General features: G+C 66.4%; 111 protein-coding genes, 4 tRNA genes and 1 pseudogene (2 of these 116 running past the window's edge). 63 read left to right on the forward strand and 53 right to left on the reverse strand.

Features of this window, described 5'->3' with window-relative positions; genetic code table 11:
• From ABXG85_RS06470 to ABXG85_RS06510, 9 genes are all read left to right on the forward strand, one after another.
• On the forward strand, positions 1-734 hold the 3' portion of the coding sequence (locus ABXG85_RS06470; RefSeq protein ID WP_353512907.1) for a PaaX family transcriptional regulator C-terminal domain-containing protein. It extends 43 nt beyond the left edge of the window; the window shows 734 of its 777 coding nt (coding positions 44-777); its start codon lies off the left edge, out of view; it ends in the stop codon at positions 732-734.
• A gap of 10 nt (positions 735-744) precedes the next feature.
• Entirely contained in the window at positions 745-1935 is a 1191-nt protein-coding gene (locus tag ABXG85_RS06475) for an ABC transporter substrate-binding protein (protein ID WP_353512908.1), read from the forward strand.
• Positions 1936-1938: 3 nt separating this feature from the next.
• The gene (locus ABXG85_RS06480) at positions 1939-3099 is read left to right on the forward strand and encodes an extracellular solute-binding protein (RefSeq protein ID WP_353512909.1); all 1161 of its coding nucleotides are present in this window, start codon (positions 1939-1941) and stop codon (positions 3097-3099) included.
• A 23-nt stretch (positions 3100-3122) separates the two neighbouring features.
• Positions 3123-4322 (forward strand): ABC transporter substrate-binding protein, encoded by a 1200-nt coding sequence (locus ABXG85_RS06485; RefSeq protein ID WP_353512910.1) that lies wholly within the window; start codon positions 3123-3125, stop codon positions 4320-4322.
• A 10-nt stretch (positions 4323-4332) separates the two neighbouring features.
• Positions 4333-5097 (forward strand): sugar phosphate isomerase/epimerase family protein, encoded by a 765-nt coding sequence (locus ABXG85_RS06490; protein WP_353512911.1) that lies wholly within the window; start codon positions 4333-4335, stop codon positions 5095-5097.
• An 86-nt stretch (positions 5098-5183) separates the two neighbouring features.
• Positions 5184-5909, forward strand: a complete 726-nt coding sequence (locus ABXG85_RS06495) for a c-type cytochrome (protein WP_353512912.1) — start codon at positions 5184-5186, stop codon at positions 5907-5909.
• A 9-nt stretch (positions 5910-5918) separates the two neighbouring features.
• The gene (locus ABXG85_RS06500) at positions 5919-6401 is read left to right on the forward strand and encodes a cytochrome C (RefSeq protein ID WP_353512913.1); all 483 of its coding nucleotides are present in this window, start codon (positions 5919-5921) and stop codon (positions 6399-6401) included.
• Positions 6402-6409: 8 nt separating this feature from the next.
• Positions 6410-7039, forward strand: coding sequence for a QcrA and Rieske domain-containing protein (locus tag ABXG85_RS06505; RefSeq protein WP_353512914.1), 630 nt, complete (start codon positions 6410-6412; stop codon positions 7037-7039).
• 9 nt (positions 7040-7048) lie between these two features.
• Positions 7049-8311 (forward strand): cytochrome b, encoded by a 1263-nt coding sequence (locus ABXG85_RS06510; protein ID WP_353512915.1) that lies wholly within the window; start codon positions 7049-7051, stop codon positions 8309-8311.
• A gap of 57 nt (positions 8312-8368) precedes the next feature.
• On the opposite strand, the gene ABXG85_RS06515 is transcribed toward ABXG85_RS06510, so the two are convergent.
• On the reverse strand, positions 8369-9967 hold the full coding sequence (locus ABXG85_RS06515) for a 30S ribosomal protein S1 (RefSeq protein ID WP_353512916.1): 1599 nt from the start codon (positions 9965-9967) through the stop codon (positions 8369-8371).
• 312 nt (positions 9968-10279) lie between these two features.
• Here ABXG85_RS06515 and ABXG85_RS06520 point away from each other — a divergent pair, with 312 nt between their 5' ends.
• From ABXG85_RS06520 to ABXG85_RS06530, 3 genes are read left to right on the forward strand one after another with little or no spacing between them, the layout of a single operon-like run.
• Complete coding sequence (locus ABXG85_RS06520; protein ID WP_353512917.1) at positions 10280-11569, forward strand: ABC transporter substrate-binding protein; 1290 nt, start codon at positions 10280-10282, stop codon at positions 11567-11569.
• Positions 11570-11619: 50 nt separating this feature from the next.
• Positions 11620-12495 carry a carbohydrate ABC transporter permease gene (locus ABXG85_RS06525; protein ID WP_353512918.1) on the forward strand — a complete coding sequence of 292 codons (876 nt, stop codon included), beginning with the start codon at positions 11620-11622 and terminating at the stop codon, positions 12493-12495.
• Positions 12492-13334, forward strand: coding sequence for a carbohydrate ABC transporter permease (locus ABXG85_RS06530; protein ID WP_353512919.1), 843 nt, complete (start codon positions 12492-12494; stop codon positions 13332-13334). Before ABXG85_RS06525 ends, ABXG85_RS06530 begins: the two co-directional genes overlap by 4 nt.
• 10 nt (positions 13335-13344) lie before the next feature.
• Here the strand turns inward: ABXG85_RS06530 and ABXG85_RS06535 are convergent, their stop codons facing one another.
• Together ABXG85_RS06535 and ABXG85_RS06540 are read right to left on the reverse strand one after the other, a co-directional pair.
• Entirely contained in the window at positions 13345-14919 is a 1575-nt protein-coding gene (locus tag ABXG85_RS06535) for a phosphohexomutase domain-containing protein (protein ID WP_353512920.1), read from the reverse strand.
• A gap of 58 nt (positions 14920-14977) precedes the next feature.
• Entirely contained in the window at positions 14978-16783 is a 1806-nt protein-coding gene (locus tag ABXG85_RS06540; RefSeq protein ID WP_353512921.1) for a peptidylprolyl isomerase, read from the reverse strand.
• Between the two features lie 44 nt (positions 16784-16827).
• Here ABXG85_RS06540 and ABXG85_RS06545 point away from each other — a divergent pair.
• From ABXG85_RS06545 to ABXG85_RS06560, 4 genes are all read left to right on the forward strand, one after another.
• Positions 16828-16904: transfer RNA gene (locus ABXG85_RS06545), tRNA-Arg, on the forward strand.
• An 83-nt stretch (positions 16905-16987) separates the two neighbouring features.
• Entirely contained in the window at positions 16988-18121 is a 1134-nt protein-coding gene (locus ABXG85_RS06550; RefSeq protein ID WP_353512922.1) for an MFS transporter, read from the forward strand.
• Between the two features lie 9 nt (positions 18122-18130).
• On the forward strand, positions 18131-18937 hold the full coding sequence (locus ABXG85_RS06555) for a universal stress protein (protein WP_353512923.1): 807 nt from the start codon (positions 18131-18133) through the stop codon (positions 18935-18937).
• A 49-nt stretch (positions 18938-18986) separates the two neighbouring features.
• The gene (locus ABXG85_RS06560; protein ID WP_353512924.1) at positions 18987-19418 is read left to right on the forward strand and encodes a CBS domain-containing protein; all 432 of its coding nucleotides are present in this window, start codon (positions 18987-18989) and stop codon (positions 19416-19418) included.
• On the opposite strand, the gene ABXG85_RS06565 is transcribed toward ABXG85_RS06560, so the two are convergent.
• Positions 19415-19762 carry a phage holin family protein gene (locus ABXG85_RS06565; RefSeq protein ID WP_353512925.1) on the reverse strand — a complete coding sequence of 116 codons (348 nt, stop codon included), beginning with the start codon at positions 19760-19762 and terminating at the stop codon, positions 19415-19417. The genes ABXG85_RS06560 and ABXG85_RS06565 overlap by 4 nt on opposite strands.
• Positions 19763-19918: 156 nt before the next feature.
• Here ABXG85_RS06565 and ABXG85_RS06570 point away from each other — a divergent pair, with 156 nt between their 5' ends.
• The 4 genes from ABXG85_RS06570 to ABXG85_RS06585 are packed head-to-tail and all read left to right on the forward strand — an operon-like array spanning position 19919 to position 24487.
• A complete protein-coding gene (locus tag ABXG85_RS06570) occupies positions 19919-20578 on the forward strand; it encodes a DUF5639 domain-containing protein (protein WP_353512926.1) in 660 nt (219 codons plus the stop codon).
• Between the two features lie 25 nt (positions 20579-20603).
• Entirely contained in the window at positions 20604-21659 is a 1056-nt protein-coding gene (gene pheS, locus ABXG85_RS06575; RefSeq protein ID WP_353512927.1) for a phenylalanine--tRNA ligase subunit alpha, read from the forward strand.
• Positions 21656-24004 carry a phenylalanine--tRNA ligase subunit beta gene (gene pheT / locus ABXG85_RS06580; RefSeq protein WP_353512928.1) on the forward strand — a complete coding sequence of 783 codons (2349 nt, stop codon included), beginning with the start codon at positions 21656-21658 and terminating at the stop codon, positions 24002-24004. Before pheS ends, pheT begins: the two co-directional genes overlap by 4 nt.
• A 9-nt stretch (positions 24005-24013) precedes the next feature.
• Entirely contained in the window at positions 24014-24487 is a 474-nt protein-coding gene (locus tag ABXG85_RS06585; RefSeq protein WP_353512929.1) for a hypothetical protein, read from the forward strand.
• Here the strand turns inward: ABXG85_RS06585 and pfkA are convergent.
• From pfkA to ABXG85_RS06610, 5 genes are all read right to left on the reverse strand, one after another.
• Positions 24455-25423: a 6-phosphofructokinase gene (pfkA, locus tag ABXG85_RS06590; RefSeq protein WP_353512930.1), complete on the reverse strand. Its 969-nt coding sequence runs from the start codon at positions 25421-25423 to the stop codon at positions 24455-24457. The genes ABXG85_RS06585 and pfkA overlap by 33 nt on opposite strands.
• Positions 25420-26220, reverse strand: coding sequence for a 16S rRNA (cytidine(1402)-2'-O)-methyltransferase (rsmI, locus tag ABXG85_RS06595; protein ID WP_353512931.1), 801 nt, complete (start codon positions 26218-26220; stop codon positions 25420-25422). The genes pfkA and rsmI overlap by 4 nt, the downstream gene beginning before the upstream one ends.
• Before the next feature lies 1 nt (position 26221).
• Complete coding sequence (locus ABXG85_RS06600) at positions 26222-26716, reverse strand: TFIIB-type zinc ribbon-containing protein (protein ID WP_353512932.1); 495 nt, start codon at positions 26714-26716, stop codon at positions 26222-26224.
• A gap of 73 nt (positions 26717-26789) precedes the next feature.
• Positions 26790-27317 (reverse strand): inorganic diphosphatase, encoded by a 528-nt coding sequence (locus tag ABXG85_RS06605; RefSeq protein ID WP_353512933.1) that lies wholly within the window; start codon positions 27315-27317, stop codon positions 26790-26792.
• A gap of 10 nt (positions 27318-27327) precedes the next feature.
• Positions 27328-27957 carry a glycerophosphodiester phosphodiesterase gene (locus ABXG85_RS06610; RefSeq protein ID WP_353512934.1) on the reverse strand — a complete coding sequence of 210 codons (630 nt, stop codon included), beginning with the start codon at positions 27955-27957 and terminating at the stop codon, positions 27328-27330.
• Between the two features lie 22 nt (positions 27958-27979).
• On the opposite strand from ABXG85_RS06610, the gene ABXG85_RS06615 reads away from it, so the two are divergent.
• The 3 genes from ABXG85_RS06615 to ABXG85_RS06625 are packed head-to-tail and all read left to right on the forward strand — an operon-like array spanning position 27980 to position 30913.
• The gene (locus tag ABXG85_RS06615; RefSeq protein ID WP_353512935.1) at positions 27980-28615 is read left to right on the forward strand and encodes a YcxB family protein; all 636 of its coding nucleotides are present in this window, start codon (positions 27980-27982) and stop codon (positions 28613-28615) included.
• Complete coding sequence (locus tag ABXG85_RS06620; RefSeq protein ID WP_353512936.1) at positions 28588-28896, forward strand: ComEA family DNA-binding protein; 309 nt, start codon at positions 28588-28590, stop codon at positions 28894-28896. Before ABXG85_RS06615 ends, ABXG85_RS06620 begins: the two co-directional genes overlap by 28 nt.
• Positions 28883-30913, forward strand: a complete 2031-nt coding sequence (locus tag ABXG85_RS06625; RefSeq protein ID WP_353512937.1) for a DNA internalization-related competence protein ComEC/Rec2 — start codon at positions 28883-28885, stop codon at positions 30911-30913. Before ABXG85_RS06620 ends, ABXG85_RS06625 begins: the two co-directional genes overlap by 14 nt.
• On the opposite strand, the gene ABXG85_RS06630 is transcribed toward ABXG85_RS06625, so the two are convergent.
• The 4 genes from ABXG85_RS06630 to mnmG are packed head-to-tail and all read right to left on the reverse strand — an operon-like array spanning position 30901 to position 34981.
• Complete coding sequence (locus tag ABXG85_RS06630) at positions 30901-31707, reverse strand: ParB/RepB/Spo0J family partition protein (protein WP_353512938.1); 807 nt, start codon at positions 31705-31707, stop codon at positions 30901-30903. The genes ABXG85_RS06625 and ABXG85_RS06630 overlap by 13 nt on opposite strands.
• Positions 31691-32440 carry a chromosome-partitioning ATPase Soj gene (gene soj, locus ABXG85_RS06635; RefSeq protein WP_353512939.1) on the reverse strand — a complete coding sequence of 250 codons (750 nt, stop codon included), beginning with the start codon at positions 32438-32440 and terminating at the stop codon, positions 31691-31693. Before soj ends, ABXG85_RS06630 begins: the two co-directional genes overlap by 17 nt.
• Positions 32434-33162, reverse strand: a complete 729-nt coding sequence (gene rsmG, locus ABXG85_RS06640; protein ID WP_353512940.1) for a 16S rRNA (guanine(527)-N(7))-methyltransferase RsmG — start codon at positions 33160-33162, stop codon at positions 32434-32436. The genes soj and rsmG overlap by 7 nt, the downstream gene beginning before the upstream one ends.
• A 28-nt stretch (positions 33163-33190) precedes the next feature.
• Positions 33191-34981, reverse strand: a complete 1791-nt coding sequence (mnmG, locus tag ABXG85_RS06645) for a tRNA uridine-5-carboxymethylaminomethyl(34) synthesis enzyme MnmG (RefSeq protein WP_353512941.1) — start codon at positions 34979-34981, stop codon at positions 33191-33193.
• A gap of 64 nt (positions 34982-35045) precedes the next feature.
• Between mnmG and dnaA the strand changes: the two genes are divergently transcribed.
• Genes dnaA through pyk form a run of 5 tightly spaced genes read left to right on the forward strand, consistent with a single transcriptional unit; the run spans position 35046 to position 40509 of the window.
• Positions 35046-36359 (forward strand): chromosomal replication initiator protein DnaA, encoded by a 1314-nt coding sequence (gene dnaA, locus ABXG85_RS06650; RefSeq protein ID WP_353512942.1) that lies wholly within the window; start codon positions 35046-35048, stop codon positions 36357-36359.
• Entirely contained in the window at positions 36356-36661 is a 306-nt protein-coding gene (locus ABXG85_RS06655; protein ID WP_353512943.1) for a hypothetical protein, read from the forward strand. The genes dnaA and ABXG85_RS06655 overlap by 4 nt, the downstream gene beginning before the upstream one ends.
• On the forward strand, positions 36661-37779 hold the full coding sequence (gene dnaN, locus ABXG85_RS06660) for a DNA polymerase III subunit beta (RefSeq protein ID WP_353512944.1): 1119 nt from the start codon (positions 36661-36663) through the stop codon (positions 37777-37779). Before ABXG85_RS06655 ends, dnaN begins: the two co-directional genes overlap by 1 nt.
• A gap of 50 nt (positions 37780-37829) precedes the next feature.
• The gene (eno, locus tag ABXG85_RS06665) at positions 37830-39098 is read left to right on the forward strand and encodes a phosphopyruvate hydratase (RefSeq protein ID WP_353512945.1); all 1269 of its coding nucleotides are present in this window, start codon (positions 37830-37832) and stop codon (positions 39096-39098) included.
• Positions 39085-40509: a pyruvate kinase gene (pyk, locus tag ABXG85_RS06670; RefSeq protein ID WP_353512946.1), complete on the forward strand. Its 1425-nt coding sequence runs from the start codon at positions 39085-39087 to the stop codon at positions 40507-40509. Before eno ends, pyk begins: the two co-directional genes overlap by 14 nt.
• 46 nt (positions 40510-40555) lie before the next feature.
• Here pyk and ABXG85_RS06675 read toward each other — a convergent pair whose 3' ends face one another.
• Genes ABXG85_RS06675 through ABXG85_RS06710 form a run of 8 tightly spaced genes read right to left on the reverse strand, consistent with a single transcriptional unit; the run spans position 40556 to position 47284 of the window.
• Positions 40556-40984, reverse strand: coding sequence for a c-type cytochrome (locus tag ABXG85_RS06675; protein ID WP_353512947.1), 429 nt, complete (start codon positions 40982-40984; stop codon positions 40556-40558).
• A gap of 28 nt (positions 40985-41012) precedes the next feature.
• On the reverse strand, positions 41013-42083 hold the full coding sequence (locus ABXG85_RS06680) for a TIGR04053 family radical SAM/SPASM domain-containing protein (RefSeq protein WP_353512948.1): 1071 nt from the start codon (positions 42081-42083) through the stop codon (positions 41013-41015).
• A gap of 38 nt (positions 42084-42121) precedes the next feature.
• The gene (locus ABXG85_RS06685; RefSeq protein ID WP_353512949.1) at positions 42122-43111 is read right to left on the reverse strand and encodes a hypothetical protein; all 990 of its coding nucleotides are present in this window, start codon (positions 43109-43111) and stop codon (positions 42122-42124) included.
• A complete protein-coding gene (locus ABXG85_RS06690; RefSeq protein ID WP_353512950.1) occupies positions 43108-43722 on the reverse strand; it encodes an MBL fold metallo-hydrolase in 615 nt (204 codons plus the stop codon). The genes ABXG85_RS06685 and ABXG85_RS06690 overlap by 4 nt, the downstream gene beginning before the upstream one ends.
• Positions 43709-45556: a 1-deoxy-D-xylulose-5-phosphate synthase gene (gene dxs, locus ABXG85_RS06695; RefSeq protein WP_353512951.1), complete on the reverse strand. Its 1848-nt coding sequence runs from the start codon at positions 45554-45556 to the stop codon at positions 43709-43711. Before dxs ends, ABXG85_RS06690 begins: the two co-directional genes overlap by 14 nt.
• A 7-nt stretch (positions 45557-45563) precedes the next feature.
• Positions 45564-46208: a hypothetical protein gene (locus ABXG85_RS06700; protein ID WP_353512952.1), complete on the reverse strand. Its 645-nt coding sequence runs from the start codon at positions 46206-46208 to the stop codon at positions 45564-45566.
• Entirely contained in the window at positions 46205-46615 is a 411-nt protein-coding gene (locus ABXG85_RS06705; protein ID WP_353512953.1) for a hypothetical protein, read from the reverse strand. Before ABXG85_RS06705 ends, ABXG85_RS06700 begins: the two co-directional genes overlap by 4 nt.
• Before the next feature lie 6 nt (positions 46616-46621).
• Complete coding sequence (locus ABXG85_RS06710) at positions 46622-47284, reverse strand: PspA/IM30 family protein (RefSeq protein ID WP_353512954.1); 663 nt, start codon at positions 47282-47284, stop codon at positions 46622-46624.
• Positions 47285-47355: 71 nt separating this feature from the next.
• Here ABXG85_RS06710 and ABXG85_RS06715 point away from each other — a divergent pair, with 71 nt between their 5' ends.
• The 4 genes and pseudogenes from ABXG85_RS06715 to ABXG85_RS06730 all read left to right on the forward strand — a co-directional run bounded on the left by ABXG85_RS06715 (position 47356) and on the right by ABXG85_RS06730 (position 49856).
• Entirely contained in the window at positions 47356-47940 is a 585-nt protein-coding gene (locus ABXG85_RS06715; protein WP_353512955.1) for a TetR/AcrR family transcriptional regulator, read from the forward strand.
• A pseudogene (locus ABXG85_RS06720) lies at positions 47927-48388 on the forward strand (ABC transporter ATP-binding protein); the annotation flags it as partial. The gene ABXG85_RS06715 and the pseudogene ABXG85_RS06720, both read left to right, overlap by 14 nt.
• Positions 48389-48420: 32 nt before the next feature.
• Positions 48421-49212, forward strand: a complete 792-nt coding sequence (locus ABXG85_RS06725; RefSeq protein WP_353512956.1) for a hypothetical protein — start codon at positions 48421-48423, stop codon at positions 49210-49212.
• A complete protein-coding gene (locus ABXG85_RS06730; protein ID WP_353512957.1) occupies positions 49197-49856 on the forward strand; it encodes an outer membrane lipoprotein carrier protein LolA in 660 nt (219 codons plus the stop codon). Before ABXG85_RS06725 ends, ABXG85_RS06730 begins: the two co-directional genes overlap by 16 nt.
• On the opposite strand, the gene cysK is transcribed toward ABXG85_RS06730, so the two are convergent.
• Positions 49853-50767: a cysteine synthase A gene (gene cysK / locus ABXG85_RS06735; RefSeq protein WP_353512958.1), complete on the reverse strand. Its 915-nt coding sequence runs from the start codon at positions 50765-50767 to the stop codon at positions 49853-49855. The two genes, ABXG85_RS06730 and cysK, sit on opposite strands and share 4 nt — an antisense overlap.
• An 81-nt stretch (positions 50768-50848) precedes the next feature.
• On the opposite strand from cysK, the gene ABXG85_RS06740 reads away from it, so the two are divergent.
• The 3 genes from ABXG85_RS06740 to surE all read left to right on the forward strand — a co-directional run bounded on the left by ABXG85_RS06740 (position 50849) and on the right by surE (position 52443).
• Entirely contained in the window at positions 50849-51316 is a 468-nt protein-coding gene (locus ABXG85_RS06740; protein WP_243093916.1) for an FKBP-type peptidyl-prolyl cis-trans isomerase, read from the forward strand.
• A gap of 113 nt (positions 51317-51429) precedes the next feature.
• Positions 51430-51636, forward strand: a complete 207-nt coding sequence (locus ABXG85_RS06745; protein ID WP_016330342.1) for a cold-shock protein — start codon at positions 51430-51432, stop codon at positions 51634-51636.
• Between the two features lie 57 nt (positions 51637-51693).
• Positions 51694-52443: a 5'/3'-nucleotidase SurE gene (surE, locus tag ABXG85_RS06750; RefSeq protein ID WP_353512959.1), complete on the forward strand. Its 750-nt coding sequence runs from the start codon at positions 51694-51696 to the stop codon at positions 52441-52443.
• On the opposite strand, the gene ABXG85_RS06755 is transcribed toward surE, so the two are convergent.
• Positions 52430-53212, reverse strand: a complete 783-nt coding sequence (locus ABXG85_RS06755) for an SAM hydrolase/SAM-dependent halogenase family protein (protein ID WP_353512960.1) — start codon at positions 53210-53212, stop codon at positions 52430-52432. The genes surE and ABXG85_RS06755 overlap by 14 nt on opposite strands.
• Position 53213: 1 nt before the next feature.
• A complete protein-coding gene (locus ABXG85_RS06760; RefSeq protein ID WP_353512961.1) occupies positions 53214-54671 on the reverse strand; it encodes a tetratricopeptide repeat protein in 1458 nt (485 codons plus the stop codon).
• A gap of 57 nt (positions 54672-54728) precedes the next feature.
• Here ABXG85_RS06760 and ABXG85_RS06765 point away from each other — a divergent pair, with 57 nt between their 5' ends.
• The gene (locus ABXG85_RS06765; RefSeq protein WP_353512962.1) at positions 54729-55430 is read left to right on the forward strand and encodes a tetratricopeptide repeat protein; all 702 of its coding nucleotides are present in this window, start codon (positions 54729-54731) and stop codon (positions 55428-55430) included.
• Between the two features lie 9 nt (positions 55431-55439).
• Here the strand turns inward: ABXG85_RS06765 and ABXG85_RS06770 are convergent, their stop codons facing one another.
• On the reverse strand, positions 55440-56036 hold the full coding sequence (locus ABXG85_RS06770; RefSeq protein WP_353512963.1) for a trimeric intracellular cation channel family protein: 597 nt from the start codon (positions 56034-56036) through the stop codon (positions 55440-55442).
• Positions 56029-56487: a 2-C-methyl-D-erythritol 2,4-cyclodiphosphate synthase gene (gene ispF, locus ABXG85_RS06775; RefSeq protein WP_353512964.1), complete on the reverse strand. Its 459-nt coding sequence runs from the start codon at positions 56485-56487 to the stop codon at positions 56029-56031. Before ispF ends, ABXG85_RS06770 begins: the two co-directional genes overlap by 8 nt.
• A 16-nt stretch (positions 56488-56503) precedes the next feature.
• Between ispF and ABXG85_RS06780 the strand changes: the two genes are divergently transcribed.
• Positions 56504-57055 carry an HD domain-containing protein gene (locus ABXG85_RS06780; RefSeq protein WP_353512965.1) on the forward strand — a complete coding sequence of 184 codons (552 nt, stop codon included), beginning with the start codon at positions 56504-56506 and terminating at the stop codon, positions 57053-57055.
• Positions 57056-57091: 36 nt separating this feature from the next.
• Positions 57092-57412, forward strand: a complete 321-nt coding sequence (locus tag ABXG85_RS06785; protein ID WP_039460133.1) for an FUN14 domain-containing protein — start codon at positions 57092-57094, stop codon at positions 57410-57412.
• Here the strand turns inward: ABXG85_RS06785 and ABXG85_RS06790 are convergent.
• Entirely contained in the window at positions 57387-57959 is a 573-nt protein-coding gene (locus ABXG85_RS06790) for a 5-formyltetrahydrofolate cyclo-ligase (RefSeq protein WP_353512966.1), read from the reverse strand. The two genes, ABXG85_RS06785 and ABXG85_RS06790, sit on opposite strands and share 26 nt — an antisense overlap.
• A 55-nt stretch (positions 57960-58014) precedes the next feature.
• Between ABXG85_RS06790 and dnaE the strand changes: the two genes are divergently transcribed.
• The gene (gene dnaE, locus ABXG85_RS06795; protein ID WP_353512967.1) at positions 58015-61683 is read left to right on the forward strand and encodes a DNA polymerase III subunit alpha; all 3669 of its coding nucleotides are present in this window, start codon (positions 58015-58017) and stop codon (positions 61681-61683) included.
• A 43-nt stretch (positions 61684-61726) separates the two neighbouring features.
• On the opposite strand, the gene groL is transcribed toward dnaE, so the two are convergent.
• From groL to ABXG85_RS06830, 7 genes are all read right to left on the reverse strand, one after another.
• Positions 61727-63358, reverse strand: a complete 1632-nt coding sequence (gene groL, locus ABXG85_RS06800; RefSeq protein WP_353512968.1) for a chaperonin GroEL — start codon at positions 63356-63358, stop codon at positions 61727-61729.
• A gap of 11 nt (positions 63359-63369) precedes the next feature.
• The gene (gene groES, locus ABXG85_RS06805; protein ID WP_015716023.1) at positions 63370-63675 is read right to left on the reverse strand and encodes a co-chaperone GroES; all 306 of its coding nucleotides are present in this window, start codon (positions 63673-63675) and stop codon (positions 63370-63372) included.
• Between the two features lie 303 nt (positions 63676-63978).
• The gene (locus ABXG85_RS06810) at positions 63979-64845 is read right to left on the reverse strand and encodes a DUF58 domain-containing protein (RefSeq protein WP_353512969.1); all 867 of its coding nucleotides are present in this window, start codon (positions 64843-64845) and stop codon (positions 63979-63981) included.
• On the reverse strand, positions 64842-65756 hold the full coding sequence (locus tag ABXG85_RS06815) for an AAA family ATPase (RefSeq protein WP_353512970.1): 915 nt from the start codon (positions 65754-65756) through the stop codon (positions 64842-64844). Before ABXG85_RS06815 ends, ABXG85_RS06810 begins: the two co-directional genes overlap by 4 nt.
• Positions 65726-67009 carry a DUF4129 domain-containing protein gene (locus tag ABXG85_RS06820; protein ID WP_353512971.1) on the reverse strand — a complete coding sequence of 428 codons (1284 nt, stop codon included), beginning with the start codon at positions 67007-67009 and terminating at the stop codon, positions 65726-65728. Before ABXG85_RS06820 ends, ABXG85_RS06815 begins: the two co-directional genes overlap by 31 nt.
• A gap of 204 nt (positions 67010-67213) precedes the next feature.
• A complete protein-coding gene (locus ABXG85_RS06825; RefSeq protein WP_353512972.1) occupies positions 67214-67993 on the reverse strand; it encodes a TrmH family RNA methyltransferase in 780 nt (259 codons plus the stop codon).
• Positions 67971-70214: a GNAT family N-acetyltransferase gene (locus ABXG85_RS06830; RefSeq protein ID WP_353512973.1), complete on the reverse strand. Its 2244-nt coding sequence runs from the start codon at positions 70212-70214 to the stop codon at positions 67971-67973. The genes ABXG85_RS06825 and ABXG85_RS06830 overlap by 23 nt, the downstream gene beginning before the upstream one ends.
• Before the next feature lie 37 nt (positions 70215-70251).
• On the opposite strand from ABXG85_RS06830, the gene pgi reads away from it, so the two are divergent.
• The 7 genes from pgi (at position 70252) to ABXG85_RS06865 (ending at position 79389) form a co-directional block, all read left to right on the forward strand.
• A complete protein-coding gene (pgi, locus tag ABXG85_RS06835) occupies positions 70252-71505 on the forward strand; it encodes a glucose-6-phosphate isomerase (protein ID WP_353512974.1) in 1254 nt (417 codons plus the stop codon).
• Between the two features lie 52 nt (positions 71506-71557).
• Positions 71558-73147, forward strand: coding sequence for a phosphoenolpyruvate carboxykinase (ATP) (gene pckA / locus ABXG85_RS06840; RefSeq protein WP_353512975.1), 1590 nt, complete (start codon positions 71558-71560; stop codon positions 73145-73147).
• 152 nt (positions 73148-73299) lie between these two features.
• Positions 73300-75117: a heme o synthase gene (locus ABXG85_RS06845; RefSeq protein WP_353512976.1), complete on the forward strand. Its 1818-nt coding sequence runs from the start codon at positions 73300-73302 to the stop codon at positions 75115-75117.
• Positions 75118-75128: 11 nt separating this feature from the next.
• Positions 75129-76142: a cytochrome c oxidase subunit II gene (gene coxB, locus ABXG85_RS06850; protein ID WP_353512977.1), complete on the forward strand. Its 1014-nt coding sequence runs from the start codon at positions 75129-75131 to the stop codon at positions 76140-76142.
• A 13-nt stretch (positions 76143-76155) separates the two neighbouring features.
• The gene (gene ctaD / locus ABXG85_RS06855) at positions 76156-78531 is read left to right on the forward strand and encodes a cytochrome c oxidase subunit I (protein ID WP_353512978.1); all 2376 of its coding nucleotides are present in this window, start codon (positions 76156-76158) and stop codon (positions 78529-78531) included.
• A gap of 56 nt (positions 78532-78587) precedes the next feature.
• Positions 78588-79289: a hypothetical protein gene (locus ABXG85_RS06860; protein ID WP_353512979.1), complete on the forward strand. Its 702-nt coding sequence runs from the start codon at positions 78588-78590 to the stop codon at positions 79287-79289.
• A gap of 24 nt (positions 79290-79313) precedes the next feature.
• Positions 79314-79389, forward strand: a tRNA-Lys gene (locus tag ABXG85_RS06865).
• Between the two features lie 40 nt (positions 79390-79429).
• Here ABXG85_RS06865 and ABXG85_RS06870 read toward each other — a convergent pair.
• From ABXG85_RS06870 to sppA, 3 genes are all read right to left on the reverse strand, one after another.
• A tRNA-Arg gene (locus tag ABXG85_RS06870) sits at positions 79430-79506 on the reverse strand.
• Positions 79507-79645: 139 nt separating this feature from the next.
• On the reverse strand, positions 79646-80056 hold the full coding sequence (locus ABXG85_RS06875) for an RDD family protein (RefSeq protein ID WP_353512980.1): 411 nt from the start codon (positions 80054-80056) through the stop codon (positions 79646-79648).
• Entirely contained in the window at positions 80050-80979 is a 930-nt protein-coding gene (gene sppA / locus ABXG85_RS06880; protein WP_353512981.1) for a signal peptide peptidase SppA, read from the reverse strand. The genes ABXG85_RS06875 and sppA overlap by 7 nt, the downstream gene beginning before the upstream one ends.
• 66 nt (positions 80980-81045) lie before the next feature.
• Between sppA and ABXG85_RS06885 the strand changes: the two genes are divergently transcribed.
• Positions 81046-82191, forward strand: a complete 1146-nt coding sequence (locus tag ABXG85_RS06885) for a class I SAM-dependent rRNA methyltransferase (RefSeq protein ID WP_353512982.1) — start codon at positions 81046-81048, stop codon at positions 82189-82191.
• 52 nt (positions 82192-82243) lie between these two features.
• The gene (locus tag ABXG85_RS06890) at positions 82244-83374 is read left to right on the forward strand and encodes a citrate/2-methylcitrate synthase (RefSeq protein ID WP_353512983.1); all 1131 of its coding nucleotides are present in this window, start codon (positions 82244-82246) and stop codon (positions 83372-83374) included.
• A gap of 37 nt (positions 83375-83411) precedes the next feature.
• Here ABXG85_RS06890 and ABXG85_RS06895 read toward each other — a convergent pair whose 3' ends face one another.
• The 3 genes from ABXG85_RS06895 to era are packed head-to-tail and all read right to left on the reverse strand — an operon-like array spanning position 83412 to position 86053.
• Entirely contained in the window at positions 83412-84221 is an 810-nt protein-coding gene (locus tag ABXG85_RS06895; RefSeq protein WP_353512984.1) for a HesA/MoeB/ThiF family protein, read from the reverse strand.
• The gene (locus ABXG85_RS06900) at positions 84222-85103 is read right to left on the reverse strand and encodes an acyltransferase (RefSeq protein ID WP_353512985.1); all 882 of its coding nucleotides are present in this window, start codon (positions 85101-85103) and stop codon (positions 84222-84224) included. It abuts the gene before it with no gap.
• Between the two features lie 44 nt (positions 85104-85147).
• Entirely contained in the window at positions 85148-86053 is a 906-nt protein-coding gene (era, locus tag ABXG85_RS06905; RefSeq protein WP_353512986.1) for a GTPase Era, read from the reverse strand.
• An 82-nt stretch (positions 86054-86135) separates the two neighbouring features.
• Here era and dprA point away from each other — a divergent pair, with 82 nt between their 5' ends.
• Positions 86136-87137, forward strand: a complete 1002-nt coding sequence (dprA, locus tag ABXG85_RS06910) for a DNA-processing protein DprA (protein WP_353512987.1) — start codon at positions 86136-86138, stop codon at positions 87135-87137.
• Between the two features lie 3 nt (positions 87138-87140).
• Here the strand turns inward: dprA and ABXG85_RS06915 are convergent, their stop codons facing one another.
• The gene (locus ABXG85_RS06915) at positions 87141-88049 is read right to left on the reverse strand and encodes a manganese catalase family protein (protein WP_353512988.1); all 909 of its coding nucleotides are present in this window, start codon (positions 88047-88049) and stop codon (positions 87141-87143) included.
• A 109-nt stretch (positions 88050-88158) separates the two neighbouring features.
• On the opposite strand from ABXG85_RS06915, the gene ABXG85_RS06920 reads away from it, so the two are divergent.
• Both ABXG85_RS06920 and ABXG85_RS06925 read left to right on the forward strand, forming a co-directional pair.
• Complete coding sequence (locus ABXG85_RS06920; RefSeq protein ID WP_353512989.1) at positions 88159-89112, forward strand: hydrogen peroxide-inducible genes activator; 954 nt, start codon at positions 88159-88161, stop codon at positions 89110-89112.
• Complete coding sequence (locus ABXG85_RS06925; RefSeq protein WP_353512990.1) at positions 89099-90052, forward strand: branched-chain amino acid transaminase; 954 nt, start codon at positions 89099-89101, stop codon at positions 90050-90052. The genes ABXG85_RS06920 and ABXG85_RS06925 overlap by 14 nt, the downstream gene beginning before the upstream one ends.
• On the opposite strand, the gene trmH is transcribed toward ABXG85_RS06925, so the two are convergent.
• The 5 genes from trmH to dcd are packed head-to-tail and all read right to left on the reverse strand — an operon-like array spanning position 90042 to position 93448.
• Positions 90042-90617: a tRNA (guanosine(18)-2'-O)-methyltransferase TrmH gene (trmH, locus tag ABXG85_RS06930; protein ID WP_353512991.1), complete on the reverse strand. Its 576-nt coding sequence runs from the start codon at positions 90615-90617 to the stop codon at positions 90042-90044. The two genes, ABXG85_RS06925 and trmH, sit on opposite strands and share 11 nt — an antisense overlap.
• The gene (gene hisG / locus ABXG85_RS06935; RefSeq protein WP_353512992.1) at positions 90601-91224 is read right to left on the reverse strand and encodes an ATP phosphoribosyltransferase; all 624 of its coding nucleotides are present in this window, start codon (positions 91222-91224) and stop codon (positions 90601-90603) included. Before hisG ends, trmH begins: the two co-directional genes overlap by 17 nt.
• Positions 91221-92300 carry an ATP phosphoribosyltransferase regulatory subunit gene (locus ABXG85_RS06940; RefSeq protein ID WP_353512993.1) on the reverse strand — a complete coding sequence of 360 codons (1080 nt, stop codon included), beginning with the start codon at positions 92298-92300 and terminating at the stop codon, positions 91221-91223. The genes hisG and ABXG85_RS06940 overlap by 4 nt, the downstream gene beginning before the upstream one ends.
• Entirely contained in the window at positions 92297-92899 is a 603-nt protein-coding gene (locus tag ABXG85_RS06945) for a peptidylprolyl isomerase (RefSeq protein ID WP_353512994.1), read from the reverse strand. Before ABXG85_RS06945 ends, ABXG85_RS06940 begins: the two co-directional genes overlap by 4 nt.
• 3 nt (positions 92900-92902) lie before the next feature.
• The gene (gene dcd, locus ABXG85_RS06950) at positions 92903-93448 is read right to left on the reverse strand and encodes a dCTP deaminase (RefSeq protein WP_353512995.1); all 546 of its coding nucleotides are present in this window, start codon (positions 93446-93448) and stop codon (positions 92903-92905) included.
• Positions 93449-93478: 30 nt separating this feature from the next.
• Here dcd and ABXG85_RS06955 point away from each other — a divergent pair, with 30 nt between their 5' ends.
• Positions 93479-94330 (forward strand): putative Ig domain-containing protein, encoded by an 852-nt coding sequence (locus ABXG85_RS06955; protein WP_353512996.1) that lies wholly within the window; start codon positions 93479-93481, stop codon positions 94328-94330.
• Between the two features lie 41 nt (positions 94331-94371).
• On the opposite strand, the gene ABXG85_RS06960 is transcribed toward ABXG85_RS06955, so the two are convergent.
• The gene (locus ABXG85_RS06960) at positions 94372-94851 is read right to left on the reverse strand and encodes a macro domain-containing protein (protein ID WP_353512997.1); all 480 of its coding nucleotides are present in this window, start codon (positions 94849-94851) and stop codon (positions 94372-94374) included.
• 28 nt (positions 94852-94879) lie between these two features.
• Here ABXG85_RS06960 and ABXG85_RS06965 point away from each other — a divergent pair, with 28 nt between their 5' ends.
• The 3 genes from ABXG85_RS06965 to ABXG85_RS06975 all read left to right on the forward strand — a co-directional run bounded on the left by ABXG85_RS06965 (position 94880) and on the right by ABXG85_RS06975 (position 97290).
• The gene (locus ABXG85_RS06965; RefSeq protein ID WP_353512998.1) at positions 94880-95587 is read left to right on the forward strand and encodes an SDR family NAD(P)-dependent oxidoreductase; all 708 of its coding nucleotides are present in this window, start codon (positions 94880-94882) and stop codon (positions 95585-95587) included.
• Entirely contained in the window at positions 95584-96066 is a 483-nt protein-coding gene (gene nrdR, locus ABXG85_RS06970) for a transcriptional regulator NrdR (protein ID WP_353512999.1), read from the forward strand. The genes ABXG85_RS06965 and nrdR overlap by 4 nt, the downstream gene beginning before the upstream one ends.
• Positions 96067-96210: 144 nt before the next feature.
• Positions 96211-97290 (forward strand): TRAP transporter substrate-binding protein, encoded by a 1080-nt coding sequence (locus ABXG85_RS06975; protein WP_353513000.1) that lies wholly within the window; start codon positions 96211-96213, stop codon positions 97288-97290.
• A gap of 44 nt (positions 97291-97334) precedes the next feature.
• Here the strand turns inward: ABXG85_RS06975 and ABXG85_RS06980 are convergent, their stop codons facing one another.
• From ABXG85_RS06980 to ABXG85_RS06995, 4 genes are all read right to left on the reverse strand, one after another.
• Positions 97335-98834 (reverse strand): TRAP transporter large permease, encoded by a 1500-nt coding sequence (locus ABXG85_RS06980; protein WP_353513001.1) that lies wholly within the window; start codon positions 98832-98834, stop codon positions 97335-97337.
• Entirely contained in the window at positions 98831-99376 is a 546-nt protein-coding gene (locus ABXG85_RS06985) for a TRAP transporter small permease subunit (RefSeq protein ID WP_353513002.1), read from the reverse strand. The genes ABXG85_RS06980 and ABXG85_RS06985 overlap by 4 nt, the downstream gene beginning before the upstream one ends.
• 92 nt (positions 99377-99468) lie before the next feature.
• Positions 99469-100677 carry an MFS transporter gene (locus ABXG85_RS06990; RefSeq protein ID WP_353513003.1) on the reverse strand — a complete coding sequence of 403 codons (1209 nt, stop codon included), beginning with the start codon at positions 100675-100677 and terminating at the stop codon, positions 99469-99471.
• 10 nt (positions 100678-100687) lie between these two features.
• Positions 100688-101521 carry a universal stress protein gene (locus tag ABXG85_RS06995; protein WP_353513004.1) on the reverse strand — a complete coding sequence of 278 codons (834 nt, stop codon included), beginning with the start codon at positions 101519-101521 and terminating at the stop codon, positions 100688-100690.
• Positions 101522-101552: 31 nt separating this feature from the next.
• Here ABXG85_RS06995 and folP point away from each other — a divergent pair, with 31 nt between their 5' ends.
• Positions 101553-102371 carry a dihydropteroate synthase gene (gene folP, locus ABXG85_RS07000; RefSeq protein WP_353513005.1) on the forward strand — a complete coding sequence of 273 codons (819 nt, stop codon included), beginning with the start codon at positions 101553-101555 and terminating at the stop codon, positions 102369-102371.
• 2 nt (positions 102372-102373) lie between these two features.
• Positions 102374-102727: a dihydroneopterin aldolase gene (gene folB, locus ABXG85_RS07005; RefSeq protein WP_353513027.1), complete on the forward strand. Its 354-nt coding sequence runs from the start codon at positions 102374-102376 to the stop codon at positions 102725-102727.
• Between the two features lie 180 nt (positions 102728-102907).
• Here the strand turns inward: folB and ABXG85_RS07010 are convergent.
• A tRNA-Ile gene (locus tag ABXG85_RS07010) sits at positions 102908-102984 on the reverse strand.
• Positions 102985-103055: 71 nt separating this feature from the next.
• On the opposite strand from ABXG85_RS07010, the gene ABXG85_RS07015 reads away from it, so the two are divergent.
• Positions 103056-103619, forward strand: a complete 564-nt coding sequence (locus tag ABXG85_RS07015) for a cob(I)yrinic acid a,c-diamide adenosyltransferase (RefSeq protein ID WP_353513006.1) — start codon at positions 103056-103058, stop codon at positions 103617-103619.
• On the opposite strand, the gene ABXG85_RS07020 is transcribed toward ABXG85_RS07015, so the two are convergent.
• The gene (locus ABXG85_RS07020) at positions 103616-103900 is read right to left on the reverse strand and encodes a hypothetical protein (protein ID WP_353513007.1); all 285 of its coding nucleotides are present in this window, start codon (positions 103898-103900) and stop codon (positions 103616-103618) included. The two genes, ABXG85_RS07015 and ABXG85_RS07020, sit on opposite strands and share 4 nt — an antisense overlap.
• A 55-nt stretch (positions 103901-103955) precedes the next feature.
• Between ABXG85_RS07020 and ABXG85_RS07025 the strand changes: the two genes are divergently transcribed.
• The 5 genes in view from ABXG85_RS07025 to ABXG85_RS07045 are tightly spaced (at most 12 nt apart) and all read left to right on the forward strand, a layout consistent with a single transcriptional unit that may run on beyond the window.
• Positions 103956-104675, forward strand: a complete 720-nt coding sequence (locus ABXG85_RS07025; RefSeq protein ID WP_353513008.1) for an ATP-binding cassette domain-containing protein — start codon at positions 103956-103958, stop codon at positions 104673-104675.
• Positions 104672-105850 carry an ABC transporter permease gene (locus ABXG85_RS07030; RefSeq protein WP_353513009.1) on the forward strand — a complete coding sequence of 393 codons (1179 nt, stop codon included), beginning with the start codon at positions 104672-104674 and terminating at the stop codon, positions 105848-105850. Before ABXG85_RS07025 ends, ABXG85_RS07030 begins: the two co-directional genes overlap by 4 nt.
• Before the next feature lie 12 nt (positions 105851-105862).
• Positions 105863-106726 (forward strand): SPFH domain-containing protein, encoded by an 864-nt coding sequence (locus ABXG85_RS07035; protein WP_353513010.1) that lies wholly within the window; start codon positions 105863-105865, stop codon positions 106724-106726.
• A 9-nt stretch (positions 106727-106735) separates the two neighbouring features.
• Positions 106736-106921, forward strand: a complete 186-nt coding sequence (locus tag ABXG85_RS07040) for a type II toxin-antitoxin system antitoxin (protein WP_353513011.1) — start codon at positions 106736-106738, stop codon at positions 106919-106921.
• Positions 106887-107191, forward strand: the 5' portion of a protein-coding gene (locus tag ABXG85_RS07045) for a hypothetical protein (RefSeq protein WP_353513012.1). Its footprint extends 205 nt past the window's final position; 305 of the gene's 510 nt are visible here — the first part of the coding sequence; it begins with the start codon at positions 106887-106889; its stop codon lies off the right edge, out of view. Before ABXG85_RS07040 ends, ABXG85_RS07045 begins: the two co-directional genes overlap by 35 nt.

Here is a 107191-nt window from a genome sequence, read left to right on the forward strand (position 1 = left end):
TCTACCCGGAACGCCAAGCCCGGGTCAAGGACCTCATCGCCATGATGGAGGCCTTGGGCTTTTCCGAGGCGGCGGTGCGCGCCGCCCTCTCCCGGAGCGCCAAGCGGGGCTGGGTGCGGCCGGAGCGGATAGGGCGCACAGCGTACTACGCCCTTTCCGAACGGGTGTACTGGCAGGTGCGGCAGGTGCGCCGCCGCCTTTACGGGCCCAGGCCGCCGTGGGATGGGCGCTTCCTTTTGGTGTTGCCCGAAGGTCCAAAGGACCGGGGAGAGCGGGAGCGCTTCCGCCGGGAGATGGCCCTTTTGGGCTACGGGAGCCTGCAATCGGGGGTGTACCTGGGGGCAGGGGTGGACCTCGAGGCCACCCGGGAGCTCCTAGCGTTCTACCGCCTTTCCGCCACCCTCTTCGCCGGGGAGCACCTGGGTTGCCGGGAGGAGATCCTGCGCATCTTCCCCCTGGACCGGGCCCAGGCCCACTACCGGGCTCTCTTCTCCCAAGAAATGCCCGAGGAGCCGGAAGAGGCCTTTCGCGCCCTTACCCGGCTGGTGCACGAGATGCGCAAGGTTCTTTTCCTGGATCCGCTCTTGCCTCCTGAGCTCTCCCCACCCGGCTTCTTGGGCGCAGAAGCCCGCCGTCAGTACCTAGAACTGCGGGGGGCCCTTTATCTCCGAGCCCTTCCCTTCCTTAGGGGGCTTAACCTCCCTCTTTCCGCCCTCTCACCCCGGGCCCGGTAAGCTTAGGGGTATGAGGCCACCCCTCTTGGCCGCCCTTATCTTTCTTGCTGCTGCCCAAGCACAGGTCATCCTTCCCTTCTGGCACACCGCTGGTCCCCCGGGGAACCGCGTCTTGGAAGAGGCCATCCAAAGCTTCAACGCCAGCCAACGGGCCTACCGGATAGAACCCCGCTACGTGGGGGACTACCGGGAGGCAGGGGTGAAGCTTTTGGCCGCCTTGCGCTCAGGCGGGGCCCCCGTCCTTTTCCACGGGGAGCTTTCCTTCCTGCCCCGGCTCGCCCAAGAGGGCGTAGCCCTGGCCTTGGACGCTTATCTGAAAGACCTCCCCAAAGATCTTTATCCCGAGATGCTCAAGACAGGGCAGGTGAAGGGGAAAACCTTTGGGCTGCCCCTGGGGCTTTCCGTACCCGCTCTTTACTACAACAAAGACGCCTTCCGGGCCCGGGGGCTCAGGCCCCCCCGCACCTGGCCAGAGGTGGAGGAGGCGGCGGCCCGGCTCACGGGCCGCACCGCCAAGGGGATGGTGGTCTCCACGGATATCTGGAGCTTCAACGCCATCGTCATGAGCTTAGGGGGGAGCCTTGTTAGGGACGGGCTTCCTGCCTTCACCTCGAGGGAGGTGGTGGAGGCCCTGGAGACGCTCTACCGCATGGTGCAAAAGGGGCACGCCCAGGCGCGCAACCTGGCGGAGGCCCAGTTCGCCGTGGCTGACTTCCTGCGCACCAAGGCCTTCATGGGCCTCGGGCCCACCACCGCCTTGCCCGTGGTGGAGGCCCAGACCTCCCTCCCCTTCGCCGTGGGGCTCGCCCCCTTGCCCCGGCGGGAAGGGGGAGCGGTGCCCCTTTCCGGGGCGGCCCTTATGGTCCTCAAAGGGGCGAGCCCCGAGCAGGCCCAAGGGGCGGTGGCCTTCTGGCTCCACTTCCTGGAGCCCAAGCGCCAGGCGGAATGGGTGCGCACCACCTGGTACCTGCCCTTGCGCAAGGAGGCGGAGCGCGAGCTCAAGGACTTCCTCAAGGACCCCGAGCGCCAGGCGGTCTTCGCCCAAGCGGAACTGGGGCGGCCCTGGAGCCAAGACCCCGAGCTCGTGGTCTGGTACGGCTATTTGGAGGAGGCCTTAGAGCGGAGCCTGAAGCAAGGGGTAAGGCCCCAGGTGGCCCTGGAGGAAGCCCAACGGAAGGCCCTCGCGGTAGAGAGGCGATAAGCCATGGGCAGAGCGCTTTTCCTCCTTTTGCTTTGGGCCACATGGGCCCAAGCGCAAATCCCTCTACCCCTTTGGCACACCTTGGGGGAAGGCGGGGTCCTGGAAAGCGAAGCCCAGGCGTTCAACCAAGCCCAGTCCCGCTACCATATAGAGCCCCGCTTTGTAGGGGACTATCGGGAGATGGGGGTTCTCTTGGCCGCCGCCCTACGCAACGGCACCGCCCCCCCCTTGGCCCAAGTGGAGCTTGGGTTTCTGCCGGTCTTGGTGCGGGAAGGACTAGTCCAACCCCTCCCCAAACCTCAGGTCCAGGACCTAGACCCTGAACTCTTGCGCTTGGGAGAAGTAAAGGGACGCCTCTACGGATATCCCTTGGGGGTTTCCATCAGCGTGCTTTTTTACAACGCAGACGCCCTCCGAGCCCGGCGACTAACCCCCCCCAAGGACTTTGCCCAGCTTCAATCCGCGGCTCAAAAGCTTTCCAGCCGCTCAGCCAGGGGGCTTCTCTTCTCTGCGGACGTGTATAGCTTCGCTAGCCTTGTCCTGGCCCAAGGAGGCACCCTAAGCCAAGGAGATGCTCCTGCTCTAGACGGAGAAAGCGCCCTAAGGGCCTTGGCGTTTCTCCAAAGCCTAAATCGGGAAGGGGCCTTGCAGGTCCGTTCCGCCACCGAGCTTATTAGCGCTGGAGCCGATTTCCTTCGGACCAAGGCTTTCTTGGCCATGGGCCCCTCCTCCCTTCTGCCGGCGGTAAAAAGCCGCACCCAGCTTCCTTTCACCATCGGCATCGCTCCTATGCCCCTCGAGGCCACGGGAAAAGTGGCGGCCTCGGGATCCGTGCTCGTGGCTCTGCGCCACGCCTCAGCCGAGGAAAGGCGGGGCCTCGAGGCCTTCTACCGCCATATGGCCGAGATGAACCGCCAGCTGACCCTGGCCCGGGGCATTTACTACCTGCCTCTCAACCTAAAAGCCCAGGAGGCCTGGGTAAAGGAAGAGGTGGGCCGCCTTCTCCTGAGCCAAAAGGCGCGCCTTACCCCGTGGCACCAGGATAGCCCCCTGCTCCTTTGGGCTCCTCCCCTCGAGGAAGCCCTAGAGCGCGCTCTAAAGGGGCAGGTGCCCGCCAAAAAGGCCCTGGAAGAAGCCCAAGCCCGGGCCCTGAAAATCCCCTGACCCCTTGGGGATAGCATAGAGCCATGCGGTTTACCCTCCTCCTTCTCTTCCTAGGGGCAAGCCTCGCCCAAGCCCAGGTGGACATCCCCTTCTGGCACGCCATGGATGGCCCCGCCGGCAGGCTCCTCGCCGCCTTTGCCCAAGAGTTCAACGGCCGCCAATCCCAGTACCGGGTATCCCCCCAGTACGCCGGGGACTACAAGGACGCCGAAACCAAGCTGGTAGCCGCCTTGCGCACAGGGGGACAGCCCGTCCTCTTCCAGGCGGAGATTTCCTTCTTCCCCCGCCTGGTGGGGGAAGGGCGGGCTTTGGCTTTGGACGGGTACTTGAACCTGGACCGGGCCTTCTTGGAAGACCTCTTTGAACCCGCCTGGAACTACGGGGTCGTGGAGGGCAAGCGCTATGGCCTTCCCCTTAACACCTCCACACCGGTCCTCTTCTACAACCTGAACGCCTTCCGGGCCAAGGGGCTCAAAGCCCCCCGGGACTGGCAGGAGTTTGAAGCTGTGGCCAAGGCCCTAAGCTCCCGGCAAACCAAGGGGTTCATCTTCGTCACCGACCCTCAGGCCTGGCTTTTCGAGGCCATGGTGACGAGCCGCGGCAGCAGCCTGGTCAAGGACGGCCGCCCCAACTTCCTCTCCCCCGAGGTCTTGGAGGCCTTAGAGATGCTTTGGCGCCTTAACCGCGCCGGGGCCCTATCCGTGCGCAGCATGGCCGAGGCCACCTTCGCCCAGCTGGACTTCGTGCGCACCAAGGGAATGATGGTCATGGCCTCCATCGCCAACTGGCCGGCGGCGGAAAACTTCTCCTTCGCCTTCACCCTGGGGGTAGCCCCCGTGCCCCGGGAACCCCAAGGCAAGGTACCCATGGGCGGAGCCCAGCTCGTGGTTCTCAAGGGGGCCTCCGAGGCCCAGGTGCGGGGCGCTTTGGAGTTCTGGCGGTACCTGATGGAGCCCCGGAACGTGGCCCGCTGGGTGGAAGCCAGCTACTACGTCCCCGTGCGCAAGTCCGCCCTGCCTCTTCTGGAAGAATTCTATCGGGAAAACCCCTTCCGCAAGGTGGCCTTTGAGCAGATCGCCCACGCCCAAGAAAGGCCCCGCCTGCCCCAGTTCTCCACCTGGGCGAGCCTCTTGGCGGAGGCCCTGGAGAAGAGCCTAAAAGGTGGGGTGCCGCCGCAAAAGGCCCTGGAAGAAGCCCAGCGGAAGGCGGAGGCCATCCGGTAAAATGGAACGGATGCGCTTAGGTTTCAGTCCCTTTAACGCCGAGATGGGCTACGAGGAAGCCTTCCGCTTAGCTGCGGACGAGGGGTTAGACCTCGAGGTGGCCTACGACCTCCACGAGGCCCTTCCCCTCCCCGAGGCCCGAAGCCTTAAGGCCACGGGGGAAGCCTTGGGGGTGGGCTTCACCCTCCACCTTCCCTTTGTGGAGCTTAACCCGGCAAGCCTCATCCCGAGCGTCCGGAAGCTGGCGGAAGACCGCCTCAAGCGGGCCCTAGAGTTCGGGGAGGCCCTGGGGGCCAAGGTGGGGGTCCTCCACACTGGGCAAGTGCCCGTGCACCACCCCATGGCCTTGGACCTGGCCCGGGAGGCCCTGGAAAGGACCCTCGCTGCTCTCCTTCCCCTCCCCTTTCCCGTGGCCCTGGAAAACCTGGCCCTTTCCGAGGATGACCTCCTCCGGGGACCTGAAGAGCTCAAGGCCCTTCTGGAACGCTTTCCCCAATACGGCTTTTGCTTGGACGTGGGCCACGCCCTGGTGGAGCTCGGGCCCACAGGGCCTTTGCGCTACCTCGAGGCCCTAGGCGGCAAGCTTATCCACCTCCACCTCCACGACAACCACGGCCGCAAGGACGACCACCTGCCCGTGGGAGCGGGGGGCGTGCCGTGGGAGAGGCTCGCTCCTTACCTACGGGGCTTTGCCGGCACTGCGGCCCTGGAGGTGGGCGGGGGGAGATCCGGTGTCCAGCAAAGCGCAAAACGCCTTCTAAAGCTTCTTTCCTAGGGCTCTACGGGACATCTGTCCTTGCCCCGGTACCCTTATAGTGGTGGGGTGGGGGTTTGCACCCCGCTTCACAAAAGGGAGGCAGAATGGTCGTAGACCGGATTGAGGTGTACCTGGACGGGGCCCAAGAGCCCCTGGCCGTCCTTAAGGAACCCCCCTACCGGCTGGAGTTGGACACCCGTACCCTCCCCGATGGGGAGCACACCCTGCGCCTGGTGACCCACTTCCGGGGAGGAGGGCAAGAGGTTAAGGAAATCCCCTTCACCGTGAACAACTACCCCGACGTCCTGGTCCTGGGCTTGGACGAAGGGGGCGAGGTGGCGGGCAAGGTAGAGCTCCGCCTAGCGGTGGGCGAACCCGAGCTCCCCGTGGAGCCCGTGCGCTTCAACCCCATCTGGTACGCCGTGGCCACCGTGGTAGTTCTAGGGGGCATCTGGGCTTACTTTGCCCTCTCCCCAGCGACGGAAAAGATCGTGGCCGAGGTGGCGCCCCCGGCACAAGAGGCCCAAGCTCACGGGGAAACGGCTGCCCCTGCGGCCAATGTGGACCAAACCCTCATGGAAAAGGGCAAGGCCATCTACGAAGCCAACTGCGCCGCCTGCCACCAGGCCAACGGCCAGGGTATGCCCCCCGCCTTCCCCGCCCTAGCGGGCAACCCCAACCTCAGGGACGCGCAGATGATCCTGAACATCGTCAAAAACGGCCAGGGTGCCATGCCCGCCGTGGGAGCCAACTTCAGCGAGGAGGAGCTCAAGGCCGTGGCCACCTACATCCGCAACAGCTTCGGCAACAACTTCGGCCCGGTGGAGTAGGAGGGCAGCATGTACCGCAACGACCCCATCCTACCTACCTTCGCCCTAATCCTAGCCGCGGGCCTCTTCTACGCGGCCTACCTGGACGGGCTCCACATCGCTCGCCTCCTTGGCCATACCCCGGAGGAGCTCTCCGTGGGGCAGATCGGCCTCATAGCCTTTGGGGCCGTTTTCCTCCTTTACGGACTCATCGGTCTGGTTTCCTACTGGCTCGAGGGCGTGGAGCTCCGCCCCGGGCGCCACTTCCCCACTCCCTCCACCGCCCCGGTAGCCGCCGGCGTCATCCTGGTCCTCCTCCTCACCGCCCTTTCCGGCTTCTTCGTCCGGCTCATCCTCTACTCCGCCCAGACCGGGCACAACCCCACCTGGCTCCAAGGCCTCATCTTTGGCAGCATCAGTCTGGTGGTGGCGGCCCTTTTCGGCATCTACAAGAAGTTCTTCGGCCGGGACGAGGTCATCACCGAGGAGGAGAAGAGCGAGTTTCCCTGGTGAGGTGAAGCATGGACGAACGCGAGATTCGCTTGCGCACATCCCGTAGGCGGCTTTTCCTCAAGACCGCCATCGGCACCGGCATCGGCCTCTCCTTGGTTTCCGCCTTTTACGTGGGGGCGAGCCTTCGGCCCAAGCAGGAGGTCACCCCGGAAAAGGAACCCCTGAAGCCTGGGGACATCTTGGTCTACGCCCAAGGCGGGGGAGAGCCCAAACCCATCCGCCCGGAAGAACTGAAGCCCGGTGACCCCTTCCTCCTCGCCTACCCCATGGACCCCAAGACCAAGGTGGTGAAAAGCGGCGAGGCCAAGAACACCGTCTTGGTGGTGCGCTACGCCCCCGAGGAGCTTTCCCCGGAGGTGGCGCAACACGGGGTGGAGGGCATCGTAGCCTACTCCGCAGTGTGCACCCACCTCGGGTGCATCATCAGCCAGTGGGCGGCGGATAAAAAGGCGGGCCTTTGCCCCTGCCACGGCGGGCTTTACGACTTCGCCCACGGGGCCAGGATCATCGCCGGCCCCCCACCCCGTCCTGTGCCCCAGCTTCCCTTAAAGGTGGAAAACGGGGTCTTGGTGGCGGCGGGAGAGTTTTTGGGCGATGTGGGCGTGAAGGCCGAGGCGGGCTTCTGCCGCCACGTTTAGGAGGGAAGCATGTACAAGTGGCTGGACGAACGCCTAGACCTGACGGGTCTTTACCAAAAGGTTTTGCGCAAAGCTTTCCCGGTGCACCACTCCTTCTTCCTTGGGGAGATCACCCTTTTCGCCTTCGTGGTCCTGGTGCTCACCGGGGTCTTTCTCACCCTGAACTTTGAGCCCTCCATCCGCGAAGTGAAGCTCCCCGACGGGCGCACGGTGCCCGCCGCTTACGCTAGCGTCCTCTATATTGACAGCCTTCCCTTCGGCGCCGTGATCCGTAGCCTCCACCACTGGTCGGCCCACGTGATGATCGCCGCCGCCTTCTTGCACATGCTCCGCATCCTCCTCACGGGGGCCTACAAGAAGCCCCGGGAGCTTAACTACCTAGTAGGGCTCGCCCTTTTGGGGCTTGCGGTGGTCACCGCCTTTACCGGCTACGCCCTTCCTTACGACAACTACGCCGTAACCGCCACCCGTATCGGCTACGGCATCGCCAACTCCATCCCCTGGATTGGGAACACCCTGGCCCAAGTAATGTTTGGCGGGGAGTTCCCGGGCTCCACCCACTCCATTCCCCGGCTTTTTAGCCTCCACGTCCTTTGGCTTCCCCTCCTCCTCATGGCCCTCATCGGGGGCCACCTCGCCATCATGGTCAAGCAAAAGCACACCCAGCCCCGCTACGCCGAGAAGGTGGCCCCGGGGAAGATCCTGGGCGTGCCCATGTACCCCCAGCAGATGGTCATGATGATCATCCTCTTTGCCCTCTACGTGGGTATCATGACCATCATCGCTGGAGCCTTCCTGGCTCATCCCATTGAGGCCTTTGGCCCCCCCACTCCCAACACGCCAGCGGTGAAGCCCGACTGGTACTTCCTCTGGATCTACGGCATTCTACAGATCATCCCCTCCAGCTGGGAGTTTCACCTTTTTGGGGCCACCATTGGGCCTGAATTCATCGGAGGGGCGGTGGTGCCGGGCCTTTTGGCCCTTATCGGCCTCCTTTTGCCCTTCGTGGACACCCGCAAGGACAAGATGCGCTACCTAGAGCTCCCCTCGGAGCACCCGGTGCGCACCAGCGTCATCCTGGCCCTCTTGGTCTTCTTCCTCATGAGCACCTTAGCGGGCTACAAGATCGACTTCCAACAGCAAGGCTCCTTGTTGGGGAATAACGCTGTGCTTTGGACCTTGGTCCTGGGCGGGCCGCTCCTTACCTTTTTCCTCTCCTACACCCTGATGCGCATCTTCTACGGTAAAGCGAGGGAAGAAAAAGCCTTTTAAACCATAGGCCCCCCGCCTAAAGCGGGGGGCTTTCCAGGGCCCCTCAGGGGCCCTTCGTTACTTTTCCTCCTCCAGACCCAAGCTCGCCAGGAGGTCCCCGTAGAGGTCACCCAGCTTCACGCTGGTGCTGGCGGTGGGCACGGCGGAAGCGTCGTAGAGGTTGTACTCCGCCACCGCCCCGTACTCGTACTCCCGCCGCTCCTCTCGGCGGCCCCCAGAGGGCTTGCGCTTGCCCCGGGCCTCCTTGCCCTTGGCCCGGCGGGGGCGCTCCTCCTCCGCCTTGGGGGGCGGCGGGGGAAGAAGCCGCTTCCGGGAGAGGGAAATGCGCTGTTCCACGGGGTCGATGTGGAGGACCACCACCTCCATCTCATCGCCCTTCTTGAAGTGGGCAGCGGGGTTTTCCACCCGCACGTGGTCCAGCTCGGAAACGTGGACCAGACCCTCCATACCAGGCTCCAGCTCCACGAAGACGCCGAAGTCCGTGACCCCCGTGACCTTGCCCTTGACCACGGTGCCCGGGGGGTACTTCTCCACCAGAAGCTGCCAGGGGTCGGGCTGGGTCTGCTTGAGGCCCAAGGAAAGCCGGCGCTCCTCCGGGTCCAGGCGCAGGACCACCGCCTCCACCTCCTCGCCCTCCTTCACCACCTCGGAGGGGTGCTTGGGCCGCTTGGTCCAGGAGAGTTCGGAGATGTGGATCAGGCCCTCGAGGCCCGGCTCCACCTCCACGAAGGCGCCAAACTGGGTGAGCCCCACCACCTTGCCCCGCACCCGGGTGCCCACGGGGTATTTCTCCGCCACCGTGGTCCAGGGATCGGGGATGAGGGCCTTGATGGAGAGGTTGACCCGCTCCTTGGCCGGGTCCACGGACACCACCTGAGCCCGCACCTTCTGCCCCTTGTGCAGGACCTCCCGGGGGTGGCCGAACCGGCCCCAGGTGATCTCCGAGCGGTGGACGAGGCCGTCCACGGGGCCCAGATTGACGAAGGCCCCGAAGTCGGTGACCTCCACCACGGTGCCCTCCACCACCTGGCCGGGCTCGAGGCCCTGGAAGAAGGCCTCCTTGGCCTTCTTCTGCTCCTCCTCTAGCACCGCCCGACGGGAAAGGAGAACCCGCCCCTTCTTGCGGTTGAGCTCGATGATCTTGGCCAGGATCTGCTGGCCCACATAGGCATCCAGGTTAGGGGTACGCCTAAGGTCCAGCTGGGAAGCCGGAATAAACGCCTGGACGCCATCTAGCTCGGCGACCACGCCCCCCTTGACCTTCTCCTTCACCGTGACGGCAACCGGCTCACCCTTCTCGTAAAGTTCCTGGATACGGTCCCAGTGTTCCCTGGCCTCCACTTTCTTGCGGGAAAGAAGAATCTGACCCGTATCCGGGTCCACCTTGAGCACTTGCACCCGCACCAGGTCTCCTGGCTTGAGGAGGTTCTTGAGCTCCTCCTCGGAAAGGGGCTTCTCCGTGAGCTGGTTGAAGGGGATGATGCCTTCCGTCTTAGCGCCGATATCTACCGCCACACCTTCGGAACCCACCAAGACCACTGTGCCCGTCAGGACTTGGCCGGGACGCACACGCTTTTCCAAGCGGGCCTCGGTTTCCTGCAGGGCCTCTTCCATGCTGAAGGTCTTTTCTGGGGTCTGGGTCGCCTTTTCTTCCATGCCGCCTCTTTCCTCCTTACGCGCCTTCCTCAGGAAGGCGGGCGCCTTTGGCGCTCGCCCACACGAAAAGATGGGGGAGGCTCTTTACTCCCCTCTTCCGTGTGAACCGGCCCCGAAGGGCATACCCTTCCTTTATATCACGCCCCCTGGTCTCTGCCAAGGGGTTTGCCCCCGACCTTCCCCCCGATGTTCCGAGGAAGCCAAGGGGATAGAGCGCTGTAGCCAGGACAAGAGGGTTTTCTTGGGGGTGGTTGACGAGGAAAAGAATAGGGGGTAAAATCGCCTTGGAAAAGCTTCCATAGGAGGTTTCGTATGAGGCGCAGGGAGTTTCTTAAGAAGGCAGGGGTGGGCCTGGCAGCAAGCCTGGTGCTGGGTCCGGCGGTGGTGCGGGCCCAGGCAGGACCCGTCATCCGGGTAGCAGGCGACTCCACCGCCGTGGGGGAGGGCGGCCGCTGGATGAAGGAGATGGTGGAGGCCTGGGGGAAGAAGACGGGCACCCGGGTGGAGTACATCGACTCCCCTGCGGACACCAACGACCGCCTGGCCCTTTACCAGCAGTACTGGGCGGCCAAGAGCCCCGATGTGGACGTCTACATGATCGACGTCATCTGGCCGGGCATCGTGGCCCCCCACGCCTTGGACCTGAAAGGGTACTTTAGCGAGGCCGAGCTCAAGGAATTCTTCCCCCGCATTCTCCAGAACAACACCATCCGCGGCAAGCTCACCTCCATCCCCTTCTTCACCGACGCCGGTATTCTTTACTATCGCACCGACCTCTTACAGAAATACGGCTTCCAAAACCCGCCCCGCACCTGGGCTGAGCTGGAGCAGATGGCCCAGAAGGTCATTGAGGGCGAGCGGCGAGCGGGTAACCGGGACTTCTGGGGCTTCGTCTTCCAGGGCAAGCCCTACGAGGGCCTCACCTGCGACGCTCTAGAGTGGATTTACTCCCACAAGGGTGGGCGCATCGTAGAGCCCGATGGCACTATCAGCGTGAACAACGGCCGCGCGGCCTTGGCCTTAAACACCGTCCGGCGCTACGTGGGCACCATCGCCCCCCAGGGGGTCACCTCCTACGCCGAGGAGGAGGCCAGGAACGTCTGGCAGCAGGGCAATGCCCTCTTCATGCGCAACTGGCCCTACGCCTACGCCCTGGGCCAGGCGGAGGGGAGCCCCATCCGGGGCAAGTTCGCCGTGACCGTACTGCCCAAGGGCGCCGCCGACGCCCCTAACGCCGCCACCTTGGGCGGCTGGCAGCTCATGGTTTCCGCTTACAGCCGCTACCCCAAGGAGGCTGCCGACTTGGTCAAGTACCTGGCCTCCTACGAGGTGCAGAAGGACAACGCCGTGCGGCTTTCCCGGCTGCCCACCCGGCCTGCCCTCTACACCGACAAGGACGTCTTGGCCAAGAACCCCTGGTTCCGCAACCTCCTTCCCGTCTTCCAAAACGCCGTCTCCCGCCCCTCCGACGTGGCCGGGGCCAAGTACAATCAGGTTTCCGAGGCTATCTGGACCGAGGTGCATAGCGCCCTCACCGGGCGTAAGACGGGCGAAGCGGCGGTGCGGGACCTCGAGGCCCGCCTGCGCCGCATCCTGCGGTAAAAGGCCTTTTCCCCGGGGGGCTCAGCGCCCCCCGGGGTTACCCTAAAGCCATGCTCACGCAAAGGCAGGTCCGCCTAGCCTGGCTCCTGATCCTTCCCACCCTGTTGGTGGTGGTCCTGGTGGCGGGCTACCCCTTGGCCCAGGTCTTCTACTGGTCCTTCTTCAAGGCCGATATCGCCTTCGTGGAGCCCCCGGAGTTCGTGGGCCTGGAAAACTACCGGTTTCTCCTCCAAGACCCCGACTTCCGCCAGGCCCTTTGGAACACCCTGAAGTTCACCGTGATCTCCGTGGGCCTGGAAACCCTCTTGGGCCTGGCCATAGCCCTCATCATCCACTCCAACTTCAAGGGACGGGGCCTGGTGCGCGCCGCCATCCTCATCCCCTGGGCCATCCCCACGGTGGTCTCCGCCAAGATGTGGCAGTGGATGCTCCACGACGTCTACGGGGTCATCAACGTGATTGGGGTCAAGCTCGGCCTCCTTTCGCAGAAGATCGCCTTCTTGGCCCGCCCCGAGCTCATCCTTCCCTCCATCATCGCCGTGGACGTGTGGAAGACCACCCCCTTCATGGCCCTCCTCCTCTTGGCCGGCCTTCAGCTCATCCCCGAGGAGCTCTATGAGGCGGCTAGCATCGACGGAGCCACCCGCTGGCAACAGTTTTGGACCATCACCCTGCCCCTCCTCACCCCCGCCTTGGTGGTGGCCCTCATCTTCCGCACCCTGGATGCGCTTCGGGTCTTTGACGTGATCTTCGTCATGAGCGGGGCCAACCCCGCCACCCGTTCCCTGGCCATCTACAACCGCCAGACCCTCATTGACTTCCAGGACCTGGGCTACGGCTCGGCCATCAGCGTGGCCATCCTGGCCCTCATCTTCGTCTTCGTGATCCTCTACATGCGCACCATCGGAAAGGAGGCCCTCCGATGAAGGCTTTTTGGCGCGCGGCCAACCGGGGGCTTTTCTACCTCCTGGTGGTCTTCGTGGTGGTGTATAGCGTTTTCCCCTTCTATTGGGCGGTGATTTCCAGCTTCAAGCCTTCAGACGCCCTCTTTTCCCCCGATCCCAGCTTTTTGCCCGTCCCCTTCACCCTGGACCACTACAAAAACGTCTTCCTCCAAGCCAACTTCGGCCGCAACCTGCTCAACTCCCTCATCGTGGCCGGGGGGGCCACCCTGCTCTCCTTGGCCCTGGGGGTCCTGGCCGCCTACGCCCTGGGCCGGCTTCCCTTTCCCCCCAAGAACGCCGTCTTGTACCTGGTCCTGGCCATGACCATGTTCCCCCAGATTGCCGTGCTGGGGGGGCTTTTCATGCTCCTGAGGCAGACGGGGCTTTTCAACACCCACCTGGGCCTCATCCTCACCTACCTCCTCTTCACCCTGCCCTTCACCGTGTGGGTGCTGGTGGGGTACTTCCGGGGGCTTCCCCGGGAGCTGGAGGAGGCAGCCTACGTGGACGGGGCCACCCCCTTGCAAACCCTCCTTAAGGTGATGCTTCCCCTCACCGGACCTGGGCTAGTAACCACGGGGCTTTTGGCTTTCATCGCCGCCTGGAACGAGTACCTTTTCGCCCTCACCTTCACCGTGGGGGATACGGTGAAGACCGTGCCCCCCGCCATCGCCAGCTTTGGTGGGGCCACGCCCTTTGAGATCCCCTGGGGCTCCATCATGGCGGCCAGCGTGGTGGTGACGGTTCCCTTGGTGGTCCTGGTCCTGATCTTCCAGGGGCGCATCGTGGCCGGGCTAACGGCGGGGGCGGTGAAGGGCTAGGGTTAGGGCCTTAGGCCAGGGCCCGCTCTAGGAGGGCGAGGGCCGAGCGGAGGACCTCCTCCAGATGGGCCTCGTCCTTGAAGCTTTCCGCGTAGACCTTGGCCACGTCCTCGGTGCCGCTGGGCCTCACGGCGAACCAGGCGCTTTGGGTCACCACCTTGAGGCCCCCCAAGGGCTCGCCGTTGCCTTTGGCGCGGGTGAGGACCTCGAGGATAGGCTCCCCCGCCAGGGTCCTTTCCCCAATGGCCTCCGGGGATAGCCGGGCCAGCCGGGCCTTGGCCTCCGGGCCCATGGGGATATCCTTGCGGGCGTAGAAGGGGCGGCCCAAGGAAGCGGCGAGGGTTTCGTAGAGGAGGTCGGGAGCCTGGCCCCGTTTGGCCTGGAGCTCGGCGGCGAGAAGCCCCAGGAGGATCCCGTCCTTGTCGGTGGTGAAGGGCCTGCCGTCGAAGCGGAGGAAGCTTGCCCCGGCGCTTTCCTCCCCGCCAAAGCCGAGCCACCCCGCCAAAAGCCCCTCCACGAAGTGCTTGAAGCCCACGGGGGTTTCGTAAACCTCCCGGCCCAAGGCCTGGGCCACCCGGTCCAGAAGGGCGCTGGTCACGGCGGTCTTGCCCACCTTGGCCCCAGGCCAGGCCCGGGTGGTGAAGAGGTGGTAAACCGCTGCGGCCAGGTAGTGGTTGGGGTTCATGAGGCCCCGGGGCGTGACGATGCCGTGGCGGTCGGCGTCGGGGTCGTTGCCGATGGCCAGGTCAAACCGATCCTTGAGCGCCAAAAGCCCTGCCATGGCATAGGGGCTGGAGCAGTCCATGCGGATCTTGCCGTCGTGGTCCGGGGGCATGAAGCGGAAGGTGGGGTCTAGGGTGGGGTTGACCACCTCCAGGTTAAGGCCATAGGCCTCCGCCAGGCGCTCCCACACCCTTAGGCTCGCTCCCCCTAAGGGGTCCACCCCTATCCTGAGGCCGCTGGCCCGGATGGCCTCGAGGTCCACCGCCTCCTTCACCTTCTCCACGTAAAGCCCGGCGAAGTCAAAGGGCTTGGCCTGTTCCTTGGCGGCTTTTAGGGAAAGACGCTTGACCCCTTTTAACCCTTCCGCTAAGAGGGCGTTGGCCCGGGCCTCGATGGCCTGGGTGATGCGGGGGTCGGCGGGGCCGCCCGTGGGGGGGTTGTACTTGAAGCCCCCGTCCTCGGGAGGGTTGTGGCTCGGGGTGAGGAGGACCCCGTCCGCCTTGGCCTCGTGGCGGGCGTTGTGCTCCAGGATGGCCAAGGAAACCAAAGGCGTGGGGGTGAAGCCCTCCTCCACCTCCACCCACACCTCCACCCCGTTGGCGGCAAAGACCTCCAAGGCCGTGGCCCAGGCGGGGGTGGAGAGGGCGTGGGTGTCCTTGGCCAGGAAGAGGGGACCCGTGGCCCCAAAGGAGGTCCTGAGGTCGGCGATGGCCTGGGCCATGGCCAGGACGTGGGCCTCGGTGAAGGTACCCTTCAAGCTACTTCCCCGGTGGCCGCTGGTGCCAAAGGCCACCCGCTTCAGGGGGTCTTGGGGGTCGGGGGTTTCCTCGTAGTACAGGGTGAGGAGGGTTAGCAGGTCCATGGCCCCATCTTACGGAGAAGGGGGAGGCCCAAAGGCCTCCCCCAGACCGCCTTGGGGCTTAGGGCTTGGCGGGGGTTTCCTGCGGGGCCTCTTTGGGCTTTTCCTCCGTCTTGGGGGTGAGTTCGGCCAGCACCTGGTTCAGGCGGTTTTCAATCTGGGCCTTCTTTCTGAGCTCTTGGATGAGAGCCTGAGCCTCGGCTTGCCGCTTCTTGGCGATAACCCCCTCGAGGGCCTCTTCCGCCACCTGGGCGTAGGGCTTGAGGACCTCCGCCTGGCGGTTCTTGATGAGAAGCACGGCGAAGGTGCCGTCTTCCAGCTTCACCACCTCGCTCACCTCGCCCAAAGGCCCTTTGGGGAAGGTTTCCTTCACCTTGAAGACCAGGCGGTCCAAGACTGCGGGGAGCTGGTTGGGGTTCACGGTGCCGTACTCCGTGATCTCGCCCTCTTGGGCCTTGGCCAGGGCCTGCAGGTCCCCACCCCGCAGAGCGGCCTCGCGGAAGGCCTTGGCCTTGGCCTCGCTCTTGAAGACCACCCCCACCACCTCGGCGCTGGCGGGCACGGTGAAGAGGGCGGGGTTTTCCGCATAATAGCGGCGGGCCTCCTCCTCGGTGGCGGTCACGTCCCGGGTGGCGTAAAGCACGTAGGCCTGGGCCATCTCGTCCTTGCTGCCGATGAAGGGCTTGCCGCTTTTCTTGGCCTCCTCCACCAGGAGCTCCCGGTCCACCAGGCTTTCCAGGGTCTGGGGCAGGAAGAACTGCACCGCCAGCTCCCCCAAGCCCTGCTGGATGAGGACCGCCGTCTGCTGGTTGGAAAAGACGGGCTGGAGCACCTGGGAAAGGAGGATCTCCTTCCCGTTCACCGTGGCCACAGCCGGGTTTTTGTAGGTGTAGGAGCTATCCTCGGCGAAGCGCACCTGGGCTTTGTCGCGAAGCTCTTCCAGGTAGGCCTCGAGGGCCCCGTTCCCCTTGGCCTGGGCCGCATCCTTCTCCACCTGGTCCTTGACCTCCTCAAAGCTCGGGGCCTTGGCGGGGAGGTATTCCTCCACCCTCACCAGGTAATAACGCCCCCCCGCCTCTATGGGGCCTACCAGGCCCGGGCCCTTGAGGGCAAAGACCGCCTCGGCCACCTTCTCGGGGAAGACCACCTTGGTCACGGGCTTAGGCTCGCTTTCCCCGGGAGCGGCCCCCAAGGCGCCCCCCTGTTCCGCCCCCACCTTGGAGTGCTGCTTGGCCAAGGCGGCGAAGTCCTCCCCGGCCTTGGCCTTGGCGGCCAGATCCTCCGCCAGTTTCTTGTCGTCCACCACGATCTGCCGCGCCTTTACCCGGGGCTCGCCCTTGTAGTTTTCCTGGTGGACCTCAAAGTAGAAGCGCACCTCCTCCGGGGTGGGTTTGGCGGCGGCGCGGATCTGCTCCAGGCGCTTTTGGATCTGGAGCTGGGTCTTGATCTCCCCCCGGAGCTCCGCATCGGTGAAGCCAATCTGGTTCAGGAACTGCTCGTAGGCCTTCTTCTCCTTCAAGCCGTACTGCTCCCGGATGCGCTCCACCTCCTTGCGCACCTCCGCGCTCCCCACCCGGACGCGGGCGGCGTCCTGCTTCAGGGCCTCGGTGAGGATCACCTGCTCCAGGAAATGGGTGTCCACCAGGGTCTTCAAAAGCCCCTGGGGGTTGGCGGCGTAAAGGGGATCGTTCCCCTGGAGCCTAAGGAGGTCCAGCTCGTAGACCGCCTTCCCGTTCACCCAGAGCACGGGTTTTCCCCGCGTCTGCTGCCCCGCCTGAGGGGTGAAGAGGAGGATGGCCCCCACGGCGAAGGCCAAGGCCAGTAGACCGAAGAGGATGGTGATGATCCTTTTGTTGATGCCAAACACTTGACCGCCTCCTCCTGTGCGTGCTAGGATAGCTCCCGCTGAGTGCGCCCGTAGCTCAGCTGGATAGAGCGTCGGCCTCCGGAGCCGAAGGTCAGAGGTTCGAGTCCTCTCGGGCGCGCCATTTTTCTTTTTGCCCTCCGGAAAGCCCGTAGCACGAGGGGATTTTAGCACATTCCCCGTGAGAAACCGGTTTAGGATGGAGGGGTGTTGCCCCTCCTCCTCGCTTGGCTCCACACGGTAAACGACCTCTTCTCCAACTTCCTCACCCCCCTGTTGCCCAAGCTCATGGCCCACTTCGGGGTAGGCCTGGGCACCGCAGGGCTTTTGGTTTCCGTTTATTCCCTCACGGGGAGCCTCCTGCAGCCCTTCGCCGGTCTGGTGGCCGACCGGGTGGACCGGAGACTCCTCGCCGCCTTGGGCCCGGTGCTGGTGGCCTTGGGTATGGGCTCCTTAGGGCTTTGGCCCCGGTTTGAGGCCTTGCTCTTGGTGCTAGGGTTGGCTGGGCTCGGCTCAGCCCTCTTCCACGCCTCGGGAGCCAGCCTGGTGGGGGAGTTCGCCCCCCCGGACCGGAGGGGCTTTTGGCTTTCCTTTTTCGGCTCCGCCGGCTATTTGGGGCTTTCCTTAGGGCCCGTGGTGGCCCTCTTCGCCGTGGGGGCCTGGGGGCTAAAAGGGCTCGTTCTCCTTACCCCTTTGGCGCTTCTCCCCGCCCTTTTCCTCCTCCGCCTCCCCCCAGTGCGGCGCCAGGGAAAGCCCGCAGGGCTAAAGGATTTCCTCCGGGTCTTCCGGGGGGACGTGGCCCGGCTTTGGGGCATGGCCACCTTGCGGAGCCTGGTCTTCATGAGCTTTTCCACCACCTTGCCCTACTGGTACGCCACCCGGGGGCTTTCCGACGCCTACACCGCCTTTAGCCTTTCCGTGTACAGCTTTTCCGCCACCTTGGGGGCCTTCTTGGGCGGCACCCTTTCCGACCGCTTTGGGCGCAAGGCGGTGCTGGTGGGCACCTTGAGCTTCGGCCTGCCCCTTTACCTGGCCCTGCTCCTCCTGCCCCCCGAAAACCCCCTTTACCTCTTCCTCCTGGCCATCACGGGGGCCTTGATGAATGCCGGCATCCCCGTGGCCGTGGCCCTAGCCCAAGAGCTGGAGCCCACCCAGACGGCCACGGTTTCCGGCCTCCTCATGGGCTTCACCTGGGGCTTTGCCGGGCTCTTTTACGCCCCCATCGGCCACCTGATCGAACGCTTGGGGGTGATGCCGGTTCTTCTGGCCTTGGGGGCTTTGCTCCTGCCCGCTTGGGGGCTTGCCCAGGGGGTGCGGGGGGCAAAGGCCCAGGAAGCGTAAGATGGTTTCATGAGAATTCTCTTGGCCACGGACGGTTCCCCTCAGGCCCGGGGGGCGGAGGTGCTGGCGGAGTGGCTTGGCTACAAGCTCGGCGCCAAGCTCCTGATCCTCTTCGTGCGGGACGTGCGGCTTGTGCGGGTACCGGAGCTTTTGGACTTCGGCGCCCTTACCATCCCGGTTCCCGCCTACCGGGAGGAGCTGGAAAAGGCCCTCACCGCCAAGGGGGAAGCCCTACTCTTGCGCCTAGCGCAAAGCGCCAAGGAGGCGGGGATTCCCGTGGAAACCCTGATGGAAACGGGACTACCCCACGAGGTGATCCTGCGCCACGCCCGCACCGCAGATCTCCTCGTCCTGGGGCGGAGCGGGGAGGCCCACGGGGGGAGCTTCGCCGGGCTCGGGAGCACGGTGGACCGGGTGCTAAGGGCTTCCCCTACCCCGGTGTTGGTGGCCCCCGTGGAGTACGTGAAGCTCACGGGGGCCCTTTTGGGTTACAACGCCTCGGAAAGCGCCGTGCGCGCCCTGCACACCCTGGGGGCCTTGGCCAAGCCCTTGGGGCTAGCGGTGCGGGTGGTGAGCGTGCATGACGACCCCGTGCAGGCCTCGGCCTGGGCCCTCGAGGCCGAAGCCTACCTCAAGGACCAGGGCCTTCCCGCCGAGGCCTTGGCCTTCTCCGGTGACCCAGCGGAACACCTCCTTTCCCTCCAAGGCCCCGAGGACCTTTTGGCCCTGGGGGCCCCGGTGCGGCGGCTCGTCTTGGGGAGCACGGCGGAGCACGTGGTGCGCCACGCCGTGGGCCCCGTCCTCACCGTGCGATAAGGTGTGGCCCCCTTTGGTATAATGAACCCCTAAAGGGAAAGGGGGGTCCATGAGGGTACGCCAGGTTTTGCTCCACAAGGGGAGCCAGGTCTACACCATCCACCCCGAGGCCACGGTGCTGGAGGCGTTGCGGAAGCTGGCCGAATACGATATCGGCGCCCTTTTGGTCATGGAAGGCGAGCGGCTTTTGGGCATCTTCTCCGAGCGGGACTACGCCCGCAAGTTGGTCCTTCTGGGTCGGTTCTCCAAGGACACCCGGGTGGGGGAGGTGATGACGCAAGACCCCATTACCCTCTCCCCCGAGGCGGAGCTGGCGGAGGCTATGCGCCTCATGACCGAACACCGGGTGCGCCACCTGCCCGTGGTGGAAGGGGGCAAGGTGGTGGGGGTAATGTCCATCGGGGACGTGGTGAAGGCCATCATGGGCGAGCAGGAGATGGTCATTGGGGAGCTTTCCCGCTACGTGATGGAAAACCGCTAGTCCCGAAAGAGCCAGTTGAGGAGAAGGCTTACCAAGGAAAGGATCAAAGCCCCCACTACAGCCCCGCCAAAGCCCTGCACGGAAAGCGCTGTGACCTCCGCCACCACGTAGAGCACCGCCCCGTTCACCACCAGGGTGAAAAGCCCCAGGGTGAGGAGGTTCAAAGGCAGGGTGAGGAAGAGAAGGAGGGGTCTTAGGAGGGCGTTGGCCAGTCCCCAGATGGCCCCCGCCACCAGGTAGTCCAAAAGCCCCGCCCCTGGGTCAAACCGGACCCCCGGGTAAAGGAGGCTCACAAGCCACAGGGCCAGGGTGTTGAGGAGGAGCCTCGCCAAAAGCCCGCGCATGTCCTTAGCCTAGCAAAGCGACCCTAGGGCTTCCCTGGTCCGGGAGCCCTGGACTTAAGGGCGGGTGGCTACCCATTTATTCCGCAGGCGTGCTAGCCCGGCGACCAAGGCGGTAAAGCCTCCCTCAGGGGGCAAGATCCATGGCACTATGGCATCATGGAGCTCCGCGCCGCCGACCAGTACCTGGTGGCCGAGGCAGAAACGAGCCTTCTCGCCGTCCACGAGGCCCTACGGGGCACGGGCCTTTACCCGCCCTTTCCCCCGGTGGAGCTTCCCGGGGGGGTGGGGGGGCTTGTGGCCCGGGGAGGGTTCGCCCAGAACTTCTTCTTCCCCGCCGAGGTCCTGGGCCTCACCTTCCGCACCCCCAAGGGCCGGGTGGTGCGGGCCGGGGGGGTGGTGGTGAAAAACGTCCAGGGGTACGACCTGGTGCGCCTTTTCGTGGGGAGCTTCGGCCTCTTGGGGGAGGCTTTGGCGGTGGTCTTCCGCCTTAGGCCGGGGCGGGCCTCCCGCTTCCTGCGCCGCCCCTTTAGCGGGGCCTTCCCCGAGCTTTCGCCCCAGCCTCGCTTTCTCTTCGCCCTACAGGAGGGGGACTCCGGGTGGCTATACGCCTACCACTTCGGCCCCGAGAAGGAGGTGGAGCGCTTCGCCGAGGCCTTCGGCGGGGAGGAGGCAGGGCCCTTGGACCTGAGGCCCCTTTTTCCCCGGGGCATGGGGGTGGGGGAAGGCCCGGTAAGGGACCTGCGGTTTTCCTGGCGGGATGGGGGCGAGGCCCCGGAGGCCCCGGCCCTTTTTCAAAGGCTCGCCGCCTCCCTTTAGGCCCTTTCAGGGTATCCTCTAAGGGATGCGGGAGCTGGAAGAAGCCTTAGCCGCCATCCGCGAGGCAGAGGACCTCGAGGCCCTAAAAACCCTTAAAGCCCGCTACCTGGGCAAAAAAGGCCTCCTCACCGAGGCCCTGAAGGCCCTGGCCCACCTGCCCTTGGAGGAAAAAAAGCGGCGGGGGCAGGAGCTCAACGCCCTCAAAGAGGCCCTGGAGCAGGCCCTGGAAGACCGGGCGCGGGAGCTGGAAGAAGCCGCCCTCAAGGAAGCCTTGGAGCGGGAGCGGCTGGACGTCTCCTTGCCGGGGGTGCGGCTTTTTTCGGGGGGGCTCCACCCCATCACCCTCATGGAGCGGGAGCTCGTGGCCATCTTCCAGGCCCTGGGCTACGAGGCGGTGGAGGGCCCCGAGGTGGAGAGCGAGCTTTTCAACTTTGACGCCCTGAACATCCCCGAGCACCACCCGGCGCGGGACATGTGGGACACCTTCTGGCTGGAAGGCACCTACCGGGTGCCGGGCCCCTTGGGGGAGGAGGCGGAAGGAAAGCTCCTTTTGCGCACCCACACCTCCCCCATGCAGGTGCGCTACATGGTGGCCCACACCCCCCCTTTTCGCATCGTGGTGCCGGGGCGGGTCTTCCGCTTTGAGCAGACGGACGCCACCCACGAGGCGGTCTTCCACCAGCTCGAGGGGCTGGTGGTGGGGGAGGGGATCACCATGGCCCACCTGAAGGGGGCCATCTTCGAGCTGGCCCAGGCCCTCTTCGGCCCCGAGGCCCGGGTGCGCTTCCAGCCCGTCTACTTCCCCTTCGTGGAACCCGGGGCCCAGTTCGCCATCTGGTGGCCGGAAGGGAGGAAGTGGCTGGAGCTTGGGGGGGCAGGGATGGTTCACCCCAAGGTCTTCCAGGCGGTGGACGCCTACCGGAAGCGCCTGGGCCTCCCCCCGGCCTATGAGGGGGTAACGGGCTTCGCCTTCGGGCTCGGCATAGAGAGGCTCGCCATGCTCCGCTTCGGCATCCCGGACATCCGCTACTTCTTTGGGGGAAGGCTTAAGTTCCTGGAGCAGTTCAGGGGGGTTCTATGAGGGTGCCTTTCTCCTGGCTCAAGGCCTACCTGCCGGAACTGGAAAGCCCCGAGGTCCTGGAGGAGCGCCTGGCGGGGTTGGGCTTTGAAACGGACCGCATGGAGCGCATCTTCCGCATCCCCAAGGAGGTGGTCTTCGCCCGGGTGCTGGAGGCAAGCCCCATCCCCAGCACCGGGCTTAAGCGCCTGGTCCTGGATGCGGGAAGGGTGGTGGAGGTGGTCTCGGGGGCGGGAAACGCCCGGGCGGGCATCGGCGTGGCCCTGGCCCTCCCCGGGGCGGAGGTGGGGGGGGTGCGCATCGGGGAGCGGACCATCCAAGGGGTGGTTTCCCACGGCATGGCCCTCTCCCCCAAGGAGCTCGGGGTGGGAGAGTACGGCGGGGGGCTCCTGGAATTGCCCCAGGATGCCCTGCCCCCCGGCACCCCCCTGGCGGAGGCCTGGCCCGAGGAGGTGGTGTTGGACCTCGAGGTCACCCCCAACCGTCCCGACGCCCTGGGGCTTTTGGGCCTGGCCTACGACCTCCACGCCCTGGGCTACGCCCTAGCGGAGCCCGAGGTGAACCTCAGGACCGAGGCGGTGCCCCTTCCCTTCGGCCTCAAGGTGGAGGACCCGCAGGGCGCCCCCCACTTCACCCTGGGCTACGCCTTCGCCCTGCGGGTGAGGCCAAGCCCCCTTTGGCTGCAAAGGGCGCTCTTCGCCGCGGGGATGCGGCCCATCAGCAACGTGGTGGACGTTACCAACTACGTAATGCTAGAGAGGGCCCAGCCCATGCACGCCTTTGACCTGCGCTTTCTGGGCCAGGGCATCCTGGTGCGGCGGGCAAGGCCTGGGGAAAGGCTTCGCACCCTGGACGGGGTAGAGCGCGCCCTCCACCCCGAGGACCTGGTCATCGCCGGCTACCGCGGGGAGGAGAGCTTCCCCGTGGGCCTGGCCGGGGTCATGGGCGGGGCGGAAAGCGAGGTGCGGGAGGACACGGAGGCTATCGCCCTGGAGGTGGCCTGTTTTGACCCCATCTCCATCCGCAAAACCGCCCGCCGCCACGCCCTCCGCACCGAGGCCAGCTACCGCTTTGAACGCGGGGTGGACCCCTTGGGGCAGATCCCCGCCCAGAAGCGGGCCCTAAGCCTCCTCCAGGCCCTGGCGGGGGCGAGGGTGGCGGAGGAAATCCTGGAAGCGGGCCACCCCACCCCGCCCCAGCCCATCCCCTTCCGCCCGGACTACGTCAACCGCCTCCTGGGCACCGCCTATCCGGAAGGGGAGCAGCTTGCCATCCTGCGGCGCCTGGGCTGCCGGGTGGAGGGGGAGGGCCCCTACAGGGTCACCCCCCCGAGCCGCAGGCGGGACCTCACCCTGGAGGAGGACCTGGTGGAGGAGGTGGCCCGCATCCAGGGGTACGAAACCATCCCCCTTTCCCTCCCCGCCTTCTTCCCCGCCCCCGACAACCGGGGGGTGGGCAGGCCCTACCAAAAGGAGCGCCGCCTCCGGGAGCTTTTGGCGGGGCTGGGCTTCCAGGAGGTCTACACCTATAGCTTCAGCGATCCCGAGGAAGCCCCCCGCTTCCACCTGCCCCCACCCCCCCTGCGGCTCCTAAACCCCTTGAGCCCCGAGAAGGCCGCCCTGCGCACCCACCTCTTCCCCGGCCTTTTGAAGGTCCTCAAGGAAAACCTGGCCCTGGACAAGCCGGAAAGGGCCCTCCTCTTTGAGGTGGGCCGGGTCTACGGGGTGGAAGGGGCGGTGGTGCGGGAAGAAACCCACCTGGCGGGCCTCCTCTTCGGGGAGGGGGTGGGGCTTCCCTTTGGGGAGAAGCTTTCCGGATACCCCCTCCTCAAGGGGCTTTTGGAGGCCCTCTTCGCCCGGCTTGGCCTGGCTCTCGAGGTGGAGGCCCACCCCTACCCCTTCCTCCACCCTGGGGTTTCGGGCCGCCTCCTTGTGGAGGGGAGGGCGTGGGGCTTCCTCGGGGAGGTCCACCCCGAGGTGCTAAAGGCCCTCGAGCTTCCCCGCACCTGGGTCTTTGAGCTCCTCCTGCCCCTTCCCGAGAAGGCCTTCCGCTTCCAAGACCCCTCCCGCTACCCCCTGGCCCTCCGGGACCTGGCGGTGGTGGTGCCCGAGGCCACGCCCTACGCCGAGGTGGAGCGGGTCCTTTGGGAAGCGGCGGGGCCTTATTTGGAAAGCCTCGCCCTCTTTGACCTTTACCAGGGAGCGCCCCTCAAACCCGGCACCAAGAGCCTCGCCTTCCACCTCCGCTTCCGCCACCCCGAGCGCACCCTCACCGACGAGGAGGTGGATAGGGCCATGGCCCGGGCCTTCCAGGCGGTACGGGAGCGGGGCTGGGACATAAGGGGGTAGACTTTTCCCATGCTCACCTGGGTAGACCTCTTGGCCCTCTTCAGCCTGGCCTTGGGCCTCGCCTTGGGCTACCGGGGCGGGGTGGTCATGGGCTTTATGGGGGCGGGCCTGGTGCTCTACCTCCTCTTGGCGCAACTCGGCCTCTCGGGGTGGGGCGTGGCCTTGGTCTTGGGCCTGGGGGCGGGGCTTTTGGGAAAGAGCCTTCCCCTCTCCCGCCTTCCCCGGGCCCTCGAGGCCCTCCTGGGGACGCTTGGGGGCCTCCTTTTGGGCCTGTTCCTGGCCCTAAGCCTCTGGACGGGCTACCCCTGGGAAAGGACCGCAGCCGCCACCCTGCGCTACCCCGCCGCCACCCTCCCCACCCCCATCTACCAGGGGGTGGCGCAAAGCCCCTTCGCCCGGGAGGCCTTCCGCCTGGCCTGGAGCACCCCTTGGCTGCGCAAGGCCCTGGCCCTAGAGGGCCAGCACGCGGGAAAGGCCAAGTAGGGCCCGGTTGATGTCCTTGCGCCTTTCCACCGCCTCCTTGAGGGGGGTGAGCTCCACTTCCCCTTCCACCTCCCCCACCATGACCCCGCTGGTCCCTGCGGCCAAGGCCTCCACCGCCGCCGCCCCCAGGCGGCTCGCCAGGATGCGGTCCTTGGCCGTGGGGCTCCCGCCCCGCTGGATGTGGCCCAGGACCGTGACCCGGGCCTCCACCGCCATGTGCTCCTTGATGGCGGTAAGAAGCCCCGCTGCCCCTCCCGGGTACGCCCCCTCCGCCACCACCACGATGGAACTGGTCTTGCCCCGGCGCTGGGATTCCAAAAGCCCCTCGGCGATGGCCTTGGGGTCCACCGGCTCCTCAGGCACGGCGATGACCTCCGCCCCCCCCGCCAGGCCCACGTCCAAGGCGATAAAGCCGGCGTTCCGCCCCATGACCTCGATGAAGAAGACCCGCTCGTGGCTCGCCGCGGTGTCGCGGATGCGGTCGATGGCCTCTAAGGCGGTGTTCACCGCGGTGTCGAAGCCGATGGTGTAGTCGGTGCCGTAGAGGTCGTTGTCGATGGTGCCGGGAACCCCCACCACGGGGATGCGGTGCTCCTCCATGAGCCGCATGGCCCCGCGAAAGGTGCCGTCCCCCCCGATGGCCACCAGACCCTCAATCCCCGCCTCCACAAGCTTCTTCGCCGCCTTGGCCCGGCCCTCGGGGGTGAGGAACTCCTGGCTCCTTGCGGTGAGGAGGACGGTCCCTCCCCGTTGCAGGATGTTGGCCACATCCCGCACCCCCAAAGGCACCATCTCCCCTAGGATCATCCCGGCATAGCCCCGCCGGATGCCGATGACCTCGAGGCCCAAGGCGTAGGCCTGCCGCACCACCGCCCGGATGGCGGCGTTCATCCCGGGGGCGTCCCCCCCGCTGGTGAAGACCCCTATGCGCCTCATGCGTCCTCCTCTCCCTCCTCCATGGAAAGGCGATAGGCCTCGTTCCGCGGCACCCCCCGCTCCAAAAGGGCGCGGAAAAGCTCCCTTCCCTTAAGCCCCTCCGCCCGGAGCGCCCTCGCCCAGGCCTCCCCCGATGGGCCAGCAGGCGCCTTGGGCGCCAACACCAAAACGAACTCCCCCTTGGGCTCCTGAAAGCGTTCCAGGGCCTCCGCTAGGGTTCCCCGGAAGACCTCCTCGTGCACCTTGGAAAGCTCCCGGGCCACGGCCACGGGGTGCTCGGGGCCGTAAACCTCCATGAGGTCCCGAAGCGTCTTGGCCAGGCGGTGGGGGCTTTCGTAGAGCACCGCCGTCCTCCCCTCCCGGGCCAGGGCGAGAAGCCTCTCCTTGCGCTCCTTCCCCGCCTTGGGCAAAAAGCCCTCAAAGGTGAAGCGATGGGTGGGCAGGCCCGAGGCCACCAGGGCGGGGATGAGGGCGGTGGGTCCGGGAAGCGCTTCCACCCGCCAACCCCATTCTAAGGCCTGGCGTACCAGCTCCGCCCCAGGGTCGGAGATGCCCGGGGTGCCGGCATCCGTGGCGTAGGCCACGTAGGTGTAGGGGGCAAGGAGCTCCCGGGCCCGGCCCAGGGTGTGCTGGTCTAGCCTCAGGGTGGGGGTGGGGATGCCGTAGTGGCGGAGGAGAAGCCCCGTGCGCCTCGTGTCCTCGCAGGCTACCACCTCCGCCTCCTTCAGCACCCTAAGTGCCCTCAGGGTGATGTCCTCCAGGTTGCCGATGGGGGTAGGGACGAGGACGAGGCGCACGCTAGAGGAGGATGGGACGCAACAGGGCCAAGACCTGGCGGAAGGGGAGCTCGTAGACCGAGCCCGAGGGGAGGGTGAACTCCAAAAGGTCCTGCGTTCCGGGAAAGACCACCCGCCTCAGGGCCAAGACGCCCTGGTCGCTATCCACGTGAACCGTGACGTAGTCGGGCTCCAGGTTGGGCTCGTCCTCCGCTTCCTTGGGGGGCTCCTCCCCCACTCCTTCCTCCAGGCGGCGAAGCGCCTCCAAGAGCTCCGCCTTGGGCACCCGCACCTCTTCCTCGAGGGTGCCATCGGAAAAGACCAAAACCGCCTCTCCCCCTTCGCCATAGGCGGAAAGGCCCCAAAGGGGCTCCTTGTTTTCCTCCGGAAGCTCCACCACCTCCAAGGTGCCATCGGCAAGGAGGCGCAAAACCGCCCCACAGGCCTCGCAGTCCAAAAGGTCCCCCGCCTCGTACCCTTCTAGCTCCAAGGTTTCCCCGCACACCGGGCAGACCATGATCCCCTCCTAGGGCCATTCTACGCCGCAAAAAGCCCGGCCCCGAGGCCGGGCGGAAAGGCCCAGGGCCCGCCTACTTCCCGTAGCGGGCGATGCAGGCCCTGACCTCCTCCAAGGCAGCGGCCCGGTCGCGCCAGCCCGTGACCTTGACCCACTTGCCCTTCTTGGCCTCCAGAGCTTTGTAGGTTTCGAAGAAGTGCTGGATCTCCTGCTTCACCCCTTCGGGCACATCGGAAATGTCTTGAATATGGTCCAGCCGTTGGTCCTCCGCCACCACCCCGATCACCTTGGCGTCCCCGCCCTTTTCGTCCTCCATGAGGAGGAGGCCCACCACCCGCACCTCCACCACCACCCCCGGAAGCAGGGGGTAGGTGGAGAGGACTAGGCCATCCAAGGGGTCCCCGTCCTCGGCCAGGGTGGAGGGGATGAAGCCGTAATCTCCAGGGTAGAACTGAGCTCCGGGCAGAACCCGGTCCAGCTTGATCACCCCAAGCCTGGGGTCGTACTCGTACTTGTTCCCGGAGCCGCGGGGAACCTCGATGACCATGTTCACCACTTCCGGCGCCTTCTCGCCCACGGGGAGGGTCTTCAGGTTCGCCATAGCCCCCCCATTATACGAGGGCTTCGGGGAAGTCCCCCACCAGGGCGTCCACCCCCCAGGCGGCCAAGGCCTGGGCCTGGGAACGGGCGTTCACCGTCCAGGCCAGGAGGCGGTAGCGCCCCTTGAGGGTCCGCACCCGTTCCTCCGTGAGGAGAGAGGCCTCGGGATGGAGCCACTCCACCCCTAGGCAAGGGGCCAGGGCCTCCGCCTCCTCCCGCTCGTAGAGGAAGCCCAAGGGACCTACCCCTAGGCGCCTTAAGCGCACCAGGGCAAAGGGGTCAAAGGAGCTTACCCAAAGCCTCCTTGTGGGGTAGCGGGCGAGAAGGCGGGCCAAGGCCTCCTCCCGGCCGTCGGTATCGGGGGGAAGGCTTTTTAACTCCACGTTGATCCAAGCCCCAGGAAAGCTTTCCAAAACCTCCTCCAAGGTAGGTACGTAGGCGGGCAGCTCCCGCCGGGTAAGCCCCGCCAAGGGCACCCCCTCCAGGGTGAAATCGTGGTGGACCACCAAGACCCCGTCTTGGGTGAGGTGCACGTCCAGCTCAAACCCGTCCAGCCCCGCCTCCAAAGCTTTCCTGAAGGACTCCAAGGTATTCTCCCGCGCCCGGTGGGGGGCGCCGCGGTGGCCTAAGCGCAAGGGCACGGGGGAAGTATACAATGGGGCCATGGGCAAGTATGAAGACGCCTTTTCCCGGCTGGGGGAGGAAGCCCTGGCCCGCCTCGAGGGGCCGGGTGGTTTTCTAGCCGTGACCGAGGCGCACCTGGTCTTTGTGGACGAGGAAGGGGTCAAGCGCCTGGAGCTCGCCCGCATTCGCCGCGTGGGCCGGGGGGAGGGGGGAGTCCTCCTGGTCCAGGGGGAGGGGAGCTCTTTGGAAATCCCCCTGAAGGCCTTTTCCCTCGAGGAGCTCAAAGCCTTCTTAGAGGGGCTAAAGCCCCACGTGGCGCGGGCCCGCAAGGCTACCAGCACCCCGCCCCCGGCACCGCCCAAACCCCTCGAGCCCAGCAGCCCTCCAGAGCCCCCGAAGCCCCCCCTTTGGGAAGAGGAAGCGCCCCCAAAGCGGGCCTCGGTGGAACTCGCCCCGGAACCGGAACCATCCCGCGAAGCCCCACTTCCTGAACCCCTAAAGCGGCGAAACCCTTTGGCCCTGCCCCTTCGGGCCCTCGCCCTCCTCACCCTGGGCTACACCGTGGCCTTCGTGGCCCTGAACCCGGGGGCCGACCCCTGGGCCTTAGCCGGGGTGGCGCTCGGGGGGCTCGGCCTCGCCTTGACGGAGTGGGCCTTGGCTACCTCCTTGCGGTAGCCCTCCTGGCCCTCCTCGCCCTCTGGCCCAAGGTGGCGCCCCGGCCAGGACCCGTGCGGGTGGAGGTCTATCGCCAGGCGGCCTTCCAGCCCCCATTGATCGAGCCCATCAGCCTAAACCAGGCCAGCCTGGAGGAGCTGGAGGCCCTCCCCGGGGTGGGCCCGGTCTTGGCCCGGCGCATCCTGGAGGGAAGGCCCTATGGCCGGGTGGAAGACCTCCTTAGGGTGAAGGGCATTGGCCCCGCCACCCTGGAGCGCCTCAGGCCCTATGTCCGCCCTTAGAAGTTTGGGCCTGGGGCTTGGCGTAGGAGGCGCCTTGGGTGCCTTGGGACTCCTTTACCCTTGGGCTCTCCTCCTCGCCCTTCCCTTCCTTCCCCGCTTCCGCCTGCCCCTTTTGGCAGGGCTCGTCCTGGTCCTCCTGCGGGGGCTCCTCTTTCCCCTTCCCGAACCTCCCTACGGCCAAAGGCTGGAGGGTACCTTCGCTGTGCGGGGGGGCTTCGCCCAGATCCAAGGGCACCGCCTGTACCTCCACCACTACCCGCCCCTCCCCGACGGGGTCTACCGCCTCCGTGGCTACATCGCCCCGCCCGAGGGGAAGCGGAACCCAGGCGGGTTCGACCAGGCCACCTGGCTCCGCTCCTTAGAGGTGTTGGGGGTGTTCCACGTGGAACGGCAGGAAGCTCTTTCCCCCCTGCCAGACCCCCGCGCCGGGTGGCGCCAACGGCTCGTTGCCGGCCTTTCCCCTCCCGTGGCGGAGCTTCTGGAGGGGGTGGTTCTAGGGGAGAAGAGGGGCCTCGAGGAGGCCTACGCCTGGTTCCAGCGGGCGGGCCTCGCTCACCTCCTGGCCCTTTCCGGGCTCCACGTAGGCTTCCTGGTAGGGGCGTTCCTCCTCCTCCCCTTGGGGCGGTGGCGCTACCTCCTCGCCCTTCTCCTCCTTCCCTTCTACCTTTGGCTCGCCGGCCCTAGCCCCTCCCTGGTGCGGGCCAGCCTCATGGCGGGGCTCTCCCTTCTGGGGCTTTTCCTAGGCCTGGGGGCTGCCGGGGTGCTCCAGGCTTTGGGCCTCGCCCTATTCTTCCAGCTCCTCCTCACCCCCCACGCCCTCCTGAGCCTCGGGCTTCAACTGTCCTACCTGGCGGTCCTGGGCCTGGCCCTGGTCCTCCCCGCCCTCGCAAGGCCCCAGGGCCTTTCTGGGTATCTCCTTCACACCCTCGCCGCTACCCTGGCGGCGCAGATCTTCCTGGTGCCCCTACTCCTCCACGCCTTCGGCTTCATGCCCCTCCTTTCTCCCCTCACCAACCTCTTGGCCTTGCCCCTGGTGGCCCTCCTGGTGCCCCTAGGCTTCCTCAAGCTCTTCCTAGGCGGCCTTCTCGCCCCACCGGCGGAGGTGCTAGGAAGCGCCCTCCTCACCCTAGCCCAGGCCGCGGGGGCGGGGCCTCTTCTACGGTGGGGGGAGATCGCCCCCTGGGGCTTTGGGCTTTACTACCTGGGCCTTCTCCCTCTCCTCCTCGCCCTCCACCGGAAGCTCCCCTGGCGTCGGGCCCTCTTCCTCACCTCCCTTCCCGTACTGGTTAGCCTCCTTGCCGCCTGGCCCAAGCCCCTGGACCTGTACCTCCTGGACGTGGGCCAGGGGGACGCCCTCCTCGCCCGCATGGGCGGGGCCGAGGTCCTGGTGGACGGCGGTCGGCCCGAGCAAGCGGAAACCCTCCTCCGGGCCCTCCGCGCCCTGGGAGTGGAAGCCCTGGAGGTCCTGGTGGCCACCCACCCCGACGCCGACCACGTGGGAAGCCTTCCCCAGGTGGTGGCCGAGCTGCCCGTGGGCCTTGCCCTCCTTTCCCCCGCTTTCCCCCAGGACCACCCCCTGGTGCGGGCCCTAAGGGAAAAGGGTATACCCACCCTTTACCCGGGTGCGGGAAGCCGCTTCCGGGTGGGGAAGGGGGAGGTAGCGGTGCTTTGGCCGGCCCGCCTGAGCGGGGAGGAAAACCAAGACGGCCTCGCCCTCCTTCTGGACTACGGCCTCGGCAAGGCCCTCCTTCTCGCCGACCTCCCTGCGGCGGTGGAAGCGGAGCTGGAGGTGGGCCCCGTGGAGGTCCTCAAGGTAAGCCACCACGGCGCCCGCACCAGCACCTCGGAAGCCCTCCTCGCCAAGGCCAGGCCCCAGGTGGCCCTCATCGGGGTGGGTAAAAACCCCTACGGCCACCCCCACTCCGAGGTGCTGGAGCGCCTGGGAGCTTGGGGGGTCCAGGTCCTGCGCACCGATCAGCACGGGGCCATCCGGGTCCTCTTCGGCTACGCCTGGTAGCCCAGGCGCTCCAAGAGGAGGGCCAGCTCCTCCTCCGAGCGGAAGTGGATCACCACCTTTCCCCTCTTCTCCCCCACCACCCGCACCGGCAGGCCCAGGTGCCGGGAAAGCTCCAGGGCCAAAGGGGAAGGCTCTACCTTTTTCCGTTCCCGGAAAAGGCGCTCCCTTAGCGCCTCCGCCTGGCGCACGGAAAGGCCTTTTTCCAGGATTTCCTTAAGTCCCCAAAGCCGATCCTCGGGCTCCAGCATCAACAGGGCCCGGGCGTGGCCGGCCGTGATCTTCCCCTCCTCCAAGGCCGCCAAGACCTCCTCGGGAAGCTGCAAGAGGCGTAAGGCGTTGGCCACGGTGGGCCGGGCCTTGCCCACCTTTTTCGCCACCTCCTCCTGGGTGAGGCCCATCTGCACCAGGGCCTGGTAACCCCGGGCCTCCTCCACGGGGGAGAGGTCTTCCCGCTGTAGGTTTTCCACTAGGGCGAGCTCCAGGGCTTCCTGGTCCGTGAGATCCCGCACAAGAGCGGGCACCTCCTCAAGCCCCGCCAATAGGGCCGCCCTATAGCGCCTTTCCCCGGCCACCAGCTCGTACCCGTCCCCCTTGGGCCGCACTAAGAGGGGCTGGAGAAGGCCCTTTTCCCGGATGGAGGCGGCCAGCTCCCGCAGACTTTCCTCAGTGAAACGGCGCCTCGGCTGGTTGGGGTTAGGGCGGATGGCGGCGAGGGGCAGACGCACCGCCCCCCCGGGGGACTTGGGCAAGAGGGCCTCGAGGCCCTTCCCTAAGCCGCTAGCCTTCTTGGACACGGGCGATCACCTCCTCGGCCAGGCGGCGGTAGGCGTGGGCCCCGGGGGAGGTGGGGGCGTGCTGGGCGATGGTGCGCCCGAAGCTCGGGGCCTCCGCCAGGCGCACGTTGCGGGGCACCACCGTCCAGAACACCTTCTCCCCGAAGTGGGCCCGAAGCTGGGCCTCCACCTGTTGCGATAGCAGGGTGCGGCCATCGTACATGGTGATGAGGATGCCCAATAGGCGCAAGGAGGGGTTGATTCGGCTCCGCACCTCGTCCAAGGTGGCCAGAAGGCCCGCCACCCCCTCCAGGGCGTAGTACTCCGCCTGCACCGGTACCACTACCCCTTCCGCCGCCGCCAGGGCGTTCAGGGTGATGGGGGAGAGGCTTGGGGGAACGTCCAGGAGGATGAACTCGTACCCCCGGTCCTCCAGGACCTCCCGGAGCGCCGTGGGGGCCTCAGCCAGCTCCACCGTGGCCCCCACCAGCTCCGGGGTGGAGGGGAGGAGGTGGAAACCGTCCACCGCCTGGACCAATTCCTCCAGCCTTGCACCCTGGAGCAGGTGGTACACGCCCCGCCCCGCCCGCACCCCTAGGCCGCTGGTGGCGTTCCCCTGGGGGTCCAGGTCCACCAGGAGGACCCGCTTGCCCATGCGGGCCAGATAGGCGGCCAGGTTGATGGCGGTGGTGGTCTTTCCCACCCCTCCCTTTTGGTTGACCAAGGCGATGCGCCGCACCTTGGCCTTTAGCATAATGGATGCTTCTCGGGAAGGCCGGGACGCCGGGGATAACGGGCTGGAGTGGGGGCTTCTTTAGAGAGGACTACCAGGTGCCGCTCCTCCCCGCCGTAGGGAAGGGTAAGGCGCCGCACCTCCCCCATGCGCCCGCCCAGGAGGGGAAGGGCTTGCGGCAGGCGGTCCAGCTCCTCCGCCACTCTGGGCCCCTTTTGGGCCACCATGGCCCCTTCTAAGGCCAAAAAGGGAAGGCCCAACTCCGCCAGCACGCACAAGGGGGCCACCGCCCGGGCCACCACCCGGTGGTAGGCCTCCCGGTGTTGCGGGTCATGGGCCAGGACCTCCGCCCTGCCCCAAATCGCCTTGACCCCTTTCAGGCCCAGGGCCGCCACCGCCTCGGCCACGAAGTCCACCTTCTTCTTCGTAGCGTCCAGAAGGGTGAGTTCCAGTTCTGGGCGCACGATCTTGAGCGGCAAGCCCGGGAACCCCGCCCCCGTGCCCAGGTCTAGAACGCGCCAAGGGCCCTCCCACAGGGGCAAGGCCAGGAGGGTGAGGGAGTCCAGAAAGTGCTTCCCCACCACCTCGGCCTCCGTACGCAAGGCGGTGAGGTTGACCCGGCGGTTGGCCTCCATCAGGAGCTCGTACAGGTGGGAAAAGGCGGGCACATGGGGGCCGAGGTCCAGGCCCAGGGCCTTTCCCCCTTCCAGAAGAAGCCGAACGCCCTCCGGGCTCAGGCCCACACCCCACCCCCCCGTTTCACGGGAAACATCAGGCGAGCCTCCGCAGGTGCACCAGCAAGGCGGTCAGGTCGGAGTCGCGAATTCCCGGTACCCGAGCCGCCTCGGCCACAGTCCGGGGGCGGAAGCGGGAAAGCTTCTCCACCGCCTCCCGGGAAAGGCCGGGCACCTTAGGGAAGTCCAGGCCCTCGGGGATGGGGTGGGCCTCGAGGTCCCGCATCTTGTCCCTAAGCCTTTCCTGCCGCTCGATGTAGCCGGCGTACTTGGCCCGCACCTCCACCTGGTAAGCCTCCTCGGGGCTCAGGGGCAGGGGCGGGGGGAAGCGCTCCGCCAACGCCGCATAGGTATTTTCCGGCCGCCTGAGCCAATGGAGGCCGCTCACCCCCTCTATGCGCAAGGCCTCGAGGCGCTTGAGCTCCTCCGCCACCCGCTGGTACTTGGCCTCCACCCGCCCCAGGTCCTCCTTGGGCCTGAGGCCCCAGGCCACCGCCAGGGGAGTCAGGCGCTCGTCGGCGTTGTCCGCCCGGCAAAGGAGGCGGAGCTCCACCCGGGAGGTCATCATCCGGTAGGGCTCGTCCGTGCCCCGGCCCACCAGGTCGTCCACCAGGACGCCAATGTAGCCGCTTTCCCGGGAAAGGTGCACCTCGGGAAGGCCCAGGGCAAAACGGGCGGCGTTGAGGCCCGCCAAGAGCCCCTGGGCCGCCGCCTCCTCGTAGCCCGAGGTACCGTTCACCTGGCCGGCGGCGAAAAGCCCCGGGAGAAAGCGGGACTGAAGCCCCCGGGTGAGCTCCGTGGGGTCCAGGCTGTCGTACTCCACGGCGTAGGCGTAGCGCTGGATCACCGCCCGTTCAAACCCAGGAAGGCTCCGCACCATCTCCTCCTGGAGCTCGGGGGGGAGGCTAGAGGAAAACCCCTGCAGGTAAACCTCGCTGGTGGCAAGGCCGTCCGGCTCCACGAAAAGGAGGTGGCTTTCTTTATCGGCAAAGCGCACCACCTTGTCCTCGATGGAGGGGCAGTACCGGGGGCCGATGCCCACGATGTCCCCGGCGTACAGGGGGGAGAGGTGGAGGTTCTCCCGGATCAGGTGGTGGGTTTTCCCGGTGGTCCGGGTCTGCCAGGTGGGAAGCTGGGCGGCGTAGGGCCCGGGGTTTCCCGTGAAACTCCCGGGGGGCACCTCCGGGGGCACCACCTCCAAGCTGTCAAAGTCCACGGAGTCCGCCCGGATCCTGGGGGGCGTGCCCGTCTTGAAGCGGCGCAGGGTGTGGCCCACCGCCCTCAGGCTTTGGGAGAGGAAGCGGGCCGGGGGCTCCCCCTGCCTTCCCGCTGGGCGGGAACGCCGCCCGTACCAGACCACCCCGCCGAGGAAAGTCCCCCCCGCCACCACCACCGCCTTGGCGGGGATGCCCCGGCCGTCCACCGTGCGCACCCCAAGGAGCCTTCCCCCCTCCAGCCAAAGGGAGGCTACCTCTCCCCTGAGGACTTCTATAGGCCTTTCCGCCAGGATTTCCTGGGCCTTTAGGGCGTAGAGGTCCCGGTCCACCTGGACCCTGAGGCTTTGCACCGCAGGGCCCTTGGAGCGGTTTAGGATCCGGGTGTGGATGGCGGTGGCGTCCGCCGCCCGGCCCATGAGCCCACCCAGGGCCACCACCTCCGCCACCAGCTGGCTCTTGCCCGGCCCCCCCACCGCGGGGTTGCAGGGCATGGTGCCGATGCGTTCCGGGTTCACCGTGACCAAGGCCACCCGCACCCCCAAGGCCGCCGCAGCCCAGGCGGCCTCGAGGCCGGCGTGCCCTCCCCCAACCACCACCACGTCGTACCTCATCCTGTCCTCCACTTTAGCCCAGGGCCTGGCGTAGAATGTTCCTCCGGAACGCTGGGGGGTAGCCTTGACCCACGAGGCCGTTTGGCAACACGTCCTGGAGCACATCCGCCGCAACATCACCGAGGTGGAGTACCACACCTGGTTTGAGCGGATCCGCCCCTTGGGCATCCGGGACGGGGTCTTGGAGCTGGCCGTGCCTACCTCCTTCGCCCTGGACTGGATCCGCCGCCACTACGCCGAGCTCATCCAAGAGGGCCTCAGCCTCCTGGGCGCCCAGGCCCCGCGGTTCGAGCTCAAGGTGGTGCCGGGGAACCCAGTGCAGGAGGACATCTTCCAGGCCGCCCCCTCCCCCGAGCCCGTCCAACCCAAGCTCAACCCCAAGTACACCTTCGAGAACTTCGTGGTGGGGCCCAACAACTCCATGGCCCACGCCGCGGCGGTGGCAGTGGCCGAGTCCCCGGGACGGGCCTATAACCCCCTCTTCATCTACGGGGGGGTGGGCCTGGGCAAGACCCACCTGATGCACGCCGTGGGCCATTCCGTGGCCAAGCGCTTCCCCCACCTGAAGATCGAATACGTCTCCACGGAAACCTTCACCAACGAGCTCATCAACGCCATCCGCGAGGACCGGATGACGGAGTTCCGCGAGCGCTACCGCTCCGTGGACCTCCTCCTGGTGGACGATATCCAGTTCATCGCCGGAAAGGAGCGCACCCAGGAGGAGTTCTTCCACACCTTTAACGCCCTCTACGAGGCCCACAAGCAGATCATCCTCTCCTCCGACCGCCCCCCCAAGGACATCCTCACCCTCGAGGCCCGCCTGCGGAGCCGCTTTGAGTGGGGCCTCATCACCGACATCCAACCCCCGGACTTGGAAACCCGCATCGCCATCCTGAAGATGAACGCCGAGCAGCGGGGCCTACGGGTGAGCGAGGAGGTCTTGGAGTACATCGCCCGCCAGGTAACCTCCAACATCCGGGAACTGGAAGGGGCCCTCATGCGGGCCATCGCCTACGCCTCGCTAAACGGGGTGGAGCTCACCCGGGCCGTGGCCGCCAAGGCCCTTTCCGACATCTTCGCCCCCCGAGAGGTGGAGGTGGACCCCCAGGAGATCGTGCGCAAGGTGGCGGAGCACTTTGCCCTTCGCCCCGAGGACCTGGTGGGGGGCGGGCGGCGGAAGGAAGTGGTGCTCCCGCGGCAGATCGCCATGTTTTTGGTGCGGGAGCTCACCCGCGCCTCCTTGCCCGAAATCGGCCAGCTCTTCGGCGGACGCGACCACACCACGGTGCTCTACGCCATCCAGAAGATCCAAGAGCTAGCGGAAAGCGACCGGGAGGTGCAAAGCCTCCTCCGCCGCCTCAAGGAGGTCCTGGTATGACCCCTGTGGATAACCTGTGGATAACCCTGTGGATAACCGGGCTTTTCCTGTGGATAACCCTGTGGACAAGTTGTGGAAAACTCGGGCGCTCCCAGAGCCTGTGGATAACTCGCCAGTTATCCACACCTTATCCACAGGCCAAGGCCACTTATCCACAGGAGTTATCCACAGGCACTTTGCCGTCCAGGACGGCACTTTTGCCCCCTTTTCCACATATCCACAGGCCCTACTACTACGACTACGATCTTTTTAAATCTTTAAAGAACAAAGTCATAGTAGCAGTTAAGAGGAGGAACCGGTAATGCGTGTAACCCTTCCCAAAAACCTGTTGGCCGAACGCCTTTCCTTCCTGGAAAGGGTCATCCCCTCCCGCAGCTCCAACCCCCTTTTCACCTACTTGGGCCTGGCCTTGGGCCAAGACGCCTTGGTGCTCTTTGGGAGCAACGGGGAGGTGGACCTCGAGGCCAGTCTCCCCGCCGAGGTCCAGGGGGAGGGGCGCTACCTTGTCCCGGCCCAACCCTTCTTCCAGCTGGTGCGGAGCCTTCCCGGGGAGTGGGTGGAGCTCGTTTTAGGTAACGATTTGGAGCTGGCCTCGGGGAGCTTCCGCACCCGGCTTGCCCTTGCCCCCACCGAGGGCTACCCAGAGCTTTCCTTCCCCGAGCCCACCCCATCCGAGGTGTACCCGTGGCAGACCACCCTGCCCGTGGAGGAGTTTCTAAGGGCCCTAACCCACGTGCGCTACGCCGCCAGCCACGAGGAGTACCGGGCCATCTTCCGCGGGGTGCAGCTGGAGTTTTCCGAGAAGGGCGTTCGCAGCGTGGCCTCGGACGGCTACCGCCTCGCCCTCTACCAGCTCCATAGGCCCCAGCCGTTCCAAAAGAAGGCGGTGGTGCCTGCCCGCAGCGTGGACGAGGTGGCCCGGGTCCTCAAGGGGGTGGGGGCTTCGGAGGTGGTCCTGGCCCTTGGCCCCGGCACCTTGGGCCTGGCGGCCCAGGAGGGGGAGGGGTGGGTGCGCCTGGCGGTGAAGCTCATGGAAGGGGAGTTCCCCGATTACGAGCGGGTGATCCCCAAGGAGTTCCCCCTGAAGGCTACCCTCGAGGCCGAGGCCTTCCGCGAGGCTTTGCGACGGGTGAGCGTCCTGGCGGATCGGCAGAACCACCGGGTGGACCTCTTCTTCCAAGAGGACCGGGTCCTCCTTTCCGCCGAAGGGGATTACGGCAAGGGGCAGGAGGAGCTTCCCGTGGCCCTGGAGGGCACGCCCCTAGCGGTGGCCTACAACGCCCGCTACCTCTTGGAGGCCTTGGGTCCCGTGGCGGGCCAGGCGGCCCTGTGGCTTTCCGGGCCCACCAGCCCAAGCCTTATTCGCCCGGCGGAGGAGGGCTCGGGGTACCAGGCGGTGGTGGTCCCCCTAAGGGTGTAAGCTAAGGATCAAGGGGGCGTGAAGCGTTTCCACGCCGCGGGAGGAAATCCATGACCACGATCGTGAGCGTAAGAGCGCGGGAGGTGTTGGACTCCAGGGGCTTTCCCACGGTGGAGGCCGAGGTGGAGCTGGAAGGGGGGGCCCTGGGGCGGGCCATGGTGCCCTCCGGGGCCTCCACGGGCACCCACGAGGCCTTGGAGCTTCGGGACGGAGGGCGGCGCTACCTGGGCAAGGGGGTGCGCCGGGCGGTGGAGAACATTGTAGAGCGCATTGCCCCCGAGCTCATCGGCCGCGATGCCTTGGACCAGGAGGGGGTGGACCGGGCCATGTTGGAGCTAGACGGCACCCCCAACAAGGCCAACCTGGGGGCGAACGCTATCCTGGCCGTTTCCTTGGCCACCGCCCGGGCGGCGGCGGAGGCCTTGGGGCTTCCCCTGTACCGCTATTTGGGGGGGGTGCAAGGGGTGGTCCTGCCCGTCCCCCTCATGAACGTGATCAACGGGGGGAAGCATGCGGACAACCGCCTGGACTTCCAGGAGTTCATGCTGGTCCCCGCAGGGGCGGAAAGCTTCGCCGAGGCCTTGAGGATTGGGGCCGAAGTCTTCCACACCCTGAAGGGGGTCCTGCGGGAGCGGGGCTACAGCACCAACGTGGGGGACGAGGGCGGCTTCGCCCCCGACCTGAAGCGGAACGAGGAGGCGGTGGAGCTCTTGCTCCTCGCCATCGAGCGGGCGGGGTACACCCCGGGGGAGGAGGTTTCCCTGGCCTTAGACCCGGCGGCGAGCGAGTTTTACCGGGACGGAAAATACCACCTGGAAGGGGAGGGGAAGGTCCTCTCCTCCGAGGAAATGGTGGCCTTCTGGGCCTCCTGGGTGGAGAAGTACCCCATCCGTTCCATCGAGGACGGCCTGGCCGAGGACGACTGGGAGGGGTGGCGGCTTCTCACCGAAACCCTGGGCAACCGGGTGCAGCTGGTGGGGGACGACCTTTTCGTCACCAACCCCGAACGGTTGCGCCAGGGCATTGAACGGGGGGTGGCCAACGCCATCCTGGTGAAGGTGAACCAAATCGGTACCCTTTCCGAGACCCTCGAGGCCATTCGCCTGGCGCAGCGCTCCGGGTACCGGGCGGTGATCAGCCACCGCTCCGGGGAAACCGAAGACAGCTTCATCGCTGATTTGGCGGTGGCGGTGAACGCCGGCCAGATCAAGACGGGCTCCCTTTCCCGCTCCGACCGCCTGGCCAAGTACAACCAACTCCTGCGCCTCGAGGAGGCCCTGGGCCAGGCGGCCCGTTACCTAGGCTATGGGGCTTTTTAAGCGCACCAAGATCGTGGCCACCTTGGGGCCCGCCTCCAGCACCAAAGAGGTGATCCGGGCCCTGGCGGAGGCGGGGGTGGACGTCTTCCGCCTCAACTTTAGCCACGGGACCCCCGAGGACCACAAGAAGCGGGTGGCCCTGGTGCGGGAGGTGGAAAAGGAACTGGGCAAGACCCTGGCCATCCTCCAGGACCTGCAAGGCCCCAAGATCCGCGTGGGCCGCTTTAAGCAAGGGCGGGTGGAGCTCAAGGCCGGCCAGCCCTTCATCCTCACCCGGAAGCCCGTGGAGGGGGACGAAACCCAGGTTTCCCTCACCTACCGCGGCCTTCCCGAGGACGTGGTCCCGGGTCAGATCCTGCTCCTGGACGACGGCAGGATCCGCCTGCGGGTAGAAAGGGTAGTGGGGGACGAGATCCACACCGTGGTGGAGGTGGGGGGCGTCCTCTCCGACCACAAGGGGATCAACGTCCCCGGGGCCGACCTCTCCATCCCCGCCCTCTCGGAAAAGGACATCCAGGACCTGGCTCTGGGGGCGGAGCTCGGGGTGGACTGGGTGGCGGTCTCCTTCGTGCGCACCCGGGACGACCTCCTCCTCGCCCGGCACTACCTTTCCCGCTACGGCTCCCGGGCCAAGCTCATGGCCAAGATTGAGAAACCCTCCGCGGTGCAGCGCTTTGAGGAGATCCTGGAGGAGGCGGACGGCGTCATGGTGGCCCGGGGGGACCTGGGGGTGGAGATGCCCTTGGAGGAGGTCCCCATCGTGCAAAAGCGCCTTATCCTCCGCTCGCTCGCTGCAGGGAAGCCGGTGATCACCGCCACCCAGATGCTGGAGTCCATGGTGCACAACCCAAGCCCTACCCGGGCCGAGGCCTCCGATGTGGCCAACGCCATCTTTGACGGCTCGGATGCGGTGATGCTCTCGGCGGAAACCGCCGCTGGGGCCTACCCGGTGGAGGCGGTGGCCATGATGGCCCGTATCGCCAAGGCGGTGGAGTCTTCTCCAGAGTTTTTGCAAAAACTCAACGTCCTGCGCCCGGCTCCCACCCCCACCACCCAGGACGCCATCGCCCAGGCGGCGGACGACATCGTGGAGGCGGTGGGGGCCCGGGCCATCGTGGTCTTCACCGCCACTGGGGGGTCCGCCCGGCGCGTGGCCCGCACCCGGCCCCAGGTGCCCATCCTGGCCCTCACCCCCAATCCCGAGGTGAAGCGGCAGCTGGCCTTGGTCTGGGGCGTCTTGCCCCATCTGGCCCCAGACCCTCAGGACACGGACGATATGGTGCGCATCGCTCTGCGGGAGGTGAAGGCCTTGGGCCTCGCCCAGGTGGGGGAGCGGGTGGTCATCGCCGCGGGGGTGCCCTTTGGGGTGCGGGGGACCACCAACCTGATCCGGGTGGAAAGGGTGAGCTAAAAGGGCCCGGGACCTATAGGCCCCGGGGGGAGGGAGGTAAACCGGTTTACTTGACCGGGGGACGGGACTTGAGCACGTCTTGCGGGGAGAGGGGCTTGGCCCGCTCTGCCTTCACCTCTCCTGCGGTGATGGGCTTGGCCTTGGACTTGGCGAAGGTGGTGAGGACATGGTTGAGGAGGTCCGCCACCTCCTGGTCCTTTAGCTGCCGGAAGGGAGGCATGACCCCGTTATAGGTCTTGCCCTCCACGCTCAAGGGACCCTGGAGGCCATAGAGGACTACCCGGATGAGGTATTCCCGGCCCCCCTTGGCCTGGACCACCTTGTCCAGATGGGTGAGGGGTGGGAAGGCTCCGGGGATGCCCTGGCCCGTGGCTTGGTGGCAGCTTTGGCAGTTGGCGGAATACAGCTTGGCCCCCGGGCTTTGGCCCAGGGCCAGGAGCCCGAAGGCGAGGAGAACGGGCAGGAGCCGCTTCATGGTTCCAGAATAGGGGGGACTTCCCGCCCTAGGCCAGGGGCATTTGTCCCCCAGCTCGTGGGACGTAGGCGCAACGGGGGTCTGCCGCCAGGTAATCCCCGGTTTCCGCATAGGCCCGGGCCCGGCTACCCCCGCAAAGCTCCCGGTACTCGCAGACCCCGCATTTGCCCTTGAGGAGGGTTTTGTTGCGCAACTCCTGGAATAGGGGGCTGTTTTGGTAAATATCCAGAAGCGGCCGTTGCCGCACGTTGCCCGCCGATAAGGGCAGGAAGCCCGAAGGATAGACCTCCCCGTTGGCGGCCACGAAGACGAAGCCGAAGCCATCGGAGAGGTGGAGGCCCCGCCCTTCCCCCACTAAGGCCCCATCCTCGCCCCCTTCCCTTCGCCGGCGTTCCAGGGCTACCCGGCGGAACATGGGGCCCTCCGTGGTGCGGACCTTGAAGGGGTAGCGGCGGGAGAGCTCGTAAAGGAGGTGCATCACCTCCTCGTACTCCTGTGGGGAGAGCTGCTCCAGCAAGGCGCCCCGGCCCACGGGCACCAAGAAGAAGACCTCCCAGGTGGCCACGCCCTGTTCCGCCAGGATCTCGGCGATGCCGGGGAGTTCCTTGGCGGTGCGCCGGGTAACGGTGGTGTTCACCTGGGTCATGAGCCCCACCTCCTTGGCCCAGGTGAGGGCTTTTAGGGCCAAGGCGAAGGTGCCCGGCACCCCGCGGAAGCCGTCGTGGGACTCGGGGCTTGCCCCGTCCAGGGAGATGGCCATCTGGTGGACGCCAAGGGCTTGGAAGCGGGCCACCACCTCCCGGGTGAGCCTGGGCGTCACGGCGGGGGTGATCCCCACCTTAAGCCCCAGGCGCTGGGCTTCTTCCAAGAGGAGGAAGGGGTCGGGGCGGGCCAGGGGGTCGCCCCCGGTGGGGAGGAGGATGGGCTTGGGGGTGTAGGTGGCGAGTTCCCGGAGGAGCTTGAGGCCCTCTTCGGTGGAAAGCTCGTCGGGTAGGGGATCGGGCACGGCGGAGGCCCGGCAGTGCTGGCAGGCGAGGAGGCAGGCCCGGGTCATCTCCCAGGCCACCAGGAGGGGAAAGCGGTCGAGGTCGGGCTTCATGCCCCTAAGGTAGAGGAGAAGGGAAAGGGCAGGTGTCCCTACCGGGGGAGGGTGAGGCGGTAGGTAAGGGTTTTAGCCTCCTTAGGCTTTAGGGGAAGCTCCAGGCGGTAGCCCTCGGGCAGGGGCGTGGCTCCGGGGAAGTCCAGGCGGAAGGGCTTGGGAAAGGTTTCGCCGAGGAGCAGGGTCATGGGGTAAGGGTAGGGGTTTTCCATGCGGGTTTCCACCAGGTAGGTGGCCTCCTTCTCCGATTGGGCAAGGAGGCGGAAGGTGCGCTGAAGGCGCGCCCTTAGGTCCTGCCCGAGCCAGAACTCCGCCGTGTTCCCCTCGAGGCTAGCGGGAAGGCGGGCCTGCCCCAGGAAAAGCCCCTCTTCCACCACCTCCAAGGCCCCGGGGGCCAAGGGGAAGGGGGCCTGGAAGCGGTAGCCCCGCTCCAGGGGAAGGAGGGCTTCGGTGCGGAAGGGGCCTTGGTAGCGGAGGAGGCGGGTGGGGGCCACCTCAGTCCTTTGGAAGGGGATTTCCGTGGTGCCGGGAAGGAGCTTCCTTGGGGGAAGCTCGTAACGGAATAGGCCGAAGGGGCTTTCCTGGGTTTCCCCGAAGGCGCGAAGGGCGGCTTCGGGGAAGGCTTTGGCCTGGAGGAGGTTCACCTCCCCCGAAAGAAGGACCAGGCGCTGGGCCTCCAGGGCTTCCCCTTCCAGCCTAAGCCTGGCCCAGGCGGTGAGCCGGCCCTCCTCGAGGGTGTAGAAAACCTCTCCCGTAAGCCCCGTGTAGAGGTAGCGAAGCCAGGCCTTCCCTTCCCCCCGGTAGCGGAAGAGGACCGTGGTGCCCTGGAAGAGCCTTTCCTCCTCCTCCACCCCAAGGAGCCGCAAGGAGCCCGGCACCATGCGGGAAAGCTTTTCCCCTGCCAGGTACACCCACGCCGAAGGGGGAAGGAGCACCGGCTCCTTTATCTCGGCAAAGCCCGGGTAGACCACCACCTCCTGGGCCAAGGCCCAAAGGAGGAAGAGCCCTAAGGCGGCGAGCTTTCTCATACCCCCAGTCTACGCGCCAAGGCCTCCACCGCCTCCCTGGGGAGGGGTCCGCCGTGGCCGAGGTACACCCGCCGGGCTCCCAGGTCCAGGATCTTCCGCACCGTCTTCCTCGCCAGGGCGTGGTCCTCGTTGATGAGGCGGGGTGGGAGGCCCTTTCCCCTTAAGGCGTCCCCCGCCAAAAGCACCCCCTCCCGGAAAAGCCCCACCTGGCCCAGGGTATGCCCGGGGAGGTGAACCACCCGCCAGCCCAAAAGCTCCATCCCCTCCTCTGCAGGGCGGAGGGCCTCCTTAGGGAGGGGTGGGGCCAGGTTGGCGAGCCGATGGCCCAAAAGGGGGATGGGGAGGGGTGGGCGGGGCTTTTCCCCCGTGAGGTAGGGCCACTCCTGGGGGTGGGCATAGACCTCTAGCCCATACCGCTCCCAAAGGGCCCTTGCGCCCCCGGCGTGGTCCAGGTGGTGGTGGGTGAGGAAGAGGAACGGGGGAGGGGAGTCCAGGAGGCGGAGAAGCCTCCTCGCCTCCCAGGGAAGCCCGGCGTCCACCAGGAAGTAGCCCCCCTCCGCGGGCACCCGGTAGAGGTTGGCGGCGAAGGCCAGGCGCTCAGGCCCGCTCATAGGCGAGGGTGAGGCCCATCTCCGCCAGGGCCTTGCGGATGCCCTCGGCGTCGATCCCCGCCTGGCGGTGGAGGCTCGGGATGGGGCCGTGCTCGAAGAAACGGTCGGGAAGCCCAAGGACCTTGACCTCGGGCTTGAGGCCCATCTCGTTCAGGGTTTCCAGCACGGCGCTGCCAAACCCCCCCATCCGCTGGTGGTCCTCCACGGTGAGGAGCTTGTAGCGGGCGAGCTCCCGCAGCATCTCCCGGTCTAGGGGCTTTAGGAAGCGGGCGTTCACCACGCCCACGCGGGGGTCGTTCCCCGCGGCCTCGAGGGCATACCGCAGCGTCTTGCCGAAGGCCAGGATATAGGCCTCCGTCCCTTCCTTCAGCACCTCCCACTTCCCCCAAGGGATTTCGGGCCACACGCCCTCGGGGGCCCGCTCCACGTTGTCCCGGGGGTAGCGGATGGCCACGGGGCCGCCCAGCTCCAAGGCCTTCTTGAGCATGGCCCGTAGCTCCAGGGCGTCCTTAGGGGCAGCGATCTGCAGGTTGGGGATGGTGCGGAGGTAGGCGATGTCGAAGACCCCGTGGTGGGTGGCCCCGTCCGCCCCCACAAGGCCCGCCCGGTCTATGGCGAAGACCACGGGGAGGCTCTCTATGGCCACGTCGTGGATCACCTGGTCGTAGGCCCTCTGGAGGAAGGTGGAGTAGATGGCCACCACGGGCTTCATGCCCCTCAGGGCTAGGCCCGCCGCTGTGGTCACCGCCACGTCCTCGCAAATGCCCACGTCCAGGTAGCGCTCTGGGTGCTCCGTAGAGTAGCGCACGAGCCCCGAGCCCTCCCGCATGGCGGGGGTGATGACGAAGAGGCGGGGCTCCCGGTAGGCCAGCTCGGTGACGGCGTCGCCGAAGGCCTGGCTCCAGGAGTAGCCCTTGGAAACCTTCTCCGGCTTCTTGGGGTCAAACCCTGGGGGGCCGTGCCAGTAGATGGGGTCGGCCTCGGCCACCTTGTACCCCTTACCCTTCCGGGTGACCACGTGGAGAAGGGTGGGCCCATCCAGGGTTTTGAGGTGCTCCAGGATGTGGATGAGGCCCTTCAGGTCGTGGCCGTCCACGGGGCCGATGTAGCGGAGGCCCCAGGCGTAGAAGGGGTTTTCCTGGTGGAGGATCAGCTTGGCCGCCTCCTTGGCCCGGTCCACCAGGCCGAAGAGTTGGGGAGAGATGCGTTCCAGAACACTCCTCCCCAGCTTTTCCATGTCGTGGACCCACTTCCTTATCTGGAGCTCCTTGAAGTACTTGTTCAGGGCCCCCACGTTCTCGGAGATGCTCATCTCGTTGTCGTTGAGGAGGATGAGCATCCTTTTTTGCAGCTCGCCGATCTTGTTGAGGGCGGCCAGGGCCATGCCCCCCGTCAGGGCCCCGTCCCCGATCACCGCCACCACATGGTAGTCCTCCCCCAGGAGGTCCCGGGCGACGGCCATGCCCAGGGCGTGGGCCAAGGAGGTGGAGGCGTGGCCTGCGGTGATGGCGTCGTGCTCGGACTCGGAAACCTTGGTGAAGCCCGAGATGCCCCCCTCCTGCCTCAGGGTGTGGAAGCGGTCCTTGCGGCCCGTGACCAGCTTGTGGGCGTAGGCCTGGTGGCCCACGTCGAAGAGGATGCGGTCTTTGGGGGAGTGGAAGACGCGGTGGAGGGCGAGGATGAGTTCCACCGCCCCCAGGGAACTCGCCAGGTGGCCGCCGTTTTGCGCCGTGACCCGGATGATCTCGCTCCGGATTTCCTCCGCCAACGTCTGGAGTTCCTCCAGGCTAAGTCGCTTCAAGTCTTCTGGGCCGTTTACCCGGTCTAGGACCATACCCACCTCACTGGAAGTTGCGCTCCACCAAAATGCGTCCCTCCCGGGTGCGCACCTCCCCCACCCGGGGGGCGAACCAGACCTCATAGGCCGTCTGCCCCGCCTGGTCCTGGTAAACCTGGCGGATGCGGTAAATGCGAAAGGCCCCCGCAGGAAGCCGCACTTCCCGTTCCTCCAGGACCTCCATGGCGTAGTCCAGGCGTCCTTGGGCCAAAGGCTCCCGGCCCGAGGGGGAAAGGAGCTCCACCTGGACCTCTACCCTCCCTCCCCAGCGGTAGCCGGGGGCGAGGAGGCCCTCTGGGGGATACTCCAGGAGGGGGGGGGTGAACACCACCCGGGCCGAGGGGTCCTGGAAGCCGAGGAGCCGCACGCCAAAGGCCCCCACCTGGCGGTAGTAGACCCGGTCCTCCCCCCGGCCCAAGACGCGGAAACGGAGGGCTTCCTGCCCTTCGTAAAGGGCGGGGCCTTCCACCCGCACCCGGTAGGGGGGAGAGGAAAGGGCCTCCCCCTCCGGCACATACACCCACTCCAGCCCGGTGGCGCTGGGGTAGAAGGCCTCGTTCTTGAGGAAGGGTCGGGCCTCAGGGGCCTGAGTCACCTGGGGGGCGCAGGCGGCAAGCAGAAGGGAGAGAGCCATAAGGAACCGCCTCATGGTAGGGAGTTTACCCCGCTTCCCGCCGTAGGCTGGCCAACACTTCCCTTGGGTCCTGGAGCCGGGCCTTTAGCTCTTGGGCCTCCCGTGGGCCGCCTAAAAGGGCCCGTTCCGCCGCCAAGCTCTCCAGGAGAGAAAGGAGCCTTTTTCCGCTCCTCCCGGACCTGGGCTAAGGCCCGGGATAGCTCCTTTTGGGTTTTCAGGAGGCGGTGGGGGGCTTGGAGGGCCTCTTTTAGCCTCGCTTCCCGCTGGGATAGGGCGTTGAGGGCACTTTCCACCTCGGACCAGTCCAGGAGGTCTTTGAGTTTGGCCCGCCCCCAGTCCAGGCCTTCCGGGCGGGTTCTAAGCAGGAAAAGGAGGAGGGCCAGGGCGAGGACGAGGAACAGGGCTTCCAACACCCAGGGCATGGGGGGTTAGCCTTGGCCCAGCTCCCGTTTGAGCCGGAGGAGTTCCTCCTCCAGCTCTTTTTCCCCGGACAAGGCGGCGAGCTCCTTTTCCAGGTCCTGGCCGTCTAGGGTCTTCAGGGCCTCGTGCCGGTCCTCCAGGGCCAGGATCCGGGCCTCCATCTCCTCAAAGGCCTCCAGGGCAGGGTGCTGGTCCAGGCGGGACTCCATCCTTCGCACCGCCTCCGCCGCCTCCACCCCTTTTTTGCGGGCCAAAAGGAGCTTCTTCCTAGCCTCCGCCTCGTCGATTTTGGCCTCCAGGGCCTTGAGCTGGGTCATGAGCCGCTCGGTCAGGGCTTTGTGCTCCCCCAGTTGCCCTTTGAAGCCTTCCGCCAGGTCCAGGGCCCGCTTCCTGCGCCGGAGGGCCTCCTTGGCCAGGTCCTCCCGGCCCGCCTTCAGCGCCTCCTTGGCCTTTTCCTCCCATAAGGCGGCTTCCTTCTCGTGGCTTTCCACCTCCCGCTCCAGGCGCTTGGCCTCGGCCAGGGCGGCGGCCACCTGTTCCCGCGCCTCTTTGAGGGCTTCCTTCATGTCCAGAAGGGCCTGCTCCAGGATCTTTTCCGGGTCCTCGGCCCGGCGCAAAAGCTCGTTCAGGTTCGCCCGGATCAGGCGTCCGATGCGGTCAAGTAGGGTCATGGTGACCTCCAGGTCCAGTATGCCATACCCTTGACGGGGCCTTGGGCCTGGGGTAGCCTGGCCTTGTAAGTATGCGCTTGCTTGCGGGAGCCGATCCCCTCGAGGCCCGCCTCCTCCAGGCCGCCTTGGAGCTCTTGGCGGAGCGGGGTTACCGCGGGGCCACCACCAAGGAGGTGGCCCGGCGGGCGGGGGTGAGTGAGGTGACCCTTTTCCGCCGCTACGGGAGCAAGGAGGCTTTGTTGCGGAAGGCCGTGGCCGCCTTCTTCCCCCAAGGCTTCTTGGAACGGCTTCCTCAAGAGGAGGCCCCCTTGCGGGAAGGGCTTTCCGCCCTCTTGGAGGCTTATTTGGAGCTCCTGCAGGCTCATCGCGCCCTTTTGCCCAAGCTCCTGGCGGAGCTTTTGCGCCACCCCGAGCTCCGGGCGGAGGGCCCCCCGAGGGGAATGGGGCTGGCCTTGGAGCGGATTTTGGCCTTCTTCCGGGCCAAGCAGGAGGCGGGGTTGTTGCGGGGGGATGAACCCCCAGAGGAGCTGGCCTTGGCCTTCGTGGGACCCCTTTTCGCCCGTTTCCTCCTGGGGGAGGCCTTGGGGGTGCGCCTTCCCTTGGACCGGGAGGCCTACGTGCGGGGGTATCTGGAAGGACGCTATGGTGCACGCTGAGGAGGTCACGCGAAGCTTTGGCGGCGTTAAAGCCCTGGACCGGGTGAGCCTTTTCGTGCGCCCGGGGGAGGTCTTTGGGCTCCTGGGCCCCAACGGGGCGGGCAAGACCACCTTGGTGCGGGTCCTCACCGGGGTGTTGCGCCCCGATGGCGGCCGGGCGGTGGTGGCGGGGCTGGACGTGGTGCGGGCCCCTTGGGCGGTCAAGGCGCGTATCGGCTACGCCACCCAGGAGCAAAGCGTCTACCGTGACCTCACCGTGGAGGAAAACCTCCGCTTCCGCGCCCGGCTCTACCGGCCCAAGGAGGCAAGGGCGTTGGCGGAGGAGGCGCTTTTGCGCTTTGGCCTCCTCCCCTACGCCAAGGCCCTGGCGGGCCACCTCTCCGGGGGCTGGCGGCAGCGGCTGGCCCTGGCCCAGGCGGTGGTCCACCGCCCGGAGGTCCTCGTCCTGGCCTCGGCCCGTTTCCAAAGGCAGGTGGCGGTATGAGGGGGTGGGCGCTTGGCCTCCTTTTGGGCTTCGCCCTGGCCCAGGGGCGGCTGGAGGTGGGGCTTTACGGGGCGCCGGGCCAGGTGACCCCGGCCCTGGAGGCCGCCTTTTCCTTGGGGGAAGGGGAGGTCTACGCCAAGGGGCAAGGGGGGCGGGGGGCTTTGGGCTACCTGGGAAGCCTCTCCTTGGGGCCTTTGGGGTTCCTCGCCTACGGGGTCCAGGGGGAGCTGGGGGAAGGGGGCGTGGGGGGTGCTGTGTTCCTGGAGGGGGGCGCGGGCCCCGTGGCCTTGGAAGGGCGGCTCGGCTTCCGGCCCCAGGCCGCCTTGCCCCTTTTCCCCGAGGCCGCCTTCTTTGGGCGGCTTGCCCTGCGCTACCGGGCAAGCCCTAAGGAGGTCTGGGGTCTGGAGGTGGCCCAAAACGCCCCTCCCCGCCCCTCCTCCTTCGGCCTGCAACCGGGGTGGGAAGGGGGGTTCCGCCTGGAGGGGAGCTACGCCTTGCGCCAGGAGGCCACCTACACCCTGGGGATGGGGGTTTCTCCCTGGCCCTATGCCCTTTTGGGCTTCAAGGGGGAGGTGGGGGCGGAGGGGGAGGTGCTGGACCTCCTCCTCCGCCTGGGGGGGGTGAACCGGCTGGAGGCGGGGCTTTACTTAGGGGAGGCTAGCCTCCATCTCACCCTTTCCCACCCTTGGGCGGGTAGCCTCGTGGTGTGGCTTGGGGACCTGGGCCTCGAGGCGGGCTACCACAAGGCTCCTTACGCCTGGGTCCGCTACGCATGGAGGTGGCCGTGAAGGCAAAAACCCTTACCGTGTTCGGGCTAGCCCTTTTTCTCGGTCTGGCCTGGGCCCAGTCGGTTTCGCAGATCCTGGACTTGGTGGAAAGGAACCTTTCCGAGCCCTGGCAGGCCCTGGTCCAAGGGGAGATCCAAGGCCCCGGGGGCCGGGAAAGCCTCCAGGCTCGGGTCTACGCCCTACCCAAGGAGAAGCTCTACCGCATCGAGTTCCTCAAGCCGGGCTCCTTGGAGGGCAACTTCACCGTGGTCACCGAGAAGGAGGTGTGGAACTACCTCTACCTCACCAACCAGCTGGTGATCAGCCCCAAGGAGAAGGCCCAGGTGCAGGGCCTGGGCTTCAGCCCCCAGGGCCTGGGTGACCTAAAGGCCCTTTCCGAGCGGGTAACCCTCCGCCTGGCTGGGGAGGAGCGCCTGCCGGAAGGGGTGGCCTGGAAGCTGGTGGGGGAGGCCAAGGAGGGGCAAGGCTTTGCCCGGATGGAGCTTTACATCCTGCGGGCAGACCCGAGGCCCGTGCGCTTCCTCTTCCTGGACGAGGCGGGGAAGGTCTTGGCGGACCTAAGGGTGGTGGAGTTCAAGCGGGCCAGCCTAAGCCCCGCCCAGCTCAAGCGCTACCCCAAGGACGCCCAGGTGGTGCGCCGCTAGACCTCGGCGTACAGGGGGGTGGAGAGGTACTTCCACCCCCCATCGGGGCTGATGCAGGCCACCCGCTTGCCGGGGCCGAGCTCCTTAGCCACCTGGAGGGCGGCCCAGACGATGCCCCCCGAGCTCATGCCCAAAAAAAGCCCCTCCTCCCGGGCGAGCCTTCGGGCCAAGGGGAAGGCGTCCTCCTCCCATACCTGGATAACCCCGTCCAGGAGGCTGAGGTCCAGGTTTTCCGGGATGAAGCCCGGGCCCATGCCCTGGAACTGGTGCTGCCCCATCTTCCCCCCGGAGAGGACGTTGGAGCGGGCGGGCTCCACGGCGATCACCTTCACGTGGGGGATCCTCTCCTTGAGGTAGCGCCCCACCCCGGTGAGGGTTCCCCCCGTGCCCGAGCCGTAGACGAAGGCGTCGATGCGCCCCTCCAGGGCCTCGTAGAGCTCGGGGCCCGTGGTTTCGTAATGGGCCCGCACGTTGGCGGGATTGGCGAACTGGTCGGGCATGAAGGCCCCGAGCTCCTCTTTGAGCCTTAACGCCTCCTCCCTGGCCGCCAGCATCCGCCTTGCCGGGTCGGTGAGGACCAGCTCGGCCCCGAAGGCCCGTAAGACCCGCTTCCTCTCCTCGGACATCTGGGCGGGCATGGTGAGGAGGAGGCGGTAGCCCCGGCTGGCGGCGATCATGGCGAGGCCGATCCCCGTGTTGCCGCTTGTGGGCTCCACGATCACCTGGCCCGAGCCCGGCTTCAGGAGGCCCTTTTCCTCGGCGTCCCGGATCATGTACCAGGCGGGGCGGTCCTTGATGGAGCCCCCAGGGTTTAGGCCCTCGAGCTTTACAAAAACCTCGGCCATCCCCGGCTCCACCACCTTGGTGAGGCGCACCACGGGGGTCTTGCCGATGGCTCCTTCCACCCGCATACCCCCACTATAGGGGTTTCCTTGGCGGGGGGCATCTGCTAACCTAGGGGAAGCAAGCCCTAAGCTTGCGGAAGGGTGAACATGAAGGTAGCACAGGACAAGGTGGTCACCATTCGCTATACCCTCCAGGTGGAGGGGGAGGTCTTGGACCAGGGGGAGCTTTCCTACCTGCACGGGCACGGCAACCTCATCCGGGGCCTCGAGGAGGCCCTGGAGGGCCGCGAGGAGGGCGAGGTCTTCCAGGCCCACGTGCCGGCGGAGAAGGCCTACGGCCCCCACGACCCGGAAGGGGTGCAGGTGGTGCCCCTCTCCGCCTTCCCCGAGGACGCCGAGGTGGCCCCCGGGGCCCAGTTCTACGCCCAGGACATGGAGGGGAACCCTATGCCCCTCACCGTGGTGGAGGTCCAGGGGGAGGAGGTCACCATCGACTTCAACCACCCCTTGGCGGGCAAGGACCTGGACTTTGACGTGGAGGTGGTGAAGGTGCGGGAGGCCACCCCCGAGGAGCTCCTGCACGGCCACGTGCACGAGGGCGGGCATTCCCACTAGGCCCAGGCGAAGCCCCCCTGGGGTTTCCCGGGGGGGCTTGACTTTTTCCTCCCCCCGTGGGATAGTGGGGAGTCCCTGGAAAGCCAAGTGGGTTTTCGGGATGAAGGAGAAGCATGAAGAAGGGTACCGTTAAGTGGTTCAACGCGGAGAAAGGCTACGGGTTCATCCAGCAGGAAGAGGGTCCGGACGTGTTCGTGCACTTCTCGGCCATCGAGGCCGAAGGGTTTCGCACCCTGAACGAGGGGGAGCGGGTGGAGTTTGAGGTGGAGCCTGGCCGGGGCGGCAAGGGTCCCCAGGCCAAGAAGGTCCGCCGCATCTAACGGGCAAACGCCCTGGGGAAGCCCCTCTTGGGGCTTCCTTTGCTTTAGGCTTAGGGCATGCGCATCCTGGTTTCCAACGACGACGGCATCTTTTCCCCGGGCATCAAGGCCCTAGGCCTGGCCATGCGGGCCTTGGGGGAGGTTTTTGTGGTGGCCCCCGACGTGGAGCAGTCGGCGGTGGGCCACGGCATCACCGTGCGCCGTCCCTTGCGCTTCAAGCACACGGCAAGCGCCGGCTTCGGGGAGATCCCCGCCTACCGGGTGGACGGCACCCCGGCGGACTGCGTGGTCCTGGGGGTGCACCTCTTGGGGCGGCCCGATCTGGTGGTTTCGGGCATCAACATCGGGGTAAACCTGGGGCTGGACCTCACCCACTCGGGCACGGTGGCCGCGGCCCTCGAGGCCACCTCCTTGGGCATCCCCGCCATCGCCTTCAGCCTGGATACCTCCGCCGAGGAGTTGGACTTCGGCGAGGCCGCCCGCCATGCGGTGAGGATCGCCCGCTGGGTGGCCCAAAGGGGTCTGCCCAAAGGGGTTCTCCTCAACGTGAACTTCCCCGCCGGCACCCCCAAGGGGGTGAAGGTCACCCGGCTTTCCACCCACCACTTTGAGGACACGGTGGTGGAGCGGCTGGACCCCGAGGGCCGGCCCTACTACTGGATCGCCGGCACCCCTGTGGGGGAGGAGGAGGAGGGGACGGACCTCTGGGCGGTGCGGCGGGGCTACATATCCGTCACCCCGGTGAGCCTGGACTTCACCGCCCGGGAATACCTGGACGAGGTGGCAGCCTGGGTCAAGGACCTATGAGGCGCACCGCCAGGCCCTCCCGCAGGCCCAAGGCCTCCCGGGCGCTTCCCCGGTTGACCGCGATTTCCAATAGCCCGGCGCTCCCCAGGTAGGCCACCCCTTCCCCTTCCCCCACCTCGCCGAAGGTGCGGCGGATGGGGACCTTTTGCCCCGCCACCTCCACCCACCCCCCTAAAGGGGCTTGCAGGAGGGTGGTGATGGCGTTGCCAAAGCGGTCGAAGGTGAGGACCTCCCCTTCCGGGCCCAGGGTCAGGTTTAGGGGGAGGCGGAGGAGGCTTTCCACCGGGACCTCCTCCCCGAGGGCCTCCGGGGGAAGGCCCAGGGCCAGGTGGGCGGCGGCGGGGGCGAAGCGGTCGCGGCCGTGGAAGGTGAACCCCCCCGGGCGCCAGCCGGGCAAGGGCTCCAGGCCTTGGGGGGAAGGGGGGGATAGCCTTTCCAGGGCGTAGGCCTGCCGGGGCGGGTCCAGGAGCCAGGCCAGGGTGAAGAGGCCGTTGTCCGGCCCCACGTAGGCCCGGCGGCCCAGGGCGGCGATGGCCCGCCTGGCCGTTCCCACCCCGGGGTCCACCACCGCCAGAACCACGCTCCCCTCGGGCAGGTAAGGCACCGCCTCAAAAAGGGCGTAGGCCGCCCGCCGCAGGTCCTGGGGCGGGAGCTCATGGGCCAGATCCACCGCCTTCACCCCGGGGGCCCGCTGGGCTAAGACCGCCTTCACCACCCCCACGTAGGGGTCCTCTAGGCCGAAGTCGGAGAGGAAAAACACGGGGCGCATGCTAGAAGCGCCTCAGCCAAGCGGGGGGAAAGAGGGAGAGGACCACCCCCGCCACCACCCAGCCCAGGCTTAGGCCCAAGACGCTCCCCGCCCGCTCCTTGGCCCACAGAAGCCCCGCCCCCACGAGGAGAAGAAAAAGGGTGGGCCCCGGCACCACCAGGGCGAAGAAGAGGGCGGAAAGGGCGGGGGAGAGGTCCTTGTACCGCTCCTGGAACACCAGGGGGACGAGGCCGCGGAAGAAGGGCTCCATGAGGGCCAGGCCCAAGAAGGTGAGGAGGTTTAGGGGCAGGGTGGATAGGCCCAGGTAAGGGCGGAGGAGGCCGTAGAGGAGGAGGAGAAGGACCAGGACCGGCCCCACCCAAAACCCCTCTACCCAGCTTCCCCAAGCGCCTAAAAGGGCGGGAAGCCGCTTCCTTTGCCAAAGGAGAAGGCCCAAGAGGAGGAAGGCCCCGTAGGCCAGATAGAGGCTCGGGAGGACCCTTTCCCCTTGGTAGGGGGTGAGGAAGGCGAGGAGGTTGGCGAAAAGGAGCTTGCCCACCAAAGCGGCAAAGCCCAGGGCCAAAAGGAGGGCCATAAGGGCCAGGAGGTAGAGGCTTCCCGGCCCCGGCAGGGGGTTTTCCACCACCTCCACGGTGCGCAAGGGCTCGATGCGGCTTTCCCCTAAAAGGACCAGGACCAAGAAGGCCAGGAGGGCGAGGAACCAGGGCCAGGCCTTGGCCAGGAAGCGCCCGGGGAGGTTTTCCACCTGGGCCAGTTGCCCAAGCGCCGCAAGGCCCCGCCCCCAGTCCCCTTGCCCCAGGTAGGCCAGGGTCAGGGTGGAAAGGGCTTGGGCCTTCAGGTCGGGCCTGGCGGAAAACTCCGGGAGGAGGTTTTCCAAAAGGGAAGCGGCCTCCTCGGGCCGCCCCGCCAGAAAAAGCAGGCGCCCCCGCTCCAGCCGCTCCTCCCGGGTGGAGCCCAAGGCCAATAGGCCCGCCTCAGGGTTGCCCAGGCTCAGGTGGAGCCGGGCCAAAAGGAGGCGCACCTCCGGGGTGGGGGGCAGGGTTTGGGCCTCCGCTAGGGCCTCCTCCGGCCGTTTTAGGGCCTCCAGGGCCAAGGCCCGCACCAGCCTCGCCTCCGGCTCCTGCCCCAAGGGAAGGCGCAGGACCTCCTCCGGCTTCCCCTGGGCCAAAAGGAGCCGCGCCTTCAGGACCTGGCCCTCGGGGTCATCCCCCAAGCGTTCCAGGTAAGCCCCCGCCTGGGCCAGGTCGCCCCTTTCCAGGGCGATGCGGGTGAGAAGGCGCAAGGTGGGGGCGTGGCTGGGGTTGCTCACCAGGGCGAGCTCGCAGGTCATCTGGGCGCTTTCCAGGGCCCCTTGTTGGTATAGCCTTTGGCAACGGGCGAAATACTCCTCGGCCCCTTGGGCCCAAACCAGGGGAACGAGAAGGGAAAGGATAACCATCCATCCCCAAATAGGCTTCATGGCTTCCAGTTTACGCCCTCCGTCTTGTACCCGGTATAATCCCACCGGGTGAAACCCATGAAGCGATGGACGGTGATCTTGGCGTCGGCGTTGTTGACCTTGGCCCTGGCCCAAGCCTCCCAGGTGGCGGCCTTGGTGGATGCGGGGCGCTTTCAGGAGGCCTACGAAATGGGCCTCAAGCTCGGTACCCCCGAGGCCTTGGCCCTGGCGGCCAAGGGGGCGAGCTTCTACGCCCTCTATGAGGCCAAGACCGAGGAGAAGCGGGCCTGGTTTGAGAAGGCGGAAAAGGCCGCCTCCCAGGCCATTGCTAAGGATCCTAATTACCCAGAGGGCTACTTTGAGCGGGCCCGCGCTTTGGGGCGGCTTTCCCAGTACAAGGGGATCCTCGAGGCCCTTTCCGAGGGGCTTGCGCCCCGCATTCGGAACGACCTGGAAAGAACCCTGAAGCTCAAGCCCGACCACGCCGGGGCCATGGTGGCCCTGGCCCTTTGGCACTTCGAACTGGTGCAAAAGGGCTGGCTGGTGGCCGCCACCCAAGGGGCGGATGGGGGCAAGGTGGAACCCCTGATGAAAAAGGCCATCGAGCTGGAGCCTGATGGGATTATCCACCGGGTGGAGTACGCCCGGGTCCTGGCCGCCTGGAACAAAAAGGAGGAGGCTAGGAAACAGCTGGAAATCGCCCTTTCCCTGCCCGCCAAGACCGCCGCTGATCGCTACGACCAGGAAAGGGCCCGCCAGGAGCTGGCCAGGCTCAAGTAGGCCCTGGGCTTAGCGGGGGGTGGGGAGCCTTAGGCCAAGCCGACGGCCGAAGACCCGGAGGAGCACCGTGGCCAAAGCCCCAGCGAAGAGGGAGAGCTCGGGGTGGCTTCCGTGAAGGGCGTAGACCAGCAAGGCCCCCACCAGGGCGGCGGAGGCGTAGAGGTCTCCGGCCCGGTAGAGGATCCCGGGCACCTCGCCGGAGAGCACATCCCGCAAGACCCCACCCCCCACCCCGGAAAGGGTCCCCGCCAAGGCCACCCCAAAAGGCCCTAGGCCCGCCGCCAGCCCCCTTTCCGCCCCCAAGGCGGCAAAGAGGCCAAGGCCCAGGGTGTCCAGGTAGTAGATGGGCTTCTCCAGGGCCTGCACTCGAGGGTGGAAGCGGAAGACCAAAACCCCCACCCCCACCACGCTCCAAAGGAGAGGCTCGTTCTTGAGGGCGCTAGGGGGAAGGGCGCCCACCAGGACGTCGCGGATGGAGCCACCCCCCACCGCCGTCACCGTGGCCAGGACCAAGACCCCAAGGAGGTCAAACCCCTTTTCCACCCCCTTCAGGGCCCCGGTGGCGGCGAAGACCAGGGTCCCAAGCCAAACCAGGGCCTCAACCATCCAAAAGCACCAGGGCCCGGGCCTGGACGTGGGAGGGGGCCAGGCCCTCCGAGGTCTTGAAGCTTAGGCCCACGCGGTCCGGGGGAAGCCCCAGGAGGCGGGCCAGGTTTTCCACCAAAGCCTGGCGGTGGGGGGAAAGCTTGGGCCGATCCAGGGTGAGGACGAGGCTCACCTGGAGGAGCCGCCCCCCCAAGGCCTCCACCCGGGCCAGGGCCTCCCGCAAGAACGCCTCGCTCCTCGCCCCGCGCCAGCGGGGGTCGGTATCGGGAAAGAGGAGGCCGATGTCCCCCAGGCCATAGGCGGCGAGGAGGGCGTCGGTGAGGGCGTGGAGGGCGGCGTCCCCGTCCGAGTGGGCCACCGCCCCCACGGGGCTCGGCAGGGCGAGGCCGCAGAGGTAAAGGGGCCTTCCCTCGGCAAGAAGGTGGCTATCCTCCCCGTAGCCGATGCGCATGGCTATACTTTAGGGCATGCCGCGCTTCGAGGAAGCCCTGGCCCTCATGGAGGCCTGGACGGAAAGCCCGTCCTTGCGCCGGCACATGCGGGCGGTGGAGGTGGCCATGCGGGCTTACGCCCGCCGCTTTGGGGAGGACGAGGAGCTTTGGGCCATGGCCGGGGTCCTCCACGACATGGACTACGAGAAGTACCCCGAGGCGCACCCCTACCGGGGGGTGGAGGAGCTTAGGCGCCTCGGTTACCCTGAGGAGGTCCTCAGGGCCATCCTGGCCCACGCCAGCTACACCGGGGTTCCCCGGGAAAGCCTCATGGCCAAGGCCCTCTTCGCCGTGGACGAGCTCACGGGCCTTATCGCCGCCGCGGTCTACGTGCGCCCGGACCGTTCCATCTTGGGCCTGGAGCTTTCCAGCCTGAAGAAGAAGTTCAAGGACAAGGCCTTCGCCAAGGGGGTGAACCGGGAGGAGATCCGGTTGGGGGCCGAGGAGCTAGGGGTGCCCTTGGACGAGCACCTGGCCTTTGTGCTCGAGGCCATGAAGCGGGAGGCCCACCTGCTAGGCCTCGCCTAGTTGCCCCAAGGGCCTTGCCCCGCTAGGGTGGGAGGCGTGGAGCTTCCCGACCTTACCCCTTACCTTGGGCAGATGACCTTTGGCGGCCTGGCCGGCTATGCCGTGGGCTACGCTTTGAAGAAGGTGGGCCGCCTCCTCGCTTTGGCCCTAGGGCTTCTCTTCGTGGCCCTGCAGCTCCTCGCCCAGGCCGGCTACGTGGAGGTGGACTGGACCCGCATCCAGCGGGACGTGGAGCCTTTGCTCCAGCAGCCTGGCCTAAAGAGCCTCTGGGAGAGGCTCCTCGCCACCCTCACCTACAACCTGCCCTTTGGGGCAAGCTTTGTGGGGGGACTTATTCTAGGCCTCCGGGCCGGATGAGCCGCTGGGGCGTGGCGATGAGGTCCACCCGCCGTTCGGGGGGGACGGGGAGCCTGGGGTAGACCATCACCGGGTGGGCCAGGGTGGCGAAGGGGGCTTCCACCCGGAGCCAGGCCTGGGGAAAGCCGTAGCCCTTCCCCACCCAGCCCCCCTCCTCGTCCACGGCCACCGCCCCGATGAGGACGAGGTCCAGGCTTTGCCCTTCCAGGCTCACGGGTATTCCGTAGCGGTAGGCCTCCCGCACCCGCTTGAGCCGCCTGGGGTCCAGGTCCTTGAGGAGCAAAAACTCCCCCGGCCGGTCGGGATGGGGAAGGAAAAGCTCTTTTCCCTGGCGCAAGGCCTCCTCCCTGAGGGGCTTGAGCACGGCGTCCATGCCGGCCAGGATGCGCTTAGCCCCTTGAAACTCCGGGGTCTTGAGGAGGCGCTCCGCCGCTTTCCTGGCCCCCAGGAAGTTGGGGTGGTGGCCGTGGGGAGGGGTGGGGTGGAGGGCGAGGCCGAAGCGGGCCAGGGCGTTCCAGACTTCTTCCCGAAGCTCACCCAGGGTCATCCTGAGCCCTCACTTTGACCGGGGTGGGAGGCGCCGTCAAGCTAAACTAGGGCCTATGGGCCGAAAGCTCCGCTTTGCCCACTTGCACCAGCACACCCAGTTCTCCCTTCTGGACGGGGCGGCCAAGCTTTCTGACCTCCTCAAGTGGGTCAAGGAGGTTTCCCCCGAGGACCCCGCCTTGGCCATGACCGACCACGGCAACCTCTTTGGGGCGGTGGAGTTTTATAAAAAGGCCACCTCCATGGGCGTGAAGCCCATCCTGGGATACGAGGCCTACGTGGCGGCGGAAAGCCGCTACGACCGTAAGCGGGGCAAGGGCCTGGATGGGGGTTACTTTCACCTCACCCTCCTCGCCAAGGACTTCAAGGGCTACCAGAACCTGGTGCGCCTGGCGAGCCGGGCCTACCTCGAGGGCTTCTACGAAAAGCCCCGCATCGACCGGGAGATCCTACGGGAGCACGCCGAGGGCCTCATCGCCCTTTCTGGGTGCTTGGGGGCGGAGATCCCCCAGTTCATCCTGCAAGACCGCCTGGACCTGGCGGAGGCCCGGCTCAACGAGTACCTCTCCATCTTCGGCGACCGCTTCTTCATCGAGATCCAAAACCACGGCCTTCCCGAGCAGCAAAAGGTCAACCAGGTCCTCAAGGAGTTCGCCCGCAAGTACGGCCTGGGCATGGTGGCCACCAACGACGGCCACTACGTGCGGAAGGAGGACGCCCGGGCCCACGAGGTGCTCCTGGCCATCCAGTCCAAGAGCACCCTGGACGACCCCGATCGCTGGCGCTTTCCCTGCGACGAGTTCTACGTGAAGACCCCGGAGGAGATGCGGGCCATGCTCCCCGAGGAGGAGTGGGGGGACGAGCCCTTTGACAACACGGTGGAGATCGCCCGCCTGTGCAACGTGGACCTCCCCATCGGGGACAAGATGGTCTACCGCATTCCCCGCTTCCCCCTCCCCGAGGGGCGCACGGAGGCCCAGTACCTGATGGAGCTCACCCTAAAGGGCCTCCTTGACCGCTACCCCGACCGCATCACCCCGGAGGTTTACCGGGAGCTCTTCCGCCGCCTGGGGAAGATCCCGCCCCACGGGGACGGCAAGGCCTTGGCCGAGGCCTTGGCCCAAGTGGAGAAGGAGGCCTGGGAAAGGCTCATGGCCGAGCTTCCCCCCTTGGAGGGGGTGCGGGAGTGGACGGCGGAGGCCATCCTGCACCGGGCCCTTTACGAGCTTTCCGTGATTGAGCGCATGGGCTTTCCCGGGTACTTCCTCATCGTGCAGGACTACATCAACTGGGCCAAGGAGCACCGGGTTTCCGTGGGCCCTGGGCGGGGAAGCGCGGCGGGGAGCCTGGTGGCCTACGCCGTGGGCATCACCAACATCGACCCCCTGCGCTTTGGCCTCCTCTTTGAGCGCTTCTTGAACCCCGAGCGGGTGTCCATGCCGGACATCGACACGGACTTCTCCGACCGCAAGCGGGACCAGGTGATCCAGTACGTGCGGGAGCGGTACGGGGAGGACAAGGTGGCCCAGATCGGCACCTTCGGGAGCCTGGCCTCCAAGGCCGCCTTGAAGGATGTGGCCCGGGTCTACGGCATCCCCCACAAGAAGGCGGAGGAGCTGGCCAAGCTCATCCCCGTGCAGTTCGGCAAGCCCAAGCCCTTGGCCGAGGCCATCCAGGTGGTGCCGGAGCTGAAGGCGGAGATGGAGAAGGACCCCAAGGTGCGGGAGGTCATAGAGGTGGCCATGCGCCTCGAGGGCCTAAACCGCCACGCCTCCGTGCACGCCGCCGGGGTGGTGATCGCCGCCGAGCCCCTCACCGACCTCGTCCCCCTCATGCGGGACCAGGAGGGCCGCCCCGTCACCCAGTACGACATGGGGGCGGTGGAGGCCTTGGGCCTCTTGAAGATGGACTTCCTTGGCCTCCGCACCCTTACCTTTTTGGAGGAGGCCAAGCGGATCGTGGAGGAGTCCAAGGGGGTGGTCCTGGACTACGATCGGCTTCCCCTGGACGACCCCAAGACCTTTGAGCTCCTCGCCCGGGGGGAGACCAAGGGGGTGTTCCAACTGGAGTCGGGGGGCATGACGGCCACGGTGCGGGGGCTCAAGCCCAGGCGGGTGGAGGACATCATCGCCTTGGTTTCCCTCTACCGCCCCGGGCCCATGGAGCACATCCCCACCTACATCCGCCGCCACCACGGCCAGGAGCCCGTGAGCTACGCCGAGTTCCCCCATGCGGAGAAGTACCTGAGGCCCATCCTGGACGAAACCTACGGCATCCCCGTCTACCAGGAGCAGATCATGCAGATCGCCTCGGCGGTGGCGGGGTATTCCCTGGGGGAGGCGGACCTGCTCAGGAGGGCAATGGGCAAAAAGAAGGTGGAGGAAATGCAAAAACACCGGGAGCGCTTCGTGCGGGGGGCCAAGGAGCGGGGCGTTCCGGAGGAGGAGGCCAATCGGCTTTTCGATATGCTGGAGGCCTTCGCCAACTACGGCTTCAACAAGAGCCATGCCGCCGCCTACAGCCTCCTCTCCTACCAGACCGCCTACGTGAAGGCCCACTACCCCGTGGAGTTCATGGCCGCCCTCCTCAGCGTGGAGCGCCACGACTCGGACAAGGTGGCGGAGTACATAAGGGATGCCCGGGCCATGGGCATTCCCGTCCTGCCCCCGGACATCAACCGCTCCGGCTTTGACTTCAAGGTGGTGGGGGAGGAGATCCTCTTCGGCCTCTCTGCGGTGAAGAACGTGGGGGAGGCGGCGGCGGAGGCCATCCTTAGGGAGAGGGAGCAGGGTGGGCCGTTCAAGAGCCTGGGGGACTTCCTGAAGCGCCTGGACGAGAAGGTGGTCAATAAGCGCACCCTCGAGTCCCTCATCAAGGCGGGGGCCTTCGACGCCTTTGGGGACCGGGCGCGGCTCCTCGCCTCCTTAGAGCCCCTCCTGCGCTGGGCGGCGGAGAGCCGGGAGCGGGCCCGTTCGGGGATGATGGGCCTCTTTGCCGAGGTGGAGGAGCCCCCTTTGGTGGAGGCCGAGCCCCTGGACGAGATCACCCGGCTCCGCTACGAGAAGGAGGCCCTGGGCATCTACGTTTCTGGCCACCCCGTCCTCCGTTACCCCGGGCTTAAGGAAGCGGCGAGCTGCGCCTTGGAGGAGCTGGAGGAGTTCGTGCGGGGGCTACCGCCCCGGTCCCGGGTCCTCCTTGCGGGCATGGTGGAGGAGGTGGTGCGCAAGCCCACCAAGAGCGGGGGGATGATGGCCCGCTTCACCCTTTCCGACGAGACGGGGGCCCTGGAGGTGGTGGCCTTCGGCCGGGCCTACGAGGGGGTTTCCCCCAAGCTCAAGGAGGACACGCCCCTTCTGGTCCTGGCGGAGGTGGAGCGGGAGGAGGGGGGGCTCAGGGTCATCGCCCAAGGGGTCTGGACCCACGAGGAGGTGGCGGAGGCGCCCAAGGCGGTGGAGGTGGAGGTGGACCACGCCCTTTTGGACGAGAAGGGGGTGGCCCTCTTCAAAAGCCTTCTAGACGAGCACCCTGGGGCCCTTCCCCTCTATGTCCGGGTGCAGGGTCCCTTTGGCGAGGCCCTTTTTGCCCTGCGGGAGGCCCGGGTGGCGGAGGAGGCCCGCTTGGCCCTCGAGGCCGAAGGCTTCCGCGCCTACCTGGTGCCCGACCGGGAGGCCTTCCTCCAGGGGAACGGGGGGAATGGGGCCAAGGAGGAGGCGGTGCCCTTCTAAAGGAAAAAGGGCCGGGTAAAACCCGGCCCTTCGCCTTAGGCGCTTAGAAGTCCATGTCCCCGGCGCCCGCGGGGGCGGGGGTGGACTCCTTCTTCTCGGGCTTCTCCGCCACCACCGCCTCGGTGGTGAGGATGAGGGAGCCGATGGAGGCGGCGTTCTGCAGGGCGGAGCGGGTCACCTTGGCGGGGTCCACGATGCCCGCCTCCACCATGTCCACGAACTCCCCGGTGGCGGCGTTGAAGCCGTAGCGGAGGTTCTTGGTCTCGGAGAGGATCTTCTGGACGATGACGGAGCCCTCGTAGCCGGCGTTCTCGGCGATCTGGCGGGCGGGCTCCTCTAGGGCCCGGCGCACGATCTTAGCCCCGGTGGCCTCGTCGCCCTCGAGGGTCTTCAGGAGCTCGTCCACCGCGCTGATGGCCCGAAGGAGGGTCACGCCGCCGCCCGGCACGATGCCCTCCTCCACCGCCGCCCGGGTGGCGGAGAGGGCGTCCTCAAAGCGGTGCTTCTTCTCCTTGAGCTCGGTTTCGGTGGCGGCCCCCACCCGGATCACCGCCACGCCGCCCGCCAGCTTGGCCAGGCGCTCCTGGAGCTTCTCCTTGGCGTACTCGCTATCGGTGGTCTCCAGCTCCTTCTTGATGGCGTTGATCCGGGCCTCGATGTCCTCCTTCTTGCCCTTGCCGCCCACGATGGTGGTCTCGTCCTTGGTGATGCGCACCCGCTCGGCCCGGCCCAGCATGGACAGGGTGGCGTTCTCCAGCTTGAAGCCGAGCTCCTCGGAGATCACCGTGCCGCCGGTGACCGCGGCGATGTCCTTGAGCATCTCCTTGCGGCGGTCACCGAAGCCAGGGGCCTTCACCGCGGCCACGTTGAGGGTGCCCCGGAGCTTGTTCACCACCAAGGTGGCAAGGGCCTCGCCCTCCACGTCCTCGGCGATGAGGAGGAGGGGCTTGCCGGTCTGGGCCACCTGCTCCAGGATGGGGAGGAGTTCGCGGACGTTGGAGACCTTCTTCTCCACGATGAGGATGAAGGCGTCCTCCAGGACGGCCTCCATGGTGTCGGGGCTGGTGATGAAGTAGGGGGAGATGTACCCCTTGTCGAACTGGTACCCCTCCACGAACTTCAGTTCGGTCTCCAGGCTCTTGGACTCCTCGACGGTGATGATGCCCTCCTTCCCCACCTTCTCCATGGCGTCGGCAATGAGCTTGCCGACGTCCGGGTCGTTGGCGGAGATGGTGGCCACCTCCTCAATGGCCTTGCGGTCCTCCACGGGGATGGCCAGGGAGCGGATCTTCTCCACCGCGGCCTCCACCGCCTTCTCGATGCCCCGCTTGAGGGCGAGGGGGTTGGCCCCAGCGGCCACGTTCTTCAGGCCCTCCCGCACGATGGCCTGGGCCAAGACGGTGGCGGTGGTGGTGCCGTCGCCCGCCACGTCGTTGGTCTTGGAGGCCACCTCCTTGAGGAGCTGCGCCCCGATGTTCTCCAGGTGGTTCTCCAGTTCGATCTCCTTGGCCACCGTCACCCCGTCCTTGGTGATGGTGGGGGAGCCGAATTTCTTCTCCAGGACCACGTTCCGGCCCCGGGGGCCAAGGGTCACCTTCACCGCATCGGCCACGGCGTTTACGCCGCGCTCCAGCGCCCGGCGGGCCGCCTCGTCAAACACCAGGATCTTCGCCATAGCTCACCTCCTTACTGCAGAACCGCCAAAAGGTCGCGCTCGGAGAGGATCACGTACTCCTCGCCGTCAATCTCGATCTCGGTGCCGCCGTACTTGGCGAAGACCACGATGTCCCCCTCCTTGACCTCGAGGGGCACCTTCTGGCCGTTGTCCAAGATGCGGCCCGAGCCCACCGCGATCACCTTGCCCTTCTGGGGCTTCTCCTTGGCGGTGTCGGGGAGCACGATGCCGCCCTTGGTCTTGGGCTCCTCCTCAATCCGCTTCACCACAACCCGATCGCCTAGGGGTTTAATCACGGTCTTCACCTCCGCAGCCATCTTCACTCCCCCCTTTGACGCTCAAAGGCCGAGAGTGTCAAACCAAGGGTCATTATTTTGCCCCCGCCTCCTTTTGTCAAGGGGGTTGAGGGGGGGCTTATAAACGAAGGGGCTCGTCCCCCCGCACCACCCGGAGCTCCAGGCGGTGGGCGGCCAGCACCCCCCTAAGGGCCAGGGCGCGGAGGAGCCCGGGGGTGCGGCCCCGCGCCGGGCGGCCCTTTTCCCCGGGGAAGAGGAAGTAGCCCTCGGGCAGAAGGAGGAGGACCCCTTTCCGGGCCTGCCTCGCCCCCAGGAGGGCGGCCTTTAAAAAGGCCTCTTCCGCTCCTTGGGTAAGGAGAGGTAGGTGCTCCCCCAGGGGGCGGGGGGTGGAAGGGCGGGGCCGGGGGTGGGGGCCAGGCGGGCCAGGAGGGAAAGGGCACGCTCCAGGTGGGCCCTTCCCCGGCCCAGGGGCAGGACTTCTCCGGCGGAAAGGCCAAAGCGCTCTCCCCGGGCCTCCGCTTGGAGGAGGAGCCAGGCGGCGAGGCTCGTTGCGTGGTCCAGGTAGCTGGGGTGGAGGCTTTGGGTGTCTATGTGGAGGAAGAGGCTACCGAGAAGGGTTTTCTCCACCTCCCGCACCACGGGGTAGCCCAGGCGGGCGCTGGCCTTGCGGGCGAGGAGCCTGGGGGTGTCCCCTGGGGTGAAGGGGCGGAGGCCCTTGGCCTCCAGGGGGTCGGGAAGGCCAAAGGTGGCCGGCAGGCCTTCCGCATAGAAGCTTGGGGCGGGCCGGTAGGGGGGAAGGGCCCGGAGGGAGGGGTAGACCAGGACGTGGCCCGCTTCCAGGACAAGGACCCTTTTTCCAAACCCCAAGGGACTTTGGAGCCCTAAGGAGAGGCGTAGGGGGTGTAGGCCCCGCCGGCGGTAGGCGTAACCGAGGGGCAAGACGAGGCGCAACCGCCCCCAGGCCACCCCGGAAAGGGCCCTGGGGGCCAGGCCTAAGGGGGCGGAGGGAAGGGCCTCGAGGCGGAAAAGGAGGGGCAAGGGGCTAAAAAGCGCCACCGCTACCCGGCCCTCCCCCCGTTGCCCGGGAAAGCCCGGGGGAAAACCGTGGGCGTGAACCCGGACCCGGGCGAGGTGGGGAGCCCAGTAGAGGAGGGAAAGGAGGCCTAGGGCCAAAAGCCCGAGCAGGCTCACGGGGCCTCCACCGGCACGGGGACCTCCCCTAGGGCTTCCGCCACCAAGCCCTCGGGGCTTACCCCAGAAAGCTCCGCCTCGAGCCTCAGGAGCAGCCGGTGGGGGATGGCGGCGGCGAAGGCCCGCTTGAGGTCCTCAGGGACGACAAAGGAGCGGCCTTCCAAGAAGGCCAGGGCCTGGGCCAGACCCTCCACCTGGAGAAGCGCCCGGGGCGAGGGGCCAAGGCGCACCTCCTCCCGTTCCCTAAGCCAGGTGGCCAGGGCGAGAAGGTAGTCCAAAAGCTCCTCCGCCACCCGCACCCGCCGCACCGCCTGCCTCAGGGCTAAAAGCTCTTCCGCCTGGGCCACGGGCGCCAGGCCTTCCAGGGGGTCTTTTTCCCGCAGGGCCTGAAGGAGGGCCTTCTCGTCGGGAAGGCCTAGGGAAAGCCTTGCGGCGAAGCGGTCCCGCTGGGCCACGGGCAGGGGGTAGGTACCCTCCTCCTCCACCGGGTTTTGCGTGGCCAGGACGAAGAAGGGCTGGGGCAAGGGGTGGGTTTTCCCCTCCAGGCTCACCTGCCCTTCCCCCATGGCCTCGAGGAGGGCCGACTGGGTGCGGGGGGTGGCCCGGTTGAGCTCGTCCACCAGGAGAACCTGGGCGAAAAGGGGGCCCTTTTCCCAGAAGAGGCCGCCTTCCCGGTACAGGTAGACCCCGGTGAGGTCCTGAGGCAAGAGGTCCGGGGTCATTTGAATGCGGCTAAAGGAAAGGCCCAAGACCCGGGCCAAGGCCTTGGCGAAGGTGGTCTTTCCCGTCCCGGGAACGTCCTCCAGGAGGAGGTGGCCTCCGGCCAGGAAGGTGGCCAAGGAAAGCTTAAGCGTTTCCTCCCGCAGAAAAACCCGGCCCGCTAAGGCTTCTTGGACCCGTGCGAGGAGCATAGCCTAAGGATATCCTCCAAGAGGACCTCCGCCCGCTCCGCCCCCGCTTCTCCCGCTCGGCCGCCGTAGCGCACGGGCAGGTAGAGTTGGGTGAGCTCCCAAAGGGCGGGTTGGACCTCAGGAAAAAGCCCGTGGAGCCGCTTGCCGTACTCCATGGGGCCCTCGTGGGGGAGGTGGGGGAAGCCCGTTTGGCCTAAGGCCCTTAGGGCCAAGGTGTAGGCCCGGCGCACCCGGTCCTCGGGGAGGGGGGGCCTCGAGGGCCTCGGCCGCTTCGGGCCTGTCCCGGTTTCCCGCTGCCCTTTTCCCTGGGGGCGGAGGCGCCAGAGGAAAAACCCCAAGGTGAGGAGAAGGGCCAGGGTGAAGAGGGCGGAAAGCCCGGCCAGGGCCAGGCCCACCTCCGCCATCCGCCTGGGGCCCGGGGTGGCGGGGGAAGGAAGGGCCTGGGGAGGGGCGGTGGGCCCGGCGGGGTTGCCCGCGGCAGCCCCCGTTTCCCCGCTCCCTAAGGTGCCCACGTAGAGGAAAAAGAGGCCCCCAGCCACCAGGGCGAGGAGCACGGGAAGGAGGTGGACGCCCTGGTAGGGGAACCGCTCCCCCCGGCCCAAAAGGGGGAGAAGGGCGAGGAGAAGGAGGAGGAGGGCCAGGGAGTGGGCGTAGGGAAAGAGGCGGTTTAGCCAAAGGGCCCAAAGGGGAAGCCCGCCTTCCGGGGCCCCGTAGACCACCCCTCCCTCAGGGGAGCCATACGCCCCGCTTGGGGTGGGAAAGGGAACCTCAGGCAAGGAGGGGAGAGGAAGGTGGGGCAAGGGGAAAAAGGCGAGCCCTCCTAGCGCAAGCCCCAGGAGGAAGGGAATGGCCAGGGCATAGGAAGGGGTTTGGAAGGCCTCTCCCCGGGCTTGGGCCTGAGCCCGGGTGCCTTCCAAAAGGCTAACCCCGTGCAGGACCCCCAAAAGGAAAAGCCCACCAGGGCCCAAGGAGAGGGCGGGGGGTAGGAGGAAGAGGCTTGCCCAAGGACGCCCCTGGGTGGTGAGGAAAAGCCCATAGAGGAGCAGGAAAAAAGAAACCGAGGCCCACTCGGGAAGCCAGGAGGCAAGGGGCTTGCCGAAGCCATCGAGGAGCCCTGGAAGGAAGGCCCACCCCAGGAAGCCGGTAGGGAAAAGCCGTTGGGTTAGGAGGAGAAGGCTGGCCCCCAGGACCAGGGAGGTCCCAAACTGAGGCGCGGCGAGGAGGAGAATGAGGGCGGCGAGAAGAGGGCCCATGGTGGCTCCCCTATCGGTCCCACATGGGCATGTACGGGCAGTCCTTTACGTCCAAGCCGCAGTCATGGGGCGAAAAGCCGTAGAAGGCTGGAACTACCCCCATAATCCCGCCAACGGCAACAGCCGAGAAACGCCCCGGTGTTTCATGCCTTTCACCCTGTCTTCTAGGCTAACTTCCACCTTTCGTCGGAGGCGTGTGCAAACTTACAAGGGCGCCACGGACCTCTGGCGCAGGGCCTCGTAGAGGAGGAGGGCGGCGGAGACGCTCACGTTGAGGCTATCCGCCACCCCCCGCATGGGGATGCGCACCCGGGCCTGGGCCACCTCCTTCCAGGCCTGGGGGAGGCCCTCGTCCTCCGCCCCCAGGAGGAAGGCCACCCCCTTTTGGTAGCCCTCCTCCCAGTAAAGCCTTTCCCCCTCGGGGGTGGCGGCCACCAGGCGAAGCCCCTGGGCCTGGAGGAAGGCCAAGGCCTCCTTCTCCGCCACGGGGAAGACGGGCAGGGCGAAGACCGCCCCCGTGGAGTTGCGGATGACCTGGGGGCTATAGAGGTCCACCCCTGCCGCCACCAACACCAGGTCCGCCCCGGCCCCATCCGCCGCCCGCAGGATGGCCCCCAGGTTGCCCGGCTTTTCCAGGCCCACCACCGCCAGGACCAGGGGGTTTGGGGGAAGGCGCACCCCTTCCAGGCGCCTTTGGGGGATGCGGAAGACCCCTAGGACCTGGGCGGGGTTTTCCCGGGTGGAAACCCGCTCCAGGGCCTCTTGGGAAAGCTCCAGGACCGGGGCGCTTTCCGCCAGGAGGCGGTCTTCGGGAAGCGCCTTGGGGCCTAGGACCAGGGTTTCCAGGGCGAGGCCCGCTTTCAGGGCCCGTTCCACCTCCCGCCTGCCCTCCACCAGGAAAAGCCCCGTCCTTTCCCGCTCCTTGCGCTCCTTTAGGGCGGCGAGGGCCTTCACCTTGGGGTTAGCGGGGCTTTGGATCCGCAAGGCGCACCTCGAAGCGGGCCACCTTGGGCCCTTGGAGTTCCAACTGGACGCTTTCCACCTGGGGGAACTCCTCCAGGAGGCGGGAGAGGCGGAGGAGGATCTCCCGGTATGGGGCGGGGTCCTCGAGGCCCTCCAGGGGCTTTAGGAGTTCCCGGGCGTCCTTTTCCGTGAGGGGGGAAAGGCGCTGGCCCAGGGCCTGGTCCCCCAAGGGGGTGGGCAGGAGGAGGGTGAGCACGGGGCCGAAGAGGGGATGGGGCTCGGCCTTGAGGTGGAGGGTGAGGCCGTTTTCCTTCCCCAAGGGGAGGCCAAAGGCCTTTAGCAGAGCCTCCGCCTCCTCGCGGCTTAGCCGCTTCTTGCCCTCCAGAAGCCGCCTCGCCTCCTCCAGGCGGAGGTCTGGAAAGTCCGGGAAGAAAAGGGGCTCATCCCGCCAGCCCCGATAGGCCCAGGCCCGGGCCAAGGCGATGGCCGCCGACTCGGGAAAGCGGTAAAGCGCCGCCTGGCCCAGCACCCGGGCCCGCACCCCCGGCGCCCCCATGGCGCAGGCCAGGAGGAGCTTTTCCCCCGAGGCGCTTTCCACCAGGCGCAAGAACTCCTCCTCGGAGGCGAAGCCCATGGGGACGAAGAGGAGGAAGACGCTCCCCACCTCGCTCTCCAGGGCCTCCCCCAGGGCCTGGGCGAAGTCCTCCGCCTTGGCGGTGGAGCCCAGGTCCACGTGCTCCACCTGAAGCCCCCCTTCCCGAAGCGCCTCCAGGGCCAGGTTGGAGGGGCCGGAAGCGTTGGAGATGAGGCGGACCCGGGGGTTCTCGGGCAGGCGGCCCAGGGAGAGGAGGGCGGCCACGTCAAAGGCCTCCTCCAGGTCGTTGGCCCGGATCACCCCCGCCTGGGCGAAGAGGGCCCGCACCAAGGGGTCGCGGGAGGGGTGGACGGCCAGGATGGGCTTCTTTTTGCCGATCCTGCGGGCCAGGCGGGAAAAGCGCCGGGGATTGCCGAAGCCCTCCAGGTAGAGGAGGATTACCCCGGTGCGCTCGTCCTCCTCCCAAAACTGCAGGAGATCGTTGGAGGAGAGGTCTGCCTTGGCGCCCAAGGACACGAAGGAGGCTACGCCGAGGCCCATCCCCTCGGCGTAGGCCATCACCGCCCGGCCCAGGGTGCCCGACTGGCTGGAGATGGCCAAGGGTCCCGCCTTGGGCAAAGGGGCCAAGGCCGCCGCCAGGCGCACCTCGGGGTGGGTGTGCACGAGGCCCAAGGAGCCGGGCCCCAAGAGGCGCATGCCGTAGCGGCGGGCCTTGTCCGCCAGGGCCCGGGCCTCTTCCGGGGTGAAGCCCGTGGTGAGGACGATGGCCCCCCGAACCCCCCTGCGGCCGCAGGCCTCCAAGGCCCCCAAGACCCGGTCCTTGGGTACGGCGATCACCGCCAGGTCCACGGGGCCCGGGATGCTCTCCACGCTGGGGTAGGCGAGAAGGGGGCCCACCGTGCCCCCTTCCTTGCCGATGGCCTCGTTCACCGGGTAGACGGGCCCTTGGAAGCGGCCGAAGATGAGGTTTTCCAGGACGCGGTAGCCGATGCTTTCCGGGTCGCGGCTCGCCCCCACCACCGCCACCCCCCGGGGGAAGAAGAAGGGATGGAGGCTTGCCAAGGTGGAAACCTTTTCCCGCCACTCAAAGCGCTCCGCCACCTTCTCCTCCAGGAGGATTTCAAACTCCACCTCCACCTCCCCCCCCTCCCGGTGGGCCCGCACCTGGAAGCCGCTTTCCCTGAAGACGTTCAGCATCTGGCGGTTTTCCGCCAGGGTGAAGGCCTGGAAGCGCCGCACCCCCCGCTTGGCGGCGATGAGGGCCAGGCGTTCCAGGAGCAGGGTGCCGAGGCCCTTCCCCTGGTAGGCGTCCTCCACCAGGAAGGCCACCTCGGCGGTGTCCTCCCCCTTGACCCGCACGTACTCCCCTGTGGCCACGATCCTGGGAGGGTCCCCCGCCAGGACGATGAGGGTCACCTTTTCCTCCTCGGGCTTGGGGGAAAGGAGGAGCTCCGCCGCCTTCTCCGGGGAGATGGGGGAGAAGAAGCGCATGCGCAAGGACTCCGGGGAAAGCCGCCTCAGGAAGTCCACGAAGAGGGGGAGGTCCTTCTTGGTGGCCCGGCGCAGGAGGGCGGTGCGCCCGTCCTTGAGGAGGATGGGGCCCTCCTCGAGGCCGTGCTGGGGCGTGGGCGGGGGCACGTAGCCCATGCCCTTAGCCTACCCCGGCTGGGGGTAGGATGGGGCCATGCTGCGTCTGGATACCCGTTTCCTTCCCGGGTTCGCCGAGGACCTGAGGGCGAACCTCGCCCTCCTCCAGGAGGCCCGGGAGCGCCTCTTGGCCAAGCGGGGCCAAAAGGGGGCCATGCTGGGCTGGATGGACCTCCCCGAGGACACGGAGACCCTGAGGGAGATCCGCCGCTTCCGGGCGGCGAACCCGTGGGTGGAGGACTTCGTCCTCTTGGGGATCGGGGGAAGCGCCCTGGGGCCCAAGGCCCTCGAGGCCGCCTTTAACGAAAGCGGCGTGCGCTTCCACTACGTGGACCACGTGGAGCCCGAGCCCATCCAAAGGCTCCTTAAGGCCCTCGACCCCGCCAAGACCCTGGTGAACGCCGTTTCCAAGTCCGGGGCCACGGCGGAGACCCTGGCGGGGCTCCTGGTCTTCCTGGACTGGCTGAAGGCGCACCTGGGGGAGGCTTGGCGGCGGCACCTGGTGGTGACCACGGACCCCAAGCAGGGGGCCCTTCGGGCCTTGGCGGAGCGGGAAGGGCTACGGGCCTTCGCCATCCCCGAGGAAGTGGGGGGACGGTTTTCCGTCCTCTCCCCCGTGGGCCTTCTGCCCCTGGCCTTCGCCGGGGCCGACCTGGAGGCTCTCCTCATGGGGGCGCGGAAGGCCAACGAGCTGGCCCTGGCGCCCTTGGAAAAAAGCCTTCCCCTCCAGACCGCCCTCCTCCACCACCTCCACCGCCACCTGCCCGTAACCGTCTTCATGGTGTACTCCGAGCGCCTTAAATACCTGCCCGCCTGGTTCGTCCAGCTCCACGACGAGTCCTTGGGCAAGGTGGACCGGGAGGGCCGCCGGGTGGGCACCACCGCCCTGCCCGCCCTCGGCCCCCAGGACCAGCACGCCCAGGTGCAGCTTTTCCGGGAGGGCCCCTTGGACAAGCTCCTCACCCTGGTTATCCCCGAAAGCCCTGAGGAGGACCTCCCCTTGCCCCCCATAGAGGAGCTTCCGGAAGCGGGATACCTTTTCGGCAAGACCCTCTTCCGCCTCCTTAAGGCCGAGGCGGAGGCCACCTACCAGGCCCTGGCGGAGGCGGGGCAGCGGGTCTACGCCCTGTACCTTTCCCAGGTGTCCCCCTACGCCGTGGGCTGGCTTTTGCAGCACCTCATGTGGCAGACCGCCTTCTTGGGGGAGCTATGGGGGGTGAACGCCTTCGACCAGCCGGGGGTGGAACTGGGCAAGCGCCTCACCCGGGCCTTTTTGGAGGGGGAAGGTTGAGGTGGAAACGTGGAAATGTGCCTTGTGATACCCTGTCCTTGAGGAGGCCCGTATGGACCGCCTGAGCGATATCGGCATCCAACCCAAAAAACAGGTCTTTTGGAACACCGCCTCCCCGGTATTGGTGGAGCACACCCTGGCCCGGGGCGAGGGGCTTCTGGCCCACAAGGGCCCCTTAGTGGTGGACACCACCCCCTACACCGGGAGAAGTCCCAAGGACAAGTTCGTGGTGCGGGAGCCGGAAGTGGAGGGGGAGATCTGGTGGGGAGAGGTGAACCAGCCCTTCGCCCCGGAGGCCTTCCAGGCCCTTTTGGGGCGGGTGGCCCAGTACCTTTCCGAGCGGGACCTCTACGTCCAGGATCTCTACGCCGGGGCCGACAAACGCTACCGCCTAGGGGTCAGGGTGGTGACGGAAAGCCCCTGGCACGCCCTCTTTGCCCGCAACATGTTCATCCTGCCCCGCCGCTTTCCCGAAGACGACGAGGCGGAGCGCTTCCAGCCCGGCTTCACCGTGGTCCACGCCCCCTATTTCCTGGCCGAACCCGAGCGGGACGGAACCCGGAGCGAGGTCTTCGTGGGCATCAGCTTCCAAAGGCGCCTCGTCCTCATCGTGGGCACCAAGTATGCCGGGGAGATTAAAAAGAGCATCTTCACGGTGATGAACTACCTGATGCCCAAGCGGGGGGTTTTTCCCATGCACGCTTCGGCCAACGTGGGGCAGGGGGGGGACGTGGCGGTCTTCTTTGGGCTTTCCGGCACGGGCAAAACCACGCTTTCCACCGACCCCGAAAGGCCCCTCATTGGGGACGACGAGCACGGCTGGAGCGAGGAAGGCGTGTTTAACTTTGAGGGGGGGTGTTACGCCAAGGTCATCCGCCTTTCCCCGGAGCACGAGCCCCTGATTTATAAAGCCTCCAACCAGTTTGAGGCCATTTTGGAGAACGTGGTGGTGAACCCGGAAAGCCGCCGGGTGGAGTGGGACGACGACTCCAAAACGGAAAACACCCGCTCTTCCTACCCCATCGCCCACCTGGAGAACGTGGTGGAGTCTGGGATGGCGGGCCATCCCAAGGCCATCTTCTTCCTCTCCGCCGACGCCTACGGGGTCCTTCCCCCCATCGCCCGCTTGTCCCCGGAGCAGGCCATGTACTACTTCCTTTCCGGCTACACTGCCCGGGTAGCGGGCACAGAGCGGGGCATCACCGAGCCCAAGGCCACCTTCTCCGCCTGCTTTGGAGCCCCTTTCCTCCCCATGCACCCCGGGGTCTACGCCCGGATGCTGGGGGAGAAGATCGCCCGCCACGGCCCCCGGGTGTACCTAGTGAACACCGGCTGGACCGGGGGGCCTTACGGGGTGGGCCGGCGCTTCCCCTTGCCCGTGACCCGGGCCCTCTTGCGGGCGGCCCTTCAAGGGGTTCTGGAGGGCGTTCCCTACCGCCAGGACCCCGTGTTCGGCTTTGAGGTGCCCTTGGAGGTGCCCGGGGTGCCCAAGGACCTTTTGGACCCCCGCGCCACCTGGGAGGACAAGGAAGCCTATGACCGCCAGGCCCATAAGCTCGCCGCCCTCTTCCAGGAGAACTTCCTAAAGTATGCTGATGGGGTGGACGAGGCGGTGCGCCGGGCGGGCCCCAGGGTGGGTTAAAGGATAGCACCTGGTCCCCGGGCCCTTGTCAAATAGGGCCTGGGGGTATTAGGCTCCTAGGTGGCGGCCATGGTAGGGACAAATGTACTTCACCCCCAGCAGGAACCCTTTGGCAGACTGGTAAGCGTGACCGTCTGGGGGACGGGTTTCCTATGAGCCGGACTTTTAGCCGCTACGCCTGGGGAGTCTTGGGGTGGAACGTGTTGGTGGCCCTTTGGGGGGCTTACGTGCGGGCCACCGGTTCGGGGGCAGGGTGTGGCGCCCACTGGCCCACCTGCAACGGGGAGATCCTACCGCGAAGTCCCCAGGTGGAAACCCTCATTGAGTTCACCCACCGGGCCACCTCGGGCCTGGCCTTCCTATCAGTCCTCTTCCTCTTCCTCTGGGCTCTGCGTCGCTTTCCGGGCGGCCATCCCGTCCGCTTCGGGGCGGGACTTTCCCTTCTCTTCATGGTGACAGAAAGCCTGGTGGGGGCCTCCTTGGTCCTCTTCGGTTGGACCGCCCACAACGTGAGCGCCGAGCGGGCCGTGGTGCAGATGGTCCACCTCGCCAACACCTACCTCCTCCTGGCTGCCCTAGCCCTTACCGCTTGGTGGGCCTCCGGGGGCGCTCCCTTGCGCCTAAGGGGGCAGGGGGCGGTGGGGTGGGCGCTTCTCCTTGGGCTTCTTGCCCTTCTCTTCCTGGGGATGAGCGGGGCGGTCACCGCTCTTGGCGACCTTCTTTTCCCCGTGCGGAACACCCTCGAGGCCCTGGAGCGCTCCCTGACCCCTGGGGAACACTTCCTGGTGCGCTTGCGGGTCCTTCACCCCCTCATCGCCGTGAGCGTGGGGCTTTACGTGGTCTTTGCCGGCTTCTTGGTGGCCCACCTCCGCCCCTCAGGGGCCACAAGGCGCCTGGCCCAGGGCCTGGCTTACCTTTACGGGGTGCAACTCCTCGTGGGGCTCGTGAACGTCTGGCTCAAGGCCCCGGTCTGGATGCAGATCCTCCACCTTTTCTTGGCCTACGCCGTGTGGCTTCTTTTCGTGCTCCTCATGGCCTCGAGTCTGGCCCGAGGGGCGCGGCGGGTGGAGCTTGGGGAAGGCCAAGGGGCCCAGGTGCACCGGGGTACGGGGGGGGCTACCTGGAAGGACTATCTGGCCCTTACCAAGCCCCGGGTCATCAGCCTCCTCCTCCTCACCACCCTCCTGGCCATGCTCATTGCCGCCAAGGGGTGGCCGGGGACTGGGCTTTTCCTGGCGGTGGCCTTGGGGGGGTACCTGATGGCGGGGGCGGCCAATGCCATCAACATGGTGGTGGACCGGGACATCGACGCCCGCATGAAGCGCACCGCCAAAAGGCCCACGGTAACGCAAAGGATTTCCAGCCGGGATGCCCTTCTCTTCGCCTTTGCCCTCGCCCTTTTGGGCTTTGGCCTCCTGGGGTGGGCTGCCAACCTCCTCGCCGCCACCTTGGCCCTGATGGGGCTCATCTGGTACGTATTGGTCTACACCCTTTACCTTAAGCGGCGAACCTGGCAGAACATCGTCATCGGCGGGGCCGCGGGGGCCTTCCCGCCCTTGGTGGGCTGGGCGGCGGTAACAGGAGAGCTAAATCTCTTCGCCTGGTACCTCTTCGCCCTCATCTTCTTCTGGACCCCCGTTCACTTCTGGGCTTTGGCCCTGATGATCCAAGACGACTACCGGGCGGTGGGGGTACCCATGCTGCCCGTGGTCCTGGGGGAGCGGGTCACGGTGATGCAAATTGCCCTTTACGCTCTCCTCACTGCCCTGATCTCCCTCATGCCTTTACTTTTGGGCGAGCTCGGGCTTCTTTACCTCCTCTTCAGCCTGGCCCTGAACGCCCTCTTGTTGCTTAAGTCCCTTGCCCTCTACCGCCAGCCCGAGCGGAGGACGGCGGTTTCGCTATATAAATACTCCATGCTCTACCTGGCCCTTTTGTTCGTGGCCATGGCGGTGGACCGGGTGCTATAGGGAGGGAGTGGATGAGACGAGCGTTTTCGACCCTAGGTCTTTTTGGTCTGGCCCTGGCCCAGGAGGCCCACCGGGTGGCCATCACCCACCCTTTTTCCCCGATAAACCGGGAAACCAACTATCTCCTGGTCTGGGTCTTGGTCTTCTCCGTGCTGATCTTCGGCGTGGTGGCGGGCGCTTTGGCCTACATCACCTGGAAGTTTCGCGCCCGTCCTGGCCAGCAAGGCGAGCCCCCCCAAATCCATGGGAACGACCGCCTAGAGGTCATCTGGACCCTCATTCCCGTGGCCATTATCCTGGTTCTCTTCGGCCTCACCGCCCGGGCTCTTATCCAGGTGAACCAGCCCATTCTGGGGGCCATGAAGGTGGAGGTCACGGGCTATCAGTTCTGGTGGGACTTCAACTACACGGAACTGGGTTTCCGAAACTCCAACGAGCTCATCCTGCCCGTGGGGGTGCCCGTGGAGCTAGAGGTGACCTCCAAGGACGTGATCCACTCCTTCTGGGTACCGGGCCTTGTGGGTAAGCAGGACGCCATTCCGGGACGAAAGACCCGGATTCGTTTTGTAGCGGAAAAACCGGGCAACTACTACGGCTTTTGCGCCGAGCTCTGCGGGCCTAGCCACGCCCGCATGCTCTTTAGGGTCCTGGTGGTGCCCAAGGAGGAATTCGACCGCTTTGTGGAGGCCGCCAAGGGCTACACCCCTCCCGTGGCCGACGCCCGGGGTCAGGAAGTGTTCCAGCAGAACTGCATGGCCTGCCACTCCGTGCAGGGCAAGATGCCTCCAGCGGTCATCGGTCCCGAGCTGGCCTTCATGGGCAACCGGGTAAGCTTGGCGGCGGGGATTGTGGATAACACGCCAGAACACCTCAAGGCCTGGATCAAGGACCCCGCCGCTATGAAGCCGGGGGTAAAGATGCCCGGCTTCCCCCAGCTTTCCGAGGAAGACCTGGATGCCCTTGTTCGTTACCTGGAGGGGCTTAAGGTGGAGGGTTTTGACTTCGGGGCCCTGCCGAAATTCTAGGGGAGGTTAGGGGATGGCTATTACCGCAAAACCCAAGACCAGCGCGTGGGCGGTTCTATGGGACCTGCTCACCACGGTGGACCACAAGAAGATCGGCCTCATGTACACCGCCACTGCTTTCTTCGCCTTCGCCCTGGCGGGGGTTTTCTCCCTCCTTATCCGGGCGCAGTTGGCGGTGCCCAATAACCACTTGCTTACGGGGGAGCAGTACAACCAGGTCCTCACCTTGCACGGGGCCACCATGCTCTTCTTCTTCATCATCCAGGCCGGGCTCACCGGCTTCGGCAACTTCCTGGTGCCCCTGATGTTGGGGGCAAGGGATGTGGCCCTGCCTCGGGTGAACGCCTTTAGCTACTGGGCCTTCCTGGGGGCCATTGTCCTCGCCCTCATGAGCTTCTTCTTCCCCGGTGGGGCTCCTTCTGTGGGTTGGACCTTCTACTACCCTTTCTCGGTGCAGTCGGGAAGCGGGGTCAACTTCTACATGGCGGCTATCCTGCTTCTGGGCTTTTCCAGCCTCCTGGGTAACGCCAACTTCATCGCCACCATCTACAACCTCAGGGCCCAGGGAATGAGCATGTGGAAAATGCCCATGTACGTCTGGAGCGTCTTCGCCGCCAGCGTCCTTAACCTCTTCAGCCTGGCGGGGCTCACCTCAGCCACTTTGTTGATCCTCCTGGACCGCAAGATCGGCCTTTCTTGGTTCAACCCGGACATAGGGGGCGACCCGGTTCTCTACCAACAGTTCTTCTGGTTCTACTCCCACCCCACGGTTTACGTGATGCTCCTCCCCTACTTGGGCATCCTGGCTGAGGTGGCCTCCACCTTCGCCCGTAAGCCTCTTTTCGGTTACAAACAGATGGTCTGGGCCCAGATGGGCATCGTGGTTCTGGGCACCATGGTCTGGGCCCACCATATGTTCACCGTGGGGGAGTCCACCATCTTCCAAATCGCCTTTGCCTTCTTCACCGCCCTTATCGCCGTGCCCACCGGGGTGAAGCTCTTCAACCTTTTGGGAACCCTGTGGGGCGGGCACTTGCAGATGAAGACCCCCCTTCTTTGGGTTTTGGGCTTCATCTTCAACTTCCTCCTGGGGGGCATCACTGGGGTCATGCTTTCCATGACCCCCCTGGACTACCAGTTCCATGATTCCTACTTCGTGGTGGCCCACTTCCACAACGTTCTCATGGCGGGGTCTGCCTTTGGTGCCTTCGCTGGGCTCTACTACTGGTGGCCTAAAATGACGGGCCGTATGTACGATGAGCGCCTGGGCAAGCTCCATTTCTGGCTTTTCCTCGTGGGTTACCTCGTGACCTTCATGCCCCAGTACGCTCTGGGCTTCTTGGGCATGCCTCGGCGCTACTACACCTACAACGCTGACATCGCCGGCTGGCCCGAGCTCAACCTTCTCTCCACCATCGGGGCCTTCATCCTGGGCCTGGGCGGCCTGGTTTGGATCTACGCCATGTGGAAGAGTCTCCGCTCCGGGGAGAAGGCGCCCGAGAACCCTTGGGGCGGCTACACCCTGGAGTGGCTCACCGCCTCGCCCCCCAAGGCCCACAACTTTGACGTGAAGCTTCCCACGGAGTTCCCTTCCGAGCGGCCCCTTTACGACTGGCAGAAAAAGGGGGTGGAGCTCAAGCCCGAGGACCCGAGCCACATCCACCTGCCCAATAGCTCCTTCTGGCCCTTCTACTCCGCCGCCACCCTCTTTGCCTTCTTCGTCTCCGTGGCGGCGTTGCCGGTTCCGAATGTTTGGATGTGGGTCTTCCTGGCCCTCTTCGCCTACGGCCTGGTGCGCTGGGCCTTGGAGGACGAGTACAGCCACCCTGTGGAGCACCACACCCTCACGGGCAAGTCCAACGCCTGGATGGGGATGGCCTGGTTCATCGTTTCGGAAGTGGGCCTGTTCGCCATCCTCATCGCCGGCTACCTCTACCTGCGGCTTTCTGGGGCGGCCACTCCTCCCGAGGAGCGGCCTGCCCTTTGGCTTGCCCTCCTCAACACCTTCTTCCTGGTGAGCTCTTCCTTCACCGTGCACTTCGCCCACCACGACCTCAGGCGGGGGCGGTTCAACCCCTTCCGCTTCGGGCTTCTTATCACCATTATCCTGGGGGTCCTCTTCTTCCTCTTCCAGACTTACGAGTTCTGGGCTTTCTACCACCACTCCTCCTGGCAAGAGAACCTCTGGACGGCGGCCTTCTTCACCATCGTGGGCCTGCACGGCTTGCACGTGGTCATCGGCGGTTTCGGCCTGATCCTGGCCTACCTCCAGGCCTTGCGGGGCAAGATTACCCTGCACAACCACGGTACCCTCGAGGCCGCCAGCATGTACTGGCACCTGGTGGACGCGGTGTGGCTTTTCATCGTCGTCCTGTTCTACATCTGGTAAGGTTGGGCAGTCAAACCCCCCGCCCCGAGGCGGGGGGTTTGGTATTTAGTGAGAAGATGCGGCTTTTGGTGGTAGACTTTGACTACTTCTTTCCCCTTCCGCAAGACCCCCATTCCCTCGAGGCCCCCCTTTACGCCTGGGCCCACTTTGAGACTCCTTACTACCTTCAGGAGGCGTGGGAGGCTCGGGCCCTGGCCTTTTTGCTTCGGGGTTTACGCCTGCCCCAGGCCCAAGGGTGGGAAGGGTTCTGGGAACGCTTTAGCTTTGCCCCGGAGGCCCGGCTTTTTTACGCCGACTCCAACGCCCTGGCCTTCCACCCCCGGGTGCGGGAGGGGGTGGAAGAGGTGGTGCTCTTTGACGCCCACCACGACGCCGGCTATCGCCCTTTGGGTAAGGAGCCGGCGTGCGATGACTGGATGGTGTTTTACGCCCGCACCGGGGCGAGGCTTTCCGTTTACTACCCCCCTTGGCGCAACCCTTCCTTGGAGCCCGAGCCGCAGGTACCCGTGGCGCGGGTCCTAGACGCTGGGGGCAAGGTGGCGGGGGTTTTCCACCGGGTCTTCCTCTGCCGCAGCGGGGCCTGGGTGCCCCCCTGGGTGGACCCGTCTTTTTTCGCCTTCTTGGAGGCAGCTCCCCTGCCCAAGGAGGCGTTGGAGGCCGTGGAACCCAGGGAGCTGGATGTGGAGGTCCTAAAGGAGCGGGTGCGGCAAGAAGGGCTGGGCCTTTGGATCATGGACGCCTTGCGCAGGCCGCGCTAGGGGGCTATAATCGCTAGGGCTTGGGGGCCGTTAGCTCAGCTGGCAGAGCAACCGACTTTTAATCGGTAGGTCGCAGGTTCGAATCCTGCACGGCCCACCATCCAAGGAAAACCCCCGGGGAACGCTCCCCGGGGGTTTCTTGGCGGGCCCGAGAGGATTCGAACCCCTGACCTGCTGATCCGTAGTCAGCCGCTCTATCCAACTGAGCTACGGGCCCAAGCCGACCTTAAAGGTAGCACGGAGGAGCGCTTCTGTCAATAATTGCGGGGCTTGCCTAGTAAACCTTATACCCCGGAGGAGGCGGTAGAAGGGAGTGGATAAATCGGCATCCTTGGTCAGGAAAAGAGGGCTTTGCTCTAGGACGTCTTTTCCACCCGCACCACCAGGGTATCGGCGATGAGGTCGTGCCAGGCCTGGCGCTTGGGGTGGAAGAAGGCCCAGAGGTAGCCCAAAAGGAGGGGTAGGGTGGAGAGGGTCTTGCCCACCACCTCCCGCATGAAGGCGGTGAGCCAGTCCATGGGCTTTCCATCCGTCCGCACCACCCGGAGGCCCAGGGCCATCTTCCCCGGGGTGGCCCCGTAGAGGGCGGTGAAGGCCACGTAGTAGGCCCAGCCGGGAAGCCACTGGAAGAGGAGGTCCTGGACTAAGGTGGTGGGGCCCAGGGGGTCTACCCCCGCTAGGGCCATGAGGAGGAGGGAAAGGGGGATGAGGAGGAGACTGTCCACCAGGGAGGCCACGACCCGGCGCCAGGGGCTCGCCACTACCATAGCCCGCCTCCCAGGTAGCGGTACTCCAGGCGGAAGCGGCTTTGCGTGAGGAGGCCTAGAAGGGCTTCCGCCTCGCCCAGGCCAAAGGGGCTTTCCTCGCCGAGAAGCTCCTGGAGGAGTCCCTTGGGCTTTTGGTAGCGTACGAGCCGGAAGGCGCTAAGCCCCGCAAGCTCCGCCGCACGCTGGGCGGCGTCCTCCAGGTAGCCCTCCCGGTCCGCCAGGCCCAGGGCCACCGCCTGCTTGCCCGAGTAGATCCGGCCGTCCGCTAAGGCCCTCACCCGGTCCAAGGGCAGGTTGCGCCCTTCCGCCACCCGCCTGAGGAAGAGCTCGTAGGCCTCCCGCATGTAGGCCTGGAGCACCGCCTTTTCCTCCGGGGTGAGGGGCTTGAGCCCTGAGGCCATGTCCTTGAGGGCGCCTTCCTTCAAGACCTCCACCTTGAGGCCGAGCTTGGCCAGAAGGCCGCTCACCTCGGGGATGACGGAGATGACCCCGATGGAGCCCGTGAGGGCGGTGGGTGGGGTGAAGATCTCCCGGGCGGCGGTGGCGGCGTAGTAGCCGCCGCTGGCCGCCACGCTCCCGAAGGCGGCCACCAGGGGCTTAGTCTCCGCCAGGGCTTTCAGGGCCCGGTGGATGGCCTCGGTTTCTGTGACCCCGCCCCCGGGGCTGTCCACCAGGAGGACCACCGCCTGGACGCTGGGGTCTTCCCGGGCCTGGCGCGCTTGGGAGAGGAAGTCCTCAAGGGCCTTATCCGTGGGGATGCTTCCCTTTAGCTCCAGGAGGAGGACCTTCTCCCCTTGGCCGTACAGGGGGGCTTCCCGCCATACCCTTTCCGCCTCTCGAAAGCCCAGGCGGCCCAGGCCCACCACCGCCAAGGCCACGACCCCTAGGAAGAGGAAAAGCGCTAGCCAGCGCTTCTTGTTCATGGCCCTAGTTAAACATGCTCTTTTCAAGAAGGCAACCGGGGAGGGGCTTCGGGGTATCCTGAGGCCGTGCTGCGGGTGGTGGTTCGGCTGGGCAAGGAGCGGAAGCTCAAGAACTTTTACCCCAACCTCTACCGGGACGAGATCCAGGAGGCCCCTCCCGAGGCGGGGGTGGCGGAGGCGGTGGCCCCGGACGGGAGCTTCCTGGCGGTGGGGTACTACGATCCCCGCTCTAAGGCCCCCTTCCGCGCCTTCCGCTTTGACCCGGGGCCCTTGGACCGCCGCTTCTTCCTCGCCCGCTTCCGAAAAGCTCTGGGGAAGCGGGAGGGGCTTGGGGCCTTCTTCCGCCTCGTCCACGGGGAGGCGGATGGGCTTCCCGGGCTCGTGGTGGACCGCTTCGGCGAGGTTTTGGTCCTTCAGGTGCGCACCCGGGGGATGGAGGCCTTGCGGGAGGTCTGGTTTCCCGCCCTCCTCGAGGCCACCCTCCCCAAGGGGGTCTACGAGCGGAGCGACGTGGAGGCCAGGCGGCAGGAGGGCCTGCCCGAGCGGGTGGGGGTGGTGTACGGGGAGGTGCCCGAGGTCTTGGAGGTGGAGGAGGATGGCCTCCGTTTTCCCATCCCCTTGGCCCTGGCCCAGAAGACGGGGTTTTACCTGGACCAGCGGGAGAACCGCCGCCTCTTTGAGGCCATGGTGCGGCCGGGGGAGCGGGTGCTGGACGTGTTCAGCTACGTGGGGGGCTTTGCCCTGCGGGCAGCCCGCAAGGGGGCCTACGCCCTGGCGGTGGACAAGGACCTTGCGGCCCTTGCCGTCCTGGACCGGGCGGCTTTTCGGGCGGGCTTACGGGTGGACATCCGGGCTGGGGAGGCCCTCGAGGTGCTACGGGGCCTCCAGGGGCCTTTCCACCACGTCCTCCTGGACCCGCCCACCCTGGTGAAGCGCCCGGAGGAGCTTCCCGCCATGAAGCGCCACCTGGTGGACCTCACCCGGGAGGCCTCGAGGCTTCTCACCCCGGGGGGCTACCTCTGGCTTTCCGCCTGTAGCTACTACCTCAAGGTGGAAGACCTCCTGGAGGTGGCCCGCCGCGCGGCCGGGGACCTGGGCCTGCGCCTGCGGGTGCACGCCGTCACCTACCAGCCGAAGGACCATCCCTGGAGCCTCCACGTGCCGGAAAGCCTCTACCTCAAGACGCTCATCCTGCAGGAAGATGCCCTCTAAGGGGGTATGATGGAAGGCGAAGCACCCTTGGGGTGCGAAAAAGGAGGCCAGTATGGAAGTCGCACGGGGTCTAGAGGGCGTGCTGTTCACGGAAAGCCGGATGTGCTTTATCGACGGGGAGGCGGGCAAGCTCTACTACTATGGCATCCCCATCCAGGAGCTCGCCGAGAAGAGCACCTTTGAGGAAACCACCTTTCTCCTCCTTCACGGCAGACTTCCCAAGCGAGAAGAGCTAGAGACCTTCAAGCGGGACCTTGCCTCCCGCCGGGGGTTGCCGGAGCATCTCCTTGCCTCCTTCCGCCGCTACCCCACCTCCGCCCACCCCATGAGCTTCCTGCGCACGGCGGTGTCCGAGCTGGGGATGCTGGACCCCACGGAGGGCGACATCTCCCAGGAGGCTTTGTACCAAAAGGGCCTGGACCTCATCGCCAAGTTCGCCACCATCGTGGCCGCCAACAAGCGGCTTAGGGAAGGCAAGGAGCCCATCCCGCCCCGGGAAGACCTTTCCCACGCCGCCAACTTCCTCTACATGGCAAACGGGGTGGAGCCTTCCCCTGAGCAGGAGCGGCTCATGGATGCCGCCCTCATCCTGCATGCGGAGCACGGCTTCAACGCTAGCACCTTCACCGCCATCGCTGCCTTTTCCACGGAAACCGACCTCTACTCCGCCATCACCGCCGCCGTGGCCTCCCTCAAGGGCCCCCGGCACGGCGGGGCCAACGAGGCGGTGATGAAGATGATTCAGGAGATCGGCACCCCGGAAAGGGCCCGGGAGTGGGTTCGGGAGAAGCTGGCCAAGAAGCAGCGCATCATGGGCATGGGCCACCGCGTCTACAAGGCCTTTGACCCGCGGGCCGGGGTCTTGGAACGCTTGGCCCGGCTGGTGGCGGAAAAGCACGGCCACTCCCAGGAGTACCAGATCCTCAAGATCGTGGAGGAGGAGGCGGGGAAGGTGCTTAACCCCCGGGGCATCTACCCCAATGTGGACTTCTACTCCGGGGTGGTCTACTCCGACCTGGGCTTTGGCCTGGAGTTCTTCACCCCCATCTTCGCTGTGGCCCGCATCTCGGGCTGGGTGGGGCACATCCTGGAGTACAAGGAGCTGGACAACCGCCTCCTTCGCCCCGACGCCAAGTACATTGGCGAGCTGGATAGGCCCTATATTCCCTTGGAGGCGCGCTAGGGTTTCTGGGGGCTTGGGGCGCTGCCCCAAGCCCCCCTTACATGCCGCAGAAGGCTTCGTAGTCTATGAGTTCCCGTTGCGTGGGGTGGTCCCCGCACACGGGGCAGGTGGGGTTGCGGCGCACGTTGAGCTTGCGGAAGCTCCCCTCCAGGGCGTCGTAGAGGAGGAGGTGGCCCGAAAGGGTCTTGCCAAGGCCTAGGAGGATCTTCAGGACCTCCGCCGCCATGAGTGCCCCCACCACCCCCGGGAGCACGCCGAATACCCCGGCCTCGGCGCAGGAGGGAACGGAGCCGGGGGGCGGGGGCTTGGGGAAGAGGCAGCGGTAGCAGGGGCCCAACTCGCCTTCCGCCGTGGGGTGGTGAAAGACCGCCACCTGGCCGTCAAACTGGTAAATGGCCCCGAAGACCAGGGGCTTTCCCAACAGGACAGCGGCGTCGTTCACCAGGTAGCGGGTGGGGAAATTGTCCGAGGCGTCCACGAGGACCTCGTAGTCCTTCAGGATCTCCAGGGCGTTTTCCGAGGTGAGGCGGACCGGGTGGGCCTCGATCCGCACCAAGGGGTTTAGGGCCAAGAGGCGCTCCTTGGCGGCCAGGGCCTTGGGTTTGCCCACGTCCTCTGTGGCGTAGAGGACCTGGCGGTGGAGGTTGGAAAGCTCCACCCGGTCCATCTCCACAATCCCCACCCGGCCCACCCCCGCCGCCACCAGGTACTGCAAGACCGGAACCCCGAGCCCCCCGGCCCCTACCACGGCTACGGAGGCCTCCTTAAGCCGCGCCTGCCCCTCAGGGCCCACCTGGGGCAGGATCATCTGCCGATGGTAGCGGTCCAGCTCCTCCTTGGTCCACATCTAGGCCTCCCGGGTGCCGAAGCCGGGGGGAAGGAAGTCGGGATAGTCGGGGTTGCCCTTGCGGTCGGGGAGCTTCGGGATGAGGTCCGAGGGGTGGGGTTCCCCCTTGCGGCAATAGGGGCAGTCATGGCGCACCTTGTAGCGCACGGGGCGGGCGGGGATGCCCAGGGCGATGGCGTGGGGCGGGACGTCCCGGGTGACCACGGCCCCCGTGCCCACCATGGCATCGTCCCCGATGCGCACCCCGGCCAGGATGGTGGCGTGGTAGGTGATGCGCACTCCGCTGCCGATAACGGTTTCCTTTAGGGTCACGTCGGGGGAGGCCAGGACGTGGTGGGTGTGGCTGTAGACGTTTACGTAGTCGGAAAGCGAGGTCCGATCGCCAATCTTAATTCCCCCGATGTCGTCCAAAAGGACATAGCGGTGGACCACCACGTCGTCCCCCAGTTCCAGGTTGTAGCCCACGGAGAACTCCACGTTCTGGAAAAACTTGGGGTTTTTCCCCACCCGTTTGAAGATGAAGGGGGCTAGGGCCCGCCTAATGGCCACCCCCGAGTGGACGGACTGGCCCAGGGGGGTGAGGTCCAGCACCTTCCAGAACCAAAGGAGAGGCTTCACCTTGCGGAACTTCTCCTGGTCGGTGGCGGCGTAGTACTCCGCCTCAAAGGTGATCCCCTCAGGGTCTAGGCCTAAGGCGGCCAAGGGGTTTGTCTCCAGGAGCTCGGCGTAGGGCCGGCCGTAGAGGAGGCGGGCGAGCTCTTCCCGCACCAGGGCGTTCCGGTCCACGCTGGGGTCGGCAAGCCTTTCCACCAGGCTACCCAGAAAGCGCTCCAGGGCCTTTTCGTGCAGGGGGGCGATTTCGCGGGGAAGGAGCCAGGGCATAGGGTTATGCTACCCTTCCCTTGCCGCAGGGAAAACCCCTAGGCTCACCCTACGGATGAGCGGTAGCCCAGTTCCCGCAGGGCCTCGGGGTCCTTGCGCCAGTCGGGGTAGACCTTGACCTCGAGGTCCAAATACACCTTCCGGTTCAGGAAGACTTCCAGCTGCTTCCTGGCGGCTTGGCCGATCTCCTTGAGTTTCCTTCCCCCTTCCCCGATGACGATGCCCTTTTGCGAGGGGCGTTCCACGTAGAGGAGGGCCTTGATGTAAAGCACCCCGTTTTCCCGCTCCGCCACCTCCTCCGTCTTCACGGCGATGGCGTAGGGCACCTCGTGCCAAAGCCGCTTCATGGCTTCTTCCCGGATAATCTCCGCCACCCATTCCCCGAACTCTTGGTCGCTTTTGGCGAAGTCCTCCGGGTAAAAGAAAGGGCCCTCGGGCAAAAGGGCCAGGAGCTCCGCCTTGAGCCCCGCCACCTGCCTTTCGTCCAAAGCGGAAAGCATCCGGGGCTCGGCCTCGGGCAGGAGGGCGTGGTAGGCCTTAAGGGCTTCCTCGGGGTACTTGGCGGCGTCCAGCTTGTTCCCCACCAGGAGGATGGGCACCTTGCCCACCAGGGGCTTAAGCGCCTTGGCCACCAGCTCGTCCTCTGGGGTGGGGGGGTGGCGCAGGTCCACCACCCAGACCACGGCGTTGACGTCCGCCAAGGCCTCGTAGACCTCCTGGTCCATGAACTCCCCCAGGGCGTCCATGGGCTTGTGCAGGCCCGGGGTGTCGACAAAGACGATCTGCCGCTTTCCCTCGGTGAGGATGCCCCGGAGGCGCTTCCTCGTGGTTTGGGGCTTGGGGCTGATGGGGGCCACCTTGACCCCCAGGAGGTTGTTGAGCAGGGTGGACTTGCCCACGTTGGGCTTGCCCACGATGGCCACAAATCCGGAATAGGTCTTCTCGCTCATGGTTCAGGTGATCCCGGCTCCCTGGGATTGCCCGCCAGGGGCGGAAGCCGGACCTTCCAGGCTTTCCAGTATACTCCAGGCCGTGGACCCCTTGGCCTTGGCCTTCCTTCCCGGGATTGGGCCCAAGCGGCTTTTGGAGGTGCTGGCCCAGGAAGACCCCCTTGGCTTTCTGCGGGAGCGCTTTCCCCAGGCGGCGGGCCTTTACCTCGAGGCCGAGAAACGGGCACGAAGGGAACGAAAGCGGGCGGAGGCCCTGGGGGTGCGCATCCTTGGCCTTTGGGAAGAGGGGTTTCCCGAAGGCCTAAGGAGGCTCCCCCAGCCCCCCACCCACCTCTACCTCCGGGGGGAGCTTCCCGAGGAGGAGAAGGCAGTGGCCGTGGTGGGCACCCGCCGGGCCTCAGCCTGGGCCCTGGGCTTCACCCGAAGGCTCGCCCGGGAGCTGGCCGAGGCGGGGGTATGGGTGGTTTCGGGCCTCGCCCGGGGTGTGGATCGGGAGGCCCACCTGGGGGCCTTGGAAGCGGGCGGGCGGACCCTGGGGGTCTTGGGGAGCGCCTTGGACCGGGTCTATCCCCCGGAACACCGCGCCTTGGCGGGGCGTATGGACCTCCTCTCCGAGTTCCCCTTGGGAACGAGGCCAAAGCCGGAGTTCTTTCCCCGGCGGAACCGCCTCATCGCTGGGCTTGCGCGGGCGGTTTTGGTGGCGGAAGCCCCTCTGGACTCCGGGGCCCTCATCACGGCCAGGTACGCCTTGGAACTGGGCAAGGAGGTGCTGGCGGTGCCGGGCCGCCCCACGGACGCTGCTTCCTTAGGCGCCAACCGCCTCATCCAGGACGGGGCCTACCCGGTGCTTTCCGCCGAGGACGTCCTCTCCTACCTGGGTTTCGCCGCAAAACCCAAGGCTCCCCCCGGGCTCGCCCCAGAGGAAGAGGCCCTTTGCGCCCTCCTCCGCCAGGGGGAGGCCCTTCCCGAGGAGCTGGCCCAGGCCTTGGGGATGCCCGCAGAGCGGGTGCTTTCCCTCCTCACCCTCCTGGAGCTAAAAGGCCTGGCCCGGGCCCTGCCGGGAGGGCGCTACGGGCCAGGCTAAGCTTTACTTCGCCTTCTCGTAGAGTTTCTTGGCGATTTCGTAGAGCTCGCCCGGGTGGAACTCGGGAGCGAACTCGGCGGCGTCGTGGCCGGCGTCAAACACCGGGCCGCCCGTGGGGGGGCCGTCTACCACCACCACCTCGGTCCCGTCCTCGGGGGAGGCGCCCTTCCAGATGAGGCCCAGATCTTGGTAGTCGGAGGGGCTAAAGCGGTAGAGGTTGCGGTGGAAGCCCAGGTCCATGTACTTCTTGGCCTCGGGGATCTTGCTGTTGTCGATGCGGGGGATGGGGAGCATCTTGTTCATCTCCACCCCCGTGAGGGTTTCCAGGGCCTTGCCGTAGGCGGCGGCGTGGACCCCACCCCGCACCAGGAGGTAGCCGATCATCTCCCGGGCCACGGGGTTATTCGTCATCTCGTAGACCCGGAGCTTATGGGTGCGGGCCGCCACTTCCAGGAAGAAGTTGTGGAGAAGATCCAGGATAAGGTTGCCGCTGGTGAAGACGTACTCTCCGTTCCAGTGCTCGCCCATGGCCCCCATCACCAGGGTGTTGGCGCCTCCGGCGATGAAGTGGGCGGCGTTGCGGGCATCCTTGGCGAAGCCCAAGGGGGCGCTTACGGGGTCCACCCCTTCTTCCAGGTCTTGGCCGGGGTTCTTGGCCAGGAGGCTGTTGATGGTGGCGGAGACCAGTTCGATGTGCCCGAGCTCCTCCGTGGCGATGTTCGCGATGAGGTCGTAGTAGGGCTTGAGCGCCTTCTTCCCCCGGAAGTTGAAGGACTGGTACATGTAGTTCATCAGGGTGGACATCTCCCCAAAGCGCCCGCCCAGAAGGGCCTGCACCGCGGCGGCGGCATTGGGGTCCTGCTCCTTGGGCATGGGCAACTCAATCTGCAACCGGTCTATTCTCAGAAACATATCCACCTCCTTTGCCAGGGCGGGTGTTCCCACCCGGCACTTCCCACCTTAGGGGTACAAGGTGCATAAGTCCAATAGATTATGACTCCCATAGCTATAAAATGTCGCTATGGGTCTTACCCTGGATCAGTTGCGCTACCTGGTTGCCTTGGCCGAGGAGGGAAGCTTCACCCGCGCGGCGGAACGCGTGTACCTCACCCAACCCGCATTGAGCGTGCAGATTCGCAAGCTGGAAGAGGCTTTGGGGGTGCGGCTTTTTGACCGCAGGAAGGGAACGCCTACGGAAGTGGGGCAAGCGGTGGTGGCCCAGGCGCGGCGGGTGCTGGAGGAGGTGGAGCGCCTTGTGGCCCTGGCTCGAGGCCAAGAGGGGGTGTTCCAGGGACCCTTTCACGTGGGCGTTATCCCCACCTTAGCCCCCTATCTCCTGCCTCGGCTCCTTCCCCGGTGGGTGGCGCGGTACCCGGCCCTAACCCTTTCCATCCGGGAGGAACTCACCCCGGGGATCGTGGCGGGCATACTGGAAGGCCGGTTGGACGCTGGGCTAGTGGGTACCGAAGAACGGGCACCTGGCCTCGAGGCCCTGCCCATTTTCTCGGAACGCTTTGTGGCCTATGTTTCCCCGCATCATCCCCTCTATGCCAGAGCGGCCTTGCACCCCTTGGAGATTCCCTTGGAGGACACCTGGATTCTATCTGAGGGCCACTGCTTTCGGGACCAGGTCCTCTCTGTATGTCGCCCTAGCTTGTCCAAGCGGGTGGTGGAGTTCCAAAGCGGGGATCTGGAAACCCTGGTGCGCTTGGTGGAGGAGGTGGGCGGATTGACCCTTTTGCCCGAGGTAGCCCTGTGGACGTTACCCCCGGAGAAACGGGTCCACCTGAGGCCCCTTTTGCCCCCAGGGGCGGGGCGCACGGTCTACCTCCTTCTGCGGGAAGGAAGCCTCAAGGCTCCCGTGGCCACAGCCCTGGCGCAGGAGGCCCAACGGGTCTTCCCCACGCTACGCCTTTTTTCCCAAGGGGAAGAAGGCGTTATGATGGGGGCGGAGGTTCGCCATGACCAAGCCTGAGGCCAAAGGCGGGGACGTGCACATCAAAGCCGGGCTTATCTGGATGAACGGGGCTTTGGTACCCCAAGAGGAGGCCAAGACCAGCGTTCTAAGCCACGCCCTCCACTATGGAACCAGCGTGTTTGAAGGCATCCGGGCCTACGAGACCCCTAAGGGCCCTGCCATCTTCCGCCTGAAGGAGCACGTGCGGCGGTTTTACAACTCCGCCAAGGTGCTCCGGATGGAAATCCCCTTCGCCCCAGAGGAGCTGGAAGAGGCCATCAAGGAGGTGGTGCGGAAAAACGGCTATAAAAGCTGCTACATCCGCCCTCTGGCCTGGATGGGGGCCAAGGCCTTGGGGGTCAATCCCCTGCCCAACAACCCGGCGGAGGTCATGGTGGCCGCTTGGGAGTGGGGGGCCTATTTGGGGGAAGAGGCGGTGCGGAAAGGGGCTAAGCTCATCACCAGCTCCTGGGCCCGCTTCCCTGCCAACGTGATGCCGGGCAAGGCCAAGGTGGGGGGCAACTACGTGAACTCCGCCCTGGCCAAGATGGAGGCGGTGGCCGCAGGCGCCGACGAGGCCCTTCTGCTGGACGAGGAGGGCTACGTGGCCGAGGGAAGCGGGGAAAACCTCTTCTTCGTGCGGGACGGGGTGATCTACGCCCTCGAGCACTCGGTGAACCTGGAGGGCATCACCCGCGACTCCGTGATCCGCATCGCCAAGGATCTGGGCTACGAGGTCCAGGTGGTGCGGGCTACCCGCGACCAGCTCTACATGGCGGACGAGGTCTTCATGACCGGCACCGCCGCCGAGGTGACGCCGGTGTCCATGATTGACGGGCGGCCCATCGGCCAGGGCACCGCCGGGCCCATCACCCTACGCCTGTGGGAGGTCTATCTCGAGGCGGTCACGGGGAAGCGGCCCGAGTACGAGGGGTGGCTCACCTACGTCACTTCCTAAGCCAGTCCTGGAGCACCATGGCGTAGAGCTCGGGGTCTAGGCGGGGCTTCTCGTAAAGCCCCGCCTTCAGGCGTTGCCGTTGCGCTTCAAAGAGGATGACCGCCGCGGCCACGCTCACGTTTAGGCTTTGCACCATGCCCAACATGGGGATCTGGATGGCCCCGTCCGCCAGGGCCAAGGCCTCCTCGGAAACCCCCCATTTTTCCGCCCCCAGGAGGATGGCGGTGGGTAGGGTGTAGTCCACCTCCCGGTAGTCCCGGGCGTCCTCCCGAAGGGCAGTGGCGTAAATCCTAAAGCCCCGCTCCCGGAGGAAGCCAAAGGCCCTGGGGATGTCGGGGTGGACCCGGAGGTAGACCCACTTGTGGCTTCCCCCACTGGTTTCGTTAAAGGTGGGCACGCCTCCCGTGGGGTTCACCGCATGGGCCTCCAGGACCCCCACGGCGTCGCAGGAGCGGAGGATGGCGGAGAGGTTGTGGGGCTTGTGCACGTTTTCTAGGAGCACCGTGAGGTCGGGCTGCCGCCTCTTTAGGACCTCTTCTATGCGCCTTCTACGGGCCTCCGTCACGTTCTCTAAGCTTAGCGATCAGGGGCTTAATAAGCGAGCGCTTGAGCTTCAGGGCCTGGCGGTTCACCACGAGCCTTGCCGTGGAGTGGGCTAGGACCTCCACCTCGATAAGCCCCGCTGCCCTCAGGGTGGCCCCGGTCTGCACCACGTCCACCACGGCATCCGCCAGGCCCGTGACCGCGGCCAGCTCGATGTTGCCGGAAAGCTCCACCACGTCCGCCACCCAACCCCGCTCCCGCAGGAGGCGGGCGGTGAAGCTCGGGTATTTGGTGGCGATGCGGCGGATGGGAGAGCTGTCCCCCGGGCGCCGGATGAGGGAGAGGCGGCAGGCGCCAAACCCCAGGTCCACGGGCTCATAGAGGTCCCGGCCTGAGTCCAGGAGGATGTCCTTCCCCACCACCCCGATCTCGGCGATGCCCAGGTCCACGTAGACGGGCACGTCCTTGTTGCGGAGCTCCAAAAGGGCCACACCCCCCTCTTCCCCATGGAGGAGGGCCCGGGCGTCCCGGATGGGGGGAAGGGAAAGGCCCGCCTGCTGCAGGGCCTCGTAGGCTTCCTGGAACATCCGCCCCTTGGGCAGGGCCACGGTGAGGGCGTAGCGCTTCACGGTACCTCCCAGATGCGCTCCCCTTCCGCCAGAAAGGGGATGCCCTTGGCCTTAGCGTAGACCACGGGGTCGTCCCCGTGGAAAAGCTCCACCCGCTTTTCCCGGGCGAAGTGGCGAAAGGCCTTCAGGTCCAGGGCTAAGACCTCAGGGGGCTCTTCCGCCTGAGGGGGTTTGAGCGCCTCCAGGACCCGTTCCACCCCCAGGGCAAAGCCCGCCGCCTGGGGTAAAAGGGCCCCGTCGTACCGCCCGCCCCCCAGGAGGGGCAGGCCAAAGCCCGGGGTATAGGCCCGGAAGAAGATGCCCGAGTAGTACTCGTAGCGCCGGGCCATGCCCAGGTCCAGGAGGACAGGCCGTTCCAGAAGGGCCAAGGTGGTTTCCAGACCGGCCAAGGCCGCCTGGGCCTGCGGGGGAAGGGGGAGGGTTTGGGCCTCCTTGAGCACCTCGGGCTCCCCGTAGAGATCGGGCAGGGCCAGGAGGGCCTTCTTCACCCCTTCCGGCACCGGGTGGCGGGCGAGGAGGGCGGCAAGCTCGGGGAGGTTCTTGCGGTGGATGGCCGCCTGCGCCGCCTTCTTGGCCCCTGGGGGCAACCCCGAGGCCCGGAGTACCTCGCCCACCAGGCTGGGAAGCCCTACCTCCACCACCCCTTCTATGCCCAAGGCCTCGAGGGCGGCAAAGGCCAGGTGCAGTACCTCCGCATCCGCCTTGGGCCCCGTGACGCCGATGAGCTCTAGCCCCACCTGGGTGTACTCGCGAAGCCGCCCCAGCTCCGCATCCCCTTCCCTTAGCCAAAGGGCCCCAGCGTACTGGAAGCGGTGGACCCCCTTCCCCAAGTGGGGCCTTAGGAGCTTGGCCAAAAGGGTGGTGAACTCGCTCCTTAGGGCCAGGACTTCCCCCGTTTTGTCCACCAGCTTGAAGGCCCGCGCCGCCAAGGGGTGGGTGGGGTCGTAGACCTCCAAGGCGGGGAGCTCCACGGGCTCGTACCCGTGGCGCAAAAAGAGGGCTTGAAGCCGCCCCTGGAGCTCGGCCTTGAGCCTGGCCTCGGGGGGAAGAAGGAAGCGGGTGCCCTCGGGGATCATTCCTTTACGAGGATTTCCACGCCCAGGATCCGGTCCCGCTCCCCCCCTGCTCCCGGGCCCTCCGTGGGGCTTAGGCGGCGCACCGTCTCCATCCCCTCCACCACCTTGGCGAAAAGGGTGTACTGGCCGGTGAGGTGGGGGGTGGGGGCCAGGGTGATGAAGAACTGGCTCCCGTTGGAGTTGGGGTCTTGGGTGCGGGCCATGCCCACCATGCCCTCCCGGTCAAAGGCCAGGCCGGGGGCGATCTCCAGGCCGAAGGCGTAGCCGGGTCCACCCCGGCCCGTGCCCGTGGGGTCCCCGGTCTGGGCCACGAAGCCGGGGATAACCCGGTGCCAGACCACCCCGTCAAAGTAGCGGTGGAGGGCCAGGAAGACGAAGGAGTTCACCGTGTTGGGCGCTTCGTTTTCCAGGAGGTCCAGGAGGATCTCCCCCTTGGTGGTCCGGATGCGGGCGTAGTAGTCCTTGCCGGGTTCCAGCACCGGCTCCGGGGCCTTGAAGGTGCGCACCGGCTTTTCCGAAAGGTAGGGAAGGGGTTTCATGCTCTCACCCTTGCAGGCGCCCAGGAAGAGGAGGAAAAGGAGAAGAACGCGCACCCCCATAGCCTACACCCGGGGCAGGGTAATGCCCTTTTGCCCCTGGTACTTCCCCTTGCGGTCCTTGTAGGTGACCTCGGGCCTGGGACCTTCCAGGAAGACGATCTGCACGATGCCTTCCCCGGCGTAGACCTTGGCGGGGAGGGGGGTGGTGTTGGAGATTTCCAGGGTGACGTGGCCCTCCCAGCCTGGCTCCAAGGGGGTGACGTTGGCCACGATGCCGCAACGGGCGTAGGTGCTCTTGCCCAGGGCGATGGCGATGACGTTTTCCGGCATGCGGATGTACTCGATGCTCCGGGTGAGGGCGAAGGAGTTGGGGGGGATGATGACCTCTTCCCCCTCGTACTCCACGAAGCTCCGCTCGTCGAACCTCTTCGGGTCCACCACGGTGGAGAAGACGTTGGTGAAGATCTTCCACTCCGGAGCGGCCCTTAGGTCGTAGCCGAAGGAGGAAAGGCCGTAGCTTATGACCCCTTCCCGCACGAGCCTTTCCTCAAAGGGTTCGATCATTCCCTTTTGGGCCATCTCCCGGATCCACCAGTCCGGCTTAATCATGCCTTCAACTATAGCGGCTAGACTTTTCTTATGCGCAAGGCCTGGGCCCTCCTCCTTCTCTTGGCCGCCTGCGGCACCCAAGACCCCACCGGGACGGGCCTCGAGGCCCTCCGCCTCACCGCCACCTCCCTGCCTCCCGCCTACCTGGGCGAGCCCTATAGCGCCGCCTTCAGCGCCGAAGGGGGGGTTAGGCCCTACACCTTTAGCTTAGAGGGCAAGCTTCCCCAGGGCCTCACCTTCCAGGGGGGGCGGCTCAGCGGGGTGCCCAAGGAGAAGGGCCAGTTCGCCCTCATCCTCACCGTGGAGGACGGGGCCAAGAACAGCCGGGCCCAGAAGCTCACCCTCACCGTCGCCGATCCGCCTCCCCCCCGGCTCACCCTGGTGGCCCCCCAGGCCCAGGTGGAAGCCCCCTTCCTCCTCTTGGCCCGGGTGGAGGTGCGGGAGGCGGTGGGCTTTCAGCTGGAGCTTCCCCTGAAGGACCTCCTTCCCTCCTTGGAAAGCCTTAAGGCGGCGAGTCCCGCCTACCTCCTGGACTACGACCCAGGCTCGGGCCTCTTGCGCCTGGACATGGCCTTCGCCAAGCCCGTGAAGGGCCAGGAGGCCTTCCGCTTCCTCCTTTCCCCCGCCAAGCCCCTCACCCCCCGGCTTGCCCCCAAGGTGGTTCTCTACGACAAGGAGGGGAAACCCGTGGGCCAGGCCCTTCCTCGAGGCAAGCCCTTCGCTTCCCTTTGGGAGGTGGCGCAGAACCTGGGCAAGGAGGGCCAGGGGCTCAAGGGAGACCTCAACGGGGACGGTAAGGTGGACGCCGCCGACCTCCAGACCCTGGCCGAGGGGTACTTCCCCCCGGTGGCCGCCAGCCCCGAAGGGGAGAAGGCGCCCTGAGGGGGGCTCGCCTGCGAGGCGTTGGCGGGGTGCCTCGCCCCTCAAAGGGCCCGGCGGATGGCCTCGGCGTCCTCTTCCCGGTAGCCGTAGAGGGTGACCTCGAGGGTGTCCGGGGCCCGTTTGATCTCCTCCAGCATCACCCGGGCCACCTCCGCCACGGGAAGCCCTCCCACCCCCGTGCCCAAGAGGGGGAAGGCCACGGTGTTTAGGCCCAACTCCACCGCTTTTTCCAGGGCGCTTCGGGTGGCTTGGCGCACCGTTTCCAGGCTTGCTGGCTCGTCCCCCAAGACGGCGGCGTGGATCACGTAGCGCACGGGCAGGTTCCCCGCCCCCGTGACCGCTGCTTCCCCCACCCGGATCTTCCCGATCCGGTCGCACTCCTCCTGGATGGAGGGCCCTCCCTTGCGCAGAATGGCCCCCGCTACCCCCGCCCCCAGCTTCAGGTAGTTGTTGGCGGCGTTGACGAGGGCGTCCCCTTGGAACTCGGTGATGTCCCCTTGGGCCACGCGGATTCGGGCCATGGCTTCATTTTCCCTTACAATGGGCCTGATGTCACGGGATCTTCTGGGCCTCGAGGGGCGGATCGTCATGGTGACCGGGGCCGGGCGGGGCTTCGGGCGGGCCATCGCCCACGGCTACGGGCGCAACGGGGCCACGGTCATCGCCGTGGACCCCGACGTGGAGCTGGCCACCTCCGTGGCCTCCGAGGTAGAGGCCTTGGGGGCCACCGCCATCCCCATCCGCGGGGATATGAGCGTGGTGCTGGACGTGACCAGCACCTTTGAAAAGGTGGAGGAGCTCTTTGGCCTCCTGGACGGCATCGTCCACGTCACCACCGCCGAAAGCAAGACCCCCTTTGTGGAGCTTTTGGAAGGGGAGTGGTACGACCTCATGAGCCAGGACGTGAAAAGTAGCCTTTACGTCTTGCAGCACGGCCTCCGCCACCTAGCGGGGGGCGGCTTCGTCACCCTGGTCCTGCCGCCTGCGGCCCGTATGGAGCCCCACACCCTTTCCGTGCGCAAGGCGGTGGAAGGGCTCATTGAGGGGGCGAGCCGCACCTTCCCCGGGGTGCGGGTGAACGGGGTAGTGCCTTCCCGCGACCCCGTGGGGGAAGCTTACGACCAGCCCCTGGTGCGGGCCGCCTTGGGCCTCGGTTCCATGGTTTCGGAGGGCATCCGGGGAGTGGTGCTGGAAGTGCAGCTTCCCGAGCCCCCTGCCCCGCCTGAGGTGTACGAGCTCCTGCGGGAAGTCCCATGAAGTGCCCCTACTGTGGCCATCCTGACACCCGGGTGGTGGACTCCCGCCCCTCCGACGAAGGGGCGGCCATCCGCCGCCGCCGGGAGTGCCCCGCTTGTGGCCGCCGCTTCACCACTTACGAGCGCACGCAGCTGGAGCCCTTGATGGTGGTCAAGCGGGATGGGCGCAAGGAGCCCTTTAACCCGGATAAGCTCCTTCGCGGCCTCCTTTTGGCCTGCGAAAAGCGTCCCGTGGACCAGGATGTCTTGCGGCGCTTTGCGTACACCTTTGAGGACCAGGTGGCGGGCCCGGAGATCCCCTCGGAAGAGATCGGCCTCAAGGCCATGGCCTTTTTGCGCGACCTGGACCATGTGGCCTACATCCGCTTTGCCTCCGTCTACCGAGAGTTTGACTCGGTGGAGCGCTTCATTGAGGAAATCCGCCGCCTTTCTGCCCCTAGCTCCTCTTTCCCGGCTGCAGAGGACAACGAAAAGGCGTGATCCCTTCGTATAGTGGGGAACCCCACAAATCTAGCCCCAGGGTTTGCCAGTCCTGGGGTGGGGGTAGAATTGCCGGAGTACATAGACTTGCGCTCCTAGCCCCCCGGTGGGGTATAATCCCCCCGGACCGCGAAGGAGGTCAAAATGAAGCGGCGTGATTTCTTGAAGAAGGCGGGTATCGGCGTAGCGGCCAGCGCGGCGTTTGGCCCGGTGTTCGCCCAGGCGCAGCCCAGCATCCGCTGGCGCCTAGCTTCCAGCTTCCCCAAGAGCCTGGACACCATCTACGGGGCGGCGGAGGTCCTGGCGGAAAGGGTTTCCGCCCTCACCGGGGGACGTTTCCAGATTAGGCCCTACCAGGCGGGGGAGATCGTGCCTGGCCTCCAGGTGATGGACGCGGTGCAGCAGGGCACGGTAGAAGTGGGGCACACCGCCAGCTACTACTTCGTCGGCAAGGCCCAAATCCTGGCTTTTGACACCTCCGTGCCCTTTGGCCTCACGGCAAGGCAGCAGAACGCCTGGATGTACCATGGGGGTGGGATTGAGCTTTTCCGTCCCATCTTCGCTGACTTCGGCATTATCCAGTTCCCAGGCGGCAACACCGGGGTGCAGATGGGGGGATGGTTCCGCAAGGAGATCCGTACCCTTTCTGACCTTAGGGGTCTAAAAATGCGCATCCCCGGGCCCGGAGGCCAGGTGATGAGCCGCCTGGGGGTGGTGCCCCAGGTCCTGGCGGGCGGGGACATTTACCCGGCCTTGGAGCGGGGCGTGGTGGACGCCGCCGAGTGGGTGGGCCCCTACGACGACGAGAAGCTTGGTTTCTACAAGGTGGCCCGCTACTACTACTACCCCGGCTGGCACGAGCCCGGGCCCATGCTTTCCTTCTACGTGAACCTTAGGGAGTGGCAACGCCTGCCCAAGGAATACCAGCAGGCCTTTGAGGTGGCGGCGGCGGAGGCCAACCAGTGGATGATGGCCAAGTATGACCGGGTAAACGCCCCTGCCCTGCAGCGCCTCATCCGGGCCGGGGTACGCCTGCGCAAGTGGCCCGCTGAGGTCATGCGGGCGGCGCAGAAGGCAGCCTTTGACTGGTACGAGGAGGAGGCGGCCAAGGACGCTACCTACCGCAAGGTCTACACCGCCTGGAAGGCCTTCCGCGAGGAGCAGTACCGCTGGTTCGGGGTGGCGGAGCTCGGCTACGAGCAGTTCGCCTTCCCCGCTTCCTAATCCCCGGTAAAAAGGTGCCCCCGGGGCATCCCCGGGGGCTTTTTTTAGAACCCCGTTCCCCGCACGAAGGCTAGGATGGCGTCGCGGAAGAGGTAGGTGAGGAGGAGGACCAGGAGCTGGAGGCCGATGAAGGGAAGGCCTCCCAGGTAGATGTCCGCCGTCTTCACCTCCTTGGGAGCCACGTTCCTGAGGTAAAAGAGGGCGAAGCCAAAGGGCGGGGTGAGGAAGGACGTCTGGAGGTTGACCCCCACCAGTAGGCCGAACCACAGCTTGTCAATCCCCAAGGCGTCGGCGCCGATGGCCAGGAGGGGAAGGGCGATGAAGGCGATCTCAAAAAAGTCAATGAAAAAGCCCAGGAGGAAAACCAGGATCATGACGAAAAAGATGAAGCCCACCTCGCCTCCAGGCAGCCCGGTGAGGAAGCTCTCCACCCAAAGGTCCCCGTCCACCCCGCGGAAGACCAGGCTGAATAGGGTGGAGCCAATCAGGATGAAGATGACGAAGGCGGTGAGGCGGGCGGTGCCCTCCATGGCCCCGTAGAGCACGGGGAAGGAAAGCCTGCGGTTTAGGGCGGCGAGGAGAAGGGCCCCCATCACCCCCATGGCCCCCGCCTCCGTGGGGGTGGCCAGGCCGATGAGCACCGTGCCCAGGACCAAAAAGATGAGCACCAAGGGGGGGACCATGGAGAGGAGGGCCCGGCGGAGGAGGGGGTTTTTGCGGATCCAGGGGAGGAGGACAAGGGTCCAAAGGCCGAGGCCCAGAAGGACCTCCAGGCCCTCGAGCCAGCCGGGCAGGTGCAGGAACTCCCCTACCCGCCAGGCCCCCACCCCCACCAGGAGGTAGGAAAGGAGGGCGAAGGCGGCTTGCCCTTCCTTCCCTGCGTCCGGGCGGGCCTCGGGGGGCAGGGACGGGGCCCAGCGGGGCCGGAAGAGGGCCACGTAGATCACGTAGAGGAAGTAAAGGCCCACGGTGAGCCCTGCCGGGATCAGGGCAGCCCGGTACATGTCCCCCACGCTCACCCCAAGCTGGTCCGCCAGCACGATGAGGACCACGCTAGGAGGGATGATCTGAGCCAAGGTGGCGGAGCCCAGGATGACCCCGCTGGCGAAGCGGGGGTTGTAGCCGTACTTGAGCATCACCGGCAGGGAGATAAGGCCCATGGCCATGACGCTGGCTGCCACCACCCCCGTGGTGGCGGCCAGGATGGCCCCCACGAAGACCACGCTCAGGGCGAGCCCGCCCCTAAGGGGCCCGAAGAGCTTGCCCATGGTGTCCAACAGGTCCTCCGCCAGGCCGCTTTTTTCCAGGATGATGCCCATGAAGGTGAAGAAGGGGATGGCCAGGAGGAGCTGGTTGGACATGATGCCGAAGATGCGGTCGGGCATGGCCCGGAGCAAGGGAGCGGGGAAGAGGTCCAAGGCGATGCCCAAAAACCCGAAGACGACACCCACCGCCCCCAAGGAGAAGGCCACGGGGTAGCCAGAAAGCAAAAAGGCGATGAGGGCTAGGAACATGAGGGGGGGCATGAGGCTTTCCAGGCTCATTTCAGCCCCTCCTTTTCCTCCTCATCCCAAGGGGTGGGGCGGTGGCCGGTGAGGAAGGCGATGCGCTTGATGAGCTCGGAAACGCCCTGAAGGAGCAAGAGGGCGAAGCCCAGGATTACCGCCAGCTTGATGGGCCAGCGGGGCAGGCCTCCCACGTCGGGGGACATTTCCCGGATGGCCAGGGCGTTCATCGCCCAGGGCCAGGCCAGGTAGAGCACCCCTAGGGCCATGGGCAGGAGGAAGAACAGGGTGCCCACCACGTCGATCCAGGCCTGGGCCCTGCGGCTCAGGCGGCCGAAGAGGAGGTCGATGCGCACATGGGCGTTGTGCTTGAGGGCGTAGGCCCCCCCCAGAAGGAAGATGAGGCTGAACATGTACCACTGGGCCTCGAGGTAGGCGTTGGAGCTATAGCTAAAGCCATAGCGTAAGATGGCGTTGCCTGCGGAGAGGAGGGCTACCAGGAGCACGAGCCAGACCACCAGGCGCCCAATCCCTTCCGTGAGCCCGTCTATGGCGCGAGATAAACCTAAGAGGAAGCGCATATTCTTACCTCCCAAGAAAACCGGCCCCATCCTACCCGGGGAGGGAATGGGTGTCAATGCGTTCAGAAGGCAGTTTTTCCAAGTTCGGCCCGCTAGCGGGCCCGGCGGATGGGGGCCACCAAGAAGGCCCCGAGAAGGAAAAAGCCCCCGGCGAGCAGGAAGAGGACCAGATAGCCAAGGCCTTCCCGTTGCGCATTCAGGAGGTCTAGGGGCCTACCGAAGGCCCCGGCCAGCACCTGGGGCACCACGATGGAGGTCTGCCACAGGCCCATGTCCGTGGCGTGGGCTTTGGGGTTTTTGAGCACGTCCGCCACCAAGGCCCAGTCCACCGCCAGGTAAATCCCGTAGAAAAGCCCAAAGAGGAGGGAAAGGGCGAGGAGAAGGTCGTAACGGGGAAAAAGAAGGATAAAGGGCATCATGGCCCCCAGCCCTGCCCCCGAGAGGTAGATGAGGCGCTTGCGCCCAAACCGGTCCGAGGCCCGGCCGGCGGGTACGCTGGCGAGCCCTGCCCCCAAGGAGATGAGGAGGCCCAAAAGGGCCACCGCCTGGAAGGGTTCTTGGGTGAGGGTGCGGCCCAAGGCGTCGAAGGTCCCCACCACGTCGGCCAGGTAGTACTGTAGGTAGGTTTGGGCCAGATAGAAGCCCAGCATCACCAAAAAGCGGGTGAGGTAGACGAGGAGGAAGTCCCGGTCCCGCCAGGGGGCGGCCATGGCCTCGAGGAAGGACCGCCCGGCGCGGTGGGGCAGGGCCTCGGGCACCAAGGGAAGGCTAAGGCCCGCCCCCAGGAGGTTCACGGAGGCCGCCAGGTAGGCTTGGGGGGCGAGGGGCAAGAGGAAGCCCACCACCCCGCCCAGAACCTGCCCCAGGACCTGGAGCGCCCCCATGTACCCCGAGGCCAGGCCCCGCTCTCCTTTGGCCACCAGGTCGGGGATAAGGGCGCTATAGGGCCCCGTGGCCAGGTCGTCCGAAAGCTGCAGGAGCAGGTAGGCCAAAAGGAGGGCGCTGTAGCTGGGGGCGTGGACCAGGAGGAGGAGGGCCAAGGCGGTCAGCAAGCTCCCCCAAAGGAGGAAGGGCCGCCTTCGCCCCAGGCGGTCGGAGAGGTAGCCCATGAGGGGTGGGCCCAGGATGGCCATCACCGCGCCCAGGGCGAAGAGGAGGCCCAGGCGGCTCGCCTTTTCTTCCGGAGGGGAAAGCTCCGCCACCTTGGCGGGGAGGAGCACCAAAAGGACCAAGAACCACTTGAAGCTGGTGGCAAACCAGTAGGCGGAGAGGCGGAGGAACCACCCTGGCCCGTGGCGCATGGGCCTTACCTTACCAGACCGTGGCCTCGGGAACCACCAAAAGGGGCAGGGGGCTTTGGGCGGAGAGCACCTCCACCATGCGCCCCAAGCGGTGCCGCCAGGTGCTTTTGGCCTTCGAACCCAAGACCAAAAGGTCGGCTTGCCGGGCCTGGGCCAGGCGCACCAGGTCCAGCTCGTCCTCCCCGGGGGCCACCTCCACCAGGCCGGTGGCTTTAAGCAAGCCTTCCAGGAAGCTTTTGGCCCGCTCCAGCACCTCGGCCAAGGAAAGGCGTTCGGGGTCCAGGTAAGTGGGGAAGCAACACCCCCCCCTGCCGCTCACCAGGTGCAGGGCAAAGACCTCCGCCCCCAGGGCCTGGCCCCAGGCCTCCGCCACCCGGAAGGCGGCGAGGCTCGCCGGGCTTTCGTCCAGGCCCACGGCGATGCGCTTGGGGGCCGTTAGGGGTTTGGGCAGGAGGAGGATGGGGACCTCCCCCCGGTGAAGGAGGTAGCGGACCAGGCCCCCTCGGGCCAAGGCCTCGAGGGTCCCCGTCCCCCGTTGCCCCAAGAGCACCAGGCGGCTTTTTTGCGCTTCCCCCGCCACCACCTGGGCGGGAAAGCCCCGGAGGACCTTGGCCTTCATCCCCGTGGCCCCAAGGGCCTCCTGCACCCGGGCTTCCGCCTGGGCCAAGGCACCTTCCAGGGTTTCCTTGAGCTCGGGAAAGCGGCGGGCCAGGGCGTCGAAGTAGGGGGTAGGGATCACGTGGAGGAGCTCGGCTTCTCCCCCAAGCCCCTTTTCCAGGTGGCGGGCCGTGGCTACCAGGGCCTCGAGGCCTTCTCCCAGGTCTACCGCAGCCAGAAGGCGCATGCTTTCACCTCCGCTTCACTATAATCCAGGCGTGCTTTGGCTTCGGGACCGTAGCCTTCCCCTGGACCGCCCCCTCCTCATGGGGATCCTCAACCTAACCCCCGACTCCTTCTCCGATGGGGGCCGCTACCTGGACCCGGAACGGGCCCTGGCCCGGGCCCGGGAGATGGTGGCGGAGGGGGCGGACCTCCTGGACCTGGGGGCCGAGTCCACCCGGCCCGGGGCCGACCCCGTGCCCGTGGAGGAGGAAAAAAGGCGGCTTCTTCCCGCTTTGGAGGCGGTGCTTTCCCTGGGGGTGCCCGTGAGCGTGGACACCCGCAAGCCCGAGGTGGCGGAGGAAGCTTTAAGGCTTGGCGCCCACCTCTTGAACGACGTGACGGGCCTGCGGGACGAGCGCATGGTGGCCCTGGCCGCCCGGTATGGGGTGGCGGCGGTGGTCATGCACATGCCTGTGCCCGACCCCAGGACCATGATGGACCACGCCCGCTACGGGGACGTGGTGAGGGAGGTGCGGGCCTTCCTGAAGGCCCAGGCGGAAAGGGCGCTAAGGGCCGGGGTTCCCCAGGTGGTCCTGGACCCAGGGTTTGGCTTCGGTAAGCTCCTGGAGCACAACCTCGCCCTCCTAAAGCGCCTGGAGGAGATCGTGGCCCTGGGGCACCCGGTTCTGGTGGGGCTATCCCGTAAGCGCACCATCGGGGAGCTCACGGGGGTGGAGGCGCCGGAAAGGCGCGGGGTGGGTTCCGTGGCCGCCCACCTCTACGCCGTCCTAAAGGGGGCGAGGATCCTCCGGGTGCACGACGTGGCCGCCCACCGGGAGGCCCTGGCGGTGTGGCAGGCCCTTTGGGGGTAGCCGTGGGGACCATCGCCCTTTTGGGTCTAGAGTTCTACGGCCGCCATGGGGTCATGCCCGAGGAGGGGCGGCTTGGGGCCCGGTTCGTGGTGGACCTGTGGCTTTCCGTGCCCTTTGAGGGTAGGGGGGACCGCTTGGAGGAGACCGTGGACTACGCCGCCGTCTACGCCTTGGTGGAGGAAGCGGTGCGCCACCGCCGCTTCTACCTCATCGAGGCCCTGGCGGATCACCTGGCGGAGGCCCTCCTCGCCGCCTTTCCCCGCCTGGAGGGGGTTAGGGTGCGGGTGCACAAGCCCCACGCCCCCATCCCCGGCGTCTTTCGCGACGTGTACGCTGAGGTGGAGAAAACGCGTTAAGGGGTTGGCCCCAAACCCCCGAACGGGGTTTCTGCCCCCCTGAGTCCGCCTTTTGGACTCTTTTTGTGAGCTTTCCCTAGGTGTCAGGCAACACGGATCTGCGTGTCTTAGGGGGGCTTCTGAGACCTTGGTAGTGTGGGTGAGAAGCCGAAACCCCAGGCCTCGAGGCCCGGGGTTTTATGGTGGGCGATGGTGGACTTGAACCACCGACCTCACGCTTATCAGGCGTGCGCTCTGACCAGCTGAGCTAATCGCCCCCGCACGCAGGTATTAGCATAGCGCAAGGAGTCCCTAGGTTCAAGCCCGCGCCGCGGCCTAGAATGGGGCCATGAAGATCTACACCAAAACCGGAGACGCAGGGGAAACGGGCCTCTACGGGGCCGAGCGGGTGGTGAAGGCCCACCCCCGGGTGGAGGCCTACGGCACCGTGGACGAGGCCAACTCCGCCATCGGCCTGGCCCGGAGCCTCCTGCCCGGGGAGCACCTGGACCTACAAGATCTTTTGGAGCGGGTGCAGAACGCTTTGTTCGACCTGGGGGCGGACCTGGCCACCCGCATGGGAAGCCCCTACGAGAAAAACATCGCCCGCATGGACGCCCAGGACGTGGAGGCCCTAGAAAAGGCCATTGACCGCTACGCGGAGGAAAGCCCCCCCTTCACAGGCTTTATCCTGCCCGGGGGGCACCCTGCGGCGGCCGCCTTGCACCTGGCCCGCACCGTGGTGCGTCGGGCCGAACGCAAGGTGGTGGCCCTAAGCCGGGAAGAGCCCGTGAACCCCGAGGCCATCCGCTACCTGAACCGTCTTTCCGACCTCCTCTTCGTCCTGGCCCGGGTGGTGAACGCCCGCATGGGGGTGCGGGAAGAGGCTTGGCTGGTCAAGAAGCGGCGCTAGGGCCAGGGCTTGCCGTAGACCCGCACCTCGGCCCCGGGGAAGGCGGCCTGCAAGAGTTCCTTTAGGAAGGAGGCGGCGGAGGGCAGAAGCCCGCCGCAAGGGCCTTCCATATAGAGGAAGAGGTAGCGGGGGCGCCGGGGGGATTGGGAAAAGCCAAGGCATCCCTCGTACTCGGGGAAGTACTCGTAGAAAAGCTCCAACAGGTCCTGCACCAGGTCCTTGGCCTCGGGCAAGGCCCCGATGGAGCTTTCCGGCTTCACCCAGAAGGTCATGGCCTTCATCCTCAATCCCATTATGGGCCTTGACGGGGTGAAGGGAGTGATATCATAGCGCTATATGATCGAAGTCATTCGGTTGACCAAGCGCTACCGCACCCACCGGGCGGTGGAAGACCTCTCCTTCCGGGTGAACCCGGGGGAGGTCTACGCCCTTTTGGGGCCCAATGGGGCGGGCAAGACCACCACCTTGCGGGTGCTGGCCACCTTGGTGAAGCCCACGGCGGGCACGGCCCAGGTGGCGGGGTTTGACGTGGGGCAAGCCCCCTTGGCGGTACGCCAGCGCCTGGGCCTGGTGAACGGGGGAATGCGGGTCTACGACCGCCTCACCGGGCGGGAGGTCTTGGCCTTTTTCGCCAGTTTCTACGGCCTTCAGGGCCAAGCCTTCCGCCAGGCCCTGGACTGGGTCACGGGGCTTTTGCAGATGGAAGAAGCCTTGGACAAAAAGGTGATGGAGATGTCCACGGGCATGCGGCAGAAGGTGGTCATCGCCCGGGCCATCCTGCACCGCCCTTCCGTCCTCCTCCTGGACGAGGCCACGGCGGGGCTGGACGTCTTCGCCCGGCGGGCCCTTCTGGACTTCGTCAAGGCCTACCGGGACCTGGGGAACACCTTGGTTTACTCCACCCACGTGATGGCCGAGGCGGAGGAGGTGGCGGACCGGGTGGGGTTTTTGCACCAGGGCCGCCTGGTCTACGAGGGCAGCAAGGCCGAGGCCCTGACCCTGGGCCAAGGGAGCCTGGAGCGGGCCTTCATCCGGGCGGTAAAGGAGGCGGCGTGAAGGGGATCTACCGCATCCTCTGGAAGGAGCTTGTCCAGGTCTTCCGGGACCGGAAACTCGTCTTCTCCACCTTGGTGTTGCCCGTGCTCCTCATGCCCGTCTTCATGTTCGGGCCGAGCCTCCTCCTGAACCGCCTCATGCAAGGGGTGGCGGAACGGCGGCAGGAGGTGGCGGTGGCAGGCCTTTCGGAAGAGGCGCTTTCGGCCCTGCGCCAGGCCAACCTGGCCCCCGTGGCCGTGGCGGACCCGGAAGCTGCGGTGCGGGAGGGGAAGTACCCCGCCGGGGTCCTTTACCGGGAAGGCGTCTACCGCATCTACGCCCGCCTTTCCGGGGGGGTGTCGGAGGGGCAGGTGGTGGCGGGTAAGGTGCAAAGCGCCCTGCAGGCCCTCAAGGAGGCCAAGGTGGCCAAGGCCCTGGAGCAGCGGGGGGTGCCCGTGGAGGTGCTCCAACCCTTCCGGGTGCAGGTTTTGGACGCCTCCCCCGAGCGGGAACGGGCCGGGGGGCTTTTGGGCTTCCTCCTCCCCTTTTTTCTGGTGGTCTTCGTCCTCTCCGGCGGGCAGGTGGTGGCGGTGGACACCACTGCGGGGGAGAAGGAAAAGGGGACCCTCGAGGCCCTCCTCATGGCCCCCGTTCCCCTTTGGCAGATCGCCTTGGGCAAGACCCTGGCCACGGTGGTCATGGCCCTTCTTTCCGGGGTGGCGGGGCTTTTGGGCCTGGCCTTGGGCGGGGCCCTGGCTGCCCGCTACGCCGGGGGGGTCCTGACGGAAACGGGCCAGGTGCTGGACCTGGGCGGGCGGGTGGTCCTGGACGGGGCGAGCTTCGTGGCCCTTTTCCTCTCGGCTTCCCTCCTCGCCCTCTTCATGGGGGCGGTGATGGTGGGCCTCGGGCTTTACGCCAGGAGCTACAAGGAGGCGCAAAGCTACCTGGCTCCCTTGCAGCTTATCGCCCTCTTGCCCCTCCTCTTCCTGCAGTTCAGGGGCTTTCTGGAGCTAGAAGCCTGGCACCACCTCCTTCCCCTTTTCAACGTGGCCCTCCTCATGGACGCCCTCCTCAAGGGAACCGCCACCCCTGGGCAGGCTGCCTTGGCCTGGGGCTCCACCCTCGTTTACGCCGCCTTGGCCCTGGGCTTTTCCGTGCGGGTCTTTGCCCGGGAAGAGGTGGTGTTCAGGAACTAGAAAGGAGCAAAAATGCGCGAGGTCAAGGAGTTTTCGGCGTGGCGGGTTAGCGGCTTCTTGGGTCTTTTCCTCCTCCTTTTGGCCCTCCTATGGCTCGGGTGGGCGGGGTACGGCCTGGTGCGGGAGCGGGAGCTGGCTTACCTCGGGCACCTTCTGCCCGCTCTCCTCACAAGCGGCCTCCTCCTGGCTGGGCTCTTCCCCCTGCAGCCCAACGAGGGGGTGGTCTTGGTTTTCCTGGGGCGCTACGTGGGGAGCGTGCGGGAGGAGGGCTTCCACTTCGCCAACCCCTTGGCCGCACGGCGCCGGGTTTCCCTCAGGGTCCACAACTTCACCTCGGACCGGCTCAAGGTGAACGACGCCCAGGGCAACCCCATCGAGATCGCCGCCGTGGTGGTTTGGCGGGTGGTGGACACGGCCAAGGCCCTATTCCAGGTGGAAAACTACGAGGCTTTCGTGGCCATCCAGGCGGAGGCGGCCATCCGCGCCCTGGCAAGCCGCTACCCCTACGACGCCGAGGGGCGCTCCTTGCGGGGAAGCCCCGAGGAGATCGCCGAGGAGCTCAAGGGCGAGGTGCAGGAGCGCCTCAAGGTGGCGGGGGTGGAGGTCCTGGAAGCCCGGCTCACCCACCTGGCCTACGCCCCCGAGGTGGCCCAGGCCATGCTAAGGCGGCAGCAGGCCCTGGCGGTGATTGCGGCGCGGAAGCTCATCGTGGAAGCGGCGGTGGACATGGTGAAGGAGGCCTTGGCGGGCCTCGAGGCCCAAGGCCTGGCCCTGGACGAGGAGCGCCGGGCCGCCATGGTGAACAACCTCATGGTGGCCCTGGTGGCCGAGGCCCAGGCCCAGCCTGTGGTGAACGTGGGCACCTTGTACGCCTGAAGGAGCGGGGTGAAGGAGGAGAAGAAGCGGTTTTTGTTGCGCCTGGACCCAAGGCTCTACCGGGTCCTGGAGAAGTGGGCCCAGGACGAACTGAGGAGCGTGAACGCCCAGATAGAGTACCTTCTGAAGGAGGCGGCCAAGAAGGCGGGGAGGTGGAAGGATGAGGCTTTTGCCGAGGAGGGAGGGGAACCCTAGGCGGTTTTTCCTAAAGCTTTTGGCCTTGGCCCTCTTCCTCCACGCCCTGGCCCTTTTCCTGTCCGTCCAAGAGAACCCAGAGGGCCTGCCCCTTTTGGCGGCGCTCCTCCTTTTGGAGTTGCCCCTGGCGGTAGCCCTCCTCTATGGGATTTCCCGCATTCCGGAACGCTTCTACTACGAGTTGGAAGGCCCCACGCTTACCGTCCACCTCCCCTTTGGACGGCGGGTGGTCCACGTAGCCCAGGTGGAGGCGGTGCGCCCCTTGGCCTA

This window comes from Thermus sp. LT1-2-5 (assembly GCF_040363165.1).
Taxonomy (GTDB): domain Bacteria; phylum Deinococcota; class Deinococci; order Deinococcales; family Thermaceae; genus Thermus.

Coding starts and splice junctions, on each gene's coding strand:
- ABXG85_RS06560 (WP_353512924.1), top strand. CDS start 18,987: ATGAGGGTACGCCAGGTTTTGCTCCACAAGGGGAGCCAGGTCTACACC.
- soj (WP_353512939.1), bottom strand. CDS start 32,440: ATGCTAAAGGCCAAGGTGCGGCGCATCGCCTTGGTCAACCAAAAGGGA.
- ABXG85_RS06500 (WP_353512913.1), top strand. CDS start 5,919: ATGTACCGCAACGACCCCATCCTACCTACCTTCGCCCTAATCCTAGCC.
- ABXG85_RS06995 (WP_353513004.1), bottom strand. CDS start 101,521: ATGCGCCTTCTGGCTGCGGTAGACCTGGGAGAAGGCCTCGAGGCCCTG.
- mnmG (WP_353512941.1), bottom strand. CDS start 34,981: ATGAGGTACGACGTGGTGGTGGTTGGGGGAGGGCACGCCGGCCTCGAG.
- dxs (WP_353512951.1), bottom strand. CDS start 45,556: ATGGTCCTAGACCGGGTAAACGGCCCAGAAGACTTGAAGCGACTTAGC.
- ABXG85_RS06485 (WP_353512910.1), top strand. CDS start 3,123: ATGCGGTTTACCCTCCTCCTTCTCTTCCTAGGGGCAAGCCTCGCCCAA.
- ABXG85_RS06965 (WP_353512998.1), top strand. CDS start 94,880: ATGTCACGGGATCTTCTGGGCCTCGAGGGGCGGATCGTCATGGTGACC.
- dnaN (WP_353512944.1), top strand. CDS start 36,661: ATGCGTGTAACCCTTCCCAAAAACCTGTTGGCCGAACGCCTTTCCTTC.
- nrdR (WP_353512999.1), top strand. CDS start 95,584: ATGAAGTGCCCCTACTGTGGCCATCCTGACACCCGGGTGGTGGACTCC.
- ABXG85_RS06605 (WP_353512933.1), bottom strand. CDS start 27,317: ATGGCGAACCTGAAGACCCTCCCCGTGGGCGAGAAGGCGCCGGAAGTG.
- ABXG85_RS06570 (WP_353512926.1), top strand. CDS start 19,919: ATGGAGCTCCGCGCCGCCGACCAGTACCTGGTGGCCGAGGCAGAAACG.
- sppA (WP_353512981.1), bottom strand. CDS start 80,979: ATGAACAAGAAGCGCTGGCTAGCGCTTTTCCTCTTCCTAGGGGTCGTG.
- ABXG85_RS07015 (WP_353513006.1), top strand. CDS start 103,056: ATGAAGATCTACACCAAAACCGGAGACGCAGGGGAAACGGGCCTCTAC.
- ABXG85_RS06655 (WP_353512943.1), top strand. CDS start 36,356: ATGACCCCTGTGGATAACCTGTGGATAACCCTGTGGATAACCGGGCTT.
- ABXG85_RS06615 (WP_353512935.1), top strand. CDS start 27,980: ATGGGCAAGTATGAAGACGCCTTTTCCCGGCTGGGGGAGGAAGCCCTG.
- ABXG85_RS06585 (WP_353512929.1), top strand. CDS start 24,014: ATGCTCACCTGGGTAGACCTCTTGGCCCTCTTCAGCCTGGCCTTGGGC.
- ABXG85_RS06890 (WP_353512983.1), top strand. CDS start 82,244: ATGGAAGTCGCACGGGGTCTAGAGGGCGTGCTGTTCACGGAAAGCCGG.
- ABXG85_RS06725 (WP_353512956.1), top strand. CDS start 48,421: ATGAGGGGGTGGGCGCTTGGCCTCCTTTTGGGCTTCGCCCTGGCCCAG.
- ABXG85_RS06675 (WP_353512947.1), bottom strand. CDS start 40,984: ATGAAGCGGCTCCTGCCCGTTCTCCTCGCCTTCGGGCTCCTGGCCCTG.
- era (WP_353512986.1), bottom strand. CDS start 86,053: ATGAGCGAGAAGACCTATTCCGGATTTGTGGCCATCGTGGGCAAGCCC.
- ABXG85_RS06475 (WP_353512908.1), top strand. CDS start 745: ATGAGGCCACCCCTCTTGGCCGCCCTTATCTTTCTTGCTGCTGCCCAA.
- ABXG85_RS06830 (WP_353512973.1), bottom strand. CDS start 70,214: ATGGGCTACGTGCCCCCGCCCACGCCCCAGCACGGCCTCGAGGAGGGC.
- ABXG85_RS06900 (WP_353512985.1), bottom strand. CDS start 85,103: ATGCCCTGGCTCCTTCCCCGCGAAATCGCCCCCCTGCACGAAAAGGCC.
- pgi (WP_353512974.1), top strand. CDS start 70,252: ATGCTGCGTCTGGATACCCGTTTCCTTCCCGGGTTCGCCGAGGACCTG.
- surE (WP_353512959.1), top strand. CDS start 51,694: ATGCGCATCCTGGTTTCCAACGACGACGGCATCTTTTCCCCGGGCATC.
- ABXG85_RS06895 (WP_353512984.1), bottom strand. CDS start 84,221: ATGTGGACCAAGGAGGAGCTGGACCGCTACCATCGGCAGATGATCCTG.
- ABXG85_RS06535 (WP_353512920.1), bottom strand. CDS start 14,919: ATGGACCTGCTAACCCTCCTCACCCTGTACTACGAGGAAACCCCCGAC.
- ABXG85_RS06525 (WP_353512918.1), top strand. CDS start 11,620: ATGCTCACGCAAAGGCAGGTCCGCCTAGCCTGGCTCCTGATCCTTCCC.
- pfkA (WP_353512930.1), bottom strand. CDS start 25,423: ATGAGGCGCATAGGGGTCTTCACCAGCGGGGGGGACGCCCCCGGGATG.
- ABXG85_RS06820 (WP_353512971.1), bottom strand. CDS start 67,009: ATGGGCCCTCTTCTCGCCGCCCTCATTCTCCTCCTCGCCGCGCCTCAG.
- ABXG85_RS06625 (WP_353512937.1), top strand. CDS start 28,883: ATGTCCGCCCTTAGAAGTTTGGGCCTGGGGCTTGGCGTAGGAGGCGCC.
- ABXG85_RS06705 (WP_353512953.1), bottom strand. CDS start 46,615: ATGCCCTGGGTGTTGGAAGCCCTGTTCCTCGTCCTCGCCCTGGCCCTC.
- pyk (WP_353512946.1), top strand. CDS start 39,085: ATGGGGCTTTTTAAGCGCACCAAGATCGTGGCCACCTTGGGGCCCGCC.
- ABXG85_RS06755 (WP_353512960.1), bottom strand. CDS start 53,212: ATGCGCCCCGTGTTTTTCCTCTCCGACTTCGGCCTAGAGGACCCCTAC.
- ABXG85_RS06860 (WP_353512979.1), top strand. CDS start 78,588: ATGCGGCTTTTGGTGGTAGACTTTGACTACTTCTTTCCCCTTCCGCAA.
- ABXG85_RS06770 (WP_353512963.1), bottom strand. CDS start 56,036: ATGGTTGAGGCCCTGGTTTGGCTTGGGACCCTGGTCTTCGCCGCCACC.
- ABXG85_RS06505 (WP_353512914.1), top strand. CDS start 6,410: ATGGACGAACGCGAGATTCGCTTGCGCACATCCCGTAGGCGGCTTTTC.
- groL (WP_353512968.1), bottom strand. CDS start 63,358: ATGGCGAAGATCCTGGTGTTTGACGAGGCGGCCCGCCGGGCGCTGGAG.
- groES (WP_015716023.1), bottom strand. CDS start 63,675: ATGGCTGCGGAGGTGAAGACCGTGATTAAACCCCTAGGCGATCGGGTT.
- pckA (WP_353512975.1), top strand. CDS start 71,558: ATGGACCGCCTGAGCGATATCGGCATCCAACCCAAAAAACAGGTCTTT.
- ABXG85_RS06520 (WP_353512917.1), top strand. CDS start 10,280: ATGAGGCGCAGGGAGTTTCTTAAGAAGGCAGGGGTGGGCCTGGCAGCA.
- ABXG85_RS06955 (WP_353512996.1), top strand. CDS start 93,479: ATGCGCAAGGCCTGGGCCCTCCTCCTTCTCTTGGCCGCCTGCGGCACC.
- ABXG85_RS06600 (WP_353512932.1), bottom strand. CDS start 26,716: ATGGTCTGCCCGGTGTGCGGGGAAACCTTGGAGCTAGAAGGGTACGAG.
- ABXG85_RS06845 (WP_353512976.1), top strand. CDS start 73,300: ATGAGCCGGACTTTTAGCCGCTACGCCTGGGGAGTCTTGGGGTGGAAC.
- ABXG85_RS06680 (WP_353512948.1), bottom strand. CDS start 42,083: ATGAAGCCCGACCTCGACCGCTTTCCCCTCCTGGTGGCCTGGGAGATG.
- ABXG85_RS06745 (WP_016330342.1), top strand. CDS start 51,430: ATGAAGAAGGGTACCGTTAAGTGGTTCAACGCGGAGAAAGGCTACGGG.
- ispF (WP_353512964.1), bottom strand. CDS start 56,487: ATGCGCATCGGCTACGGGGAGGATAGCCACCTTCTTGCCGAGGGAAGG.
- ABXG85_RS06760 (WP_353512961.1), bottom strand. CDS start 54,671: ATGAAGCCTATTTGGGGATGGATGGTTATCCTTTCCCTTCTCGTTCCC.
- pheS (WP_353512927.1), top strand. CDS start 20,604: ATGCGGGAGCTGGAAGAAGCCTTAGCCGCCATCCGCGAGGCAGAGGAC.
- ABXG85_RS06790 (WP_353512966.1), bottom strand. CDS start 57,959: ATGACCCTGGGTGAGCTTCGGGAAGAAGTCTGGAACGCCCTGGCCCGC.
- ABXG85_RS06960 (WP_353512997.1), bottom strand. CDS start 94,851: ATGGCCCGAATCCGCGTGGCCCAAGGGGACATCACCGAGTTCCAAGGG.
- ABXG85_RS06985 (WP_353513002.1), bottom strand. CDS start 99,376: ATGCGCTTCCTCTTAGGTTTATCTCGCGCCATAGACGGGCTCACGGAA.
- ABXG85_RS06765 (WP_353512962.1), top strand. CDS start 54,729: ATGAAGCGATGGACGGTGATCTTGGCGTCGGCGTTGTTGACCTTGGCC.
- ABXG85_RS06940 (WP_353512993.1), bottom strand. CDS start 92,300: ATGATCCCCGAGGGCACCCGCTTCCTTCTTCCCCCCGAGGCCAGGCTC.
- ABXG85_RS06730 (WP_353512957.1), top strand. CDS start 49,197: ATGGAGGTGGCCGTGAAGGCAAAAACCCTTACCGTGTTCGGGCTAGCC.
- ABXG85_RS06715 (WP_353512955.1), top strand. CDS start 47,356: ATGCGCTTGCTTGCGGGAGCCGATCCCCTCGAGGCCCGCCTCCTCCAG.
- coxB (WP_353512977.1), top strand. CDS start 75,129: ATGAGACGAGCGTTTTCGACCCTAGGTCTTTTTGGTCTGGCCCTGGCC.
- ABXG85_RS06780 (WP_353512965.1), top strand. CDS start 56,504: ATGCCGCGCTTCGAGGAAGCCCTGGCCCTCATGGAGGCCTGGACGGAA.
- ABXG85_RS06710 (WP_353512954.1), bottom strand. CDS start 47,284: ATGACCCTACTTGACCGCATCGGACGCCTGATCCGGGCGAACCTGAAC.
- ABXG85_RS06480 (WP_353512909.1), top strand. CDS start 1,939: ATGGGCAGAGCGCTTTTCCTCCTTTTGCTTTGGGCCACATGGGCCCAA.
- ctaD (WP_353512978.1), top strand. CDS start 76,156: ATGGCTATTACCGCAAAACCCAAGACCAGCGCGTGGGCGGTTCTATGG.
- ABXG85_RS06530 (WP_353512919.1), top strand. CDS start 12,492: ATGAAGGCTTTTTGGCGCGCGGCCAACCGGGGGCTTTTCTACCTCCTG.
- ABXG85_RS07035 (WP_353513010.1), top strand. CDS start 105,863: ATGCGCGAGGTCAAGGAGTTTTCGGCGTGGCGGGTTAGCGGCTTCTTG.
- ABXG85_RS06920 (WP_353512989.1), top strand. CDS start 88,159: ATGGGTCTTACCCTGGATCAGTTGCGCTACCTGGTTGCCTTGGCCGAG.
- ABXG85_RS06980 (WP_353513001.1), bottom strand. CDS start 98,834: ATGAGCCTGGAAAGCCTCATGCCCCCCCTCATGTTCCTAGCCCTCATC.
- ABXG85_RS06490 (WP_353512911.1), top strand. CDS start 4,333: ATGCGCTTAGGTTTCAGTCCCTTTAACGCCGAGATGGGCTACGAGGAA.
- ABXG85_RS07020 (WP_353513007.1), bottom strand. CDS start 103,900: ATGAAGGCCATGACCTTCTGGGTGAAGCCGGAAAGCTCCATCGGGGCC.
- ABXG85_RS06555 (WP_353512923.1), top strand. CDS start 18,131: ATGAGAATTCTCTTGGCCACGGACGGTTCCCCTCAGGCCCGGGGGGCG.
- ABXG85_RS06565 (WP_353512925.1), bottom strand. CDS start 19,762: ATGCGCGGGCTTTTGGCGAGGCTCCTCCTCAACACCCTGGCCCTGTGG.
- ABXG85_RS06690 (WP_353512950.1), bottom strand. CDS start 43,722: ATGAGCGGGCCTGAGCGCCTGGCCTTCGCCGCCAACCTCTACCGGGTG.
- ABXG85_RS06875 (WP_353512980.1), bottom strand. CDS start 80,056: ATGGTAGTGGCGAGCCCCTGGCGCCGGGTCGTGGCCTCCCTGGTGGAC.
- eno (WP_353512945.1), top strand. CDS start 37,830: ATGACCACGATCGTGAGCGTAAGAGCGCGGGAGGTGTTGGACTCCAGG.
- ABXG85_RS06685 (WP_353512949.1), bottom strand. CDS start 43,111: ATGAGAAAGCTCGCCGCCTTAGGGCTCTTCCTCCTTTGGGCCTTGGCC.
- ABXG85_RS07025 (WP_353513008.1), top strand. CDS start 103,956: ATGATCGAAGTCATTCGGTTGACCAAGCGCTACCGCACCCACCGGGCG.
- ABXG85_RS06510 (WP_353512915.1), top strand. CDS start 7,049: ATGTACAAGTGGCTGGACGAACGCCTAGACCTGACGGGTCTTTACCAA.
- pheT (WP_353512928.1), top strand. CDS start 21,656: ATGAGGGTGCCTTTCTCCTGGCTCAAGGCCTACCTGCCGGAACTGGAA.
- ABXG85_RS06700 (WP_353512952.1), bottom strand. CDS start 46,208: ATGAGGCGGTTCCTTATGGCTCTCTCCCTTCTGCTTGCCGCCTGCGCC.
- cysK (WP_353512958.1), bottom strand. CDS start 50,767: ATGCGGGTGGAAGGAGCCATCGGCAAGACCCCCGTGGTGCGCCTCACC.
- ABXG85_RS06740 (WP_243093916.1), top strand. CDS start 50,849: ATGAAGGTAGCACAGGACAAGGTGGTCACCATTCGCTATACCCTCCAG.
- dcd (WP_353512995.1), bottom strand. CDS start 93,448: ATGATTAAGCCGGACTGGTGGATCCGGGAGATGGCCCAAAAGGGAATG.
- ABXG85_RS06945 (WP_353512994.1), bottom strand. CDS start 92,899: ATGGGGGTGCGCGTTCTTCTCCTTTTCCTCCTCTTCCTGGGCGCCTGC.
- ABXG85_RS06915 (WP_353512988.1), bottom strand. CDS start 88,049: ATGTTTCTGAGAATAGACCGGTTGCAGATTGAGTTGCCCATGCCCAAG.
- ABXG85_RS06495 (WP_353512912.1), top strand. CDS start 5,184: ATGGTCGTAGACCGGATTGAGGTGTACCTGGACGGGGCCCAAGAGCCC.
- ABXG85_RS06815 (WP_353512970.1), bottom strand. CDS start 65,756: ATGCTCCTCGCACGGGTCCAAGAAGCCTTAGCGGGCCGGGTTTTTCTG.
- dnaE (WP_353512967.1), top strand. CDS start 58,015: ATGGGCCGAAAGCTCCGCTTTGCCCACTTGCACCAGCACACCCAGTTC.
- ABXG85_RS06925 (WP_353512990.1), top strand. CDS start 89,099: ATGACCAAGCCTGAGGCCAAAGGCGGGGACGTGCACATCAAAGCCGGG.
- ABXG85_RS06975 (WP_353513000.1), top strand. CDS start 96,211: ATGAAGCGGCGTGATTTCTTGAAGAAGGCGGGTATCGGCGTAGCGGCC.
- ABXG85_RS06990 (WP_353513003.1), bottom strand. CDS start 100,677: ATGCGCCACGGGCCAGGGTGGTTCCTCCGCCTCTCCGCCTACTGGTTT.
- ABXG85_RS06515 (WP_353512916.1), bottom strand. CDS start 9,967: ATGGAAGAAAAGGCGACCCAGACCCCAGAAAAGACCTTCAGCATGGAA.